Annotated in this window: 103 protein-coding genes, 6 tRNA genes and 1 pseudogene; 76 read left to right on the forward strand and 34 right to left on the reverse strand. The window is 64.0% G+C overall.

Features of this window, described 5'->3' with window-relative positions; all coding sequences use genetic code 11:
* A pseudogene (locus tag F3J19_RS32395) lies at positions 1–226 on the forward strand (hypothetical protein); the annotation flags it as partial.
* 25 nt (positions 227–251) lie between these two features.
* The gene (locus tag F3J19_RS15670; RefSeq protein ID WP_167042894.1) at positions 252–2417 is read left to right on the forward strand and encodes an ATP-dependent helicase; all 2166 of its coding nucleotides are present in this window, start codon (positions 252–254) and stop codon (positions 2415–2417) included.
* 172 nt (positions 2418–2589) lie between these two features.
* On the opposite strand, the gene F3J19_RS15675 is transcribed toward F3J19_RS15670, so the two are convergent.
* The 8 genes from F3J19_RS15675 to fdxA all read right to left on the reverse strand — a co-directional run bounded on the left by F3J19_RS15675 (position 2590) and on the right by fdxA (position 7472).
* Positions 2590–3360, reverse strand: coding sequence for a DUF4088 family protein (locus F3J19_RS15675; RefSeq protein WP_167042896.1), 771 nt, complete (start codon positions 3358–3360; stop codon positions 2590–2592).
* Between the two features lie 277 nt (positions 3361–3637).
* Positions 3638–3961 (reverse strand): AzlD domain-containing protein, encoded by a 324-nt coding sequence (locus F3J19_RS15680; RefSeq protein ID WP_167042898.1) that lies wholly within the window; start codon positions 3959–3961, stop codon positions 3638–3640.
* Positions 3958–4719 (reverse strand): AzlC family ABC transporter permease, encoded by a 762-nt coding sequence (locus tag F3J19_RS15685; protein ID WP_167042900.1) that lies wholly within the window; start codon positions 4717–4719, stop codon positions 3958–3960. The genes F3J19_RS15680 and F3J19_RS15685 overlap by 4 nt, the downstream gene beginning before the upstream one ends.
* Positions 4720–5032: 313 nt before the next feature.
* Positions 5033–5875 carry an AraC family transcriptional regulator gene (locus F3J19_RS15690; protein WP_167042902.1) on the reverse strand — a complete coding sequence of 281 codons (843 nt, stop codon included), beginning with the start codon at positions 5873–5875 and terminating at the stop codon, positions 5033–5035.
* Positions 5876–6077: 202 nt separating this feature from the next.
* Positions 6078–6554 (reverse strand): CreA family protein, encoded by a 477-nt coding sequence (locus F3J19_RS15695; protein ID WP_167042904.1) that lies wholly within the window; start codon positions 6552–6554, stop codon positions 6078–6080.
* Positions 6555–6819: 265 nt separating this feature from the next.
* Positions 6820–6895: transfer RNA gene (locus F3J19_RS15700), tRNA-Asn, on the reverse strand.
* A gap of 62 nt (positions 6896–6957) precedes the next feature.
* A tRNA-Asn gene (locus F3J19_RS15705) sits at positions 6958–7033 on the reverse strand.
* Positions 7034–7148: 115 nt separating this feature from the next.
* Positions 7149–7472 carry a ferredoxin FdxA gene (fdxA, locus tag F3J19_RS15710; RefSeq protein ID WP_062127873.1) on the reverse strand — a complete coding sequence of 108 codons (324 nt, stop codon included), beginning with the start codon at positions 7470–7472 and terminating at the stop codon, positions 7149–7151.
* 272 nt (positions 7473–7744) lie between these two features.
* On the opposite strand from fdxA, the gene pncB reads away from it, so the two are divergent.
* From pncB to rmuC, 5 genes are all read left to right on the forward strand, one after another.
* The gene (gene pncB, locus F3J19_RS15715; protein WP_167042906.1) at positions 7745–8941 is read left to right on the forward strand and encodes a nicotinate phosphoribosyltransferase; all 1197 of its coding nucleotides are present in this window, start codon (positions 7745–7747) and stop codon (positions 8939–8941) included.
* A 254-nt stretch (positions 8942–9195) separates the two neighbouring features.
* Positions 9196–9858 (forward strand): lactate utilization protein C, encoded by a 663-nt coding sequence (locus F3J19_RS15720; RefSeq protein ID WP_167042908.1) that lies wholly within the window; start codon positions 9196–9198, stop codon positions 9856–9858.
* Positions 9859–10006: 148 nt separating this feature from the next.
* Entirely contained in the window at positions 10007–11395 is a 1389-nt protein-coding gene (locus tag F3J19_RS15725; protein ID WP_167043237.1) for a sodium:proton antiporter, read from the forward strand.
* A gap of 47 nt (positions 11396–11442) precedes the next feature.
* Positions 11443–12432, forward strand: a complete 990-nt coding sequence (locus F3J19_RS15730; protein ID WP_167042910.1) for a D-glycerate dehydrogenase — start codon at positions 11443–11445, stop codon at positions 12430–12432.
* On the forward strand, positions 12429–13877 hold the full coding sequence (gene rmuC, locus F3J19_RS15735) for a DNA recombination protein RmuC (protein WP_167042912.1): 1449 nt from the start codon (positions 12429–12431) through the stop codon (positions 13875–13877). The genes F3J19_RS15730 and rmuC overlap by 4 nt, the downstream gene beginning before the upstream one ends.
* A gap of 48 nt (positions 13878–13925) precedes the next feature.
* On the opposite strand, the gene F3J19_RS15740 is transcribed toward rmuC, so the two are convergent.
* The 5 genes from F3J19_RS15740 to F3J19_RS15760 all read right to left on the reverse strand — a co-directional run bounded on the left by F3J19_RS15740 (position 13926) and on the right by F3J19_RS15760 (position 20865).
* Entirely contained in the window at positions 13926–14201 is a 276-nt protein-coding gene (locus F3J19_RS15740; RefSeq protein ID WP_167042915.1) for a hypothetical protein, read from the reverse strand.
* Between the two features lie 72 nt (positions 14202–14273).
* Positions 14274–15578, reverse strand: coding sequence for a gephyrin-like molybdotransferase Glp (gene glp / locus F3J19_RS15745; protein ID WP_167042917.1), 1305 nt, complete (start codon positions 15576–15578; stop codon positions 14274–14276).
* A gap of 61 nt (positions 15579–15639) precedes the next feature.
* A complete protein-coding gene (gene mobA / locus F3J19_RS15750) occupies positions 15640–16266 on the reverse strand; it encodes a molybdenum cofactor guanylyltransferase MobA (RefSeq protein ID WP_167042919.1) in 627 nt (208 codons plus the stop codon).
* An 11-nt stretch (positions 16267–16277) separates the two neighbouring features.
* A complete protein-coding gene (gene moaA, locus F3J19_RS15755; RefSeq protein ID WP_167042921.1) occupies positions 16278–17387 on the reverse strand; it encodes a GTP 3',8-cyclase MoaA in 1110 nt (369 codons plus the stop codon).
* A 211-nt stretch (positions 17388–17598) separates the two neighbouring features.
* Positions 17599–20865: an Rne/Rng family ribonuclease gene (locus F3J19_RS15760; protein ID WP_167042923.1), complete on the reverse strand. Its 3267-nt coding sequence runs from the start codon at positions 20863–20865 to the stop codon at positions 17599–17601.
* Between the two features lie 738 nt (positions 20866–21603).
* Between F3J19_RS15760 and F3J19_RS15765 the strand changes: the two genes are divergently transcribed.
* The 4 genes from F3J19_RS15765 to F3J19_RS15780 are packed head-to-tail and all read left to right on the forward strand — an operon-like array spanning position 21604 to position 24756.
* Positions 21604–22641 (forward strand): RluA family pseudouridine synthase, encoded by a 1038-nt coding sequence (locus tag F3J19_RS15765; RefSeq protein WP_167042925.1) that lies wholly within the window; start codon positions 21604–21606, stop codon positions 22639–22641.
* Positions 22634–23293, forward strand: coding sequence for an HAD-IA family hydrolase (locus tag F3J19_RS15770; RefSeq protein ID WP_167042927.1), 660 nt, complete (start codon positions 22634–22636; stop codon positions 23291–23293). Before F3J19_RS15765 ends, F3J19_RS15770 begins: the two co-directional genes overlap by 8 nt.
* Complete coding sequence (locus F3J19_RS15775) at positions 23290–23706, forward strand: Rieske 2Fe-2S domain-containing protein (RefSeq protein ID WP_167042929.1); 417 nt, start codon at positions 23290–23292, stop codon at positions 23704–23706. The genes F3J19_RS15770 and F3J19_RS15775 overlap by 4 nt, the downstream gene beginning before the upstream one ends.
* Before the next feature lie 33 nt (positions 23707–23739).
* Positions 23740–24756, forward strand: a complete 1017-nt coding sequence (locus F3J19_RS15780) for a S49 family peptidase (protein ID WP_167042931.1) — start codon at positions 23740–23742, stop codon at positions 24754–24756.
* Between the two features lie 145 nt (positions 24757–24901).
* Here the strand turns inward: F3J19_RS15780 and F3J19_RS15785 are convergent, their stop codons facing one another.
* Positions 24902–25621 carry an SAM-dependent methyltransferase gene (locus tag F3J19_RS15785; protein WP_167042933.1) on the reverse strand — a complete coding sequence of 240 codons (720 nt, stop codon included), beginning with the start codon at positions 25619–25621 and terminating at the stop codon, positions 24902–24904.
* Entirely contained in the window at positions 25618–26235 is a 618-nt protein-coding gene (locus F3J19_RS15790) for a Maf-like protein (RefSeq protein ID WP_167042935.1), read from the reverse strand. Before F3J19_RS15790 ends, F3J19_RS15785 begins: the two co-directional genes overlap by 4 nt.
* Positions 26236–26600: 365 nt before the next feature.
* On the opposite strand from F3J19_RS15790, the gene F3J19_RS15795 reads away from it, so the two are divergent.
* The 22 genes from F3J19_RS15795 to nagZ all read left to right on the forward strand — a co-directional run bounded on the left by F3J19_RS15795 (position 26601) and on the right by nagZ (position 46979).
* Positions 26601–27257, forward strand: a complete 657-nt coding sequence (locus tag F3J19_RS15795; RefSeq protein ID WP_167042937.1) for a DUF177 domain-containing protein — start codon at positions 26601–26603, stop codon at positions 27255–27257.
* Between the two features lie 101 nt (positions 27258–27358).
* On the forward strand, positions 27359–27538 hold the full coding sequence (rpmF, locus tag F3J19_RS15800; RefSeq protein ID WP_167042939.1) for a 50S ribosomal protein L32: 180 nt from the start codon (positions 27359–27361) through the stop codon (positions 27536–27538).
* Positions 27539–27709: 171 nt separating this feature from the next.
* On the forward strand, positions 27710–28816 hold the full coding sequence (plsX, locus tag F3J19_RS15805; RefSeq protein WP_167042941.1) for a phosphate acyltransferase PlsX: 1107 nt from the start codon (positions 27710–27712) through the stop codon (positions 28814–28816).
* Positions 28816–29805, forward strand: coding sequence for a beta-ketoacyl-ACP synthase III (locus tag F3J19_RS15810; protein ID WP_167042943.1), 990 nt, complete (start codon positions 28816–28818; stop codon positions 29803–29805). The genes plsX and F3J19_RS15810 overlap by 1 nt, the downstream gene beginning before the upstream one ends.
* A gap of 113 nt (positions 29806–29918) precedes the next feature.
* Positions 29919–30854 carry an ACP S-malonyltransferase gene (gene fabD / locus F3J19_RS15815; protein ID WP_167042945.1) on the forward strand — a complete coding sequence of 312 codons (936 nt, stop codon included), beginning with the start codon at positions 29919–29921 and terminating at the stop codon, positions 30852–30854.
* 103 nt (positions 30855–30957) lie between these two features.
* A complete protein-coding gene (gene fabG, locus F3J19_RS15820) occupies positions 30958–31707 on the forward strand; it encodes a 3-oxoacyl-ACP reductase FabG (RefSeq protein WP_167042947.1) in 750 nt (249 codons plus the stop codon).
* Positions 31708–31857: 150 nt separating this feature from the next.
* Positions 31858–32097: an acyl carrier protein gene (acpP, locus tag F3J19_RS15825; RefSeq protein ID WP_004197638.1), complete on the forward strand. Its 240-nt coding sequence runs from the start codon at positions 31858–31860 to the stop codon at positions 32095–32097.
* A gap of 244 nt (positions 32098–32341) precedes the next feature.
* On the forward strand, positions 32342–33580 hold the full coding sequence (fabF, locus tag F3J19_RS15830) for a beta-ketoacyl-ACP synthase II (RefSeq protein WP_167042949.1): 1239 nt from the start codon (positions 32342–32344) through the stop codon (positions 33578–33580).
* 116 nt (positions 33581–33696) lie between these two features.
* Positions 33697–34116 (forward strand): hypothetical protein, encoded by a 420-nt coding sequence (locus F3J19_RS15835; protein WP_167043239.1) that lies wholly within the window; start codon positions 33697–33699, stop codon positions 34114–34116.
* Positions 34117–34217: 101 nt separating this feature from the next.
* Entirely contained in the window at positions 34218–34817 is a 600-nt protein-coding gene (rpoE, locus tag F3J19_RS15840) for an RNA polymerase sigma factor RpoE (RefSeq protein WP_006051939.1), read from the forward strand.
* 90 nt (positions 34818–34907) lie between these two features.
* Positions 34908–35519, forward strand: a complete 612-nt coding sequence (locus tag F3J19_RS15845) for an RseA family anti-sigma factor (RefSeq protein WP_167042951.1) — start codon at positions 34908–34910, stop codon at positions 35517–35519.
* Between the two features lie 4 nt (positions 35520–35523).
* A complete protein-coding gene (locus tag F3J19_RS15850) occupies positions 35524–36564 on the forward strand; it encodes a MucB/RseB C-terminal domain-containing protein (protein WP_167042953.1) in 1041 nt (346 codons plus the stop codon).
* A gap of 37 nt (positions 36565–36601) precedes the next feature.
* Positions 36602–38134, forward strand: coding sequence for a DegQ family serine endoprotease (locus tag F3J19_RS15855; RefSeq protein WP_167042955.1), 1533 nt, complete (start codon positions 36602–36604; stop codon positions 38132–38134).
* A complete protein-coding gene (locus tag F3J19_RS15860; RefSeq protein ID WP_167042957.1) occupies positions 38131–38394 on the forward strand; it encodes a glutaredoxin family protein in 264 nt (87 codons plus the stop codon). The genes F3J19_RS15855 and F3J19_RS15860 overlap by 4 nt, the downstream gene beginning before the upstream one ends.
* Before the next feature lie 205 nt (positions 38395–38599).
* On the forward strand, positions 38600–40393 hold the full coding sequence (gene lepA / locus F3J19_RS15865; RefSeq protein WP_167042959.1) for a translation elongation factor 4: 1794 nt from the start codon (positions 38600–38602) through the stop codon (positions 40391–40393).
* An 18-nt stretch (positions 40394–40411) separates the two neighbouring features.
* Complete coding sequence (gene lepB / locus F3J19_RS15870) at positions 40412–41305, forward strand: signal peptidase I (protein ID WP_167042961.1); 894 nt, start codon at positions 40412–40414, stop codon at positions 41303–41305.
* A 173-nt stretch (positions 41306–41478) separates the two neighbouring features.
* Positions 41479–42756 carry a ribonuclease III gene (rnc, locus tag F3J19_RS15875; protein ID WP_167042963.1) on the forward strand — a complete coding sequence of 426 codons (1278 nt, stop codon included), beginning with the start codon at positions 41479–41481 and terminating at the stop codon, positions 42754–42756.
* Positions 42757–42810: 54 nt separating this feature from the next.
* Entirely contained in the window at positions 42811–43710 is a 900-nt protein-coding gene (gene era / locus F3J19_RS15880) for a GTPase Era (protein ID WP_167042964.1), read from the forward strand.
* Complete coding sequence (gene recO / locus F3J19_RS15885; RefSeq protein ID WP_167042966.1) at positions 43697–44605, forward strand: DNA repair protein RecO; 909 nt, start codon at positions 43697–43699, stop codon at positions 44603–44605. The genes era and recO overlap by 14 nt, the downstream gene beginning before the upstream one ends.
* Positions 44602–45366, forward strand: a complete 765-nt coding sequence (pdxJ, locus tag F3J19_RS15890; protein WP_167042968.1) for a pyridoxine 5'-phosphate synthase — start codon at positions 44602–44604, stop codon at positions 45364–45366. Before recO ends, pdxJ begins: the two co-directional genes overlap by 4 nt.
* Positions 45367–45383: 17 nt before the next feature.
* A complete protein-coding gene (gene acpS, locus F3J19_RS15895) occupies positions 45384–45869 on the forward strand; it encodes a holo-ACP synthase (RefSeq protein WP_167042970.1) in 486 nt (161 codons plus the stop codon).
* A gap of 81 nt (positions 45870–45950) precedes the next feature.
* Positions 45951–46979, forward strand: coding sequence for a beta-N-acetylhexosaminidase (gene nagZ, locus F3J19_RS15900; protein ID WP_167042972.1), 1029 nt, complete (start codon positions 45951–45953; stop codon positions 46977–46979).
* Positions 46980–47189: 210 nt separating this feature from the next.
* Here the strand turns inward: nagZ and F3J19_RS15905 are convergent, their stop codons facing one another.
* From F3J19_RS15905 to earP, 4 genes are all read right to left on the reverse strand, one after another.
* Positions 47190–48572, reverse strand: a complete 1383-nt coding sequence (locus F3J19_RS15905) for a sigma-54 dependent transcriptional regulator (protein WP_167042974.1) — start codon at positions 48570–48572, stop codon at positions 47190–47192.
* 185 nt (positions 48573–48757) lie between these two features.
* Entirely contained in the window at positions 48758–48973 is a 216-nt protein-coding gene (locus tag F3J19_RS15910) for a hypothetical protein (RefSeq protein ID WP_167042976.1), read from the reverse strand.
* Positions 48974–49233: 260 nt separating this feature from the next.
* The gene (efp, locus tag F3J19_RS15915; RefSeq protein ID WP_167042977.1) at positions 49234–49791 is read right to left on the reverse strand and encodes an elongation factor P; all 558 of its coding nucleotides are present in this window, start codon (positions 49789–49791) and stop codon (positions 49234–49236) included.
* Positions 49792–50203: 412 nt separating this feature from the next.
* Positions 50204–51418, reverse strand: coding sequence for an elongation factor P maturation arginine rhamnosyltransferase EarP (gene earP / locus F3J19_RS15920; RefSeq protein ID WP_167042979.1), 1215 nt, complete (start codon positions 51416–51418; stop codon positions 50204–50206).
* Positions 51419–51627: 209 nt separating this feature from the next.
* Here earP and uvrC point away from each other — a divergent pair, with 209 nt between their 5' ends.
* The 5 genes from uvrC to F3J19_RS15945 all read left to right on the forward strand — a co-directional run bounded on the left by uvrC (position 51628) and on the right by F3J19_RS15945 (position 55332).
* On the forward strand, positions 51628–53859 hold the full coding sequence (gene uvrC / locus F3J19_RS15925; protein ID WP_167042981.1) for an excinuclease ABC subunit UvrC: 2232 nt from the start codon (positions 51628–51630) through the stop codon (positions 53857–53859).
* A 259-nt stretch (positions 53860–54118) separates the two neighbouring features.
* The gene (gene pgsA, locus F3J19_RS15930) at positions 54119–54712 is read left to right on the forward strand and encodes a CDP-diacylglycerol--glycerol-3-phosphate 3-phosphatidyltransferase (RefSeq protein ID WP_167042983.1); all 594 of its coding nucleotides are present in this window, start codon (positions 54119–54121) and stop codon (positions 54710–54712) included.
* A 208-nt stretch (positions 54713–54920) separates the two neighbouring features.
* Positions 54921–54996: transfer RNA gene (locus F3J19_RS15935), tRNA-Gly, on the forward strand.
* 64 nt (positions 54997–55060) lie between these two features.
* Positions 55061–55136: transfer RNA gene (locus F3J19_RS15940), tRNA-Gly, on the forward strand.
* A gap of 122 nt (positions 55137–55258) precedes the next feature.
* Positions 55259–55332, forward strand: a tRNA-Cys gene (locus F3J19_RS15945).
* 153 nt (positions 55333–55485) lie between these two features.
* Here F3J19_RS15945 and F3J19_RS15950 read toward each other — a convergent pair.
* Positions 55486–56523, reverse strand: coding sequence for a hypothetical protein (locus F3J19_RS15950; RefSeq protein WP_240158987.1), 1038 nt, complete (start codon positions 56521–56523; stop codon positions 55486–55488).
* Positions 56524–56735: 212 nt separating this feature from the next.
* Here F3J19_RS15950 and F3J19_RS15955 point away from each other — a divergent pair, with 212 nt between their 5' ends.
* The 4 genes from F3J19_RS15955 (at position 56736) to F3J19_RS15970 (ending at position 60245) form a co-directional block, all read left to right on the forward strand.
* Positions 56736–57470 carry a hypothetical protein gene (locus F3J19_RS15955; protein ID WP_167042987.1) on the forward strand — a complete coding sequence of 245 codons (735 nt, stop codon included), beginning with the start codon at positions 56736–56738 and terminating at the stop codon, positions 57468–57470.
* A gap of 229 nt (positions 57471–57699) precedes the next feature.
* Positions 57700–58482, forward strand: coding sequence for a TraB/GumN family protein (locus tag F3J19_RS15960; protein ID WP_167042990.1), 783 nt, complete (start codon positions 57700–57702; stop codon positions 58480–58482).
* Positions 58483–58626: 144 nt separating this feature from the next.
* Entirely contained in the window at positions 58627–59619 is a 993-nt protein-coding gene (locus F3J19_RS15965) for a sensor domain-containing diguanylate cyclase (RefSeq protein ID WP_167042992.1), read from the forward strand.
* Between the two features lie 116 nt (positions 59620–59735).
* On the forward strand, positions 59736–60245 hold the full coding sequence (locus tag F3J19_RS15970) for a GNAT family N-acetyltransferase (protein WP_167042994.1): 510 nt from the start codon (positions 59736–59738) through the stop codon (positions 60243–60245).
* A gap of 107 nt (positions 60246–60352) precedes the next feature.
* On the opposite strand, the gene F3J19_RS15975 is transcribed toward F3J19_RS15970, so the two are convergent.
* Genes F3J19_RS15975 through F3J19_RS15985 form a run of 3 tightly spaced genes read right to left on the reverse strand, consistent with a single transcriptional unit; the run spans position 60353 to position 62352 of the window.
* Positions 60353–61240 (reverse strand): cytochrome c oxidase assembly protein, encoded by an 888-nt coding sequence (locus F3J19_RS15975; RefSeq protein WP_167042996.1) that lies wholly within the window; start codon positions 61238–61240, stop codon positions 60353–60355.
* Between the two features lie 35 nt (positions 61241–61275).
* Positions 61276–61737: a copper chaperone PCu(A)C gene (locus F3J19_RS15980; protein WP_167042998.1), complete on the reverse strand. Its 462-nt coding sequence runs from the start codon at positions 61735–61737 to the stop codon at positions 61276–61278.
* 15 nt (positions 61738–61752) lie between these two features.
* Positions 61753–62352 (reverse strand): SCO family protein, encoded by a 600-nt coding sequence (locus F3J19_RS15985; RefSeq protein WP_167043000.1) that lies wholly within the window; start codon positions 62350–62352, stop codon positions 61753–61755.
* Positions 62353–62913: 561 nt separating this feature from the next.
* Here F3J19_RS15985 and otsB point away from each other — a divergent pair.
* Positions 62914–63663 (forward strand): trehalose-phosphatase, encoded by a 750-nt coding sequence (gene otsB, locus F3J19_RS15990; RefSeq protein WP_167043241.1) that lies wholly within the window; start codon positions 62914–62916, stop codon positions 63661–63663.
* Positions 63664–63718: 55 nt separating this feature from the next.
* Positions 63719–65173, forward strand: coding sequence for an alpha,alpha-trehalose-phosphate synthase (UDP-forming) (gene otsA / locus F3J19_RS15995; RefSeq protein WP_167043002.1), 1455 nt, complete (start codon positions 63719–63721; stop codon positions 65171–65173).
* Positions 65174–65285: 112 nt separating this feature from the next.
* On the opposite strand, the gene F3J19_RS16000 is transcribed toward otsA, so the two are convergent.
* Entirely contained in the window at positions 65286–67121 is a 1836-nt protein-coding gene (locus F3J19_RS16000; protein WP_167043004.1) for an ABC transporter ATP-binding protein, read from the reverse strand.
* A 710-nt stretch (positions 67122–67831) separates the two neighbouring features.
* Between F3J19_RS16000 and F3J19_RS16005 the strand changes: the two genes are divergently transcribed.
* From F3J19_RS16005 to F3J19_RS16015, 3 genes are all read left to right on the forward strand, one after another.
* Positions 67832–68896 carry a glycosyltransferase family 4 protein gene (locus tag F3J19_RS16005; protein ID WP_167043006.1) on the forward strand — a complete coding sequence of 355 codons (1065 nt, stop codon included), beginning with the start codon at positions 67832–67834 and terminating at the stop codon, positions 68894–68896.
* Positions 68897–69157: 261 nt separating this feature from the next.
* A complete protein-coding gene (locus F3J19_RS16010; RefSeq protein ID WP_167043008.1) occupies positions 69158–70012 on the forward strand; it encodes a hypothetical protein in 855 nt (284 codons plus the stop codon).
* A gap of 148 nt (positions 70013–70160) precedes the next feature.
* On the forward strand, positions 70161–70625 hold the full coding sequence (locus tag F3J19_RS16015) for a DUF2214 family protein (protein ID WP_167043010.1): 465 nt from the start codon (positions 70161–70163) through the stop codon (positions 70623–70625).
* Between the two features lie 94 nt (positions 70626–70719).
* Here F3J19_RS16015 and F3J19_RS16020 read toward each other — a convergent pair whose 3' ends face one another.
* Together F3J19_RS16020 and F3J19_RS16025 are read right to left on the reverse strand one after the other, a co-directional pair.
* Positions 70720–72582, reverse strand: coding sequence for an ABC transporter ATP-binding protein (locus F3J19_RS16020; RefSeq protein WP_167043012.1), 1863 nt, complete (start codon positions 72580–72582; stop codon positions 70720–70722).
* Between the two features lie 510 nt (positions 72583–73092).
* On the reverse strand, positions 73093–73524 hold the full coding sequence (locus F3J19_RS16025; RefSeq protein WP_167043014.1) for a helix-turn-helix transcriptional regulator: 432 nt from the start codon (positions 73522–73524) through the stop codon (positions 73093–73095).
* Positions 73525–73926: 402 nt separating this feature from the next.
* On the opposite strand from F3J19_RS16025, the gene F3J19_RS16030 reads away from it, so the two are divergent.
* The 10 genes from F3J19_RS16030 to F3J19_RS16075 all read left to right on the forward strand — a co-directional run bounded on the left by F3J19_RS16030 (position 73927) and on the right by F3J19_RS16075 (position 82129).
* Complete coding sequence (locus tag F3J19_RS16030; RefSeq protein ID WP_167043016.1) at positions 73927–74124, forward strand: hypothetical protein; 198 nt, start codon at positions 73927–73929, stop codon at positions 74122–74124.
* Positions 74125–74396: 272 nt separating this feature from the next.
* Positions 74397–74735, forward strand: coding sequence for a hypothetical protein (locus tag F3J19_RS16035; protein WP_167043018.1), 339 nt, complete (start codon positions 74397–74399; stop codon positions 74733–74735).
* Between the two features lie 353 nt (positions 74736–75088).
* Positions 75089–75319 (forward strand): major capsid protein, encoded by a 231-nt coding sequence (locus F3J19_RS16040; protein WP_240158989.1) that lies wholly within the window; start codon positions 75089–75091, stop codon positions 75317–75319.
* Positions 75320–75393: 74 nt separating this feature from the next.
* Positions 75394–75666: a major capsid protein gene (locus tag F3J19_RS16045; protein ID WP_167043020.1), complete on the forward strand. Its 273-nt coding sequence runs from the start codon at positions 75394–75396 to the stop codon at positions 75664–75666.
* Between the two features lie 88 nt (positions 75667–75754).
* Entirely contained in the window at positions 75755–77209 is a 1455-nt protein-coding gene (locus F3J19_RS33095; RefSeq protein WP_167043022.1) for a virulence factor TspB C-terminal domain-related protein, read from the forward strand.
* Positions 77206–77487: a DUF2523 family protein gene (locus tag F3J19_RS16055; protein ID WP_167043024.1), complete on the forward strand. Its 282-nt coding sequence runs from the start codon at positions 77206–77208 to the stop codon at positions 77485–77487. Before F3J19_RS33095 ends, F3J19_RS16055 begins: the two co-directional genes overlap by 4 nt.
* Entirely contained in the window at positions 77484–78389 is a 906-nt protein-coding gene (locus tag F3J19_RS16060; protein ID WP_167043026.1) for a zonular occludens toxin domain-containing protein, read from the forward strand. The genes F3J19_RS16055 and F3J19_RS16060 overlap by 4 nt, the downstream gene beginning before the upstream one ends.
* An 11-nt stretch (positions 78390–78400) precedes the next feature.
* Complete coding sequence (locus tag F3J19_RS16065; RefSeq protein ID WP_345891038.1) at positions 78401–79750, forward strand: type II secretory pathway protein; 1350 nt, start codon at positions 78401–78403, stop codon at positions 79748–79750.
* A 471-nt stretch (positions 79751–80221) separates the two neighbouring features.
* The gene (locus tag F3J19_RS16070) at positions 80222–81184 is read left to right on the forward strand and encodes a hypothetical protein (RefSeq protein ID WP_345891039.1); all 963 of its coding nucleotides are present in this window, start codon (positions 80222–80224) and stop codon (positions 81182–81184) included.
* Positions 81185–81379: 195 nt separating this feature from the next.
* Positions 81380–82129 (forward strand): site-specific integrase, encoded by a 750-nt coding sequence (locus F3J19_RS16075; RefSeq protein ID WP_240158992.1) that lies wholly within the window; start codon positions 81380–81382, stop codon positions 82127–82129.
* Positions 82130–82138: 9 nt separating this feature from the next.
* Here F3J19_RS16075 and F3J19_RS16080 read toward each other — a convergent pair whose 3' ends face one another.
* From F3J19_RS16080 to F3J19_RS16100, 5 genes are all read right to left on the reverse strand, one after another.
* Positions 82139–82558: a nuclear transport factor 2 family protein gene (locus F3J19_RS16080; RefSeq protein ID WP_167043032.1), complete on the reverse strand. Its 420-nt coding sequence runs from the start codon at positions 82556–82558 to the stop codon at positions 82139–82141.
* A 259-nt stretch (positions 82559–82817) separates the two neighbouring features.
* Positions 82818–82892, reverse strand: a tRNA-Val gene (locus tag F3J19_RS16085).
* A gap of 48 nt (positions 82893–82940) precedes the next feature.
* Positions 82941–83687, reverse strand: coding sequence for a DNA polymerase III subunit epsilon (gene dnaQ / locus F3J19_RS16090; RefSeq protein WP_167043034.1), 747 nt, complete (start codon positions 83685–83687; stop codon positions 82941–82943).
* Positions 83688–83790: 103 nt separating this feature from the next.
* On the reverse strand, positions 83791–84237 hold the full coding sequence (gene rnhA, locus F3J19_RS16095; protein ID WP_167043035.1) for a ribonuclease HI: 447 nt from the start codon (positions 84235–84237) through the stop codon (positions 83791–83793).
* A complete protein-coding gene (locus F3J19_RS16100; RefSeq protein ID WP_167043037.1) occupies positions 84234–85097 on the reverse strand; it encodes a class I SAM-dependent methyltransferase in 864 nt (287 codons plus the stop codon). Before F3J19_RS16100 ends, rnhA begins: the two co-directional genes overlap by 4 nt.
* A gap of 19 nt (positions 85098–85116) precedes the next feature.
* Here F3J19_RS16100 and gloB point away from each other — a divergent pair, with 19 nt between their 5' ends.
* The 7 genes from gloB (at position 85117) to F3J19_RS16135 (ending at position 95561) form a co-directional block, all read left to right on the forward strand.
* Positions 85117–85908, forward strand: a complete 792-nt coding sequence (gloB, locus tag F3J19_RS16105; RefSeq protein WP_167043039.1) for a hydroxyacylglutathione hydrolase — start codon at positions 85117–85119, stop codon at positions 85906–85908.
* Positions 85909–86065: 157 nt separating this feature from the next.
* Entirely contained in the window at positions 86066–87754 is a 1689-nt protein-coding gene (locus F3J19_RS16110) for a transglycosylase SLT domain-containing protein (protein ID WP_167043041.1), read from the forward strand.
* A gap of 225 nt (positions 87755–87979) precedes the next feature.
* Positions 87980–89221: an MFS transporter gene (locus F3J19_RS16115; protein ID WP_167043043.1), complete on the forward strand. Its 1242-nt coding sequence runs from the start codon at positions 87980–87982 to the stop codon at positions 89219–89221.
* A gap of 448 nt (positions 89222–89669) precedes the next feature.
* The gene (gene carA / locus F3J19_RS16120; RefSeq protein ID WP_167043045.1) at positions 89670–90824 is read left to right on the forward strand and encodes a glutamine-hydrolyzing carbamoyl-phosphate synthase small subunit; all 1155 of its coding nucleotides are present in this window, start codon (positions 89670–89672) and stop codon (positions 90822–90824) included.
* 321 nt (positions 90825–91145) lie between these two features.
* A complete protein-coding gene (gene carB, locus F3J19_RS16125) occupies positions 91146–94400 on the forward strand; it encodes a carbamoyl-phosphate synthase large subunit (RefSeq protein WP_167043047.1) in 3255 nt (1084 codons plus the stop codon).
* A 154-nt stretch (positions 94401–94554) separates the two neighbouring features.
* A complete protein-coding gene (gene greA / locus F3J19_RS16130; RefSeq protein WP_085480876.1) occupies positions 94555–95031 on the forward strand; it encodes a transcription elongation factor GreA in 477 nt (158 codons plus the stop codon).
* 20 nt (positions 95032–95051) lie between these two features.
* A complete protein-coding gene (locus F3J19_RS16135) occupies positions 95052–95561 on the forward strand; it encodes a DUF4149 domain-containing protein (RefSeq protein ID WP_167043049.1) in 510 nt (169 codons plus the stop codon).
* A 228-nt stretch (positions 95562–95789) separates the two neighbouring features.
* Here the strand turns inward: F3J19_RS16135 and F3J19_RS16140 are convergent, their stop codons facing one another.
* Complete coding sequence (locus F3J19_RS16140; RefSeq protein ID WP_167043051.1) at positions 95790–96317, reverse strand: YhbY family RNA-binding protein; 528 nt, start codon at positions 96315–96317, stop codon at positions 95790–95792.
* 196 nt (positions 96318–96513) lie between these two features.
* Between F3J19_RS16140 and F3J19_RS16145 the strand changes: the two genes are divergently transcribed.
* The 11 genes from F3J19_RS16145 to phoR all read left to right on the forward strand — a co-directional run bounded on the left by F3J19_RS16145 (position 96514) and on the right by phoR (position 108898).
* Complete coding sequence (locus F3J19_RS16145) at positions 96514–97176, forward strand: RlmE family RNA methyltransferase (protein ID WP_167043053.1); 663 nt, start codon at positions 96514–96516, stop codon at positions 97174–97176.
* 188 nt (positions 97177–97364) lie between these two features.
* Entirely contained in the window at positions 97365–99254 is a 1890-nt protein-coding gene (gene ftsH, locus F3J19_RS16150) for an ATP-dependent zinc metalloprotease FtsH (RefSeq protein WP_167043055.1), read from the forward strand.
* Between the two features lie 170 nt (positions 99255–99424).
* On the forward strand, positions 99425–100237 hold the full coding sequence (gene folP, locus F3J19_RS16155; protein ID WP_205192957.1) for a dihydropteroate synthase: 813 nt from the start codon (positions 99425–99427) through the stop codon (positions 100235–100237).
* A 29-nt stretch (positions 100238–100266) separates the two neighbouring features.
* Positions 100267–101625, forward strand: coding sequence for a phosphoglucosamine mutase (gene glmM, locus F3J19_RS16160; protein ID WP_167043059.1), 1359 nt, complete (start codon positions 100267–100269; stop codon positions 101623–101625).
* 464 nt (positions 101626–102089) lie between these two features.
* Positions 102090–103121 (forward strand): phosphate ABC transporter substrate-binding protein PstS, encoded by a 1032-nt coding sequence (gene pstS, locus F3J19_RS16165; RefSeq protein ID WP_167043061.1) that lies wholly within the window; start codon positions 102090–102092, stop codon positions 103119–103121.
* A gap of 175 nt (positions 103122–103296) precedes the next feature.
* Positions 103297–104298: a phosphate ABC transporter permease PstC gene (pstC, locus tag F3J19_RS16170; RefSeq protein ID WP_167043063.1), complete on the forward strand. Its 1002-nt coding sequence runs from the start codon at positions 103297–103299 to the stop codon at positions 104296–104298.
* Positions 104295–105191 (forward strand): phosphate ABC transporter permease PstA, encoded by an 897-nt coding sequence (pstA, locus tag F3J19_RS16175; protein WP_167043065.1) that lies wholly within the window; start codon positions 104295–104297, stop codon positions 105189–105191. The genes pstC and pstA overlap by 4 nt, the downstream gene beginning before the upstream one ends.
* Before the next feature lie 17 nt (positions 105192–105208).
* The gene (gene pstB / locus F3J19_RS16180) at positions 105209–106057 is read left to right on the forward strand and encodes a phosphate ABC transporter ATP-binding protein PstB (RefSeq protein ID WP_167043067.1); all 849 of its coding nucleotides are present in this window, start codon (positions 105209–105211) and stop codon (positions 106055–106057) included.
* A gap of 28 nt (positions 106058–106085) precedes the next feature.
* Positions 106086–106790 (forward strand): phosphate signaling complex protein PhoU, encoded by a 705-nt coding sequence (phoU, locus tag F3J19_RS16185; protein WP_167043069.1) that lies wholly within the window; start codon positions 106086–106088, stop codon positions 106788–106790.
* 26 nt (positions 106791–106816) lie between these two features.
* A complete protein-coding gene (gene phoB / locus F3J19_RS16190) occupies positions 106817–107518 on the forward strand; it encodes a phosphate regulon transcriptional regulator PhoB (protein ID WP_008922879.1) in 702 nt (233 codons plus the stop codon).
* 66 nt (positions 107519–107584) lie between these two features.
* Positions 107585–108898 (forward strand): phosphate regulon sensor histidine kinase PhoR, encoded by a 1314-nt coding sequence (gene phoR / locus F3J19_RS16195; RefSeq protein ID WP_167043071.1) that lies wholly within the window; start codon positions 107585–107587, stop codon positions 108896–108898.
* 117 nt (positions 108899–109015) lie between these two features.
* Here the strand turns inward: phoR and ppk1 are convergent, their stop codons facing one another.
* Positions 109016–111079, reverse strand: coding sequence for a polyphosphate kinase 1 (gene ppk1 / locus F3J19_RS16200; RefSeq protein ID WP_167043073.1), 2064 nt, complete (start codon positions 111077–111079; stop codon positions 109016–109018).
* Positions 111080–111282: 203 nt separating this feature from the next.
* Between ppk1 and ppx the strand changes: the two genes are divergently transcribed.
* A complete protein-coding gene (gene ppx / locus F3J19_RS16205; RefSeq protein WP_167043075.1) occupies positions 111283–112929 on the forward strand; it encodes an exopolyphosphatase in 1647 nt (548 codons plus the stop codon).
* A gap of 134 nt (positions 112930–113063) precedes the next feature.
* On the opposite strand, the gene F3J19_RS16210 is transcribed toward ppx, so the two are convergent.
* Complete coding sequence (locus F3J19_RS16210) at positions 113064–113876, reverse strand: GNAT family N-acyltransferase (RefSeq protein WP_167043077.1); 813 nt, start codon at positions 113874–113876, stop codon at positions 113064–113066.
* Between the last annotated feature and the right edge of the window lie 144 nt (positions 113877–114020).

Raw genomic sequence — 114020 nt, forward strand, 5'->3', positions numbered from 1 at the left:
ACCGGCAACCGGCAACCGGCAACCGGCAACCGGCAACCGGCAACCGGCAACCGGCAACCGGCAACCGGCAACCGGCAACCGGCAACCGGCAACCGGCAACCGGCAACCGGCAACCGGCAACCGGCAACCGGCAAGCCGCGCGCCGGTTGCGGCACACCCAGACCCGGCAAAAAAGGCGCTTGTCGCGAGCAGTTGTATGGATATACAGTATGCGTCGCCATCCTGAATCCATCCAACGCACGAACCGCTCAGTGTCCACCGTCGCCGAATCCGCTCCGCCGTTCGATACCGCCGCTTGGCTTGCGAAGCTCAACGACGCGCAGCGCGAAGCCGTCGAATACGGGGCCGACACGCCGAACGCGCCACCCGGCGCATTGCTCGTGATCGCGGGCGCCGGCTCGGGCAAGACCAACACGCTTGCGCATCGCGTCGCCAATCTGGTGCTGAAGGGCGCCGATCCGCACCGCATCCTGCTGCTGACCTTTTCGCGCCGCGCGGCGCTCGAGATGACGCGCCGCGTCACGCGCATCACGGCTGCGGCGGCCAGCACGAGCGGCGTGGGCGCCGCGCTCGCGCAAGGGCTCACGTGGTCGGGCACGTTTCACAGCGTCGGCGCGCGGTTCCTGCGCGAATACGCCGATCTGATCGGCCTCTCGCCCGCCTTCACGATCAACGATCGCGAAGATTCCGCCGACCTGATGAACCTCGTGCGCCATGAACTGGGGCTGTCCGCGAAAGAGCGGCGCTTCCCGGCCAAGGGCACGTGTTTCGCGATCTATTCGCGCGTCGTGAATACCGGCGCCTCGCTCGGCCAGGTGCTCGAGAGCGCGTTTCCGTGGTGCCGCGAATGGGAGGACGATCTGCGCCGGCTGTTTGCCGCCTACGTCGACGCGAAGCAGAAGCAGAGCGTGCTCGATTACGACGATCTGCTGCTCTACTGGTCGCACATCGCCGCCGAGCCGGCCATCGCCGCCGATCTGTCGGCGCGTTTCGATCACGTGTTTGTCGACGAATATCAGGACACCAACCGCCTGCAGGCGTCGATCCTGCTCGCGCTGAAACCCGACGGCCGCGGCCTTACGGTGGTCGGCGACGACGCGCAATCGATCTACTCGTTTCGCGGCGCGACCGTGCGCAACATCCTCGATTTTCCGCAGCAGTTCGACCCGCCCGCGCGCCAGGTCACGCTGGAGCGCAACTACCGCTCGACCGCGCCGATTCTCGCCGCCTCGAACGCGGTGATCGAACTCGCGAGCGAGCGCTACACGAAAAATCTCTGGACCGACAAGGCATCGGCGCAGCGTCCGCGCCTCGTCACGGTTGCCGACGAAGCCGCGCAGGCACGCTACGTCGTCGAACAGGTGCTGGAGGCGCGCGAGCAGGGCGTCAAGCTCAAGTCGCAGGCGGTGCTGTTTCGCGCCGCGCATCACAGCGCCGCGCTCGAGATCGAGCTGACCCGCCGCAATATTCCGTTCGTCAAATTCGGCGGGCTCAAATTTCTCGACTCGGTGCATATGAAGGACGTGCTCGCGGTGCTGCGCTGGGCCGAGAATCCGCGTGACCGCGTGGCCGGTTTTCGGGTCGTGCAACTGCTGCCGGGCGTGGGGCCAGCGACCGCGGCGAAGCTGCTCGACGACATCGCGGCGCGCGTTGGCACCGGCATGAGCATAGGCGAGGGCGATCCGGCCGCGCCGGCCGGCGGCGCGCTCGCTGCGCTGGCCGGGTTCAGCGCGCCGGCGCGGGCGCAGGAGGACTGGCATCCGTTCGTCAAGCTGATGTCGAGCGTGTACGGTCGGCAGACGCCGTGGCCCGCCGAATTCGAAATGGTGCGGCGCTGGTACGAACCGCATCTCGAACGCAATCACGAAGATGCCGCGATCCGTCACGCGGATGTCTTGCAGATGGAGAGCATCGCCGGCACGTATCCGTCGCGCGAGCGCTTTCTGACCGAGCTGACGCTCGATCCGCCCGACGCGACCAGTGACGAATCCGGCGTGCCGCTGCTGGACGAGGACTACCTGATCCTCTCGACGATCCATTCGGCGAAGGGGCAGGAGTGGCGCAACGTGTTCGTGCTGAACGGCGTCGACGGCTGCATTCCGTCCGATCTCGGTACCGGCAGCGACGAGGATATCGACGAGGAGCGGCGTCTGCTCTACGTGGCGATGACGCGCGCGAAGGAGGACCTGCACATCGTCGTGCCGCAGCGCTTTTACGTGCATAACCAGACCCATCTCGGCGACCGCCACGTGTGGGCATCGCGCACGCGCTTCATCGCCACGCCGATGCTGCCGCTGTTCGACGCCTATGCGTGGCCGCGCGTGCCGGTCGCGCGCGCGCCGAGTGCGGCGGGGCTCGCCGCCGCTGCGCAGGCGAAGATCGAGATTGCGGCGAAACTCAGGAAGATGTGGGATTGAGTGCGGCGCGCCGGGAGCAAGGCACGGCGCCTCGGAGCGGGATGAACGAATTCGGCGATGACGCCATTGTGCGTGTGTCTCGCAGTGCTGCTGCTGCGCCGCGACGGCGGATGGCCGCTGTTGCCCGGTCTTGCCGCCGCGCGGCGCGAACCCCGCGAACCCCGCGCGCCGCCTAGCGCGACTGCCGCTGCTGTTGCTGCTGCGCCACCGGGCGCGGCGGCACGAAGAAATTGCGCAGCCACGCGGCGAGCCGCGAGAACACGTCGTCCGGTTCCTCGACGAAAATCTCGGGCTTGAGCAGGCGCAGGTATTCCATGATCTGCTGCGCTTCCTGCTTCTGGAACGTGCCGTGCGCAAGGCCGAGGCGCAGGAGTCCGCGCAGCTCGCCGAGTTTTTCGCGCGCGGTGCTGCCCGTGCTCGTCTCGCACGCGACCTTCGCCTCGTAGACGCGCTGACGCAGCGATTCGACGAGCCGCCAGGCCGGCGTTTGCATTACCTCTTCGAGCGCCTGGATGTCCTGTGCCGCGCTTCTGATCTGCGCGGCGAGCGGATCGACGAGCGTCGCGTCGCCTTCCGCTTCCTTGACGATCGCGGCCGCCCAGTCGCGGCATTGCTTCGCCAGTTCCTCGGGCGTCCATTCCGAGCGCGCGGCGAAGCCGAAGCCGAACTCGCCCGCCTGGCGCATCAGAATCGCGACGACGTCGGGAAACTCCTTGTCGAGCGTGCGCTTGGCCCACGCGTATTGGCCGCCCTGGAGCATCCGCTGCACCGCGTGTTCGGTCAGCGGCACCATGTTGTCGAGCAACTTCGCGCGCAAAAAATCCTCGAACGAGGGCGTTGCGAATTGCGGATCGAGTTTCAGCGAGACCCGCAGAAACGCCTCGAAGTCCTTGCGCAGCGACGTGACGGTCTCGTCCTTGAGCTTGAGGGTGATTTGACCCATGTGTTATCCCGTTTTCGTGCCGCGCGGTGCGCGTCGCGCCGCCGGCCGCACGCGGACCGAGGGCGATGCGACGCCGGCTGCCGGCGCGGCTGTTCCAGCCTGTTGCCGCGTCATCAGCGGGACGAATCCCGATGAGCGGACCTCGACTGCTTATCGGCGGAGTTGAGGGAAACTTGAGGGCGTGAGGGCGTGAGGGCGTGAGAGACGGCCCGGTGCGAACGCGGTACAGAGCCATCGCGCGGCCAGGATCAGCCGCGCGGTCGGGCCCGGAACGCGCTTACTTCAGCACGACGCACTGCCAGAGGAAGAACACGGCCAGCCCGACCGCGATGGTCAGCAGCGGCCGGCGCGTCGTCGCGCTGGCGACGACGGCCGCCAGCGCCCCGACCAGCTGCGGATTGCGCCAGCTCAGCTCGGCATGGTTGCCGTGCGGCGAAACGGCCATCGGCACGATGATCGCGGTCAGCACGGTAACGGGCACGAAGCTGAGCGCGGTGCGCAGCAGCGGCGGGAATACGAGCCGGTCGCCGAGCACGAACACGGCGGCGCGGATCACCCACGTGATGGCGGCCATGCCGGCGATCAGAAGGACGTAGTTCATCGCGTGGCCTCCGCAGCGGTGCGCGAGCCGCGCAGGCTCAGGCGCGAACTCGACAGCAGCACGCCGACTGCAACGCCGGCGAAGACCGCGCCGAGCAGGCCGAGCTTGTACGGCCATGCCTGCCAGAAAAACGCCAGCGTGCCCGCCGTCGCGGCTGCCGCGATAAAGCGCAGTGCGACCAGTTGCGGCACGACGATCGCGATGAACGTCGCGACCATCGCGAAATCGAGTCCGAGCGCTTGCAGGCCCGGGAAGGCCGCGCCGAACAGCAGGCCGACGACGGTCCACAACTGCCAGTTCAGATACATCGCCGCGCCGGCACCGAAGAAATAATACGGACCGACCGTGCCCGGTTCGCGATGCCGGTAGTGCTCCCACGCGACCGCGAAGACTTCGTCGGTGAGCAGCGCGCCGAGCGCCCAGCGCCAGCGTTTGGGCAGATGCGCGACATGCGGTGCAAGCGTCGCGCTATACAGCACGTGACGCAGATTGACGACGAGCGTGGTTGCCCAGATCACGGCGAAACTCGCGTGTCCGGCGATCAGGCCGAGCGCGATGAACTGCGCGGAGCCGGCGAATACGATCAGCGACATCAACTGGCCGTGCCACAGATGCAGCGGGCCGGATGCGACGAGCGTGCCGAAAATGACGCCGAACGGCGCCGCGCCGACCAGCATCGGAATGATGTCGCGCGCGCCGGCGCTGAATTCTTTGAGATGGCCTGGGCGAACGGGCTGGCCTTGGGGGGAATCGGTCAATCTGGCCTCCTTGATTGCGGAAGCATAGCGGGGAGCGGTGCGGTGGGCTTGTACGTTCTTGCTGCGGGGTCGTCGTTCGGGTTGTCCGTTCGGGGTGCTGTTCCCGTTGCGAGCGGGTGAGGGGATGGGCCAAGCAGGCCGATGGAGGCGCGGCAGGCCACCGCTTCGCGCCTGATTTTCCCTGCTCGAAGATTCGGCTATTAGCCATCTAGCCGGAAACGACGGGATCGACTTCGGCGCTGTTCGCCGGGCCGGTGCGGCTGTTTGCGCTACGGTCAGCGCGTGGGCTGCCCGGACGCCCCGCCCCGCGTGCTCAGGCCCCGCGCGCGGTTCCCTGCCACTGGCCGGGCGGCACGCCGAACATGCGGCGGAAGTGGCGCGTGAAATGACTCTGGTCGGTGAAGCCGCTCGCGGCGGCGACGTCCGTTACCGGGATGCCCGCGCGCAGCGGCGCGAGCGAGCGCTGCAGGCGCACCTGATTGCGCCACGCGTGCGGCGGCAAGCCGGTCGTTCGCGTGAAGAGGCGCGCCGCGTGAAACGGCGACAGCCCCGTCGCCTTCGCCACTTCCGCGAGCGGCACGGACTCGAGCAGGTCGCCGGCGAGGCGCTCCTGCATGAGCGCGACGCGCACGTCGTCGGTGGCGAGGCGCGCCGGCTCCGGCCGTGTCTGCGCATAGCGGACCAGCAGCGTGGACAGCGCGTCGAGCATCGCGGCCTCGGCGGCGAGTTCGTCGTCGCCCGCTTCGAGCAGGCGATGCGCGCACGCGAGCCGCATCGCGAGATCGGGATCGCGGATCACGCCGGGCGCGAACCACGGCAAGGCCTGCGGTTTGCCGCCGACTTCCGCGGCGAGATCGTGCATGAACTCGACCGGCGCATAGATCACGCGATACCGCCAGCCGGCCTCGACTGCCTTCGATCCCGTATGCAGTTCGCCCGGGTTGATGATGGGCACGCTGCCGGCCTCGGCAACATAATGCTCGCCGCGATACCGGTAGCATTCCGCGCCCGCGACGATCACCGGGATCGTGTACGCATCGTGCCAATGCGGCGCGAATTCGTGATCGCGATATTCGGCCGTGAGCAGGTCCGCGCCGGGCAGAAGCGGCGTGCGCCAGTAGCGGGCGGAATCGCGGAAGCGGTGGGTGGTGGTCATGACGAAAGTCCGGCTGGGCCGATCAGTGTAGCGCGTCGTGGGCATGTGCGGCGGCGGGCGCCGCTCGGGAGGGACATCACGCGGAGCGTGTCGGACGGCGAGGCAATATCGGGCGGCGGCACGCGCGATACGTCGCGGCAAGCCTTGCCGGGACGCACGCGCGCTGAGGTGTTGACCGTGGCCCTGCCACGCCTGTCGCCTGTCATTTGACGGGAATCGTGGTGCCGTTCGGCATCGGTACGGCACTGACGCTGTTTTTCGCGCTGCCGCTGACCACGCGATCGCTATAGGTCAGATAGACGAGCGCGTTGCGCTTCGTGTCGACCACGCGCACGACGTGCAGCGACTTGAAGATCAACGACATGCTCACCGAAAACACATCGTCCTTCTGCTTCACGGGACCGGTGAAATGCAGCGGCCCGACCTGGCGGCAGGCGATCGACGCCTCGGTCGGATCTTCGGCGAGACCGAGCGTGCCCTTGACGCCGCCCGTGCGCGCCCGCGACACATAGCAGGTGACGCCTTGCACGACGGGATCGTCGTAAGCCTCGACGACCACGCGGTCCGAACCGGTGATACGGAAATTCGTATTGACGCTGGCGACTTCTTCGCTGTGCGCCGAAGGCAGCAGCAGTACGCCGACGGCGGCGAGCGCGATGCGCAACGAGGTGGAGTTCATGGACATGCCCGGTTGAGTGCCTGGAGTGGAGCAGCGCGAGAATCGCGAGAGGAAATGCGAGAAATGCGCCGCGAAGCCGCCATCGTATAACGGCGCGCGGGCGGTGCCATGCAAACCTGCGTGCCGATGATTTGCGTCGGTGCGTTCGCGTTGCGTGCATGCGATCCTCAATACACGACGTGTGAAATCGTATCGTTGCGAGAAGGACGCGTAGCGTCGCTGCCAAAACAAAAAGGCCCGCACGGATGCGGGCCTTTCAAAATTTTGGCTCCTCGACCTGGGCTCGAACCAGGGACCTACGGATTAACAGTCCGGCGCTCTACCGACTGAGCTATCGAGGAACAGCAGTACAACTTGATCTACATAAAAAAACCCGTCTTGGTTAACGGGCTTTTGCAATTCTTGGCTCCTCGACCTGGGCTCGAACCAGGGACCTACGGATTAACAGTCCGGCGCTCTACCGACTGAGCTATCGAGGAACAGAACAACAACAGCAGAGAAGCGAAATTGTAGAAGTAGCTTAAGTGCCTGTCAATACCCTGCGGTCATCTTGATAACAAATCCGAATTGGCAGGGTGGGTGACAGGTTGCCGCTTAGCGCGCGAGCAGCGCGAGCTTTTCCTTCACGTCCTTGAATTCGTCGGCTTCCGGCAGCGGTGCCTTGGTCTTCGTGATGCTCGGCCACGCCTTCGCCAGATCGGCGTTCAGCGCGATGAAGTCCTGCTGGTCGCCCGGCACGTCTTCTTCGGCATAGATGGCGTTCACCGGGCACTCGGCTACGCACACGGCGCAGTCGATGCATTCATCGGGGTCGATCGCGAGGAAGTTGGGACCTTCGCGAAAGCAGTCCACCGGGCACACATCGACACAGTCGGTATAGCGGCACTTGATGCAGCTTTCGGTCACAACGTGAGTCATTCAGGCAGCTCCTGCATACGGAATCAGGGAAGGCGCGGACGCCAAAAGCGGTATTGTAACGTAACGTCAAGAGGCGCATGAAGCATCGGGCCGTGCCTCTTATATGTTTTTGTGATTAGTTTATGGGGTGCCGCGGCGTGCCGTGCGAGAGCTTGCGACGCGCTGAATGCGGGCGCATCGGGTAACATGCGTCAGGCGCGCGACGTATGCGCGTTCGTTGCAAGGGTCGTGTGAGCCCTTTTCGTTTTTCCAGCGGTCCAGTTCGTACCATCATGATGATTACTTCGCTGCTCGATACCGATCTGTACAAGTTCACGATGATGCAGGTGGTCTTGCATCACTTTCCCGCCGCGAACGTGGAATACCGCTTCCGCTGCCGTACGCCGAATGTCGATCTCGTGCCGTATATCGACGAAATTCGCGGCGAGGTGCGCAAGCTCTGCGAACTGCGTTTCACCGACGACGAACTCGACTACCTGCGGCGCATGCGCTTCATCAAGGGCGACTTCATCGAGTTCCTCGCGCTGTTCCATCTGAACGAGAAGTACATTTCGATCACGCCGTCGCCGAAGGGCAATGGCGAAATCGACATCGACATCAAGGGGCCGTGGCTGCATACGATCCTCTTCGAGATTCCGGTGCTCGCGATCGTCAACGAAGTCTATTTCCGCAACACGCAGCAGGAGCCGGACTACCGCGAAGGCCGCGGCCGTCTGCTCGACAAGATTCAACTGCTCGGCGCGCGCCCCGAATTCGCCGACTGCAAGATCGCCGACTACGGCACGCGCCGCCGCTTCTCGAGGCAATGGCACGAGGAAGTGATCCTCACGCTCAAGGACGGTCTCGGCGAGCAGTTCGCGGGCACGAGCAACGTGTTCTACGCGATGAAGCACAGCCTCACGCCGCTCGGCACGATGGCGCACGAATATCTCCAGGCTTGCCAGGCGCTCGGTCCGCGGCTGCGCGATTCGCAGATTTTCGGCTTCGAGATGTGGGCGAAGGAATATCGCGGCGACCTCGGTATCGCGCTGTCCGACGTGTACGGCATGCAGGCGTTCCTGCGCGACTTCGACATGTACTTCTGCAAGCTGTTCGACGGTGCGCGTCACGATTCCGGCGATCCGTTCGACTGGGGCGAGCGTCTGCTCAAGCACTACGAGGCCAATCGCTGCGACCCGCGCACGAAGATTCTCGTGTTCTCCGACGCGCTCGACATCCCGAAGGTGCTGCAACTCTACGAACGCTTCCGCGGCCGCTGCAAGCTCGCGTTCGGCGTCGGCACCAATCTGACCAACGACCTCGGCTATAACCCGCTGCAGATCGTCATCAAGATGGTCCGCTGCAACGGTCAGCCGGTTGCGAAACTGTCGGACTCGCCGGGCAAGAACATGTGCGAGGACAAGGCTTATCTCGCGTATCTGTGCCAGGTGTTCGGCATCACGCAGCCGGAGGAAGAGGCGGCGAAGTAACGCGTGATGCCGGGCAATGCCGTCCGGTTTGCGCTTCAGCCTGCTTTCCGACTTGTTTTGTTTCGGCTGACCTCCCGGCTCACGGGTCGTGCAGGTTCATGGGCGGCTTACGTTCATGTCCATACAGGTTCGGTGACCAGTGTCGCCGCACTTGCGACGCACGGCAATATGCCGTTCGGCCAGGGTGTTCGCGCGAGGGGTGGTCGGTATAATCCTCGCCATACCGCACGGCTGTCGACACGAGGACCTCGCTTATGGACACATCGATTGCCCGCCGCAACATCCTGGCGCGCATCCGCGCAGCGCAGGGACGCGAACCCGAGCCGAGCGCTGCCGAACGCGAGGCCGTGACGGATTACCTCGCACGCCATCCGGCCGGCCCGCGTCCGGAGATGTCCGGCGATCTGTGTGCGCGCTTCGTCGACGAAGCACAAAAAATGGCGACCACGGTCGACACCGTGCAGGCCCTCTCCGATGTCCCCGCCGCCGCGCATCGCTATCTGACGCAACACGGTTTGCCGTTGCGGGCCGTCGCCTGGCAAACGCTAGGCGATCTGCCATGGAGCGAAGCCGGCCTCGCCGTCGAATTCCGCAAACCTCAAGACAACGACGCCGTCGGTCTCACCGGCTGCTTCTGCGCGACCGCCGAAACCGGCACGCTCGTGCTGCTCTCGGGTCCGCAGACCTACGCATCGGCGGCGCTGCTGCCGGAAACGCACATCGCGATCGTGCCGGCTTCGCGCATCGTCGCGGGTCATGAAGAGGCGTTCGGCCTGATCCGCAAGGAGCGCGGCGAGCTGCCGCGCGCCGTCAATTTCGTTTCGGGTCCTTCGCGCACGGGCGACATCGAACAGACTATCGTGCTCGGCGCGCACGGCCCTTATCGCGTGCATGCGATCGTCGTGCAGGGTGCCTGAGCGAAGCACGCGGCGGCGTTTCAGCGCGCGGGCGGCAGGTGTGGCACATGCGCTACGCGTGGTAGAGGGCGCTGTCCGTCGTCACCGGCGCCACGGCGGCATGCAAGTGCCGCCGGTAAGGGCAGGCCAGTGGCTCGCTGTTGCATTGATGCTGGCGAGCTGGTCCAGTCCCACCTTGGCCGCGACCTTCGACGGGGCCGCGCTCTCCGCGTTTTGGGGCGTGCCGTTTGCTGGCGTGCTGCTCTCCATCGCGCTATTTCCGCTTGTCGCTCCGGCGTTCTGGCATCGCCATTTCGGCAAGGTCGCGGCGGCGTGGGCGCTGGCGTTTCTCGTGCCGTTTGCGCTGAGCTTCGGCGCGCACGAGGCGCTCGGCGCACTCGCTCATGCGCTGTTCGACGAGTACATCCCGTTCATCATCCTGTTGACCGCGCTTTATACGGTCGCGGGCGGCATCCGCGTGCGCGGCAATCTGCGCGGCACGCCGCGTCTGAACACCGCGATTCTGGCGCTTGGCACCGTGCTCGCGAGCGTGATGGGCACGACCGGCGCCGCGATGCTGCTGATCCGTCCGTTGCTGCGCGCGAACGACAATCGTCGTCACGTGGTTCATGTGGTCGTGTTCTTCATTTTCCTCGTGGCGAACGTGGGCGGCTCGCTGTCGCCGCTCGGCGACCCGCCGCTCTTTCTCGGCTTTCTCGAAGGCGTGAGTTTTTTCTGGACCACCACGCATCTCGCGCGGCCGATGCTGTTCGTGAGCGGCGTGCTGCTCGCGATCTTTTACGCGCTCGACTCGTACTACTTCCATCGGCGTGAGGATGCGCGGTCGCGCTGCTCCGAACCGTCGCCGCAAAGAGAGCGGAACGGCATCGACGGCAAGATAAATTTCGTGCTGCTCGCCGCGGCGATCGCGCTCGTGCTGATGAGCGGACTATGGCGTCCGCAAATCACGTTCGAGGTATTCGGCACGCACGTCGCGCTGCAGAACATCGTGCGCGACGTCGCGCTCGTCGGCGTCACGCTGCTGTCGCTCGCGCTGACGCCACGTGCGGCTCGCACGGGCAACGATTTCAACTGGGCGCCGATCGAGGAAGTGGCCAGGCTGTTCGCTGGCATCTTCGTGACGATCGTGCCGGTCATCGCGATGCTGCGCGCGGGGCAAGCCGGTGCGTTCGCGGGCCTCGTGCATCTCGTCAACGAGCCGTCCGGCGAGCCGCGCGACATCATGTATTTCTGGGCGACCGGTCTGCTATCTTCGTTCCTCGACAACGCGCCGACCTACCTCGTGTTCTTCAACCTCGCGGGCGGCGACGCGCAGACGCTGATGACGAGCGGCGCGACCACGCTAGCGGCGATTTCGGCCGGCGCGGTGTTCATGGGTGCGAACACGTATATCGGCAACGCGCCGAACTTCATGGTGAAGGCCATCGCGCAATCCCGCGGCGTGCGCATGCCGGGCTTCTTTGCGTATCTGGGCTGGTCGGGTGCGGTGCTGCTGCCGCTGTTCGCGCTGACCAGCTGGCTCTTTTTCAGACACTGATTTCGACGCCGAGGCGATTCCGCCCGACGCCCCTACGGAGACTTGCAATGCAGAAAATCCTCGTGGCCCGTTCGATCTTTCCCGACGTGATCGACAGGCTCAAACAATACTTCGACGTCGACGCGAACCAGGGTGACGTGCTGCCCGCCGACGAACTGAAGCGCCGTCTCGCGGACAAGGACGGCGCGCTGACCGCCGGCGAAATGATCGGCGCGGACGTGCTCGCGGCGGCGCCGCGTCTGCGCGTGGTGTCGAACATGGCGGTGGGCTACAACAATTTCGACATGGCCGCGTTCAACGCCGCGAACGTGCTCGGCACCAACACGCCGGACGTGCTCAACGAGTCGACCGCCGATTTCGGCTGGGCGCTGATGATGGCCGCGGCGCGCCGCATCGCCGAATCGGAGCACTGGCTGCGCGCGGGTCAATGGCAGAAGTGGAGCTACGACGGTTTCCTCGGCAGCGACCTGTACGGCTCGACGCTCGGCGTGGTCGGCATGGGCCGCATCGGCCAGGCGCTCGCGCGGCGTGCGAAGGGCTTCAACATGCGCGTGATCTATCACAACCGCTCGCGCGTCGCGCCTCAGATCGAGGCCGAGCTGAACGCGGAGTACGTGTCGAAGCAGGACCTGCTGCGGCGCGCCGATCACGTCGTGCTCGTGTTGCCGTACACGAAGGAAAACCATCATACGATCGGCGCCGCCGAACTCGCGCTCATGAAGCCGAGCGCGACGCTCACCAACATCGCGCGCGGCGGCATCGTCGACGATGCGGCGTTGGCGCAGGCGCTGCGTGAGAAGCGCATCGCGGCGGCCGGTCTCGACGTGTTCGAAGGCGAGCCGAACCTGAACCCGGCGCTGCTCGACGTGCCGAACGTCGTGCTGACCCCGCACATCGCCAGCGCCACCGAAGCGACGCGCCGCGCGATGGCGAATCTCGCCGCCGACAACCTCATCGCCGCGCTCGGCGAAGGGCCGCGCGCCGGTCAGCCGCCGAATCCGATCAATCCCGATGTGCTCGGCAAGGCGCGTTCATGACGATGATTCTGGTGGCGGCCGTCGCGGTGCTGGCGGTCGCTCTCGTGATCGCGCTCGCGTTGCTGCTGCGTGGGCGTGACCGCACGGAGCAGCACGAGCAGTTCGACATGCTGAACGAACGCGTCGATGCCGTCGTCGACGCGCAGGCGCATACCGCCGAGCGGCTCGAGCGGCAACTGCGCAACGACATCGCCGAGACGGCGCGCGTGTCGCGTAGCGAGCAAAGCGGCGGTTTTGCGCAGTTTCAGCAGACACTCGCCGCGCAGTTCGGCAGCATGGCGACGGTGCAGGGCGGCAAGATCGACGGCTTCGCGCAGCAGCTCGACGCCGTGCGGCACAGCCTGCAGGTGCAGGCGCAGCAGGCGCGCGACGAGCAGGGCCGCTCGCTCAAGCAGTTCGGCGACACGCTGAGCCTGCAACTCGGGCAGCTCACCGAGGCGAACGAGCGGCGCTTTGCCGAAGTGCGCGCGACCATCGAGCAGCGCCTGAAGGATATCGAGGCGAACAATGCGGCGCGGCTCGAGGAAATGCGCCGCACCGTCGACGAAAAGCTGCATGCGACGCTCGAGCAGCGCCTCGGCGAATCGTTCAAGCTCGTCTCCGACCGGCTCGAACAGGTGCATCGCGGCCTCGGCGAAATGCAAACGCTGGCGGCCGGCGTCGGCGATCTGAAGCGCGTGCTGACCAATGTGAAGACGCGCGGCACATGGGGCGAGGTGCAGCTCGAAGCGCTGCTCGAACAGCTGCTCACCGCCGACCAATACGCGAAGAACGTCGCGACGGTGCCGAAGAGCGCGGATCGCGTCGAGTTCGCGATTCGCCTGCCGGGGCGTCCCGAGCCCGGCGGCGCGAATGCGCCGGTATGGCTGCCGATCGACGCGAAATTTCCGCGTGAAGACTACGAGCGGCTGATCGAAGCGCAGGAGCGCGCCGACCCGGTGGCGGTGGAAGAAGCGTCGCGTGCGCTCGAAGCGCGGATTCGCGTCGAGGCGCGCACGATCGCCGAAAAGTACGTGGCGCCGCCGCATACGACCGACTTCGCGCTGCTGTTTCTGCCCACTGAGGGTCTCTACGCGGAAGTGCTGCGCCGGCCGGGGCTCTCGGACCTGCTGCAGCGCGATTACCGCGTGACCATCGCGGGGCCGACCACGCTGACCGCGCTGCTCAACAGCCTGCAGATGGGCTTCCGCACGCTCGCCATCGAACAGCGTTCGAGCGAGGTGTGGCAGGTGCTCGGTGCGGTGAAAACGGAATTCGGTAAATTCGGCGACGTGCTCGCGAAGACGAAAGCGCAGCTCGAAACCGTCACGCGTTCGATCGAGGCCGCGGAAACGCGCACGCGCGTGATGAATCGCAAGCTGCGCGACGTCGAGGCGTTGCCCGGCGACGAGGCGAGCGGGTTGCTGGGAGAGGCGCTGTCGGGCGTGGAGCCCGACGAGCCATAACGGAGTTTTCGGATGCCGGCGCGAAGGTTGCGCTGGCATCCGCCGGCATTACGCCTCTTCGGGCACGTCGGTCAGATGGATTTCGATGCCGCCGAAGCGCGACGCCACCCAGTTGTACGCGTGGCAGGCGATCCACAGCAGCACGAAGCCGAGAATCGCGTTCAGCAGCAGGGCGCTGAAGACCGTGCTCAGCTCGACCGAGCCGTAGCGCACGAACGCGACCACGACGCCGAGCAGCACGATCGGCACCGAGAACGTCAGGTACACGAGGATCAGCGCTTTGGCCGTCTGTCCAGGTGCGATGAACGAGATCTGTTTTTTCATGTAAGTCAAACCCGTGTGTCGTGATAGTCGTGTGGGTGAAGCCGCTGATGGTGTGCGCCGCGCCGGCCGGCGTCAGATAAGGCCGTCGAAGAGCATGATCGAAACGTGTTCTCCGGCGGCGATGTCGCCTTCGTCATGGCCGAGCACGATAAAGCAGTTCGCTTCGCTCATCGAGCTCAGCACGCCCGAGCTTTGCGAGCCGGTCGGGCTGACGTGCCAGTGGCCGTGAGCGTCCGGTGCGGCCACGCCGCGCTGGAATTCCGTGCGGCCCGGGCGCTTGCGCAGCACCTCGCGGCTCGTCGCGTGAATGACCGGCAGCGGCTGCGGCGTCGCGCCGGACATCAGCAGTAGCGCCTCGCGCACGATCTGATAGAACGTCACCATCACGGCGACCGGATTGCCCGGCAGGCCGAAGAATAGCGCGGGTTTGCCGAGCCCCGGTTGCGCGCCGGACCAGAGGCGGCCGAATGCGAGTGGCCGGCCGGGGCGCATCGCGAGGCTCCAGAACGCGACGTCGCCGAACGTCTGCAGCAGTTGCTTCGTGAAATCGGCTTCGCCGACCGATACGCCGCCCGAGGTCAGCACGACGTCGGCATTGGCCGCGGCGCTGTGCAGCGCCGCTTCGAGCGCGGCCGGTTCGTCGCGCACGACGCCGAGATCGAGCGCGTCCACGTTCAGGCGACGCAGCATCGCAAACAGGGTGTAGCGGTTGCTGTCGTACACCGAGCCCGCATCGAGCGGCTCGCCGAGCGAGCGCAGTTCGTCGCCGGTCGAGAAGAACGCGACACGCAGACGCCGCCGCACGCTGACTTCGCCGATGCCGAGCGACGCCAGCAGGCCGAGGTCGGATGCGCGCACGATGCGCCCGGCGCGCAGCGCGACGTGGCCGCGCGCGAGGTCTTCGCCGGCAAGACGACGGTTCGCGCCGGCCGCGACCGCGCCGGCGGCGAAGCGGATCGAAGCGGCATCCGTGCTGTCGCGCTCCACCAGTTCCTGCGGCACGACGGTGTCGCAGTCGGCGGGAAGGCACGCGCCCGTCATGACGCGCACGCACTGGTTCGTTGCGACGCGGCCTGTGAACGGATGGCCGGCGAGCGCCTTGCCGGCCACCGTCAGCTCGACGTTCCCGGCGCCGCCGGCGAGCGCCGCGCGGTTGAATGCGTAGCCGTCCATGGCCGAATTGTCGTGCGCGGGGACGTCGATCGGCGAGACGATGTCGGTCGCGAGCACACGGTCGAGCGCATCGCGCAACGCCACGCGTTCGGCCGCCGCGACCGGCGTCGCCCACTGCCGGACAATCGCCTGAGCGGCCGAAACGGGTAGCGCGTGAGGATCGTACTGCGCGACGCAGCGGGAAAAGTCGTTGGGCGTGGTCATGAAGGGCTGGGCGGCGCGCCCGGAGAGGGGCGCGGCAATCGCCGTGCGGCCGGAGCGGAGGTCAGCCGGGGCCTCGATCACGTTCGAGGTCGGCGAGTTCTTGTAACGAGTTGGCATTGTAAAACGGGCGCTCGTCGGCAAAGGCGACTTCGACCGTCGTGTGGCGCGCGTACCACGCGCGCACCTTGCGTTCGCCGGCGGCCAGAAAGGCCGCGAGGTCGTCCGCGAGGGTGGTGCGCATGAGCGCGAACACGGGGTGCAGCGACGCCGCGCCGTGAGCGTCGAGGGTGGTGACGGTGACGATATCGGCCTGCTTTTCGTCCAACGCGTGCGCGAGGCGGGCGGCGAGGTCGGCGGGCAGCCACGGCGAATCGCAGGGCGCGCTGAGCAGATACGCGGTGCCGGCGGTGCGCAGTCCGACAAGCATGCCGGCGAGCGGGCCGGGAAAGCCGGCGAGCGTGTCGGCGACGACCGTCGCGCGATAGGTGGCGCCGAGCGCGGCATAGGTGTCGGGATGGCGGTTCGCGCTGATCAGCAGGGCAGCCGTTTGCGGTGCGAGGCGCCGCAGCACGTGCGCGGCGAGCGGTTTGCCATGCAGCATCTGCAGCCCCTTGTCGACCCCGCCCATGCGCGTGCCGCGGCCGCCCGCGAGCACGAGGCCGGTGATCTGTTCACGAGTGATTGACATGCGCCGGCCGCTCAGCCGCCGATGTAGGACATTTCGACGCGCCGTGCGGCCGGTTCGTCGAGCGAGGCCGGGTGGCTGCCGCGCAGTTGCGAATAGCGGTCGCCGCGGCCTTGCCAGATTTCGGCGATGGCGGTGGCGATCTCGGCGTCGCTCGCGCCGCCGCGCAGCAAGGCGCGCAAATCGTGGCCGGCCGACGCGAACAGGCACAGGTACAGCTTGCCTTCGGTCGACAGCCGCGCGCGCGTGCAATTGCCGCAAAACGCCCGCGTGACGCTCGAAATCACGCCGATCTCGCCGCCGCCGTCGACGTAGCCCCAGCGCTGCGCGGTTTCGGCGGCGCTATGCGCTTCGAGCGGCGCGAGCGGGAAGTGTTCGGCGATGCGCGTGACGACGTCGGCGGACGGCAGCACCTCGGTCATATTCCAGCCGTTCGAGGTGCCGACGTCCATGTATTCGATAAAGCGCAGCACTGTGCCCGTGTCTTTGAAATGGCGCGCCATCGGCACGATTTCGCCGTCGTTGGTGCCGCGTTTGACGACCATGTTGACCTTCACGGGCGCGAGCCCGACCGCCTGCGCCGCGGCAATGCCATCGAGCACGTCGGCGACTGCGAAATCGGCGTCGTTCATGCGGCGAAACAGCGTGTCGTCGAGCGCGTCGAGGCTGACGGTCACGCGGCCGAGTCCGGCGTCCTTGAGGCCGCGCGCCTTGCGCGCGAGCAGCGAGCCGTTGGTGGTCAGCGTGAGGTCGAGCGGACGGCCTGCCGGCGTGGTCAGGCGGGCGAGCCGTTCGATCAGGAATTCGAGGTTCTTGCGCAGGAGCGGCTCGCCGCCCGTCAGACGGATTTTCTCGACGCCATGCGCGACGAAGAGTTGCGCGAGCCGTTCGATCTCCTCGAAGCTCAGGAGCGCGCTGTGCGGCAGGAACGCGTAGTCCTTGTCGAACACCGCGCGCGGCATGCAGTAGACGCAGCGGAAATTGCAGCGATCCGTGACCGAGATGCGCAGATCGCGCAGCGGACGCGCGAGCGTATCGTGCAGCGCGCCGCTAGGCGTCTGCGCCGGGCCGGCGATAACCGGCGCCGAGCTGAGATCGGCAACGGGAATGATGCGTCGGGACATGAGGTGCTTCGTCGAATGCTTGAACGGACAGCGAATTATTCATTCTATCGGAAATGCTCGCGGCGACAGGCGTGCCACGGGGCTTGTCGGGGTATACGGGGAGCGGCATGCAGCCGTGCTTTTCGCTAGCGACGTTGCGGTCGTCCCCAAACGAAAAAAGCCCGCCGGTGAGGGCGGGCTTTTGCTGACAAGAGTAGCTTACTGCGGTGGCTTACTGCGGCTGCTTGACCGTTTCGACCTGCTGCATCGGCGTGCTGTCGACCGGCGGCAGCGGCTTGCGCTCGCGTGCCACGCGCGGCGGCTTGGCCGCCTGCGCTGCCATTTCCTGCGCGGCGCGCAGCTTGTCGGCGTCGGTGTTGACCCAGATCAGGCCAGCCTGTTCGAGGATCGGCTTCAGCGCGTCGGCCGATGCCGCACCACCGTGCGCCGGTGCCTGCTGCGGCGCGGGCTTGGCTGCCGGTTCGACGGCAGCCGGTTCCGCTGCGACGACCGGCTGCGGCTCGGCGACCTCGGCTTGCGGCGCCGGCTCGACGGCCGGTGCTGCTGCGACGGTAGCGGTAGCCGGCGCTGCCGTTTCGGCCTGAGCCGGGGCCGCTTGCGGTTCCACCTGCGGTTCCGTTCGCACTTCGGGCTGTGCCGCCGGTTGTGCTTCGGCAGCCGCTGCAACTACCGGTGCTTCAGCCTGAGCCGGCGCTTCGGTATGCGCGACCGGTTCAACCGGCGAAGCTGTTTCGCTCACGGCCGGTGCAGTCTGGGCTTCCGCCACGGGTGCTTCAGCGGGTGCTTCCGCGATTGCCTGCGGTGCAACCGGAGCCTGTTCGAGCGGCACGACCGTTTCGGTCTTCGCTGCGTTTTCCGCAGCCAGCGGCGTTTCGGCTGCCGCATGCAACTCGGTCACGACGACGCTTTCCGTCGCGACAGCGGCGACCACCACGTCGACCGGCGTCACGTTCTGCGTTTCGCTGACCGGCTGGGCGGCACGAATCGGCGCTTCGTCGCTCGTGGCGGCGGTTTCACCGACGGTTTCGCCTTCGCCTTCGGCTTCTGCGACATCCGCCGCGAGGTTGCCGTTCACGTCTTCTTCACGCTCACGACGACCACCGCGACGGCCGCGACGGCGACGACGACGCTCTTCGCCTTCACGCGCCACCGCTTCCTGATCGACCGGCGCACCGTTTTCGTCCGCGACGGCGCGGCTGATTGCCTGTTCGTCGGCAGCTTGCGCTTCGGTTTGCGTCAGCGTCGCGACGGCTTCCGCCTGCGGCTTGCGACGCTCGCCGCGTTCGGTGCGCTCACCCCGTTCGCGGCGCTCCTGGCGCTCACCGCGCGCCGCGCCTTCGGCGGCTTCCGCGCGCTCGGCGCCACGGTTGTCGCGCTCACGGCCCTCGCGTGGCTCACGTGCTTCACGCGGCTCGCGGTTCTCGCGCGGTTCACGGCTTTCACGTGCTTCGCGCGGCTCACGCTGTTCGCGGGGAGCGCGCGGCTCGCGGCCCTCGCGTGCTTCACGACCCTCACGCGCTTCGCGTTCTTCGCGACGCTGCGACGGTTGCTGACCTTGTGCCTGACGGCCGCCGCTCACGCCTTCGCCGCGTCCTGCCGTATCACGGCCGCCTGCGCCGCCACGGCGGTTGCGGTTGCGATCACCGCCACGTTCGCCGGTGCGCTCACCGCGCTCCGTACGCTCGCCGCGTTGCGGACGGGCCTGCTGCTTGTCGGTCGTGGCCGGCGCGGCCGGTGCCGGAGCAGCCGGCTGCATGCCGAACAGATTCTTCAGCCAGCCGATGAAGCCGCCGCTCGCCGGCGTCACCGCGACCGGAGCCGGGGCGGCCGCCGGGCGGACCGGCGCGCTCGGCGCCGGCTTCTCGGGCGTGATGCCCTTGACCGCCGCTTCCTGCTTCGGCTTCACTTCCTCGGCGCGTTTGCTGTAGCCGGTTTCCGATTCGAGTTCGCGGGCCGCTTCTTCGGCCATCTTCCACGATGCGCGCGGATCGTCGAGGCGCGCGTCGTCGTGACGCAGACGTTCGAGCTTGTAGTGCGGCGTGTCGAGGTGCTTGTTCGGGATCAGCACGACATTGACCTTGAAACGCGACTCGATCTTGTTGATTTCGGCGCGCTTCTCGTTCAACAGGAAGGCGGTCACTTCGACCGGCACCTGGCAGTGGATCGCCGCGGTGTTTTCCTTCATCGCTTCTTCCTGAATGATCCGCAGCACTTGCAGCGCGGACGATTCGGTATCGCGGATATGGCCCGTGCCGTTACAGCGCGGGCACGTGACGTGGCTGCCTTCCGACAGGGCCGGGCGCAGACGCTGGCGCGACAGTTCCATCAGGCCGAAGCGCGAGATCTTGCCCATCTGCACGCGGGCGCGGTCGTGCTTGAGCGCGTCTTTCAGACGCTGCTCGACTTCGCGCTGGCTCTTGGCCGATTCCATGTCGATGAAGTCGATCACGATCAGGCCGCCCAGGTCGCGCAGACGCAGCTGGCGGGCGACTTCGTCGGCGGCTTCGAGGTTCGTGCGCGCGGCCGTTTCCTCGATGTCCGCGCCCTTGGTCGCGCGCGCCGAGTTCACGTCGATCGCGACGAGCGCTTCGGTGTGGTCGATCACGATCGCGCCGCCCGACGGCAGCGGCACCGTGCGCGAGTACGCGGTTTCGATCTGGTGCTCGATCTGGAAGCGCGAGAACAGCGGCACGTCGTCGTGGTAGCGCTTCACCTTGCCGACGTTGTCCGGCATCACGATGTCCATGAAGGCGCGCGCCTGGTCATGGATTTCGGTCGTATCGATCAGGATTTCGCCGATATCGGGCTGGAAGTAATCGCGAATCGCGCGGATCACGAGGCTCGATTCGAGATAGATCAGCATCGGCTGGCCGGCCGTGCCGCTTTGCGACGCGGCTTCGATCGCGCGCCACAACTGCATCAGGTAGTTCAGGTCCCACTGCAGCTCTTCGGCGCTGCGGCCGATGCCGGCCGTACGCGCGATGATGCTCATGCCTTCCGGCAGTTGCAGCTGCGCCATGGTTTCGCGCAGTTCCTGACGGTCGTCGCCCTCGATCCGGCGCGACACGCCGCCGCCGCGCGGGTTGTTCGGCATCAGCACCAGATAGCGGCCGGCGAGCGAGATGAACGTGGTCAGGGCCGCGCCCTTGTTGCCGCGCTCTTCCTTTTCGACCTGGACGATCAGTTCCTGACCTTCCTTCAGCGCGTCCTGGATGCGTGCGGAACGCATGTCGACGCCGTCGCGGAAGTACTGGCGGGCGACTTCCTTGAACGGCAGGAAGCCGTGGCGGTCTTCGCCGTAGTTGACGAAGCAGGCTTCGAGCGACGGCTCGATGCGCGTGATGATGCCTTTGTAAATATTGCCTTTGCGCTGTTCGCGGCCGGCGGTTTCGATGTCGATATCGATGAGTTTTTGCCCATCGACGATGGCGACGCGCAGTTCTTCCTGCTGCGTCGCGTTGAACAACATTCGTTTCATTGAACGACTCCAGAGCAGCCTCGCCGGCCTAGCTGCGCGGTTGTCAGTCGCGAGAGCAAAGAGGGCAGGCGTGCCGCGTCTTATTGTGTTTTCACAAGCACGCTGGAGCGGGAAAAATGGCGGGAGAATTGCCTGAGAAGGGCCCGGCCCGTCAAAAATGGGCGCGGTGCCGCAGGGCACATGCGAACACGGCTTCAAATAATGACCCGACACGCCGCGGGTTCTGCCGGCCGACCTTCATCAGCCTTCGTTCTGCCTTGCCGGTGCGCCAACCAGGCGCGCGGGCAGAGGCCGAAAGCTGCGGTCAAGCCGCAGCGGGAAGTTCGCGCAGGCGGCGCGTCTTTTCCTGCTGGGGGTGTCTCGCCTCATTTTGACGTCGCCATGTCTTGTACTTTCTACAAGACGCCTTGGGCGCACGCCGTATTTTCGCGACTTGCAGCTTCGTACAGCAGGGCGTCATGCCACCCGAAACGCGAAGCTGGAAGTTAAATTCTTTTTTACCAAATTTCCGTTACCGTCGAAGCCGACCTTGACCGAACGCGCCTGTGGGCGCCGTCCCTGCCGGGTGCGGACTTCGTGCGTGCAACTTGTTGCATCTCATTTTCAGGGTGAGCAACCAGACCCCGGCGCAAGTAAAATAACGGTTTATCGCTTGCGCTCGCGCAATCCACCTGCAATCCGGACGCTGTGCGGACACTGCGCCGGCCGCCGCGGACTGCTGGGCAAATTATATTCAGAATGAAAGAGTTAGGCAAAACATCCCAGAGACCGGTTGCAAGCGCGGTGGCGAGCGACCAGGTTTCGCTGATCGAAATCGACGACGGCTCGGCCGGCCAGCGCATCGACAACTTCCTGCTGCGCGTCTGCAAGGGCGTGCCGAAGAGCCATATTTACCGCATCCTGCGCAGCGGCGAAGTGCGTGTGAACAAGGGGCGGATCGACGCGCAATACCGGCTCGAACTCGGCGACCTCGTGCGTGTGCCGCCGATCCGCGTCGCGCAGCAGGGCGAGGCGCCCGCCCATGTGCCGGTGCCGAGCGGCGGTTTCAACATCATTTTCGAAGACGAGCATCTGCTCGTGATCGACAAGCCGGCCGGCGTGGCGGTCCATGGCGGCAGTGGCGTCGCGTTCGGTGTGATCGAGCAGATGCGCGGGGCACGGCCGCAGGCGAAATTCCTCGAACTCGTGCATCGGCTCGATCGCGAGACCTCGGGCATCCTGATGCTTGCGAAAAAACGCGCCGCGCTCGTCAACCTGCACGAGCAGATTCGCGAGAACCAGATGGACAAGCGCTACTACGCGTGCGTCCACGGCGAGTGGGCGGCCGACTGGGGCCGCCGTCGCGCGGTCAAGGCGCCGTTGCACAAGTACATGACGCCGGACGGCGAGCGCCGTGTGCGCGTGCAGCCGGACGGGCTCGCGTCGCATACGGTCTTCAACCTCGTCGATCGCTGGCCGGAATACGCGCTGCTCGAAGCCGAACTGAAGACAGGGCGTACGCATCAGATTCGCGTCCATTTGCAGCATCTGGAACTACCGATCGTCGGCGACGCCAAATACGGCGATTTCGCGCTGAACAAGGCGCTTGCGCGCGCCAACGCGAAGCCGGGCCTCAAGCGCATGTTTTTGCACGCGTACCGGCTGAAGCTCGCGCACCCGGCCACCGGCGCGCCTTTGCAGCTGGAAGCGCCGTTGCCGGCCGACTGCCGCGGCTTTATCGCCCAACTCAACGAATTACGCACGGGGTTCGACCCGGAGACGACATCGCATGGCTAGAGAGCAATTTGATCTGATCGTGTTTGACTGGGACGGCACGTTGATGGACTCGACCGTGCATATCACGCGCAGTATCCAGGCGGCGTGCCGCGATATGGGTTTGCCGGTTCCCGCCGACGAAGCCGCGAGTTACGTGATCGGCCTCGGTTTGCGCGACGCGCTGCAACTGGCCGCGCCAACGCTCGATCCGGCCGACTATCCGCGTCTTGCCGAGCGCTATCGCTTTCACTATCTGGTGAAGGATCAGACCACGGAGCTGTTCCCGGGCGTGCGGGAGATGCTGCAGGACTTGCGCGAACAGGGCTATCTGCTCGGCGTGGCGACCGGCAAGAGCCGCGTGGGGCTGAACCGTGCGCTCGACCAGTCGCGCCTGACGAGCCTGTTCGACGGCACCCGTTGCGCCGACGAAACGTTCTCCAAGCCGCATCCGGCGATGCTGCACGAACTGACACGCGAATTGGGGCAGGATACGGTGCGCACGGTCATGGTTGGCGACACGACGCATGACCTGCAAATGGCGATCAATGCCGGCGTGGCCGGGATCGGCGTGACTTACGGCGCGCATCCGGCCGACTCGCTGAGCGCCATGGCACCGAAATTCGTCGCTTCGAGCGTGAGCGATCTGTCTGGCTGGCTGCGGGAGAATGCATGAGTGGCGATGGGGCGGGCGCAGCTGCTACTGGTGCGGTCCAGGCCGTGCGTATTTGCGCGGCGGACGAGCTGGTCGACGGCGGGGTAGGTATCCGGCACGAGGCGCGGCTTGGCGGTCACGATGTCGTGGTGTTCTTCATCCGCTACGATGGCCGCGCTTATGGCTATCTGAACCGCTGTGCCCATGTGCCGATGGAGCTCGACTGGTCGGAAGGGCAGTTCTTCGAATCGTCCGGTTTATATTTGATGTGCGCGACACATGGCGCGATTTACGCGCCAGATACCGGCAAATGCGTGGGTGGACCGTGCCGCGGCGGCAGATTGCGCCCGGTGCAGGTCGAAGAGCGCCATACGCCCGAAGGAAGCGCGGTATTCTGGCTGCCTGACGGCGAATTGCTGCCCGCTACGCCTTGATTGTCCCTTTCTCCCAACCTTTCCCTTGCCCGCATGTCCGATAATTTGACTCCCGAGACGAAAGATCCCACCCCGGATCCCACCCCGAGTGGCCGTTCCCGCACGCCTGCCGGCGAACCGGGCTGGGAGCGTGCCGCACTCGAGCGTATTGCGCTCGCGGCGATCAACGAGCAACGCGCGGCACGCCGCTGGCGCATTTTCTTCCGGTTCGTGCTGCTGGCCGTGTTCGCATTCGTCGTATGGGGCGCGGTCAACTTCTCTGGCGAGAGGGTTGCGACCACCGGCCGTCATACGGCGATGGTGACACTTGATGGCGAAATCGCTGCCGATACGAATGCAAACGCCGAAGATATCAATACCGCGCTCGATACCGCGTTCGAGGATTCCGACACGGCAGGTGTGATTCTCTATTGCAACAGCCCGGGCGGCAGTCCGGTGCAGGCGGGCATCATCAATAGCGAAATCCGCCGCTTGCGCGGCAAATATCCGTCGATTCCGCTCTACGTCGTGGTCGGCGACATGTGCGCGTCGGGCGGCTACTATGCGGCCGCGGCGGCCGAGAAGATCTATGTCGACAAGGCGAGCATCGTCGGTTCGATCGGCGTACTGATGGAGGGCTTCGGCTTTACTGGCTTGATGGACAAGCTCGGGGTTCAGCGCCGGCTGCATACGTCGGGTGAGAACAAGGGCTTTTTCGATCCGTTTTCGCCTGAAACGCCGAAGATGAACGAACATGCGCAAGATATGCTCGATCAGATTCATGCGCAGTTCATCGACGCGGTGCGCGAGGGGCGCGGGAAGCGTCTGCATGAGACGCCGGACATGTTTTCGGGCCTGTTCTGGACGGGGCAGAAGAGCGTCGAGCTGGGTCTTGCCGATGGTTTCGGCGATCCCGATTACGTCGCGCGCGAAATCTTCAAAGCGCCGGATATCGTCGATTACACGGTAAAAGAGAGCATTACGGATCGTGTTGCGCGCAAGTTCGGCGCGGCGGTAGGCGCGGGTGCGGTTCGGGCGATGGCGCTCGGTGCGAAGGTGAATCTGCACTGAGCGCGGACTGTTCTGCCGCGGGTCTGCCAATGATCGGAAGTCTGCGAAAAGCCCGCGCAATCGGCGACGATTGCGCGGGCTTCTGCTTATATCGCGGCAAATTTCCTGCCTGCCGACCGGGACAACTGCCCCCGGATCGTTGCGCTCAGGCCGCCAGAATCAGGAAAATGGCCGGCCGCTTGTGCAGATCGATCTCCGGCTTTTTCTTCCAGTCGGCAACGGTGCGGCTCGCGACGGTTTCGCTCGGCAGCGTCAGATCGACCGCCACGCAGACGAGCGTGGACGGCGCGCAGGTCGCGAGCAAGGTGTCCAGCAGCGCGCGGTTGCGGTACGGCGTCTCGATGAAAATCTGCGTCTGCCTGCCTTTACGCGACTGCTGCTCCAGATCGCGCAGGCGCTTCGCACGCTCCGCTGCGTCGACCGGCAGATAGCCGTGGAAGGCGAAGCTTTGGCCGTTGAGTCCCGAGGCCATCAGTGCGAGCAGGATCGAGCTCGGTCCGACCAGCGGCACGACCTTCACGCCGCGCTCGTGTGCGCGCCGCACCAGCAGCGCGCCCGGGTCTGCAACCGCCGGACAGCCGGCTTCGGAGACGAGGCCCGCGTCGGTGCCCGCGAGCAGCGGGGCAAGCAGGCGGTCGATCTCGCCCGCGGGCGTATTGACGTTCAGCTCGCGAATCTCGATTTCCTGAATCGGCCGTTCGGTGCCGACCTTCTTCAGAAATGCGCGCGTGGTTTTCGCGTTTTCGCCAATGTAATAGTGCAACGACGCCGCGCGGGCACGCACCGGCGCGGGTAGAACGGCGTCGAGTGCGTTCGTGTCGCCTTCGCCGAGCGTATTGGGAATCAGGTAGAGCGTGCCGTTCATCGTGCCCCCAGAAGCGGATAGCCGGCCGCGAGCAGCATGCTCGATAGCGCGATCAGCGGCAAGCCGACGAGCGCGGTCGGGTCGTCGGAATGGATCGCCTCGAGCAGCGCGATGCCGAGCCCTTCGGATTTGGCGCTGCCGGCAACGTCGTACGGCGTTTCGGCGCGCAGATAGGCGTCGAGCGCGGCGTCCGGCAGATCGCGAAAGCGCACGCGGGTGATCACGTCGACGCTTTGCGCGTTGTCCGTGGCGTTGTCGAACAGGCATAGCGCACTATGGAACAGCACTTCGCGGCCGCGCATCGCCTGCAATTGCGCGAGTGCCTTGTCGTGCGTGCCCGGTTTGCCGATCTGCAGGCCGTCGTAAGTGGCGACCTGGTCGGAGCCGATCACGAGCGCGTGCTCGTCGGCGCCAAGTCCGCTGGCGACCGCGCGGGCCTTGGCTTCGGACAGGCGCAACGCGGTTGCTTCGGGCGTTTCGCCCGCGAGCGGCGTTTCGTCGATGGCGGGCACGACGACGTCGAACGGCACACGCAGGCGTTCGAGCAGTTCGCGGCGATATGGCGAACTCGACGCCAGAATCAGGCGTGGCGGGCGTTTGGGGGAATCTGACATGATTGACGGGCGGCTAGGGAGGCGGGTCGTACCGGGCCGCGCGGAGTTCGCGCGCGTACGGGCTTAAGTGTTTGACTCGAAAAGACAAAACAGATATGATTTTGGGCTTTTCACGGTATGCTTGCGCCGACGGGCTTGGGCGCGTTCAGTGGCTTTCGATGGCTTTCAGCGCTCCAGAAGTTGTGCGAAGGGTCGAAGAAAGGTGATTGAAGAAAGCCGGCCGGCGGGTTGAACAGCCGGTTGAAACGCAGAGGCCAACGCAACGGCCGCAAGCCTCGCGGGCTGTCTCGCACACCGGTTTATTTTCGCGGTGGATTTCCTTCGCGGATCACCCCGGCAACACGCTTGCCGACGCAGGAGCGCACATGACTCAACATCCTGGCAAACCTGCAGGTCTGTCCGACCCGCATGAACTCGATCTGTTCGAATTTACGCGGAGCGGGCGCCAGGCCGCGGGTGTCGTGCGCGTCTCGCAACTGCCGCGCATGTTAAACGAAGTCCCGGCGGATGCGCCAGATCGCGATACCGCGTTCACATGGCAGGCCGAAGGGACGACGCAGCCGGAATTGCAGGACGACGGCGCCGAAGGTCCGCAGCCTTATCTGCGGATGGCGGTTCACGGTGCCGCATGGCTCGAATGTCAGCGATGTTTGACGCCGTATTCGCAGACGTTCAACGTCGATGCAACTTACCGGATCGTCAATACGGAGGCGGAAGCCGAAGAGTTTCCGCTCGACGAGGATGAAGTCGAGGTGATCGTGGGCTCGCGCCAGTTCGATCTCATCGACTTGATCGAAGAAGAGTTGCTGCTTTCCTTGCCGCTTGTGCCCAAGCACGAGGTCTGCCCTGAAGTGCACGAGAGTCTTGTCTCGGGTGTGGACGGCAGCGAAGGCGAGGGCGACGAAGCCGCGCAGGACGAGGCGGGCGAAGGCGGTGAGCCGGAGCAGTCGGGTGAGCGGCGCAATCCGTTCGCGGCGCTCGAAAGTCTCAAGCGCGACGAGCCGGGTGGCAGGAAGCACTGAACAGTTGCAGGGGAGCGCGATGCGGGCGCCCTGGCCAGTCGGCTAGTGGCGGAGACCGTATCGGGCTGTGTTAGAATTCGGAAAATTTTTAGGAGTTAGTCATGGCAGTTCAACAAAATAAGAAGTCGCCGTCGAAGCGCGGCATGCACCGTTCGCACGATTTCCTCACGGCAGCGCCGCTGGCCGTCGAGCCGAGCACGGGCGAAGTGCATCTGCGTCACCACATCAGCCCGAACGGCTACTATCGCGGCAAGAAAATCGTCAAGACGAAGAACGACTAATCGTTCACTGCGTTGCGCCCTGTGGCGTTTCGCGTGGCGATCGGCTCGCTTGACATTTTCCCGGTTCGACAGGAAGGCGGCATTCAACTGCCGCTTTTTTGTATCGATCGCAGTTGGCGCGTTAGCGCTTGCTGTGCTCCCAGGCAGAGCGTCTGAAATTCGTCGCACTCCATGACAGTAAAGCTCACGATAGATTGCATGGGAGGCGACCACGGCCCGTCCGTGACCGTTCCCGCTGCCGTCAACTTCGTTCGTTCGCATCCCGATGCGCAGTTGCTGCTCGTCGGCATTGAAAGCGCGATTCGTGCGCAGCTGAAGAAGTTGAAGGCTCAGGATCTGCCGGCGCTGACCGTCGTATCTGCTACCGAGGTCGTCGCAATGGACGATCCGGTCGAGGTCGCGCTGCGCAAGAAAAAAGATTCGTCCATGCGCGTGGCGTTGAACCGCGTCAAGGAAAGCGAGGCGCAAGCCTGCATTTCCGCCGGCAATACCGGCGCGCTGATGGCGGTCTCGCGTTATGTGCTGAAAACGCTGCCGGGCATCGAACGCCCGGCCATCGCGTTCGCATTGCCCAATCCCCATGGCTACACGATGATGCTCGACCTGGGCGCCAACGTCGACTGCGAGCCGCAGCATCTGCTGCAGTTCGCGGAGATGGGGCACGCGCTCGTGTCTGCGCTCGAGGGCAAGGAGCGGCCTACCATCGGCCTGCTCAACATCGGCGAAGAAGTCATCAAGGGCAACGACATCATCAAGCGCGCCGGCGAACTGCTGCGCGCGAGTACCCTGAACTTTCACGGTAACGTCGAGGGCGACGACATCTACAAGGGCACCGTCGACGTGATCGTCTGCGATGGCTTTGTCGGCAACGTCGCGCTGAAGACGTCGGAAGGTCTCGCGCAGATGCTCTCCAATATCATCAAGGAAGAGTTCGGCCGTTCGTGGCTGACCAAGGTGATGGCGGTGCTCGCGCTGCCGGTATTGATGCGTTTCAAGAAACGCGTCGATCATCGGCAATACAATGGCGCCGCGCTGCTCGGCTTGCGCGGCCTCGTGATCAAAAGCCACGGTTCCGCCGATGCCTATGCGTTTGAGTGGGCCATCAAACGCGGGTATGATGCCGTCAAAAACGGCGTGCTGGAGCGCCTTGCGCGAGCGATGGAAGAGAACGCGGGTTCTCTCGAACAGGCGGCGCGCGACGCAAGCGGTGCGGGCCACGCAAGCCCGATCGCAGGCCAGCCGGCCGAGCCCTACGCTGCGCAATCCTCGAAGGCATAATGGCTCAATCCACAATCTATTCCCGCGTGCTGGGCACCGGCAGCTACCTGCCGCCCAACCGTGTCACCAATCAGGATCTGGCCGAGCGTCTCGCCCGCCAGGGCGTCGAAACGAGCGATGAATGGATCGTCGCGCGCACGGGCATCCACGCGCGCCACTTCGCCGATCCCGATGTCACGACGAGCGACCTCGCGCTGATCGCCGCGCAGCGCGCGATCGAGGCGGCCGATATCGATCCGCAGTCGATCGACCTCATCATTGTCGCGACCTCCACGCCCGACTTCGTGTTTCCGAGCACGGCCTGCCTGCTGCAGAACAAGCTCGGCATCAAGAACCACGGCGCCGCGTTCGACGTGCAGGCCGTCTGCTCCGGCTTTGCCTACGCGGTCGCGACGGCGGACAGCTTCATCCGCAGCGGCCAGCATCGCACTGCGCTCGTGATCGGCGCGGAAACCTTCTCGCGCATTCTCGATTTCAAGGACCGCACCACCTGCGTGCTGTTCGGCGACGGCGCGGGCGCAGTGATCCTGCAGGCGTCCGACGAGCCAGGCGTGCTCGCGAGCGCATTGCACGCGGACGGTAGCCACTCGAACATCCTCTGCACGCCGGGCAACGTGAACGGCGGCGTGGTGACAGGCAGCGCGTTCCTGCATATGGACGGCCAGGCGGTCTTCAAGCTCGCCGTCAACGTGCTCGAAAAGGTCGCGGTCGAAGCACTCGAAAAAGCCAATCTGAAGGCCGAGCAGGTCGACTGGCTGATTCCGCATCAGGCCAACATCCGCATCATGCAAAGCACCTGCCGCAAGCTCGGCTTGCCGCAGGAACGCATGGTCGTCACGGTGGGCGAGCACGGCAATACGTCGGCGGCGTCCATTCCGCTCGCATTCGACGCCGCGGTGCGCGACGGCCGCATCAAGCGCGGCCAGAACGTGCTGATCGAAGGCGTGGGCGGCGGCTTCACGTGGGGCGCCTCGGTTATCCGCTACTGATCGCCGCATGCGGGGCGCGCCGCTGGCAGCGCCCGTGCGGCCAGCGTGCTGCTCGCGCCATGCGGCAACCGCTCGCCGCGGCCACATCCGATTAAACCGATTTTGGGGACGATATGAAATTTGCGTTCGTTTTTCCTGGGCAAGGCTCGCAAGCGGTTGGCATGCTCAACGCATTCGCCGATCACGCGCTCGTGCGTGAGACGGTTCAGGAAGCGTCCGACGTACTCAATCAGGACCTCGGCAAACTGATCGCCGAAGGCCCGGCCGAAGATCTCAATCTCACCACCAACACCCAGCCGGTCATGCTGACCGCTGCTTACGCGATTTATCGCGCCTGGCAGCAGGCCGGCGGTCCGGTGCCGGCGATCGTCGCGGGCCATAGCCTTGGCGAATACACGGCGCTCGTCGCCGCCGGTGCGCTCGCATTCCGCGACGCGGTGCCGCTCGTGCGCTTTCGCGCGCAGGCGATGCAAACGGCGGTGCCGGTGGGCGTCGGCGGCATGGCCGCGATTCTCGGCCTCGACGACGACGCGGTGCGCGCGGTGTGCGCGGAAGCGTCGGCGGCGGGCGTCGTCGAAGCGGTCAATTTCAACGCGCCGGCGCAAGTCGTGATCGCGGGCCACAAGGCTGCGGTCGAGAAGGCCTGCGAAGTCGCGAAGGCAAAGGGCGCGAAGCGCGCGCTGCCGCTGCCGGTGTCGGCGCCGTTCCACTCGTCGCTGCTCAAGCCCGCGTCGGACCAGTTGCGCGAGTACCTCGCGAGCGTCGACGTTCAGGTGCCGTCGATTCCCGTCATCAACAACATCGACGTCGCCGTGGTCAACGAGCCGGCCGGCATCAAGGACGCGCTCGTGCGTCAGGCAGCCGGTCCGGTGCGCTGGGTCGAGTGCGTGCAGGCAATGGCCGCGCAGGGCGTCACGCACGTGATCGAATGTGGTCCGGGCAAGGTCCTTGCCGGCCTGACCAAGCGTATCGACGGCAATCTCACTGGCGCGTCGGTGTTCGATCCGGCATCGCTCGAAGAAACGCTGAAGCTCGTCGCGGCGGGCTGAGCGTTTTCACCGTCGGCGGGGGAGCCGCAAGACTGCGGCGTGCCCGCGCCTGACCCACCTCAGGAATCAATCAGCCTTTTGCGAAGGGCCTCCGGACTGACAGATGGAAAAGACTCTCGACAAGCAGATCGCAATCGTGACGGGCGCATCGCGCGGCATCGGCCGTGCGATCGCGATGGAATTGGCGCGCCAGGGCGCGACGGTCATCGGCACGGCGACCAGCGAAAGCGGCGCGGCCGCGATTACCGAAGCGTTTAACGCAGCCGGCATGAACGGCCGCGGCGCCGTGCTCAACGTGAACGACGCGGCGGCGGCGGAAGCGCTGATCGACGGCACGGTCAAGGAATTCGGCGCGCTGCACGTGCTCGTGAACAACGCCGGCATCACCCAGGACCAGCTCGCGATGCGCATGAAGGACGACGACTGGGACGCGGTGATCGACACCAACCTGAAAGCGGTGTTCCGCCTCGCGCGCGCGGTGCTGCGCCCGATGATGAAGGCGAAGGGCGGCCGCATCATCAACATCACCTCGGTGGTCGGCTCGGCCGGCAACCCGGGGCAGATCAACTATGCGGCCGCGAAGGCCGGCGTCGCGGGCATGACGCGCGCGCTCGCGCGCGAGATCGGCAGCCGCGGCATCACCGTGAACTGCGTGGCGCCGGGCTTTATCGACACCGACATGACGAAGGGGCTGCCCGAAGAGCAGCAGACCGCGCTGAAGACGCAGATTCCGCTCGGCCGTCTCGGCAGCCCGGAAGACATCGCGCATGCGGTCGCGTTCCTCGCGTCGCCGCAGGCCGGCTACATCACGGGCACGACGCTGCACGTGAACGGCGGCATGTATATGCAGTAACCAAATTCGGTTACTATCCGCGCCTTGTGCGTTTGTAGAAGCACGAGGCGCATGCCTTGACAGGAACCCGATGCGCAGCTTTTTTGCCGGGTCAAACCTGATAAAATGCGCGCACCTGTATTTTTGAACTTCTTTTCCCTTGGAGGGGTAATGGACAATATCGAACAGCGCGTCAAGAAGATCGTCGCGGAACAACTGGGTGTTGCGGAAGCGGAAATCAAGAACGAAGCGTCGTTCGTGAACGACCTCGGCGCCGACTCGCTCGACACCGTCGAGCTCGTGATGGCCCTCGAAGACGAATTCGGTATGGAAATTCCGGATGAAGAAGCCGAGAAGATCACTACCGTTCAGCAAGCGATCGACTACGCTCGCGCGAACGTCAAGGCCTAAGGTCATTCGCGCCCGCGTTTCTGCATTGGCGGCGTATGACGCCCTGCCGCGCCGCTTGCAGGTGCCAGCGGGGCTGGCGCGTTCCGGCGTGTCCTCGGGTATGCCGTTTGCCATGCAGGGAGCCGCGATGTTGACAGCGCATTTTTCCGCGCGATTGCCGACTTAAACAGCCACAGGGCTCACAGGGCGAATTCCTGTGGCCGCTGTGGCTTTTGCTTTTGTCATCTATGAAAAAGGGGTTACCGTGAGCCGCCGTCGTGTTGTCGTTACAGGCCTGGGGCTGATTTCGCCTGTTGGCAATAATGTTGCCGATGGCTGGGCCAATCTGGTCGCCGGCAAGTCGGGCATTGCCAATATCACGAAGTTCGATGCGTCGAACTTTTCGACTCGTTTCGCCGGCGAGGTGAAGGGCTTCAATATCGAGGACTACATCCCCGGTAAGGAAGCGCGTCACATGGATACGTTCATCCATTACGGTGTGGCCGCCGGCATCCAGGCGATGCGCGACAGCGGCCTCGAAGTCACTGAAGAGAATTCGGAGCGCATCGGCGTCGTGGTCGGTTCGGGCATCGGCGGTCTGCCGATGATCGAGATCACGCAAACCGAACTGCTCAATCGCGGTCCGCGCCGCATTTCGCCGTTCTTCGTGCCGGCCTCGATCATCAACATGATCTCCGGCCATCTGTCGATCAAGTTCGGCATCAAGGGGCCTAATCTCTCGATCGTTACCGCGTGTACGACGGGTCTGCACTGCATCGGCGAGGCTTCGCGCCTGATCGAATACGGCGACGCCGATGTGATGATCGCGGGCGGCGCGGAATCGACCGTGTCGCCGCTCGGTATCGGCGGCTTTGCGGCGGCGCGCGCGCTGTCGCAACGCAATGACGATCCGTCGACCGCGAGCCGTCCGTGGGACAAGGACCGCGACGGCTTCGTGCTCGGCGAAGGCGCGGGCGTGATGGTGCTCGAAGAGTACGAGCACGCGAAGGCGCGCGGCGCGAAGATCTACGCCGAAATCAGTGGCTACGGCATGAGCGGCGACGCCTATCACATGACCGCGCCGCTCGAAGACGGCGACGGTGCGCGCCGCTGCATGCTGGCCGCGCTGAAGAACGCGGGCATCAACACCGATCAGGTGAGCTACCTGAATGCGCACGGCACGTCCACGCCGCTTGGCGACCTCGCAGAAACGACCGGCATCAAGCGCGCATTCGGCGATCACGCCAAAAACATCGTCGTGAACTCGACCAAGTCGATGACGGGTCACCTGCTGGGCGGCGCCGGCGGTCTGGAATCGGTGTTCACGGTGCTGGCCGTGCATCACCAGGTGTCGCCTCCGACTATCAACATCTTCAATCAGGACCCGGCCTGCGATCTCGATTACTGCGCGAACACGGCGCGGGAAATGAAGATCGACGTCGCGCTGAAGAACTCGTTCGGGTTCGGCGGCACGAACGGCACGCTGGTTTTCAAGCGCGCCTGATCGCCTGATCGCGGGTGACGCACCAGTCCACGACGCCGGCCTTGCCGGCGCTTTCTCCGGAAGCAGCAAGGTTGGGCAGAGCCACGCAGCGCATCGCGCTGCGTGGCTCGTTTGCCATGCGCGCCGCGCTGGGGGCTTTCGTGCTGATTGCGACGTTGGCCGTCCATACCTGTCTCGCATCGCAATGGGGTACATGGCGAGCCGTTCCGTTGACGTTTGCCGTGGGGGCGCTGCTGGCGCTTTGCGCGGCAAGGCATGAGCGGGCGCAGCCGGCTGTGCTGCAGATCGGACGGGATGATCTATCCGCCTGGGACGCAGCGGGCACGCTGCTCGCCCAAGGGAGGGTGGCCGGCTGCGCGCAGTGGAGCAGCCGGCTGCTGGTTCTCGTGCTCGAACCTGAAGAAGTTCATTCGCGTGACCGCGCGCATCGTCGCCCAAGGGGGCGCACACGTACCTTGCTGCTCGTGGCCGACGCGCTTCCGGCCGCCGTCTTCCGGGAACTTTCCGTGCTCGGCCGACGTGCGGCCGGCGCCTGACTGTAACGACTGTAACCGCTGTTACCGGAGTAACGTGCCCCAATGAGGGGGACGCTACAATGGTGCCCCGCCATGCGCCCTATAGTTAACGGATTTATCAGGTGAGCGAAAAAGAAATTGATCAGGTGCTGGTCGAGCGCGTCCAGAAGGGCGACAAGGCCGCGTTCGAGCTTCTGGTCTCCAAATACCACCGCAAGATTCTCCGGCTGATCTCGCGCCTCGTGCGGGACCCCGCCGAAGTCGAGGACGTCGCGCAGGACGCCTTTATCAAGGCGTATCGCGCGCTGCCGCAGTTTCGCGGCGAATCGGCGTTTTATACGTGGTTGTACCGGATTGCGGTCAACACCGCGAAGAACTACCTTGCCACCCAGGGCCGGCGGGCGCCGACCTCGACCGAAGCGGATGCTGAAGAAGCTGAAACTTTCTCGGACGCCGACCAACTAAGGGATATCAACACGCCCGAGTCGATGTTGATGAGCAAGCAGATTGCCGAGACGGTCAATGCTGCGATGGCGGTTTTGCCGGAAGAACTGCGCACTGCCATTACTCTTCGGGAAATTGAGGGTTTGAGTTACGAGGAAATCGCGGAGATGATGGGTTGCCCGATCGGCACTGTCAGATCACGAATTTTCCGCGCTCGCGAAGCCATTGCGGCAAAATTGCGCCCGTTGCTTGACACACCCGAAGGCAAGCGCTGGTAAACGCCTAGGCGTCCAGTGGTCGAGCGGGGCACGGGTGCAATATCTGGATTAGTGGTGTCACTACGGGGTATTTGTAAGATGGGGAGCATCATGGGGTCGGTCTCGATGCAATCGCAAGCAGATTCGCGCGGCGAGCGTCTGTCCGCTTTTGTCGACGGTGAACTGTTCGACGAAGGGCATCTGAATCTGGACAAGTTTCTTTCCGCGCTGGACGGCGACGATCATGCCGCCTGGTCGAGCTATCACCTGATCGGCGACGCGCTGCGTTCCGACGATCTGGCGATCAGTCCCGCAAGGAGCAGCGCATTTCTGAGCGGTTTCGCCGCGCGTCTCGACAGCGAGCCGCATGTGCTCGCGCCGGCCGCGGTGCCTGTCGCGCGCCGTCTGCTCGGGTTGCGCCGCCGCGTCGTGCCGGCCTTCGCGGTTGCCGCGGCAGCCGCCACGCTGACGTGGATCGTCGTGCCGCAATTGCAGGGCGTGCCGGGCGGTCCGGGGGCACAGGTCGCTTCGCTTCAGCCGCATGGCGACGCGGTGCAACGTGTCGCCATGGTCTCGGTGCCGTCGTCGCAAGACGCCAACATCATTCGCGACGCCAGCCTCGATCAATACCTCGAAGCCCACCAGCAGTTTGCGCAACAACCGGTCATGGCGGGTTCGATGCCGGTCATTCGCGCTGCTTCAGTCTCCACGCAGGGCCAATAGTTTGATGCAGACTTCGCGGTTCAATAAAACGACTATCTGGGGGCGGTTGCCGGCATTCCTGTTCTGTGCAGCCGTGTTGTTGTCCGCTACACCGCGGGTCTTCGCACAAGACGATCCGGCCGCCGCCCGCCGCTCGGCCGCGGAACTGCTCGATCGCATCCATCAGGCCGCCCAGCAGCAGAACTACGAGGGCGCGTTCGTCTACCAGCGCGGCAATTTCGTGCAGACGTCGCGCATCGCGCATTATTCGACGCATGCGGACGGCGAATTCGAGCAGCTCGAAAGCCTCGATGGCAAGCCCCGCAAGATGCTCCGCCACAACGACGATATGTTCACGTTCGTGCCGGAGCGACATCTCGTCGTCGTCGAAAAGCGCCAGAACCGGGACTCGTTTCCGGCGCTGCTGGCGGTGGACGGCGAGCAGGTGCTGTCCGTCTACGAGCCGAAGATGCTCGCCGACGACCGTGTCGCGGGTGTCGACAGCCTCGTGATGGAACTCGATCCGAAGGACGCGTACCGCTTTGCGTACAAGCTCTGGGCCGACAGGAAGACCGGCCTGCTGCTGCGTGCGCAGACGCTCGACCCGAGCGGCCAGGTGCTTGAACAGCTATCGTTTTCCCAGGTCCGTATCGGCGTGCCGGTCGACAAGGCGGGCATCGTCAACGGCATTCGCAATCTGGCCGGGTGGACCGTGGTGCGGCCGCCGGTCGAGCCGGTCGACATGGCCGCGCAAGGCTGGCAGATCACGCCGTCGGTGCCGGGTTTCCACATGATCCGCCAGTTGCGCCGTCCGATGGCGTCGCGCGAGGCGGGGCAGCCGCCCATTCCGGTGGATCAGGCGGTGTTTTCCGATGGCCTCGCGGCCATTTCGGTATTCGTCGAGCCGGTCGAGAACAATTCGCGCAAGGAAGGCACGGGCAATAGCGGCGCCACGCACGTACTGGTCAAGCGCCAGGGCAACTTCTGGATTACCCTGCTGGGTGAAGTGCCCCAAACCACATTGCAGCAATTTGCGTCTGCCATAGAATACAAAGCTCCGAAGTAATCCTTCCGAATCCTGAAATCCCTCGGCTTGCTACGATATGACGATTTTCTCGGTGCGCAAATTCCTCGCGGCCGTCGTGGTGGCGGCTTGTTTGCCGCTCGCACCGCATATGGCGTCGGCGGCTCCCGCTGCCAACCTGCCTGACTTCACCGATCTCGTCGACAAGGTCGGCCCGGCGGTCGTCAACATTCGCACGACGACGCGCGTGTCGAACGGCGTGTCCCGCGGTGGCCTGCCGCCGGGTATGGACGATGGCGACATGTCCGAATTCTTCCGTCGCTTCTTCGGCATTCCGTTGCCCCAGTCGCCGCAATCGCCGGGTTCTCCGCACGGCGGCGATAACGGCGGCAGCGGCGGTGGCAGCAGCGGCGGAAATGGTGGCAGCCAAGATGCACCGGACAGCAACGATTCCGAGCAGAACAGCGGGGTAGGCTCGGGCTTCATCCTGTCGGCGGATGGCTACGTGATGACCAATGCGCACGTCGTCGACGACGCCGACACGATCTACGTCACGCTGACCGACAAGCGCGAATTCAAGGCCAAGCTGATCGGCGTGGACGACCGCACGGACGTCGCGGTCGTGAAGATCAACGCGTCGAACCTGCCGACCATCACCATCGGCGATTCGAACAAGGTGCGCGTCGGCGAATGGGTCGTGGCGATCGGCTCGCCGTTCGGGCTCGAGAACACGGTGACGGCCGGCATCGTCAGCGCGAAGGGGCGCGACACCGGCGACTATCTGCCGTTTATCCAGACCGACGTGGCCGTCAATCCGGGCAACTCGGGCGGTCCGCTGATCAATATGCAGGGCGAAGTGATCGGCATCAACTCGCAGATCTACAGTCGTACCGGCGGTTTCATGGGCATTTCGTTCGCGATTCCGATCGACGAAGCGATGCGCGTGGCCGATCAGCTGAAGAGTTCGGGCAAGGTCGTGCGCGGCCGCATCGCGGTGGCAATCGGCGAAGTCACGAAAGACGTGTCCGATTCGCTCGGTCTGCCGAAAGCGCAGGGTGCCCTCGTCAGCAGCGTCGAGCCGGGCGGCCCCGCAGACAAGGCCGGCGTGCAGCCGGGCGACATCATCCTGAAGTTCAACGGCCATTCGGTCGATACCGCAACGGATTTGCCGCGCATGGTCGGCGATACGAAGCCGGGCACGAAGGCGACGATCACGATCTGGCGCAAGGGCCAAACGCGTGAACTGCCGGTCACGATTGCCGAAATGCAGCCGGACAAGGTCGCGAAGGCGGACCAGAAGCAGCCGAAGGCGCCGAAGCAGCGCGCGACGAATGCGCTCGGTATCGCCGTCAGCGACATTCCCGCCGATCAGCAGAAGGAGCTGAAGATTCACAACGGCGTGCAGATCGACGCAGTGGACGGCCCGGCCGTGCGCGTCGGGCTGCAAAAGGGCGATATCGTTCTGCGGGTGGGCGATACGGACATCACGAGCGCGAAGCAGTTCGACGACGTGACCGCGCATCTCGATCCGCAGAAGATGGTGGCGCTGCTGGTCCGTCGCGGTGAGAACACGCAGTTCGTGCCGATCCGTCCGCGCAGCGCGCAGAAATGACGAAGGCGGCATCGCTCACGCTCTACGGGCGCGCGTGGTGCCATCTTTGCGAGGACATGCGCGCCGCGCTCGAACCTTTGCTGGCCGAGTTCGGCGCGCAAGTAACAGTGATCGACGTCGACACCGATCCGCTGCTCGAAGCGCGTTACAACGAACGGGTGCCGGTTCTGGTTTGCGACGGTGTCGAGCTATGTCACTACCATTTCGACGAAGTCCGGGTGCGAGCGGCGTTGGCAGCGCATGCAACGCTGGCGTCATGAGCCGGCATTCGCGGCGCGCTGCCCGTATGCGCCATTGATGCCGTCTACATCGAATTTCTCGCATCTTCTGCGCCGTCTTTAGGCCAGGCCTTTGCAAGATGCGCCGGCCGACGGCCTTTTCGGCTAAAATAGATAGGTTTTTCACCTACTTACAAGGCGTGCTCCGCTATTGTCCGGGCGCGCCTTTTCGCTTGATCGGCACTGAATGGATCATATTCGTAACTTTTCGATCATTGCGCACATCGACCATGGCAAGTCGACGCTCGCCGATCGCATCATCCAGATTTGCGGCGGCCTGTCCGACCGCGAGATGGAAGCCCAGGTGCTCGACTCGATGGACCTCGAGCGCGAACGCGGCATCACCATCAAGGCGCAAACCGCCGCATTGACGTATCGCGCCCGCGACGGGCAGGTCTACAACCTGAACATGATCGACACGCCGGGGCACGTCGACTTCTCGTACGAAGTCAGCCGCTCGCTGTCCGCATGCGAAGGTGCGCTGCTCGTCGTCGACGCAAGCCAGGGCGTGGAAGCGCAAACCGTCGCCAACTGCTACACGGCCATCGAACTCGGCGTCGAAGTGGTTCCGGTGCTGAACAAGATCGATCTGCCGGCGGCGAACCCCGAAAACGCGATTGCCGAAATCGAGGACGTGATCGGCATCGACGCAACCGACGCGACGCATTGCAGCGCGAAGACCGGCCTTGGCGTCGAAGACGTGCTCGAAGCGCTGATTGCGAAAGTGCCGTCGCCGAAGGGCGATCCGGACGCGCCGCTGCAGGCGCTCATCATCGACTCGTGGTTCGACAACTACGTCGGCGTCGTGATGCTCGTGCGCATCGTCAACGGCACGCTGCGTCCGAAGGACAAGATCCGTTTGATGGCGACCGGTGCGCAGTATCCGGTCGAACATATCGGCGTGTTCACGCCGAAGTCGAAGAATCTCGAATCACTGTCGGCGGGGCAGGTGGGCTTCATCATCGCCGGCATCAAGGAACTCGCGGCGGCGAAGGTTGGCGACACGGTAACGCTCGTGGGCCAGCCGGCTCCCGAGCCGCTGCCGGGCTTCAAGGAAGTGAAGCCGCAGGTGTTTGCCGGTCTCTATCCGGTCGAAGCGAACCAGTACGACGCGCTGCGCGATTCGCTCGAAAAGCTGAAGCTCAACGACGCGTCGCTGCAGTATGAGCCGGAAGTCTCGCAGGCGCTCGGTTTCGGCTTCCGCTGCGGCTTCCTCGGTCTGCTGCATATGGAGATCGTGCAGGAACGTCTCGAACGCGAGTTCGACATGGACCTGATCACGACGGCGCCGACCGTGGTCTACGAAGTCCTGCAGCGCGACGGCACGACCCTCATGGTCGAGAATCCGGCCAAGATGCCGGAGCCGTCGAAGATCGAGGAGGTGCGCGAGCCGATCGTCACCGTGAACCTGTATATGCCGCAGGACTATGTCGGCGCGGTGATCACGCTGTGTACGCAAAAGCGCGGCAACCAGATCAACATGCAGTACCACGGCCGTCAGGTTCAGCTCACGTATGAAATCCCGATGGGTGAAGTCGTGCTCGATTTCTTCGATCGCCTGAAGTCGATTTCGCGCGGCTATGCGTCGATGGACTACGAGTTCAAGGAATACCGCGCGTCCGACGTCGTGAAGGTCGACATGCTGATCAACGGCGACAAGGTCGACGCGCTGTCGGTCATCGTGCACCGCTCGCAAAGCCAGTACCGCGGCCGCGAAGTGGCGGCGAAAATGCGCGAGCTGATTCCGCGTCAGATGTACGACGTGGCGGTGCAGGCCACCATCGGTTCGAACATCATCGCGCGCGAAAATATTAAAGCGTTGCGTAAGAACGTGCTGGCAAAATGCTACGGCGGCGACATCACACGTAAGAAGAAGCTGCTCGAAAAGCAGAAGGCGGGTAAGAAGCGAATGAAGCAGGTGGGCTCGGTCGAGATTCCACAAGAGGCTTTTCTCGCGATTCTGCGTGTCGAAGACAAATAAGCTAAGTAACGGAACCCTATGAATTTTGCGCTGATTCTTTTTGTGCTCGTTGTTTTGACGGGTATCGCATGGGTCGCTGACAAACTGGTTTTCCTGCCGAAACGGCGCCGCGACGCGGAAGCGGCGGTTGCCGAATTCGATCGTCAACAGGCACGCATCGGTGAGCGTTTCGCCGATGAAAACGCCGCGCAAACGCGCGCGCGTCTGCGCGACGACAAGCTGCGTCAGCCGTGGTGGCTCGAATACACGGCGAGCTTCTTTCCGGTGATTCTGGTCGTGTTCGTGGTGCGCTCGTTCGTCGTCGAACCGTTCAAGATTCCGTCGGGTTCGATGGTGCCGACGCTGCTCGTGGGCGACTTTATCCTCGTCAATAAATTCGAATACGGCCTGCGTCTGCCGATTACCAATACGCAGATCACGCAGGGCAGTCCGGTTTCGCGTGGCGACGTGGTGGTGTTCCGCTATCCGAAGGACGAATCGGTCGACTACATCAAGCGCGTGATCGGCCTGCCCGGTGACGTGATCGCCTATCAGGACAAGCAGCTCACGATCAACGGCAAGCCGGTTCCGGAAACGCCGCTGCCCGATTATCTCGACGAAGAGCGCCTCGGTTACGCGAAGCAGTTCGAAGAAAATATCGACGGCCGCAAGAATGCGATTCTGAATAACCCGGCCGTGCCGCCGTTCATCGTCGGCGCCGAAGATTATCCGTATCGCGACAACTGCACGTATAACGAACGCGGCGTGATCTGCAAGGTGCCGCCGGGCAATTACTTCATGATGGGCGACAACCGGGACAACAGCGCGGACAGCCGCTACTGGGGTTTTGCGCCTGAAAAGAATATCGTCGGCCGCGCATTTTTCATCTGGATGAACTTCAGCGATCTGCGGCGCATCGGCTCATTCCATTGAGTTCGCAGCGTCGCTCGCATCACACGCCGCGCCGATAACCGGTAACTCGGTTATATCGGTCGCGGCGTGTTCTCACGCTACTTTAAGAATTCGCGGTAACGTCGCTTCACCACGCTTTTTCCGCAGGCGCTCCGCGTTTCCGCCGGGTCCGGCGCCCGCGTTATACTCTGCTCATGCCCCTATCTCCGTTGGAAAGCCGTTTGCGCTACGAATTTCGCAATGCGGAATTACTGCGCCAGGCTTTAACACACCGCAGTCACAGTGCCACGCATAACGAACGGCTCGAATTTCTCGGCGACTCCGTTCTGAATTGCGCGGTGGCTGCGCTTTTGTTCCAACGTTTCGGCCGACTCGACGAAGGCGATCTGTCGCGCGTGCGCGCGAATCTCGTGAAGCAGCAATCGCTTTACGAGATTGCCCAGGCACTCAATATTTCCGAAGGCCTGCGGCTCGGCGAGGGCGAACTGCGCAGCGGCGGCTTCCGCCGGCCGTCGATTCTCGCGGATACGCTCGAAGCCGTACTTGGCGCGATATTTCTCGACGGCGGCTTCGAGGCCGCGCAGACGGTCATCAAGCGCCTTTACGTGCCGATTCTCGACCATATCGACCCTCGCACGCTCGGCAAGGATGCGAAGACGCTGCTGCAGGAGTATCTGCAAGGCCACAAGATCGCGTTGCCGACCTACACGGTCGTCGCTACTCATGGTGCGGCGCACAATCAGCAGTTCGAAGTCGAATGCACGGTACCGAAGCTGGACGTGAAGGTGTCCGGATCGGGCGCGAGCCGGCGCGCGGCGGAGCAGGCGGCCGCCAAGAAGGCGCTCGACGAAGTGATGGCGGCGGCGCCCGCTGTCGTTGCGAAGCCGAAGCGCTCGAAGGGCGCTCGCGCGGCGAAAAACGCCGAACTGGAGATCGTGCCCGGCGTGACCGGCGTTCAGGCTGCCCTCGATTTGCGCACGCCGGATCGCAAGGTAGAGCGCAGCACACTGCGGGTGACTGCTACGGCGGAAACCCCGGTGGAAAAATCCGTCGTGGAAAAGCCGGTTGCCGAGCGCGGCGCGCCGGCAGCCGTGGGCGCGCCGCTTGCGATGATCCGTGCCGCTCACGTCGAGTACAGCGCACAGGAGAAGGCCGAGCGCACGGAAAGGGCGGAGAAAGCCGACAAGCCGGCTGCTCACATGAGCGATCGCACTGGCGAGAAAGCCGCCGACAAGCCGGCCGACAAAGCCGAACCGCCCGCGGACAAAACCGTGGCGAACCACACGTCCGACACCCGGTCCGAAGCCGCGCCAGCTCGCGGTCCTGACCGTCAACGCAACCGCGAAGCCGCGCCGGGTGCCACCACGGCGCAAGCGCAAGTGCCGGCCGCCGCGGTTGCGCCGGCGCCTGCCGAACACGAACCTGGCGTTGCCGGCGCGGTGCAAACGCGCGTCGCCGATGCGGGCCATTGATTGCCATCGGCGCGTGCTTGCCGTGCGCCGAACCGAACCTGCCGTAGTCCGAATATGAACACTCCCGCTCCCACTGGTTTTCGCTGCGGCATGGTCGCGATCGTCGGCCGCCCGAACGTCGGCAAGTCCACGCTGATGAACGCGCTGGTCGGCCAGAAAGTCAGCATCACGTCGCGCAAGGCGCAGACCACACGCCATCGTATTACCGGCATCAACACGATCGAAGACGCGCAGTACATCTTCGTCGATACGCCCGGTTTCCAGACCAAACACAGCGGCGCGCTGAATCGCTCGCTCAATCGCGCGGTCACCTCGACGCTGACCTCGGTCGACGCGATCCTGTTCGTGATCGAAGCCGGCCGTTTCGGCCCCGACGATCAGAAGGTGCTCGACCTGATTCCGGCGAAGGTGCCGACGCTGCTGATCGCGAACAAGCTCGACCGCGTGTCGGACAAGAACACGCTGTTCCCGTTCATGCAGCAGATGAGCGCGCTGCGCGAATTCAGCGAGATCGTGCCGCTGTCGGCGAAAAATACCGACGACATCAAGCGTTTGATGGCGACGGTCAAGCCGTTTCTGCCCGAAGGCGAGCCGATCTACGGCGAGGACGATCTGACCGATCGCAGCGAGCGTTTTCTCGCCGCCGAAATCCTGCGCGAAAAGGTGTTCCGCTGGACCGGCGACGAGTTGCCGTACACGAGCACGGTGCTGATCGACAAGTTCGAAACCGAGGGGCGCCTGCGCCGCATCTTCGCGACCATTCTCGTGGAGCGCGACATGCACAAGGCGATGATCATCGGCCAGAAGGGCGCGAAGCTCAAACAGATCAGCACCGAAGCGCGGCTCGACATGGAGAAGCTGTTCGACGGGCCGATCTACCTCGAAACCTTCGTCAAGGTGAAGAGCGGCTGGGCCGACAACGAAGCCGGGCTTCGTGCGTATGGGTACGAATGACGCGTCGGCGACGCTGAATTCCGACGCGGCGGCGGACGATCCGGAGCACGAGCCGTCGCGGTCCGCGCGTAGCACGAGAAAATCCCCGGCCAGGGCCAGAAGCGCGTCTGCCGGGGACGGCGAGCCGCGCGCCGAAGCGCGCAAAGCGCCGGCCCGCCGCGCGCCGCGCACCTCCGCGTCCGAATACCGGATCGCGGAGCAACCGGCTTTCGTGCTGCATAGCTATCCGTATCGCGAAACGAGTCTGATCGTCGACGTGCTGTCGCGCGATCACGGCCGTCTCGCGCTCGTCGCGAAGGGCGCGAAGCGCCCGCACTCCGCACTGCGCGGCGTGCTGCAAACGTTCCAGCCGCTTTCGCTCGCGTGGTCGGGCAAATCCGAAGTGCGCACGCTGACCGGCGCCGAATGGGTCGGCGGCATGCTACCGCTGGCCGGCGACGCGCTGCTGTGCGGCTTCTACGTCAACGAGCTGCTGGTGCGCTTCTGTGCGCGCGAAGACCCGCATCCGCAACTGTTTCACCACTACGTCGTCACGCTGACACGCCTCGCGCACGACGAGCCGCCCGTGCAGGTGCTGCGTTCGTTCGAGCGGGTGCTACTGCGCGAAACCGGCTACGCGATGGCGCTCGATCGCACCGTCACGCGCAAGGCGGTGCTTGCCGAGGGCCGCTACGTGTTCGATCCCGAGCGCGGCGTGCGCGAAGCGTCGGACGAATGGCCCGCGCAGTGGCCGGTGATCGCGGGGCAAACCTTGCTCGATATGGAACAGGACGATTACCATCGAGCGCAGACCGTGGCGCAAAGCAAAACGCTGATGCGCTTCCTGCTCAACACCTATCTGGGCGGTACGCCGCTGGCGACGCGCCAGATCCTGATCGACCTGCAGAACCTATGAGCTTCTTTCTCACTTCGCCGACCGTCATCGATCTCGGCGTGAACATCGATCACGTCGCCACGCTGCGCAATGCGCGCGGCACGTCCTATCCCGATCCGATCCGCGCCGCGCTGATGGCCGAAGAGGCCGGCGCCGACGCGATTACGCTGCATCTGCGCGAGGATCGCCGCCATATCGTCGACGCCGACGTGCGCAAGCTGCGCCCGCTCCTGAAGACGCGTATGAACCTCGAATGCGCGGTCACGCAGGAGATGCTCGACATCGCGTGCGAAGTGCAGCCGCACGACGTCTGCCTCGTGCCGGAAAAGCGCGAAGAACTGACGACCGAAGGCGGCCTCGATGTCGCGGGCCAGTTCGAGGCGGTGCGTGCCGCCTGCAAGCAACTGGCAGACGCGAACTCGCGCGTGTCGCTCTTTATCGATCCGGATGAGACGCAGATTCGCGCCGCGCATGAAGCCGGCGCGCCGGTGATCGAACTGCACACGGGCCGTTACGCCGAAGCGCACGACCCCGCCGAACAGCAACGCGAATACGAGCGCCTCGTGCGCACGGTCGAATTCGGTGCGACGCTCGGCCTCAAGGTCAATGCGGGCCACGGTCTGCACTACACGAACGTGCAGCAGATCGCGGCGATCGACGGCATCGTCGAACTCAATATCGGCCATGCGATCGTCGCGCACGCGATCTTCGCGGGCTGGGACAATGCGGTGCGCGAGATGAAGGCGATCATGGTCGCCGCGCGTCTCGGCGCACGCGGATAACCCGGACGGACGCGCACATGGCGATCTATGGCATCGGCACCGACATCGTGCAGATGAGCCGCGTGGCCGCGGTGATGACGCGCACCAACGGCCGTTTCGCGGAGAAGGTGCTCGGCCCCGACGAACTGCGCGTCTATCGTGCGCGTGAGGCCCGCTCGGCGGCGCGCGGCCTCGCGTTTCTCGCGACGCGCTTCTCGGCGAAAGAGGCGTTCTCGAAGGCGATCGGCCTCGGCATGCACTGGCCGATGAGCTGGCGCGCGCTGCAAACGCTGAACAAACCGAGCGGCGAACCGATGGTGGTCGCCTCCGGCGAACTGGCCGACTGGCTCGACGCGCGCGGCATTACCGCACGCGTGACGATCAGCGACGAGCGCGACTACGCGGTGTCGTTCGTGATCGCCGAGACGGAGCAGGCGGGCGGGGCGCGCGCTTCGGCCGGGCAGTCCGTGCAATCGGCGGCGCAAGCCGCGGTTCAGGCGGTGGCCCAATCGGCCACCGAATAACGCACGACCTCGAACGCGGCCCGGACGAACCGCGTTTGTCTTCGCCTTAGATTCCCACAGCCCTTTTTCCAGCGGAACTCGATGAAAACCATTCCCGGACCGGTGATGCTCGACGTGGTCGGCAAAACGCTGAACCACGATGACCGACGCCGCCTCGCTCACCCGATGACGGGCGGCGTGATCCTGTTCGCGCGCCACTACGAGAGCCGCGCACAACTGGTCGCGCTGACCGAGGCGATCCGCGCGGTCCGCGAGGATCTGCTGATCGCCGTCGATCACGAAGGCGGCCGCGTGCAGCGTTTTCGCACCGACGGCTTCACGGTGCTGCCGTCGATGGGCACGCTCGGCGCGCTGTGGGACCGCGATGTGCTGCAGGCGACCAAGGTGGCGACCGCGGTCGGCTATATCCTCGCCGCGGAGTTGCGCGCGTGCGGCATCGATATGAGCTTCACGCCGGTGCTCGACCTCGATTACGGACACTCGCAGGTGATCGGCGATCGCGCGTTCCATCGCGATCCGCGTGTCGTGGCGATGCTCGCGAAGAGCCTCAATCACGGTCTCGCGCTTGCCGGCATGAGCAATTGCGGCAAGCACTTTCCGGGGCACGGCTTCGCGCAGGCGGACTCGCACGTTGCCATGCCGGTCGACGAGCGCTCGCTGGAAGAGATCCTGCGCGACGACGTGGCGCCGTACGACTGGCTCGGCCTGTCGCTCGGGGCGGTGTTGCCCGCGCACGTCGTTTATCCGAAGGTCGATGCGAAGCCGGCCGGCTTTTCGCGCGTCTGGCTGCAGGACATCCTGCGCAAGAAGCTGCGTTTCGACGGCGCGATATTCAGCGACGATCTGTCGATGGAAGCGGCGCGCCAGGGCGGCACGCTGACCGAGGGCGCGCGCGCCGCGCTCGAGGCCGGCTGCGACATGGTGCTGATCTGCAATCAGCCGCACGAAGCGGAGAAGGTGCTCGACGCGCTGCGCTTCAAGCCGTCGAAGGAATCGCAGCGGCGTCTGAAGCGCATGCAGCCGCGCGGCAAGGCGCTCAAGTGGAGCAAGCTGATGGACGAGCCGCGGTATGTCGAAGCGCAGGCGTTGCTGCGCGGCGCGTTTGAGTGATTTTTTGCCTGGGCTTTTGGGCGCGGCGGTTTTTTTGCGAGCGTTCGAGCGGAGCCGCCAACCTCGCGAATCAAGCCTGCGCATAACGCCACGAAAAACCCGGGTCGCAAAAAATCCGCCGAAAAAATGGCGCCTTGGAACGAATCAAGGCGCCATTTTTTTATGCGCGCTTCGATGCTTCGGCGATCGAGGCATCGAAGTGCCGTCGACTCAGTTCAAGCGCATCCGCTGCAGCTTGTTGTACAGCGTCTTCGGGCTGATCCCGAGCAGCGACGCCGCGCGATGCCGCGTGCCGCCCACCGCGTCGAGCGTCGCGCGAATCAGCATTTCCTCGACGTCCGCGAGCGGGGTGCCGACGGTCACCTGCACGCGGCTACCGTTCAGATCGCGGCCGTCCGCGGTGACGGCTTCGTCGGCGCGCAACGATTCGAGCACGTCGCCCGACGCCTGATACGCGCGCCGCACGCGATCCTGCAACTCGCGCACGTTGCCGGGCCAGTCGTGGGCGAGACATTCGCGCAGGAAGCCCGGCGCCGCCTGCTTCGCGACTTCGGCGGTGCCGCGTGCCGCAGCTTCCAGATTCATCTCGTCGATGATCGCTTGCGCGATCAGCACCGGATCGTCGCCGCGTTCGCGCAGCGGCGGCAGCAGCACCGAGGCGGCTTCGAGACGCAACGCGAGGTCCGGGTGCAGGCTGCCGTCCGCGACGGCCGCGCGTGGCGGCTTGCGCGTCGACGCGACCAGGCGGAAATCGGTCGCGACCTGATTGGTGCCGCCCACCCGCATGAACATTTGCGAATCGAGCGCGCGCAGCAGCGCCTCCTGCTGGGCGCGCGGCAACTCGGAGATTTCATTGATCAACAGCGTGCCGCCGCTCGCCTGCTCGAAGAGGCCTACCTCGCGCTGCTCGGCGCCGCCGAACGCGCCGCGTTCGTGGCCGAACAGCAGGCTGTCGAGCGAACGGGTCGCGGTGCCGGCCGCCGCGCCGCGGCAGTCGAAGGTGACGAACGGCCCCTTGCGGCGCCGGCTCATGTCGTGCAGCGTGCGCGCGGCGATCTGCTTGCCGGTGCCTGCTTCGCCGGAGATCAGCGCGGCGGCTTCGGTCGGCGCGAGATGTTCGATCGTGTCGTAGACGTGCTGGATCGTGCCGCTGCGCCCGAGCATCGAGCCGAACCGGCCGAGCTGGCGCAGCGACGCGCGCAGCGTCTGTACTTCCTCGGTCAGCTCGTAGGGACGCGGGACGCGCGCGAGCAGGCTGCGCAGGCGCGGGATGTTGACCGGCTTCAGCAGATAGTCCCAGATACCGTGCCGCAAGCCCTCGATCGCGCTCTCGACCGTCGCGTTGCCGGTCATCACGATCACCGGCAACGCGCCGCCCGGCGGGTGCGCGGGCAGATGCTGCAGCAGATCGAGGCCGCTGCCGTCCGGCAGGTTCAGGTCGACCAGCACGACGTCGGGGATGAAGCGCGTCAATGCCGCCCGGGCTTCGGCGAGCGTGGTCGCGGTGTCGACGGAGAAACCGTCGGCCGCAAGAATCGCGGACAGACCGGACAGGCTATTGGGATCGTCTTCAACAATCAGTGCGTGTGGCATGGCGAGCGCAATTTTTTGAATGGATGAAATGCCTGGCGCGCCGCTAAGGCTGCGATGGCGCGCATCGCGGGCTCCGAAGGCTCTGGCGGGCTCGATGACAGGTCATGCTGGTCCTTGGGCTTCGGGAACGGGGCCCGGGCTGCGCCGCTTGCGCACCGCGCGGGCCGGGTTTGTAGTTCCTTCACTCATCCTGTCAGAAATCCCGGTTGTTGGCGAAAAAACCGGCGCACTGCGAGTTCCGCTTCCGCGCGGGGGCAGCCATGACGTTTCCGGATCAGGCCGGCGAGCCTGCCGGCGCAGTCTTCGGCCCCGGCCGGTTCGTCGTCCGTCAACCTGCACGATGCGGCCTTTTCCTTGCCGACTATCTGCTTCCACCTGCCTGCGGCGATGTCGCGGTTCACGGCGCGTCTCCCGGTTGGAAAAACAAGCTAGCCTGTCTTGCCATCAAGCAGGGACCGTGCCAAAGAAATTTTCCGAGATGTATCAACGGTTTGTTCGCAATCGGCGATGAAATCGGGACGTCGCAATGGTAATTTTGAATAACGCTCCCGGTAAAGTTTTCCTCACTCTGCATGGCGAACCAGAAAAGAAAAAGCGCCCCTTGGGGCGCTTTTTGGCGGCGGACCGGCAGGGTGCCGACGCTGGAGAGCCGCTCGGACGCTTAGGCGCGGCTGCGGTACTCGTGGGTACGCGTGTCGATTTCGATCTTGTCGCCGATGTTGCAGAAGAGCGGCACTTGCAGTTCGAAACCGGTGTTCAGCTTGGCGTTCTTCAGCACCTTGCCCGACGACGTGTCGCCCTTGACAGCCGGTTCCGTGTAGATGATTTCGCGAACCAGCGTGGTCGGCAGTTCGACCGAGATTGCCTTCTCGTTGTAGAACACGACTTCGCAAGCCATGCCGTCTTCGAGGTAGTGCAGCGCGTCGCCCATCATTTCGGCTTCGACTTCGTACTGGTTGTAGTCGGCGTCCATGAACACGTACATCGGGTCGGCGAAGTACGAGTACGTCACTTCCTTGCGCTCGAGCACGACGACGTCGAATTTGTCGTCGGCCTTGTACACGGTTTCCATGCCCGAGCCGGTCAGCAGGTTCTTGAACTTCATCTTGACGACGGCGGCGTTACGGCCCGATTTGTTGTACTCGGCCTTTTGCACGACCATGGCGTCTGCGCCGATCATCACGACGTTGCCGGTGCGGAGTTCCTGTGCGGTCTTCATAAAACTGTCCTGTGCGAGATAAATAGCTTAACTGTTGCTCAACGGCATAGGCGCCAAGCGGCTTCGGCGTTTCGCCCATCGCCGGCCGCGCCGCGGGAAGCGGTGGCTGGCAAGCGCATGCACGAAACGGGGCCGGCCTGTGGCGGGGGCGAGCGGCGGGCCGCTTCGCGCAGCCGCCGGTGTCCGCCATCCTGCCAGTCCGTTACCTGATTTTTACCCTGTGCGGGCGTGTACACGAGTGGCGCCGACCCGCAGCATACGTTCCCTTTGCGCCCTTTTCTTGACAGCTGCGTGTCCGACCCGAAGGTTGGGGCGCATGACGCGTGTTCTGCAGGGACGGGTCAGGTGGGCTGACCCGGAGCGTGTTGCTGGAATCGGGCCGCGCTTGCGTCGTCGGCCGTTGGATAACCGCTTATTTTAACTGAGTTTTTGCGAACGATGTCAGGTTTCCGGCGAGATCGCCCACCTGCGCGAGCTCGCCCGCCCATGCGGTGGCGCGCTGTCTCAGTGTCGGGTAGTGGCGCTGGAACTGCGCCCAGTCCGGCTGGCCCGCGCCGTTCCAGGCGTGCCAGAAGCGTTCGAGCGCGGCGCGCGCGTCGGCCGGCAGCGTGCGCGTGTAGTGGGCGAGCGCGGCGTCGAGCTTCGGCAGATGCGCGTCGTCCGCTTGCGGGTAGATGTGCCAGATGAACGGTTTCGCGGCCCATTGGGCGCGCACGAACGAATCCTCGCCGCGCACGAAGTTGACGTCGCTCGCCCACAGCAGCGCGTCGTAGCCGGTTTGCTCGGTGAAGGCGAGCGCATGGGCGCTGAGGTTGCCACGCGTCGCGTGCGTGCCCGCGGCAAACGACGGCAGTCCGAAAAAGCGCGCGAGTGCGCCGGAAATACGGCCTTCGGGTACCAGCAGCACGACGGGCGTGACGCTGTCGCGCCATTGTTCGAGCAGGCTGTCGACGGCCGGGTTTTCGTACGCGAACAGCGAGACGACGGTGGCCGAAGCCGGCGGCGGCGCTTCGCCGGTGGCCGCGAGCCACCACGCGGCGCGGGCGGCCGGCGAGCCCTCGAACTCGGCGCGCGCCGCGTCGAGATCGCGCTCCTTGAGCACGCCGCCGGTGCCGGGGCCGAGTCCGGGGAAAAAGAACGTCTTGCTGAGCGCGTAACGCGGATGCGGCGACGGACGCAGATGGAAATCCGCGACCCAGTCCTCGGCACTCAGATATTCGAGGTTGAGCCAGAGCGGCGCGCGCACGCGTTCGGCCATGGCGGCGATATAGATGGGCGGCAGTTCGCAGGCGAACGCTTCGATCACGACATCGGCGACGTCGAGCGTCTCGCCCGCGTGAGCCGGCTCGTGCCAGTGCTCGATGACGATCCCGTCGAGTGTCTGCCGCGCGCGCTCGGGTGCGAGCCGTGGGCACAGCTTCTGGAACGCGTGCAGATCGTCGACGAACAGGCGCACCTGCCAGCCATGCTCGTTCGCAAGCTGACGCGCAAGACGCCAGCACACGCCGATGTCGCCGAAATTGTCGATCACCGCGCAGAAGATGTCGCAGGCGAGCGGGGCCGCCGCGGCGGACGGGGCAGTGGACGAGGCGGTGGTCGATGCGGAAGCGGGCGGGACACTGGACATGGCGGTCTGGGTCGCGGGTTCGGGTCGTGGATGCGGTCGGAACGGCTGCGGCGGGCGCTGCCGCGTCATCGCGCGGCGGGGCTCGGACGCGCGAGGAATGTTCTAAACTGGCGATTCTAAAGCCTCGTTGACGATTCGCGCGCCCGGCTCCCCGAAGGCGCGGCACGCGGCGCAAGGCTCCGCGAGACCGTCCCCATCCAAGACCCTGCATGACCGCACCCGAAGCAACCGACGCAAACGAGGCGCCCGACGCCTTCGAGCCGAAAAAAGTGCTCGCCCAGCTGCCGCATCTGCCCGGCGTCTACCGTTATTACGACACGAGCGGCGCGGTGCTCTACGTCGGCAAGGCGCGCGATCTGAAGAAGCGCGTTTCGAGCTATTTCACGAAGACGCAGCTCTCGCCGCGCATCGCGATGATGGTCACGCGCATCGCGCGCATCGAGACGACCGTGACGCGCTCCGAAGCCGAGGCGCTGCTGCTCGAAAACAATCTGATCAAGGCGCTCGCGCCGCGTTACAACATCCTGTTTCGCGACGACAAGTCGTATCCGTATCTGAAGCTGACCGGCCACAAGTTTCCGCGCATGGCGTATTACCGCGGCTCGGTCGATCGCAAGAACCAGTACTTCGGGCCGTTTCCGAGCGCGTGGGCAGTGCGCGAGAGCATTCAGATCCTGCAGCGCGTGTTCCAGTTGCGCACCTGTGAAGACTCGGTGTTCAACAACCGCACGCGGCCGTGTCTGCTGCATCAGATCGGCCGCTGCACCGCGCCGTGCGTCGCGAACATCAGCGAAGAGGATTACGCGCGAGACGTCGCCAACGCATCGCGCTTTCTGCTCGGCCGCCAGGGCGAGGTGATGAAGGAGCTCGAGCAGAAGATGCATGCGTTTGCGAGCGAGCTCAAGTTCGAGCAGGCCGCGGCGGTGCGCAACCAGATGAGTTCGCTCTCGACGGTGCTGCATCAGCAGGCGATCGAGGTCGGCAGCGACAGCGACGTCGACATTCTCGCGGTGGTTGCGCTGGGCGGGCGCGTCTGCGTGAATCTCGCGATGGTGCGCGGCGGCCGGCACCTCGGCGACAAGGCGTATTTCCCCACGCACGTGGAAAGCGCGTTGACCGCCGCCGAAGGCGGGCTCGGCGAGGACGGCGGCGAGGTGCGGGACGCTGCTTCGGACCTGCTCGCGCGCGATGGCGGCGCGGGTGAGGACGGCGAGGAGCGTGTCGGCAGCGCGGCGGCCGTCGGCGATGCCGACGCGCTTGCGCTCGCGATCGCGCGGGACATGCCCGCGGAAGACGAAGAACCCGACATCGCCGCAGAGGAAGCCGAGGACGCCGGGCAAGCCGGCGCGGCCGCCGCCTCGAAGCGCCGCAAAGGCCGCGCATCCGGCGGCATCGAAGCCGAAGTGCTCGAAGCGTTCATCGCGCAGCATTACCTCGGCAATCGCGTGCCGCCTGTGCTGGTGGTCAGCCACGCGCCGGGCCGCGAACTCGTCGACGTGCTCACGGAGCAGGCGGGGCACAAGGTGAACGTGCTGCGTCAGCCGCAAGGACAGCGCCGCGCATGGCTCGCGATGGCCGAGCAGAATGCGCGGCTCGCGCTGGCCCGGCTGCTTTCCGAGCAGGGCTCGCAACAGGCTCGCACGCGCGCGCTGACCGACACGCTCGGCATGGAGTGCGACGACCTCGCGCATCTGCGCATCGAATGCTTCGACATCAGCCACACGATGGGCGAGGCGACGCAGGCGTCGTGCGTCGTCTATCACCATCACAAGATGCAGTCGTCCGAGTACCGCCGCTACAACATCACCGGCATCACGCCCGGCGACGACTACGCGGCGATGCGCCAGGTGCTCACGCGCCGTTACGAGAAGATGGTCGCGCAGGCTGCCGCGAATTCCGCTGATGAAGCCGCGCAGGCGCAAGGCGCTGCGGCCGCCGATCCGTCGCTCGCGGCCGAGGCCGCTGAGGCCACCGAGCCGGGCGCGGCGGGCGGCGTTCTGCCGACCATCGTGCTGATCGACGGCGGCAAAGGCCAGGTGGAGATCGCGCGCCAGGTGTTCACCGAGCTGGGGCTCGACACCGGCATGCTGGTCGGCGTCGCGAAGGGGGAGGGGCGCAAGGTCGGCCTCGAAACCCTGATTTTCGCCGACGGCCGCACGCCGCTCGAACTCGGCAAGGAAAGCGCCGCGCTGATGCTGGTCGCGCAGATTCGCGACGAGGCGCACCGCTTTGCGATTACCGGCATGCGCGCGAAGCGCGGCAAAACGCGGCAGACTTCGCGGCTCGAAGAGCTCGAAGGCGTCGGGGCGAAGCGGCGTCAGCGGCTGCTCGCGCGCTTCGGCGGGCTGCGCGGTGTGGTGGCCGCGAGTGTCGAGGATCTGGCGAGCGTCGAAGGCATTTCGCAGGCGCTGGCCGAGCAGATTTACCGGCAACTGCACTGAGTGCGTTGCGTCTGGTGTCTGGTGCGCGGGTCGTTTTTGTCGGGCGCGCTGTATCGCGGGCGGCGCGCGAGTGGGGGCGGGCGAAGCGAGGTGGGGACAAGGAGGGGGCGACGGGACCGGAGCGGTTCCGTTCGACTCGCGCTGGCCGGCGCAGCGCACCCCCGGCGTGGGCCGCGGCCGTCCCGGCGCCGGCTTGCTTGTGGCAGGCCCTGTGACACGGCACAATTGCAACTCACTCGTCAGACGCTACGCCTGCCCCATGCCGTTTAATTTCCCGATATTTTTGACCTGGCTGCGGATCGTGCTGATTCCGCTCGTCGTCGGCGTGTTCTATTTGCCCGACATGATGATGAGCCCCGCGCACCGCAATCTCGCGGCCGCCACGATCTTCATTCTCGCGGCGCTCACCGACTGGTTCGACGGCTTTCTGGCCCGCAAGTGGAATCAGACCTCGGCGTTCGGCGCGTTCCTCGACCCGGTCGCCGACAAGCTCATGGTGACGGCCGCGTTGCTCGTGCTCGTGCAGCTCACGCGCATCGACTCGGCGATCGCGCTCGTGATCGTCGGCCGCGAAATCGCGATCTCGGCGCTGCGCGAATGGATGGCGCAGATCGGCGCATCGAAGAGCGTCGCGGTGAATTCGCTCGGCAAGTTCAAGACCGCGTGCCAGATGGTGGCGATTCCGATGCTGCTGTTCTATGGTCCGCTGCCGTTCGGCGGCGGCATCGCGATCGACACGCGCGTGTGGGGTTTGTGGCTGATCTATCTCGCCGCGTTCCTGACGATCTGGTCGATGCTCTACTACATGAAGCTCGCGTGGCCGCAGATTCGCGAGCGTGGCGGCGTCGCGTGACAGCGTGAGCGAAGCGGAGCGCGGCCGCAAAAGTATCTTCGAACCCCGTGGAAACATGAGAGAAATCTTTTCTGTAGAAGAGATGGGCAAAAGGGGTTGACACGTTTCTGCCGGTTCTCCATAATCTCGTTTCTCCGATGCACGCAGCGCGAAACGCAGCGAAACATCGGGAAACGTAGTCAGGCAGTAGCAGTGAATGCAGTGCAACGCGGGAATAGCTCAGTTGGTAGAGCGCAACCTTGCCAAGGTTGAGGTCGCGAGTTCGAGCCTCGTTTCCCGCTCCAGTTTTTTGAAGCAATGCGTTGTTTGGCGAAGTACAAAATGTAGCGCGTTGTGAAGCAGTTCAATGCGGGAGTAGCTCAGTTGGTAGAGCGCAACCTTGCCAAGGTTGAGGTCGCGAGTTCGAGCCTCGTCTCCCGCTCCATACATCAGGGGAAGCAACGCTTCCCTTTTTGTTTGGAAGGCCGGTCGCTTGTCAGCGCTTCGGTCCTTCTGGTTCCCACCAGACAAATCTGCGAGCCTGCTTCTAGGTTCCAGTCCGCTTGTGGCGCGATAGCAAAGCGGTTATGCAGCGGCCTGCAAAGCCGTTTAGGCCGGTTCGACTCCGGCTCGCGCCTCCAGTCGTTGATGTAAAGAAAAGCCCCGACATGTCGGGGCTTTTCTTTTTTTCCGCCGCTTTTCTACCTCTCTTTTTCACCGCGCTCGCCAGCGTGTCTCCGCGCTTGCGATTGCCTACTCGATCGCACCACGCCGGCTCGAATCGCTCAGAACACTCAGAAGTTGAGCGCGGATTTGATCGACTGCATCGCGGCGTTGTTCAGGAAATAGTAGTTCTCCTGCGGTGTGCCTCCGCCAAGCGGTACGAGCTGCAAGGTCGTGCCGTCCTTGAGAACGTAGCCGGTGTAGATGCCGCCGTTGTACTGATAGTAGACGCGGTAATCGCTGCCGGTGCTGCCGATCGTCGCGTTGGACACCCAGGCGCGCACGCCTGCCAGCGTAACGATCTGACCATCGGCAAGCTGATAGCTCTTGCCGTCTGTCGCACTCGCATAGGGGAAGAAATTTTCGAGCGTCGATATCGTGGCCGAGCAGGGCGTCGGGTTGTTGCCCGTCGTGGCCGGGGCAACGCAGTCGTTGGTGAACAGCTCGTCGCCGACGGCATGTCGAACCACCTTGATGTAGGCAGAGCCTGTCTGCCAACTGGTCTGCTGGTTGTAGAGCGTTTGCCCGTTGATCGTATTCGTGAGCAAGCCCAGGGCGCTATTCGTGAACAGCTCGGAAGGGGAGGCGGAGATCAGGCCACTTAGCGAAACGGCGGTGTAGCTGGTGCCGAGGAGCGTGCGGACCACGGTGCTGCCGTCGGCGGCCAGGTAGTCTTCCTGGACATTGGAGCCTGCGTAGCTGACGCGGGCCTGGGCCGGAACCGCGGCGACATAAATGGCGCCGTTGACGACGAAGCGTCCGTTGCTGATCGTGGGCACCTTGAGCGTCGACGCAAGGGACGTGGTGCCGGCGGTCAGCGGCTGCGGGCCGCTCGACGGGCTTTGAGGAATGCTGGAGTCAGCGGTGAAAAAAAAGCTGCTGCTCGGGTTGACCGATACGGCGCCCGTCGAACTCGTGCTGAACGAGAGGCTCCCGTCCACGTAATGCAGTCCGCCGTTCGACGCCAGCGCAAAACTTTCGTAACTCTTTTGCGCATCGCTCAGGTTCGACGTGCTTGCGGCCGAGCCCGAATTGCCGGACGAACCGCCGCCGCATGCGGACAATAGCAATACGGGTCCCGCAATCAGAATGGCATATTTATTTACCATTCGCTTTTCATGTTCTTTCATTTATATTTTATTCTCTTTCGAATTTATGATCGGGTTGTCGGGTGCCGTTAAAGTAGCGTGGGGCGCTATTATTCTAGCGACGCTTATATAAAGTGCTCGTTGTTTTCGCGTTTTTCGTGGAAAATAATCGCGTATTCGTTCCGGATAACACCGCGCATTTATGCGCCGCGCACAACTATTAAATTCGACCTATGAAGAAAATCAGAACCGTTGCCATTCTGCTGGGTTTCGTCGTGCCGTTGCAGGCATTCGCGCAATCGGCGTCCGCGCCGGACGTCAAACCCGGCGATTCGTGGACGTACGTGATAACAGTCGAAAAAGGCGCCGCGAACTGGAACCAGACGCACGACCAGGTGACGGTGCTGCGCACGACGTCGTCGCACATCTACTATGAGGCGCACCAGGCGGGCTCGACGCAGGCGCCCAAGGAACTGATCGCCGGCATGGACTGGAGCCGCGAGCGCAGCGTGAACGGCACGGAAATGGTCGTTAACCGGCCGCTGGCGTTCCCGCTGTCGCCGGGAAAAACCTGGAACATCGACTACACGGAGCAGCATCCGAACCGGGTTTTCGCTTCGCAGAAGTGGAGTTCGCAATATCGCGTGATCGGGACGGAAACCGTCGAAGTGCCGGCCGGAAAATTCCAGGCGATCAAGATCGAATCCGAGGGCGACTGGCTCGCGCAACTCGAACCGCGGCAGACCATTACACAGGCCACCCAGGTCGAGCAGGGCGATACGACCATGATGACGCACGCGCAGAAAATCGCCCCCGCGCAAGCGACGGGCCGCACCTATAAAGCGTTCTGGTATGCGCCGGAAGTCGGCCGCTGGGTGAAATCGGTGGAAGAATATTACGGCAGTAATGGTGTGCGGAGCGAGCGCTATACCAGCGAGCTTGAATCGTTTAAAAAAGGCACGCAATAATCGACGTAAAAATGTTTAAAACAGTAGCGGATTTGAATTTTATTTCGATTCAATAAAAGAGCGCAGGTTTTGATGCGCCCGCGGTTCGCGCATGGGGTGCCGTGTGAACCGCAAATCCCGATTGCGGTGGTGCGTCCGCCGTTCGCACACGCGCCTGCAAGTTGATACGCCGCTTCCGGCCTGAGCGATAAAATCGCAGCATCGTCATTGCCGCTTTCACCACGCTCGCATGTATCTACAACTCACCGGCACCAACGTGCGACTGCTCGGCTCCATGCATCTCTTTCCCGCGACGAGCCGGCGCACGCCGCCTTGGGTCGCCGAGGCCTATGACTGGGCCGAGGGGCTGATCTTCGAATCCGACGCACCGACCATCCTGCCCTTTCTGAGGGCCGGCGCGCAGCCTGGCGCCGCGCAGTTGCAACCCTCGATGAGCGCGGACGCGTGGACGCAACTGCAAGCGCTCTGGCCCGCCGAAGGGCTGCTCGCGCCGCTCGCGGAGTTGTGTCCGTGGGCTGTGTTGATCGTCGCGCCGACGCTGTTGCAGCAGGTCGTCGACGGTGTCGAGCCGCGCATGCTGCGCTCGGCGATGGCGCAGGCCAAGCCTTGCCGGTATCTCGAGACCGCGGACGAGATAGCCGCCGCGCTCGAATCGATCCCGCTGCCGGTGCTCGGTCAGGCCCTCGAGATGCTGATGGCCGATCGCGCGGAGCCGCAGCGCACGCTCGAGCGGATGTACGCCGCCTGGATCGCGGGCGACCTCGGGGCGGTGGAGCGGATCGCCGTCGAATCGCCGATGTTCAATCTGCCCGGCATCCGTCACGCGATACTCGACGTGCGCAATCGCGCATGGGCCGCGCGTCTGCACGAGCACGCCAATGTGCGCGAGCGCACGCTCGTGGTCGTCGGCGCGCTGCATCTCTGCGGTCCGGGCAATCTGCTCGAATGTCTCGCGCGGCCGGTCGAAGCGGTACGCGAGGCGGATGCACAGGAACGCGGGGACGCCGTCTGACGCGCGACTTGCAACCGGCTTCCGCTGCGCGATCGGCTACATCGGCCGGAACTTCGGGACTTCGTTCAATTCCATGCCGAACAGCACCGCTATACACTAGTCGCTACCGACTTCGATCATCACGCCGCCAGCCGGGAACATTCCATGTCCGTTGCACCGACGCCCAGCAATGAAAGCGCCCGCCTCGATGCATTGCGCGCGCTGCATATTCTCGACACGTCGCCGGAAGAGCGCTTCGATCGCCTGACCCGTCTTGCGCGCCGGCTGTTCGGCGTGCCCATTGCAGTCGTGAGTCTCGTCGATGCGAACCGGCAATGGTTCAAATCGTGCGTCGGCCTCGCGGCGAGCGAAACCTCGCGCGATGTCTCGTTTTGCGCGCACGCCATTCTCGGCGACGAAATCCTGCTGGTGCCCGACACGCTGAGCGACGAGCGTTTTCGCGACAATCCGTTCGTGATCGACGAGCCGAACATCCGTTTCTACGCGGGCTGTCCGTTGAGGGTGGCGAACGGCAGCAAGGTGGGCACGCTGTGCCTGATCGACGTGAAGCCGCGCGAGCTCGATGCCGAGGAGCGCGCATTGCTGCGCGATCTGGCGCACATGGCCGAACAGGAACTGATGGCGGTACAGCTCGCCACGCTCGACGATCTGACGCTGCTCTCCAACCGGCGCGGTTTCGAGGTGCTCGCTCAACATGCGCTGAACGTCTGCAAGCGGATGAATAAATCGGCCTCGCTGCTGTTCTTCGACCTGAACGATTTCAAGCAGATCAACGACACGCAGGGGCATGCCGAAGGCGATCGAGCGTTGCGGATTTTCGCGGACGTGCTGCGCGCCGCGCTACGCGAGAGCGACGTGATCGGGCGGCTCGGCGGCGACGAGTTCGTCGCGCTGCTGACGGGTGCCGACAGCGCGGAAACGCATGAGGTGACACGACGGCTCGCGCAGTTGCTCGACGCGCGCAATGCGCAGGCACGGAGCGCCGAGGCGCGTGCTTATCAGATCCGCTTCAGCGTCGGCCAGGCGTCGTACGATCCCGCGCGACATGGCGAGATCGCCGAATTGCTCGCCGCCGCCGATGCCGCGATGTACAGCCATAAACAGGCTTCGAAGGCACGTACGGCACAGCGCGGCTAGAGCGCGGCGCAGTGAGCGGGAACGAGCGGCACATGCACGCGATAGCTTGCGTTGGGCCCGCACGGCATAATTGCAGATCGTTGCCCGCGCTGTCGCGCATTTTTCGAAAGCCTCCGATGACTGATTCGCAACTCACCGCCGCCGCGCGGCTCGCCCAACTCGAATGGCGCTGGAAGCCGTTCGCGGACCTCACGAGCACCGAAGTCTACGATCTGCTGGCCGCGCGCAGCGCGGTGTTCGTGGTCGAGCAGAACTGCGTGTACGGCGATATCGACGGACTCGACATGCAAGCGTGGCATCTGCTTGCCTATGGGGCCGTCACCGGCACGGCGCTGCCGCCGCTCGCCGCTTATCTGCGCGTGTTGTTGCCCGACGCGTCGGACGCCGACGTGCGCATTGGCCGCGTGTTGACCACCGCGCCGTTTCGCGGCATCGGTCTCGGCAATGCGATGCTCGAACGCTCGCTCGGGCGGATTCGCGCGCAATGGCCAGATACGCCGATCCGTCTGCATGCGCAGGCGCATCTACAGGGTTTTTATGGCGCGTTCGGCTTCGCGCCGGTTTCGGAGATTCACGACGAAGACGGCATCCCGCACGTATGGATGCGTTCTGCCTCCGCTGCCTGATCTGCCTGAGAATAAGCCCGTCGCACGGCGTGCGTAGACAGATGCGCGCGGCCGTCGATCCACGAACTCCCCGAGCCGGCATTCACCGCATCGCACCGCCGCGCGGATCAGCGTTGGCCGCTTGCCGTCGTCGCCGATGACGCATGCGCCAGCCCGCGCGAGCCCTTCGCTCGTGGGCTGGCACGCAGCCGTCCTCGCGCCGACAGGCGCATCCAGTGACGCAGCGCGATCAGCGCGCCGATCACGCTCATCATCGAGCCCGGAATCCACAGCAGCAGCCCGCCGATCTGCTGATCGCGCATCGGGCTCAGCCACGTGAACGCGCGGCCGCAGATCGAATAGATCGGATACAGCTCGTGCGACGTGAAAAAGATAAAGGCGCCGAGGATGATCTGCGGCGGAATCGCGGCGATCACGACGAGCACGCGCTTGCCCGGCGACAGACGCGCGGGCGGCGCGGGCCGCGGATCAAGTACGAGCCACCAGAACAGCAGCCCGTCGATCGCCATGCTCCAGTTCATTACGCGATAGAGCCGCCAGTCGAGCATCGCGACGAAATGAACCGGCGACATCAGCCAGAAGTAGATCAGCCCGACGAACAGCGTGACCGCGACGACCGGATGCATGACGACGTCGAGCACCTTGCGCACGATCGGCGTGTGCAGCGCCGGCCGTACGAAGCGCAGCCGCCAGCGCAAGGGGATGCCCGCGCGCAGCGCCGCGCCCGGATACGACAGCGCGATGAAGAACGGCCCGAGATGATGCAGCACCAGATGCTGCAGGCGGTGCATGAAGAACTCGTGCTCGAAGAAATAGTCGAGCCGTGTATGCAGCACGACATACAGCGCCACCAGCCCGAACCAGAACGACAGCTTGCGCGCGAACGACAGCCGCGCCTTGCGCGCGCCGCGCGCGAACAGGATCGCGGGGATCAGCAACGCGATCACGACGGTCGGAGAAAACTCCCAGGGATCGAGCCAGTAGAGCAGGTTCATGGCGGGGGCGATGGCGCGGTGGTCCGTAACGCCGCTTACTTCGTCTGGGCCGGCGACTTGACGACGAACGGCGTGGCGAGCGTTTCGCCGTCGGAGAACTTCAGCGTCAGATGGACGGTGTCGCCCGGCGCGATCTTGTGCTTCGCGTCTTCGAGCATGATGTGATAGCCGCCCGGCGCGATCGCGGCCTGGCCGTGCGCGGGCACCGTGAGCTTGTCGACCATGACCATTTTCTGTGTCGAGCCGTTCGAGACCGTTTGATGCAGCATCGCGTCGCCGTAGTCGTCGCTCGAAATATCGACGAGATCGATCGGCTTGTCGCTCGCGTTGACGAGCGTCACGTAGCCGGCCGCGGGCAGGTTGTTCGGCAGCCAGCGCACCCATGCGTTCTTGACGCTGAGCGCATGGGCGTCCGCCGCGTGCGCGGCCGATGCGAGGCCGAACGAGAGCGCGAAGGCGCCGGCCAGTGAAGCGAACGTTTTGAGCTTGATCGTCATGATGGGATTGAAGAATCAGGAGTGGTCGTCGATGATGCGGCGCAGGTCCTGCGCGATCGCATCGGGCGTGTCGTGATCGGTGGCGAGCAGGCGCGCGCGGCCCTCGCTGTCGAACACATACACGGCGGAACTGTGCGTGACTTCGTAGTTGCCGTTGGGGTCGCGTTTTTCCATCTGATAGGCGACGCGATAGCGCTTGGCGAGCGACTCGATCTGCCAGGCGGTGCCGGTCAGCCCTTCGGCGTGCTGCGAGTCGAAGGCGCCGACGTAGTCGTGCAGCGCTTGCGGCGTATCGCGCGCGGGATCGACGGTGATGAACAGGATGCGGACCTTCTGGGCATCGGGGCCGAGCTTGCCGAGCACCTGCATCAGACGGCCCATCGTTTCGGGACACACATCCGGGCAATGCGTGTAGCCGAAATAGACGAGCGACGTGCGGCCCTTGAACGAAGCGGCGTCGATGGGGCGGCCGTCGTCGGCGGTCAGCGTGAAGTCGAGATCGGGCAGATGGCCGGTCACGTTGGTCAGGTGCCACGGTTCGGCGCGCTGCGTGCAACCCGCGAGCGCGCCGAGCACGATCAGCGCACCCAGCGTCGTGCCCAGACTTCGCGACAACCGGCGCGCGAACGACCAGGGTTGTGGTCGGGGTCGCGAGTTGGGAAGGTCAGGCTGTGGGCGCCGGGTCGAGAGGATCGGGAACAAAGCAGGGTTCAATGACTCGATTGAAGAGCGGGCAATGCATGGGGACGACGCCAACGGTGCAGGAACGTTGCGAGCGCCATGCAGGAACATAGTCGGCACGCAGCAGCAGGCACACAGCAGGCACGTTCAGCCGCGGAAAAAACCGCATCGCGACTGCAACCCGCCACGCGTCATCGAGCGACATCGCTCAACGATGCAGCGGGCGAGCGTGGCTCATGTGGCTGCGACTGTAGCGCAAAATCGGCGAGGGCGTGGCTCGGCACAGCGGGCGTGCGGCTTGCGAGGCAATTTGACGCAGGCACCCGAAAGCCGCCTGAAGCCGGATCGTTTCACTTTTGAATGCAAGCGGCGCGACGGGGCCGGCTCATCGCCCGGCACGCCGGGGTTCCGGCTTACTTTCTCGAAAAATTGACTGATGCGCGGTAAGATGCGCAGACTTTTCCGGCTGCAGAAGGCTGAAAGGCGAACACAGTGATACAGGCACTTCCGGCAGTTCTGTCTCCTGGCGAGACAGCATTTTTCTTCGATTTCGACGGCACGCTCGTCGAACTCGCACCCACGCCGGACGGCGTGTTCGTGCAACCGCGCGTGATCGAACTGCTGCGCGAGCTGCGCAGCCTGACGAACGGCGCGGTCGCGGTGGTGTCGGGGCGCGGCATCGACAGCATCGACGCTTTTCTCGGCATGCCCGACTTGCCGGTGGCCGGCCTGCACGGCGCCGAGCGGCGCGATGCGAACGGCGACACCCAGCGCATCGGCTTTCACGACGAACGGCTACTGCGCATGGAGCAGGTGCTTGCGCAGGTCGTCAACGACCATCCGGGCATGCTGCTCGAAATCAAAGGCGCGGCGCTCGCGCTGCACTATCGCAACGCACCGGACCGCGAGCCGGTCGCGCGCGAGGCGACCGAGCGGCTCGTCGCCGATTACCCAGGCTCGTACGTGCTGCAGCCCGGCAAGATGGTCTACGAGATCAAACCGAAGGATGTCGACAAGGGCCGCGCGACCCGCGCGTTTCTCGACGAGCTGCCGTTCACGGGCCGCACGCCGGTATTCGCCGGCGACGATCTGACGGACGAGAAGGGCTTCGCGGTCGTCAACGAACGCGGTGGATTGTCGATCAAGGTCGGCGCCGGAGAAACGACCGCGCATGCGCGCGTCGATTCGGTGACGGCACTGCTCGACTGGCTCGAAACGATTGTCGCCGCGGCGCGCGCAACGTGATGCCCGCGCCGCATCGCTCCACGAAAACAACACATTGCCTCGGGAATCGCGCTTCATGAGCCGACTGATCATTGTTTCGAACCGGGTTGCGCCCATTTCCGAGGGCGGCCCGGCGGCGGGCGGTCTCGCGGTCGGCGTGTACGACGCGCTCAAGGAGACCGGCGGCATGTGGTTCGGCTGGAGCGGCGACGTGCTCAGCTCGGGCCAGCCGCAGATCAAGCTCGAGGAGCGCGGTCCGGTGACCTTCGCGACTGTCCCGCTGATGCGTCGCGACTACGACCAGTATTACCGCGGTTTCTCGAACGCGACGCTATGGCCCGCGTTTCACTACCGCGCCGATCTGCTGCAATACGACCGGCACGATTTCGGGGGCTATTGCCGCGTCAACGGGTGGCTCGCGCAACAGCTCGTGCCGCTATTGCGCGAAGACGACGTGATCTGGGTCCACGACTATCACCTGATCCCGTTCGCGCAGGCGTTGCGCGCGGCTGGTGTGAAGAACCGCATCGGCTTTTTCCTGCACATTCCGTTTCCGGCCTCGCAGGTGCTGCTGGCGGTGCCGCCGCATCGCGAACTGGTCGAGGCGCTCTGTTCGTTCGATCTACTCGGCTTCCAGACCGCGCCCGATCTGCGCGCGTTCTGCGACTACATCGTCAACGAAGCGGGCGGCACGGTCGACGCCTCGGCGCAGGGGCCGCTGACCGTGCATGGATTCGGCCGCACGCTGCGCGCGTCGGCGTATCCGATCGGCGTCTATCCCGACGAGATCGCGGAACTCGCGAAAGCGGGCGAGCGCGGCAAGCCGGTACGCACGATGAAGGCGACGCTGCATGCGCGCAAGCTGATCATGAGCGTGGACCGGCTCGATTATTCGAAGGGGCTCGTCGAGCGATTCCGCGCATTCGAGCGCCTGCTCGAACAGTCGGCCGCGCAGCGCAACAAGGTGTCGTTCCTGCAGATCGCCCCGCCGACGCGCGCCGACCTGCACGCTTACCAGGACATCCGGCTGCAGCTCGAAGGCGAGTCGGGGCGTATCAATGGGCGCTTCGCCGAGCTGGACTGGACGCCGATTCGCTACATTCACCGGCAGTACGAACGCCCGGTGCTGGCAGCGCTTTTTCGCGCCGCGCACGTCGGCTACGTCACACCGTTGCGCGACGGCATGAACCTGGTTGCGAAGGAATACGTATCGGCGCAGGACCCGGAGAATCCGGGCGTGCTCGTGCTGTCGCGCTTTGCCGGCGCGGCGCAGGAGCTCGACGGCGCACTGATCGTCAATCCGGTCGATATCGACGGGATGGCCGAAGCGCTCGCAAAGGCGCTCGGCATGCCGCTCGCGGAGCGCCAGGCGCGTTACCGCGACATGATTGCACAACTGCGCGAGAACAATGTCTCGGTGTGGCGCGACAACTTCATGCGCGATCTGCAGAACGTGAATGGCGCGACGCGCGCTAAGAGCGGGAAGGTGGTTGCGAAGAAGAGGGCGGCGCGCGAAGGCGTGGCCGGTTAGATTCGATAACGCAATCCGATGCGCTCAGACCAACAAAAAAGCCGCTCTATCGAGCGGCTTTTTTGTTGGCGAGGCGCCGTGGCGTAACGTGACGCGGGCGGCTGCGGATGCGTCAGACCACGTGTTGCTCGTCGATCTTCTTGCCGCCGATATGCAGCGTTTGGCCCTTGCCGTACTGCTTCGCGAGCAGGTCGCGATAGAGGCCCGGGCGCTGGCGCAGTTCTTCCGGGCTGCCGTCGTCGATGACCTTGCCGGTGCTCATCACGATGATCCGGTCGAAGTTGTTCAGCGTCGACAGCCGGTGCGCGATCGCGATCACGGTGCGGCCGACCATCAGCCGGTCGAGCGCTTTCTGGATCGCTTCCTCGGATGCGCTGTCGAGCGCCGAGGTCGCTTCGTCGAGCAGCAGGATCGGCGCGTTCTTGAGGATCGCGCGCGCGATCGCGATGCGCTGGCGCTGGCCGCCCGAGAGCTTCACGCCGCGGTCGCCGACGATCGTGTCGTAGCCTTCCGGCATCGCCTCGATAAAGTCCGCGCAACGCGCCTCGCGCGCGGCGGCGAGCACTTCCTCGCGGCTCGCTTCGGGGCGCCCGTACGCGATGTTCTCGTACACCGAGCGATGGAACAGCGAAATATCCTGCGGCACCAGCGCAATGGCGTGGCGCAGGCTGTCCTGGGTGATCGAGGCGATGTCCTGGCCGTCGATCCTGATCGCGCCGCCTTGGGTCTCGTAGAAACGCTGCAGCAGCGCGAGCACGGTCGACTTGCCCGCCCCCGATTTGCCGATCAGGCCGACGCGCTGGCCCGGTTCGATATTGAGGTCGAAGTGATCGAGAATCGGCCGGCGGCGCGGGTAGGCGAACGTGACGCTGTCGAATGTGACGCGCCCGCCTTGCGGCACGAGTTCGGTGGCGTCGTCGCGATCGGGCATGCCGTGCGGCTCGAGCAGCGTGCGCACGGCTTCTGCGAGCCGCGCGATGTGCTGCGTGACGTCGACGAGCGCGACTGCCAGGTCGCGCGTGCCGTGCAGAATCGTGAAGCCGAGCGAGCTGACGAGCACGATGTCGCCGGACGTCGCCTTGCCCTGGTCCCACAGCCACAGCGCCCAGCCGAGCAGACCCGCCGACAGCAGCGCCGTGATCACCGCGTGCAGCAGGCGCAGCTTTTCGAGGTAGAGCAGGCTTTGCTCGCGCGCTTCCAGTTCCGACTTGATCGTCGCGGCGAAGCGCCGCTGCTCGCGAAACGTCATGCCGAACGCGCGCACGAGCCCCATGTTGCTGATTACGTCGACGAGCTCGCCGTCTACCGACGCTGCCTTCGTCGCGAAATGGTGATGACGCGCGGAGCCGCGCCCCGCGAGCTTGTACAGCACGACCGAGAGGATTGCGGAGCACAGCATCAGGCCGGCCGCCATCAGCGGATTGACCGCGATGATCATCACGATGGCGCCGAGCACCGCGATGCACGGCGGCAGCACGTTCCAGGCGGTGGTGTTTTCGGCGGTGTAGACCGCGTTCGAGGTGGCGGTGATGCGGCTCGCGAGCATGCCGGGCTGCTTTTCGGCGTAGTAGGTCGGCGAGTGTCCGCTCAGATACTGGAACAGGTCGCGCCGCAAATCGCCGGTCACGGCGACGAACGTATGCGCGGCGACCCAGCCGCCGACCCGCCACAGCAGGTTGTCGGCCGCGATCAGCCCGACGAGGATCGCGAATGCCCCCCACAGCGGGCCGGGATGGTGGCGGCCTTCGCCGAGCACGTCGATCAGATGCTTGATCGCGTATTGCGAGGCGAGCGCACAGCCCACGGCCGCAAACACGCTGCACAGCACGATCGCATGCGCGAGCGGGTGGCGGCGGATAAAGCGGAAGAGAAACGCAAGCGGCCGGTGCGCATAGCTCGCGAGCTTTGCGTTCTGGGCGTTACGCTGGGCGATGGTCAAGTGTTCCAATTGAGAATTGAGCTGAGGTCGATGTGTTGCGGGTTGTGCCTGCAAAGCGCGGGCCACACGGAAAAACATGGCTCTGCGCGAAGCCGATGCTTCGCATTGTAAACATGCAAAAGCGATTGCGCCCTGTGAATCCGGGCATTGGCGCGATTGATTTCGCGATGGACCTCCGCGATCTGCCATGTCTCGGACCGGCAGCGAGCCGGCGTTGCACGCAGGTTGCGGACAATTTCGGGATATAATTACAGATTGCATTCAGTCGCGCCGCGGCATTTCTTCGGTGGCCGCCGGCAAGATTGACGCAGAGAGCTTACAGACATCGCAAACGCGAGTGACCGAAAACCTGCTGTCACTCTAGAACTGTCTTATAAAACATGGGTTTGCAAAGTGTTTCGCGTTTGTAACAACGTAAAGACTTTGAAATGTTGTGCTGCGGCAAGAATGGCAGCGCCGATAATGCGTGCTCGTCGGCCCGGCAACGCTTAGGACGGTTTTTTAACAGTTTGTCAACGTAGGTGTCGCATGCGCGTTTACTCGCACATGCGCGGACGGTGATGCACTGGTCTGGGCTCATTACCAAGCGATTCATCCCAGGATTCCTCGAAAGAATCAGGCCCGCGCCGGCAGATCCGGCCAGATGGCCCTGGCGAGCAAGCGAGTCGCTTTTTCCAAACGCAGTACTTTGCCTGATTTCTTACTAGGAGTTCGTCATTATGCGAATCGCTCAAATCGCTCCGTTGCACGAGGCGGTTCCTCCCAAGCTGTATGGTGGTACGGAACGCGTGGTGTCCTATCTGACTGAAGCGCTGGTCGAGCAGGGCCACGATGTCACGCTTTTTGCAAGCGGCGATTCGCAAACCTCGGCGAAGCTCGAAGCCTTCTGGCCGCAGGCGCTGCGCCTCGACCCGACGATCCGCGACGTGATGGCGCCGCACATGCTGCTGCTCGAAGAAGTGCGCCGCCGCGCGGACGAATTCGACGTGCTGCACTTCCACATCGACTATTACCCGTTCTCGCTATTCGCGCGTCAGCCGGTGCCGTTCGTGACCACGATGCACGGCCGTCTCGATCTGCCGGAACTGCAGCCCATCTTCAACACGTTCAGCGACGTGCCGGTCGTGTCGATCTCCGATAACCAGCGCCTCCCGCTGCAACAGGCGAACTGGCTGCAAACCGTCTACCACGGCCTGCCGGAAGACGTGCTCACGCCGATCCCCGACGTCGAACCGGGCTACCTCGCATTCCTCGGCCGCGTCTCGCCGGAGAAGGGTCTCGACCGCGCGATCCGTATCGCTGGCCAGGCTGGCATGAAGCTCAAGGTCGCCGCCAAGATCGACAAGGCCGACCGTGCCTATTACGAAGAAGTGATCAAGCCGCTGATGGCGCTCCCGCACGTCGAGTACATCGGCGAAATCGGCGAAGCCGAAAAGCGTGAGTTCCTCGGCAACGCGCATGCGCTGGTGTTCCCGATCGACTGGCCGGAGCCGTTCGGTCTCGTGATGATCGAGGCGATGGCCTGCGGCACGCCGGTGATCGCGTTCAATCGCGGTTCGGTGCCGGAAGTGATCGAAAACGGCGTGTCGGGTTTCGTCGTCGAAGACGAAATCAGCGCGGTCGCGGCCCTCAAGCGTCTGCACATGCTGCCGCGCGCTGGCGTGCGCAAGGCGTTCGAAGCCCGCTTCTCGTCGAAGGTCATGGCGCGGAACTACGTCGCTACGTACGAAGAGCTGCTGCGCCGCAAGCATCGCACGGTGCTGCGCGAAGCCAACGCCGGCTGATCGTTCGAGCCGCGACGCTTGACTCGCTGTAGATAAAACCCGGCGGCAGGACACGCTTCGCGCTGCCTGTCGCCCTCCGCAACGCCCCGTCAGCACCGCGCCGACGGGGCGTTGTTGCATACGCGCCGCGTTTTTTGCCATTGAATGACCCAAAATGCGGTTTTCCGCGCGGCGCGAACGAGCCACTCTCGGTAATATCCCTATAATTGCCGTGCCGCAAATTGGGCTGCGGCGCCGCCGACGACAGGACAGGAGGATGCCTTGGCGAGAACGAAAGAGACGCGCGCGAATGCTGCGCCCGGCGCCGGAACGATTTTCACGTTGCGCGCCATCGGTCTCGTGCTCGCCGCCCGCTGGCTTTTCTCGATGTCGCAGATGGACCTCACAGCCGCTGTGACGTCGATGGCGTCCTCGCCGTGGGCGTGCATCAACCTCGTTTTCCTGTTCCTGCTGATCTTCCTGCCGGGCGCGCGCGCCGTCGCCGAGCGTCCGTTCCATCCGCTGCCGCAATGGCTGCGTCAGGCCTTGCGCCTGTTCGCCTTGCTCGGTTTCCTGTTCGCCGCGTGGTCGGTCGGCGCGTTCGTCGCGAGTGCCGGCTGGCGGCGCGCGTTGCAGGCGGTCGCGGCGACCAATGGCTGGCTGCTGGCCGCGCCGGTGCTTTATGCGGCCGTGATCTGGATCTGCCGGCCCTTGCCGCTGTGGCGCACCAATGTCGCCGCGCGGCGCTTCGCGATTGGCCGCTATGCGGTGTCGCTCGATCCGGCGACGCGCACCGTCGTCGTCTGGGCGGAGCGGCGCAAGGTCGGGCAGTACGACGCGCGCGAGCTGTCCGTGCGCTGGGCGAGCGGGGCGCCTATCCGCGCGACGCCGGCGCCTACGCACGCGGTGGCGTTCGGTGCGGCCGGCGAGCCGGGGATGCCGGCCGCACCGGCCGGTTCGGCTGCGGCGCCGGCGCTGACCCGCGGCGTGTTGGGCGTGCGCCCGAAAGTCGAGTTGCTGTGGGATTCGCCCGCGGCCGCCGGTCACAACCGGCAGACCGTCTTTCGCGCCGCGCTCGCGACCGAAGGCGATCGCGTCGCGGCGCGTGCGCTCGACACGACGCTGCGGCAAGTCTGAGGTTGCACGTTTGTGCTATCGACCACATCGCGTGGCCGATGCGCGCATCCCGGAGCAGAGCTTCGCGGATAATGCAGTCATGACGCCCGCCGGCACGCGGGCGAGTGGGACATACATCGATCGTATCGCGTCTTTCGCAGGAGTCGCCATGCTGGTTCGCTGGTTGCTTGCCGCTCTTCATCTGCTTGCTTATGGTTTTGCGCTCGCGTCGATTCTGAGACGCACCTGGGCGTTGCGCCGGGCGTCGGTGCCCGCTGCGTTGCGCTCCGTATTTCGCGCGGACACTCGCTGGGGCATTTCCGCGCTGGTGCTGATCGTCACGGGCCTGATGCGCGCGTTCGGCGGTTATGAGAAGGGCGCCGACTACTATCTCCACGAGCCGCTTTTTCACGTCAAGATGACGCTGCTCGTGCTGATCCTGATTCTCGAAGTGCCGTCGATGCTCGGCCTGATGCGCTGGCGCGCGTCGGTCCGCAGCGGCCAGCCGCCCAATCTGAAGAAAGCACGCTCCTATGCGCACTTCAGCGTGATCCAGACCGTGCTGCTCGTGCTGATGGTGTTTGCCGCGACGGGGATGGCGCGCGGCATTGGCTTGCCGGAAGGCGTGATATAGCGGCTATCACCCGTGGTTGCGGCGCGGGTTGTCAGGTTGTGGCTGAGTTGCCCGTCGGACCGGCGGGCCTCTTCATTCGATTCCGCGTGATCCGCTAACCGACCAGCAAGTCCGAATCGTCGACCCGATCGGCCTTCGCGTCCGCGCTTGCGCGCGCGAGTTCGGGCTCGCCGAGACCCTTGATCAATTCGAGCGCCTGACGCTCGAAGAGCCGCCGGTACAGGCCGTTCTCGCGCCGGATCAGCGTGTCGTGACTGCCTTCCTCGATCACCTTGCCCTTGTCGAGCACCAGCAAGCGGTCGAGCGCGCGTACCGTCGACAGCCGGTGCGCGACCACGAGCGTCGTGCGGCCTTGCATGAGCCGCTCCATCGCGTGCTGGATCAGCACTTCGCTTTCGCTGTCGAGACTCGAGGTGGCTTCGTCGAGAATCAGGATCGGCGCGTCGGCGAGAAAAGCCCGCGCGATCGCCACACGCTGACGCTCGCCGCCCGAGAGCTTGATCCCGCGTTCGCCGACCAGCGTGTCGTAGCCGTTGGGCAGCGCGTCGATGAAGTTGTGCGCGCTCGCGAGCCGCGCGGCCCGCTCGATCTCGGCGCGGCTCGCGCCGGGCCGTCCATACGCGATATTCTCGGCGAGCGAGCGGTGAAACAGCACCGGCTCCTGCTGGACGATCGCGATCTGGCTGCGCAGCGACGTCTGCTGGACCTGGGCGATGTCCTGAGCGTCGATCGTGATGCGGCCGCCCGAGATATCGTGAAGCCGCTGGATCAGCTTGATGAAGGTCGTCTTGCCCGAACCGGAATGGCCGACGAGGCCGACGCGCTCGCCGGGCGCGATGCGCATGGAGAAGTCGTCGTAGAGCGGGCGGCTGTGTGCGCCATAGTGAAACGACACGTGCTCGAAACGGATCTCGCCGTGGCGGATCGCGATCGGACCCGCGCCGGGACGGTCCTCGATGCCGAGCGGCTGGCTTTCGAGCGACACGAGTTCTTCCATGTCGTTGACCGAGCGCTGCAGGTTGCGGATATGCATGCCGATGTCGCGTAGATAGCCTTGCAGCATGAAGAACATCGTCAGCGCGAACGTGATGTCGCCGACACCGGCTTCGCCGCGCACCCACAGCAGCAGCGCCACGCCGAGAATCGCCGCCTGGATCGCGGCCAGCATGCCGCCCTGAAGCCCGCCGTTGAGCGTGCCGCGCACCCATGTGCGGCGGGTGCGCTGCCGCCATTTGCCGATCACCTGCGCGAGGCGCGCTTCCTCGCGGGCTTCCGCGCCGAACGCCTTGACGACGCCGTTGCAGCTGACCGCATCGGCGAGCGCGCCGTCCCATGCATTGGCGAGCCGTGCGGACGGCGCGACGAAGCCGAGCGAGACCGACACGGTCACTGCGATATACAGCGCCGAGCCGATGCCGACCACGATGCCCATCATCGGCCAACGCCAGCCGAGCAGCGCGGTCGCGCCGGCCAGCATGACGAGCGACGGCAGCAGCGCGATCAGCAGCGTGTCGTTGAGCAGATCGAGCGCCCACATGCCGCGCGTGATCTTGCGCACCGTGGAGCCGGCGAAGCTGTTCGCGTGCCAGTCGGTCGAAAAGCGCTGCACGCGATGAAACGCGCTCGCGGCAATCTCGCTCATCATCTTCAGCGTGAAGCGGATGATGTTGAAGTACACGCCCTGGCGCAGCAGCGTCGCGGTGAGGCCGAGCGCGGCGAGCGCGCCGAACGCTTCGAGCGCGTGATGCCATATGGGTTCGGAAGAGGCCGGGCCGGACGCGATCGCATCGACGAGCCGGCCGGCGAACACCGGCGTGAGGATGTCCGCGGCCGCCGTGCAGAGCGCGAGCGCGGCGATCGCGACGATGCGCCACGGTTGCCGTGCCCAGTGACGGAAGGTGAAGCCGAGGACATCCTTGAAGGCTTGTCCGCGAAAGTCGAGTTTTTTTCTGGTCATTTGCTATAACCCGGCGACGCAGGCGCGTGGCGAGGTTCCAGTCAGAAGCGAAGAGATGAGACAGCGACGTAGGCCGGAATGCGAGGCGCTAACCGCGCGGTAACGAACCACGGTAACCACACGACAGGCTGTCTGGAATGAATGCGGCGCGCCTTTCGGGGCGGGCCCGCGGCGGCGACGACGTTGCGGCTTTTAAGGCCGCAACTGTCGCGTCGGACGGGCCGACGGTCGCGAGACCATACGAGGAAGCGCGATATGCACTGCGAACATGCGACGCCCCCTGTGATGTTTGAGATGGAGAAACCGGAAGATCCGTCGATGTGCGTAGCGACTGCGCGCGGCGGATCGCCAGGAGCCGAATATATCAGGACAGCCAGATGCTCGCAAACATGCGGAATCGCGGTGTTCGCGGACATTGACAGCGACAGCCCGCGCCTCGACAGCTTTTTGGTGAATGACAGGGCAAGCAAACAAAGAGGCCAATAGAAAAAGGGCTGATGCATTGCTGCGTCAGCCCTTTAGTCTTCGGTGATCGACACACCAAGAATCTGGTGGGTAGTACTGGGATCGAACCAGTGACCCCTGCCGTGTGAAGGCAGCTTGCCAGTGGTCGGCGGCTTGTGCGGTTTTAGGCGTCAGCATCGAAAAGATCGCGAGTCCAAGGATCACGGTCGCGGCTACCCCGGCCGCGCGTAGGTTTCCCAAGGCGCGTGCCCAGACTGACGCGTTCTTTTCGTCGATCGCCTGCTCGATCTCAGCGAGTGTTTCGAACGGTGGTAATCCTGCCATCTCAGCAAGGCGCATGATCTGCGCTGGGTCGGGCCTGCGACCGCCCTTGCGCCAGTTGGACAGGCGCGATTGTTCAATGCCCAGTTGGTTAGCAACGGCGCCCAGTGAGCCTTGTTTGCGCTTTGCGGCGTCGAGCAATTCGCTAATCGTCATAACTTTGCCTCTTGACAGATTTGCCAGTCTGTATAAATAATCGCACCGGACTTTGACAAAACGGCAAATTTTTGCCGTATGCGTTAAGTCGGCAGTCTATCAGTACCGCATAAAAGGTAAACCCCGAATTTCGTCGGGGTTTTGAAAGATTTGCAAGGAAGTGTTAGGGCGACGGGGCGTAGTTGTGGCGACTAGGCCCCGTGTGTGACGGTGGTGCGGTTAGCGGTTCTGGCGATTTCGCTTGTTTCGTCCGCGTCGGGCGGCAGTTTTCAGGTCGAAATAGGTCTTGGCGATTACCAGGGCGACAACGAACAGGGCAAAGAGCCAGTGTTGTTCGATTATGCCTAGTACGTTCGTGAGGATCAGGTTGGGAAAGTTAGCTAGTGGGTTTTGAGGGTTCATATGTCGATCTTGATTCGTGACCTTGGTTCGGTTTCGGTGCATGACGCGATGGTGGTGCTGGTGCCTTGCGTCGTGGGGCTTCAGTTGTTTACGGCATTTCTCGGCGGTTTCTTTGCGTTGCTGGTGCGGGATTGCTGGGTGCGGTTGCTGGGTTGGGTGGAATCTCGTGCGGCTCGTGAGCGGGGAAGTAATGGCTAAATGCAGCGCTGACTATGTGACGCCTGACATTTGGACCGGTCAGGTAACTGAGCCGGTTGTCTCGAGAGCGACAGAGGTTCGCCGTCGTGAGTGGCTGTGTGTGTCAGTAGAAGTGGTGGATGAGTTGTGTGAGTGGTGTGGCGTGGATCGCAAGGGCGGCTGTGGTGCCTGTAGTGATCTGAAGTAGCTGGTGCGGCATCTGCCGGTGTGTCCGGCGTTCAATCAAAGTGAATCGACTACGTGTAGTAGTCCTAATCTGGAGTAGATGAAAAATGGCAAACGAAAAAATCCGTGTTCTGAAGATCGATAACGAAAAGATCACGAGCAAGAAAACCGGTCAGGTGCGTGACATGCGCGTGTTGCATTGCTTCGTGGAGTCCAGCTATCAGGACCCGGAATCGGGCGAGCTGGTGGACGGCTCGTTCGTGGCGAAAACGTCGCTGTTTGACGAAAAAATTCAGGTTGAGGCCGGTGGCGAGTATCTCGTCGAGTATCGCCTCGGTGAGGGTTACGGTCAGGACGCTGGGCGCATGGTGCCTCGCATTGTGTCCTGGGCTCCTGCTAACAAGCCCAAGCCTGTGGCGAAGCCGGGCGCTGGCGTCGGTGCGTAAGGCGATGGTGGCTCGATGCGGTTGTCAGGGCTGCGTGTGGTCTCGCGTGTGGCACGACCGGCTTATTGCTGGTGTGGCTCGCGGTGACTGTGTGTTGATCGCGTCGAGTCTTGTAAGGCTGGGCGGACTGTGTGGGGTGTGGTGATGCAGAGTCTTCCACTGGATTCAGTCGAGCAGATTGCAGGACAGCTAACGTTTCTGAACGTGATGCTGTTCGTGTATCTGGTCTGTAAGGGTGTCGGATATGCGTCTGCGGTGCTGGCGCGGCGCGATCCGCCAAAGAAGTTGATCCGTTCGAATCTGGCCCGGTCGGACGAATCCTAATCGGTGGGCTAAATCAGGGAGTAAAAAAAATGTTTGCAATGTTGAAGAGTGCGAAGCGTGCTGCGGTTGGTGCGGCGGTTGCGGTTGCGTCGGCTGGTGCTTTCGCGCAAACCTCGGGTTCCCCGGCGTTCGATCCGTCGCCGATTACCTCGTCGATTGACAGCGTGGTGCCGGCGCTGGTGTCGGTCGGTGGTGCCGTTCTCGGCGCGGTGGCGGTGGCGTGGGGCATCAAGATGGTTCGTACGTTCCTCGGTCGTTGATGTTCGGGGGATGACCTGACGGTTCGCGACGCTTTCCTTGTGGGGAGCGTCGCTTTTTCGTTTACGGGGCGGGTATGAGTGCAGGGCTCGATGTGGTGGTGTGCGCTCCGGCGTCGGGCGCTGCGGCGGGGTCGGTGCTGGCCGGGGGTGCGGCGGTGTCGTGTGTGATGGGTGACGGGACGGCGGGCCAGTTGTCGGTAATGCGGCTGGATTTGATGGATACGGGCTCAGGTGGCGATGGTTCGGGCGCGGGGCTGGCGATTGGTGGTGCGGTGTTAGGTGTGCTGGCGGTGGCGTGGGGGCTGCGTCATCTGCGCGATTTTATTGCGGGTTCAGCGGGGGAATAGCGTGGGCTACTGGATCGAACTGGTGATAGTGGTGGCGACGTGCTACGGCGCGGGAATGATTCTTTTCGGTTGACTTACGGGGTGACACGTGGGATTCGGCGTGCGGTTTGGTTCGTTCATTCTGTCCTGTGGCGTGCTGCTGTTCGGCATCCTGTTCACTGCGCCTCATGACGTTGTTTATGCGCGGGCATTGGCTGCTGGCGGCGGTCCTTCGGTTGGGGAAGTGATTGCTGAGATTGCGGCGAAAAAGATTGCTGATCTTGGCTTTACCTCTGCTGAGCAGTCGGTTATTGCGGCGACGTATGCCGCCATGTCGAATGTCGCTGAGGCGGCGGGTGCGTCTGCGTGGCTAGGCGTGCTCGGAAAAGTGGCTGGTCCGCTCGGGTTTCTGCTTGAGCCTACGCCGCTTGGTAAGGATACGTTGACGGCGTGGCAATTGAACCATGACGGGACGGTTTCGGTGTCGCATGTGACGCCAGGTACGTCGGGTGGCGGGAGTGCCAGTCCGTTTTCTCCCTTGCAGTCAGGGGCGCCGTATTTTTGTGTAATTGGTGGTCAGGGTAGTTGTGCCGCGTTTTACGGCTCATCGGCTGAGGCGCTTTTGCAGGAATCCATGCAGCAGCAATCGGATAATCCGGTTGTTGATGGGGTTTCGTCAAATGGCTGTGACGTTGATAGTAACGGCAGTGGATCGTGTTCCTATACGGTGGTGAGCCGGTTCACGCCTGCTGCTGGCACGGTTCAGACTCTGAAGGTGGGGAGGATTTCGGACGGTAATGGGTTTCCGTTTGGGAGTTGTGATTCGGGTATGTATGTGGATGGTGGTGGCGGGTGTGTCGCATATGAGGTGACGAAGTCTCTTCCTCCGGTCGATGAGTCTGTGTCGTCGGCTATCTCTGCGATTCCTTCGTCCGATCTGGATGCGTCGTTGAGTCCGGATATCGTTGCGGCTTTGGCTGACGCGTTGTGGCAGCAGGCTTCTGCGCAACCGGGTTATAGCGGTATTCCGTACCCTGCTTCGAACCCGATAACGTCTGCGGATGCGGGGGCTGTTCAGAGTGCGAGTCCTTCTGGCTGGCCGGGTGTCGGTAGTGTGGCCTCTCCGGCGACTGCGCCTTCGGGTGCCAGTAGTCCGTTTCAGATTCCTTCGCCTTCTGCGAGCACCGACCCGGGTACCGGTACTGGTACCGATCCGGGTACAGGCAGTGGTACCGATCCGGGAACCGGTGGTGATTCGGGATCGCCTCCGTCGGATACGCCCGATCTTTGTCAGCTTGATCCGTCGATCATTGCGTGTCAGCAGCCTGGCTCTGCAACGGCGCCAACGTTGCCTTCGAGCGGCGCAACGGTTTCGGTTACGCCCGTCACGGTTGGCGCTTCGAATGGCGTATGTCCTTCGCCAGTGAATGTCTCTGTGCTCGGTATCGATCTGTCGTTCTCCTATCAGCCTGAGTGCGATTTCATGTCGCGCGTTCGTCCGTTCATTCTGGCGACGTGCGGGATTATTGCGGCGTTGGTTTTCGGTGCGGGGCTTAAATCATGACCGGTCTGGCTGCGTGGTTGATGTCTCTTGCGGGGCCGTTGCTTCTGCAGGCGCTTGTGGCGCTCGGCGTGGGTGTCATGACGGTGGTGGGTTTCGATGCGGCGTTCAGTCAGCTCGTGAGCTGGATCACGACAGGCGTGTCGGGGCTGCCGTCCGATATGGCTAACGTGCTGGCAATCGGCGGTGTGTTCCAGGGTGTGTCCTACATCCTCGGCGCGGTGTCGGCGCGGGTTGCGCTAACGGGTATCTCTGCGGCCAAAAGGTTCTTTCTCAAATGATCACGTTGATAACGGGTGTGCCAGGCAGTGGCAAGTCGCTCTATGCAATCTGGTCGCTATTGCCTGAGTTGAAGCGGGGGCGACGGCTGCTGGTCGATGGCGTGAAGGATCTGGCTATCGATCACGTCATGGTCGATGAGCCGTGGATCCGCGAGTGGCATAAGCATGTGGAGCCGAACGATATCGTGTTCATTGATGAGGTTCAGCGCATCTGGCCTCCGGTGTCGGTCAGCACGAAGCCGACTGAGGATATCGAGAAGCTGCACGTGCATCGTCATCTGGGCGTCGATTTCGTGCTGGTGACGCAGAATCCGCAGCGGATGAACAAGACGGTGCGCGATCTGGTCGGGCGGCACGTGCATGTGCGGCGCCTGTTCGGTATGAACCGGGCGATGCTTTACGAATGGGATTCGTGTCATAACGTCAGCAATCTGCGTGACGCGGTGAAAACTTCGTGGCGGTATCCGCGCGATGTGTTCAAGCTGTATACGAGTGCTGAGCTGCACACGAAGCCTAAAGCCGTGATTCCGAAGTCACTGTTTCTCGTGCCGGTTCTGACTGTGGCTACGGTTGTGCTTGGCTATTCGGGCTTCAGGATCATTCACGGTGGTTTTGGTCACGTTAATGCGTCGAAGTCGGGGGCGTCAGGGGCGTCCAGTTCGATGGGGGCGGCGGCTGCGCCGCTTGCGGGGTCTGCGGTGGCGTCGGATGACTGGCGGGTTGCGGGGCGCTATGCGGATGGCGTTCGTGGATACGTCGTGCTGGTGAATGGTCGTGGCGCTTTGCGACTGGAAGACTCGGCGGGCTTCAAGGGCGATGGGGTGCTGACTTCGGGTGTGGTCGATGGTCGGCGGGTTGCGTCGTGGTCGGGTGCGTCGTCGGCCGTGGCGGTGTCGAAATGAGGCGGGCGGTTGTGGTGCTGCTGTGCTGCGTTTCGCTCGGCGCGCGGGCTGCTGGCGCGGATATTCCGACGTTGCCGCCGTTGCCTGCATCGGGCGTGGCTGCGCCGGTTGCGGTGCCGTCTGTCAAGCCGCTGCCGCACGTTCGTAACGGCGCGTTCGATCTGCGATTCGTGAACGTGGGGCAGGTGGTCGATCTGGTATACGGCGATGCGCTGCATATTCCGCATGTGATCGCGTCGGACGTGTTGCAGGATGATCGGGTGGTGTCGTTCCAGTTCGATAGCGGCAAGGGCGATCTGAAACAGTTCGTGCGGAATTTTCTGGATTCCGAAGGTTTTCAGGTCGTGACGCGGGACGGCGTGGATTACATCTCACGCAAGCCTGCCGATGTGGTGCCGATGGATCGTGAGACATGGGTGTACAGGCCATTGCATCGGAGTGCGGCGTATCTGGAAAGTATGGTGAACCCGCTGTTCTCCGGTCGCGTGTCGATGCAGGCGCTGTCTGCCGCGGCTAATCCGTCGTCGGCGTCGGCGTCAGCCTCGATGCCGGTGGCTGCATCGGGCACGGCTGCCGCGCGGCCCCCCATGAGTTCAGTTACGCCTGTTGTACAGCCTGGCGTTTCGGCGGGTGATCAGCTGGTGATCGTTGGTTCCGCTCGTGATGTGCGCGACGTTCGCCAGCTCGTGCCGCAGCTCGATACGGCGGTAGGTGAAGTCGTGGTGCGCGGCTGGGCCTATGAGGTTGACGATACGGACGGCAGTAATACCGGGTTCAGCATTGCCTCGAAGCTGCTGGGCGTTGGGCTCAATGTGAGTTCGGGCGCAACGGCTGCGGACGTGAATGCGCTGCAGTTTGACGCGGGGCGGCTGTCGTTCGCGATTTCGGCGCTCAAGTCGGATTCACGGTTTCGCGAGCTGTCGTCGCCTAACGTGCGGTGCGTGTCGGGGCAGCAGGTCAGGCTCAATGTCGGTCAGCAGGTGCCAACCGTGTCGAGCGTGAGCTTTCAGGGGGCGAGCGGCACGCCTGTGCAGTCGATCGAGTATCAGGATGCGGGCGTGATCTTCAACGTGACGCCAACCGTTCTGAGCGACGTGATCCAGCTGAACATCGATGAGGAGATTTCGAGCTTCGTGAACACGACAACGGGTGTCAGCGGCTCGCCCACGAAGAACACGCGCTCATTGCAGACGGTGGCCGACATGAAAGACGGCGAGGTGATCGTGCTTGGCGGGCTGCTGCAGGATCAGGCTTCGCAAACCAAGAGCCACGAATGGTTCCTGCCGTCGCTTCTCGATGGTCGTACGACATCCAAAGGGCATACAGAGGTCGTGCTTGTCCTGCAGGTGCAAAAGATTTAGCGCTACGGATAACGGGCGTCTAGCGTCGGGAGTGTCCGGGCGTTAATCGTAGCGATGGTAGGGCGTGGGCGTGTCTGCGGAGTCGTGGCGGTTGTCGCGCGGCTCAGCGCGGCCTCCCGGACCGAGTAGCGGGTATCGGCGTTGTGGCTGAACGTGAGGCGCGGGCGGTGAGCGCGGCCACCTCTCACTGCAAGCCGCCTTTGTGGGCGCCTGAGTACCGCTGCGGTGTGCATATGCGCCGTATGCGGGCCTGCCGGTGGCGTGCACGGGCGCCGGCCTCCAGCGAGCCGTAGGCCGCAGAGGCAGGCGCGCGCAGCGCGCCTAAACTTGTACCTCTAACACTTAACGGAAACGACGGCGGGACGGGGCTTGCAGCAAGGTAGGGGAAAGGGGAAGTGCAAAAAGAAAACCCGGCAATCGTTGGTCGCGATTCCGGGCGGTGGTCCAACATCGGATATAGGCGTATCCAACGTGAACGAATCTATTGTAGGTCAGAATTCCCAGTCTTTTCAAAGCCTTTTGAATGAAGCGGGCTCATTCCAGGCACTTAACCGGGCGCGCAATGCGGGTTGTGATCTGCCTGATACGGCTGGGTACTCTCCGTTTAGCGATGAATACATCGTGCGCACACAGCGCTTTCCGGACGGTCAGCAGGAAGTCGTGGCATTCAGCGTCGCGGTGCAGCGGCATTTTCAGGGGCTGCGGTTGCGTCCGCGCGGTGTGAGGGGCAAGCGTGAGGCTTTGCCGGATGAGACAGAGTGCGACGTATCGGCTAAAGCGGACAAGTCATTGCGTACGTCGATCGAGCGTTCCAAGCGCATGATCCGTCAGCGTTGCAAGGCTATTCGTGCGGACCGGATGCTGACGCTTTCAACGCGTGTGAACGAAACACGGATCGAGGTTTGGGCGAAGTGGTGGGATACGTTCCGGCGGCGTCTGTCGAAGATTCAGGATTTTCACTACGTGGCTGTTTTGGAGCGTCAGCAGCGGGGCGCATGGCATATCCATATCGCGGTGAATGGTCGTCAAAACTGGAAACTGTTGCGCTCGATCTGGCTGTCGGTGATTGGTAAGGACGGTACGGATGGTGCAGTGAACGACAGCATCAGGGGCTTCAAGCAACTGTGTATGTTTCGCAAGCTCGGCGGTAAGGGGCGTGCCATGCGTCACCTGATTGCGACGTATATCGCGAAATACGTTGGCAAGGGCGCTGGGGATGTGGGATTTAACAAGAAACGGTACTGGACAAGTCGAGGCATCGTCTTGCCTGAGCTGGTGACGTACGCGCATCTTGGGGCTGATTCGAGTCGGGGTGATGCGGTGGCGGCCGCGTATGCGTGTGTGGATGAGAACGGGGCTGACTTCGGGAACGCCCAGTTGTTCTGGAATCGGGGTATTGGGGTGTTCTGGATGGCGACAGGTAATACGTGTTGATGGTTCTTTCTTCGGGTGTCCGTTTAAGTGCCGGGTCGCAGTGGACGTTATTTTGCTTAGCGAAACTGCCAGCGGGGTGCGTCACATATGCTTTTTGAGGACGTGATTGGGATTTACATGGCGAGTGCTAGCCATCGTAGTAAGCAGAGGGATGTGTACTCGTTAAAGCGGCTACAGCCATATTTTGGTGGTCGCATGGTGTCCGATCTGAAGCGGGCGGATGTGCGTGGATATATCGCGGTCAGGCGGGTAGATGGTGTTGCCGAGTCGACGGTACAGCGCGAGCTTCGTTTCTTCTCTGCGGCTATAAATTTTGTTCGCCTGGAGCACGATCGATTGGAGTTGCCTAATCCGGTTCAGCGGTTGGCGCTCGGCGGTGGTGAGTCGAGAGTGCGGTGGATCAGTCGGGATGAGGCTCGCGAGTTGGTGGCTTCTGCGAAGAAATACGCTCGTCGTCCGCATTTGGCGAATTTCATCAAGCTTTCGCTGCATACCGGTTGCCGGAAAAACGAATTGTTGAAATTGGAGTGGTCCAAGGTGGACTTCGAGCGGGCGTTCTTTACTTTGGAGCCTCAGGACACGAAGAACGGCAAGCGTCGGGTTATCCCCTTGAATGATGCTGCTTTGGCCGTGTTGCGCGATCAACGTGACTGGGTGAGCCGGCATGTGAGCCGGCCGCGGTGGGTGTTTTCGACGGTGTCGGGCGCTCGGCTCACTTCGGTGCAGAAGGGCTTTAGGGCGTCGTGCCGTCGCGCGCTGATAGACGACTTTCGTGTGCATGACTTGCGACACACCTTCGCCTCTTGGTTGGTGATGGCGGGTGTGTCGCTATACGTTGTTAAGGACTTGTTGGGGCATTCGTCCATCACGGTGACGGAGCGTTATGCACATCTGGCGCCGCATGTGGGTAGATCAGCGGTTCAGCTTTTATTGCCGGTCGAGTAGGGGGGGGGCTTATTTGGTCGCTGAGGGGCTTGTCCAATGTTCTTGCGGCGTATCCGCCCATGTCGAGCCGAGCGGTTGCATTGAAAGCCAGGTCTCTACAAGTTTGCCTTCCTCGGTGCGATAGGACTGCATACCCGCGCGGGTACGCGATTCGCCGGTAGCAGGATCGGTCCACTTGAACGCGAAGCGGAACCATGCACGATTGCCTTCAAACGAATGATCGTAGACGACGACACGGATGCCGGGCCGGTCCGCTTGCACTTTTGCAATCTCTGCTGCATATGCTTCCCGCGTCACGGTTCGATCACCGGCTTCGTCGTGTCGAATGTAATGCGGACCAACGCATTCCGGCACCAGTTCAAAGCGACCCTCATGCCAAACGCTTTCCCATCGGTCGAACAGATCGCGCAGCACGGTATTCTCGGACATCAAATTGCTCCCTTTCGTTTGTGTTCAGCGTGATCGTACCGGAAGGCTCGCGCCCTGAGCGATCGAGGTAGCGCTGAGGCGTTCGTCTCATTGTTGTATCGCGCAATGAAAAATCAGCTACGAAATTCGGATGCCCGAAAAAAAAAAGCCCCGCGATTGCAGGGCTTTTTCGTGTTGCGTTTTAGCAGAAGCTTGGTGTCGGCCTGAACAGGCTTCCAATCCAGCGCTGGATGCGTTTCCAGAGGCTTCGGCTGAATACTGGTGGGTGGTACAGGGATTGAACCTGTGACCCCTGCCGTGTGAAGGCAGTGCTCTACCGCTGAGCTAACCACCCGAAGAGATTCAAATTATGTCAGTGATTGACGGGTTCGTCCAGTACTTTTTAAGTAATCTGCTCATCCGCAGCGGCTGCGATTGCCGGCGCCGGTTCAAAGCGCCACACACTGGCACCTTTGACGGCCTTGTCGAGATCGTCGAGCACGGCTTCGTGCGCGGCGGCTTCGTCATCGCTCGCGGCGACCACGATGAGTTCCAGCGATTCGAGCGCGACGCGCGGCGCATCCGTGTCGACACCGGTTTGCGCTTCGCCGAGCATGTCGATGACGAGGCTTTCCTGGCCACGCGTCATCGACAGATAAACTTCGGCGAGCAGTTCCGAGTCGAGTAGCGCGCCGTGCAGCGTACGGTGCGCGTTGCTGATGCCGAAGCGGTCGCACAGTGCGTCGAGCGAATTGCGCTTGCCCGGGAACATCTGCTTCGCGCGCGCGAGCGTGTCGATGATCTCGCCGCAGTACGTCTTCACCTGCGGCAGGCCCAGCAGCGCGAATTCGGCGTCGAGAAAGCCGATGTCGAACGGCGCGTTGTGAATGATCAGGTCCGCGCCTTCGATGAAGTCGCGAAACTGATCGACAATCTCGGCGAACTTCGGCTTGTCGCTCAGGAACTCCGTGGTCAGGCCGTGCACCGCGAGCGCGCCCGGATCGCTGTCGCGTTCCGGATTGATATAGAAGTGCAGATTGTTGCCGGTGAGCCGGCGGTTCACCAGTTCGACGCAACCGAGTTCGAGAATCCGGTCGCCGCCGCGGGCGTTCAGGCCGGTGGTTTCGGTATCGAGGATGAGTTGACGCATGTCGGATTAGCCTGCTTCGAAAAAATGTGCAGCAAAAAAAGCGGAGAGGGTGCAAGCGAAGCGGATTGCCTTGCGGCAACGCGCTTCGGCGAGGCGCTGGCCCTTACCTTTCCGCGAGCGACGCAACCCCGCGATTGGCGAGCTGATCGGCGCGCTCGTTTTCCGGGTGGCCGTTGTGTCCGCGCACCCAGCGCCATTCGACTTCATGTTGCGCGACCAGTGCGTCGAGCCGTTTCCACAGATCGGCGTTCTTCACCGGCTGCTTCGCCGCGGTGATCCAGCCTTTCTTTTTCCAGCCGTGAATCCATTCGCTGATGCCTTTCTGCACGTACTGCGAGTCGGTGTGCACGATCACCTCGCATGGGCGCTTGAGTGCTTCGAGCGCGGCAATCACGCCCATCAGCTCCATGCGGTTATTGGTCGTGTTGGCTTCGCCGCCGAACAGTTCTTTTTCCTGGCCGCCGAAGCGCAGCAGCGCGCCCCAGCCGCCAGGGCCGGGATTGCCCTTGCAGGCGCCGTCGGTATAGATGTCGATGTGATTCGTAGTCATTCGGTATGGTTGCGTGTATTCGGGGAGGCGGCGGACGCGAGCCCGGCGGCGAGCACGGGCTTCTTGACCTTGAGTGGCCCGACGAGGCGCATGCCGCGCACGCGCTTGATCGCCTTGATCATGTAGGTGGCGCCGAAAATCGGCCACCAGCGGTCGCCGGCGGCTTCCATGAAAGCATAGCGGGAGAGCCACTGCTCGCTGCCAAGCGGCGGACGATAGCAGCCGAAGCGTCCGCGTTCAAGGTCGAAGCCGAGCAGCTTGATCCAGTCTTTCAGACGCGTGAAGGCGATCAGATCGACGGCGGCGGGCACGAACGGCTGGCCGGTCATCTTGCCGACCGACTGCCGCACGCCCCATAGCGAGAGCGAATTGAAGCCGAGGATGATGAGCTGCCCCTCGGGCATCAGCACGCGCTCGGCTTCGCGCAGCAGCCGGTGCGGGTCGCTCGTGAATTCGAGCGTGTGCGGCATCACGATCAGATCGACGCTTTGCGCTTCGAACGGCAGGTCGAGCAGATCGCACCAGACCGTGCTGCGTCCGGCTGGCGCGGACAAGCCGGACAGTTCCGCCGGGTCGGCCGCGTCGCCTTGCGCGGCGCCGAGGCCGCCGCCGTCTTGCCGCGTGCCGCGCGGAAACGTATACGGCGCACTCGCGCCGCTGGCGGCGTCGAGCACGAGGCCGCGGCACGGCATGCGGTTCTCGCGCAGCGCGTCGAGCCGGGGCAGACCGAGCTGCAGCGCATGATAGCCGAACACGTCCGACACCACACGGTCGAGCTGGGTCTGTTCCCATTCGAGCACGTAGCGGCCGGGCGGCGAATCGGTCCAGGCGGGCCAGTCTATAATCGCTCGATCAGTCATATCAAAGAATGCGTCGCCTATGAATGCGCTCGAGTACGTACCGGTCCCGGCGTTTGAAGACAATTACATCTGGGTCGTTGCCGACGGACACCACGCGGTCGTCGTCGATCCGGGCGAAGCCGCGCCTGTGCGCGCCTTTCTGGCCCAACGCGGATGGCGGCTGAGCGCTATTTTACTCACGCACCATCATCAAGACCACGTCGGCGGGGTGGCCGATCTGCTGAACGGCCAGGACGTGCCGGTGTACGGCCCCGCCGGCGAAGCAATCGAGCATCTCACGCATCGTCTCGAAAACGGCGATCGCGTGACGATTGCGGCACCCGCGCTCGAATTCAGCGTGCTCGACGTGCCCGGTCACACGAGCGGGCACATTGCCTATTTCCAGGCAGCCGATTCGCGCGGCACGCCGCACGTGTTTTGCGGCGACACGCTGTTCGCCTGCGGCTGCGGCCGGCTCTTCGAAGGCACGCCGCAGCAGATGCTCGCCTCGCTCGATGCGCTCGCCGCGCTGCCCGGTGCGACCGAAGTGCATTGCGCGCACGAGTACACGCTCTCGAATATCCGCTTCGCGCTCGCGTGCGAGCCGCACAACGCCGAACTGCAGGCATGGCGCGACCGGGCGAGCGAGTTGCGCGCGCGTCATGTGCCGACGCTGCCGACCACCATCGCGCACGAGCGCGCGGTGAATCCGTTTCTGCGCGCCGGCGAACCGGCGCTGCAGGCGAGTCTCGAAGCGCAGTTGCACGAAACGGTGTCCGATCGCCTGACGGCCTTCACGCTGATGCGCGAATGGAAGAATCGCTTCCGCTGAACCAGCGCGCATTCGGGCGTTCCTCATGCGATGAATCGGAAAAATTCGCCAAGCCCAAGATTTGGTTGATTTTTTTCTCGATTTTCCGATTGACGGAAACGTTGACGTTTCGTACTATCGGCTGCAATTTCCAGTCCTTGTGGAAGCTGAGACGTTCATGCGATTTATCTTAAGTGCGTTATTGGTCCTGACACTCGCCGCCTGCGCGAGCCAAGGGCCGACGACGAGTACCGCCAATAACCCCGCCAGCCAGCAAGCCGTAGCCGACGCCCTTCGCAAGAACGCCACCGCTAAAGAAACCATCAATGTCGACCAGAGCTCCGTCAATCAGTTGACGAGCCAGGACGCCGATCTGTGGGGCCGCATTCGCCGCGGCTTCCAGATGCCGGACCTGCAGAGCGATCTCGTCGACATGCAGCTCAACTGGTATCTGCAGCGTCCGGATTACGTTCAGCGCATGACCGAGCGCTCGCAGAAATACCTCTACCACATCGTCGAGGAACTCGAGGCGCGCCATATGCCGACCGAGCTCGCGCTGCTGCCGTTCATCGAGTCCGCGTATAGTCCGCAGGCGCTGTCGGTCGCGAAGGCGGCGGGCATGTGGCAGTTCATGCCGGGCACCGGCCGCACCTACAACCTCAAGCAGAACATGTGGCAGGATGAGCGTCGCGACGTGCTCGCCTCGACCAGTGCCGCGCTCGACTATCTGTCGAATCTGCACGACATGTTCGGCGACTGGCAGCTCGCGCTCGCTGCGTACAACTGGGGCGAGGGCAACGTGCAGCGCGCGATCGCGCGCAACGAGGCGGCCGGCTTGCCGACCGACTACATGAGCCTGCGCATGCCGAACGAGACGCGCAACTACGTGCCGAAGCTGCAGGCGGTCAAGAACCTCGTGATGAACCCGCAGATGTACGGGCTCACGCTGCCGTCGATTCCGAACCACCCGTACTTCGTGACGGTGACCACCTCGCACGACATCGACGTCGACGTCGCCGCGCGGCTCGCCAATATGTCGACGGACGAATTCCGCTCGCTGAACCCGTCGTTCAGGAAACCGGTGATTCTCGGCGCGACGCAGCCGCAGATCCTGCTGCCGTTCGACAACGCGTCCGCCTTCGAGCGCAATCTGAAAACGTACTCGGGTTCGCTGTCGTCGTGGACCACGTACACGGTCGATCAGCGCGCGACGCCGGCTGCGATTGCGGAGAAAATCGGCGTCGATGCCGGCACGCTGATGGAAGTGAACAAGATTCCGGTCGGCATGCGCCTGAAGCCGGGCTCGACGATCGTCGTGCCGCGCGGTTCGGACGACGACGAGGATATCAGCGCCGACGTCGCCGAAAGCGCGGTGCTGGCGATGGAGCCCGACGTTCCCGATACGCGCAAGATGCTGATTCGCGTGCGCCGCAATCAGTCGATGGCGGCGATCGCGTTGCGCTACGGCGTGTCGGTCGGCCAGCTGAAGGCGTGGAACAAGACGCATCGCGATCAGGTGTCGCGCGGTCAGGTGATCGTGCTGCACGTGCCGGTCGGCAAGCCGATGCCGAGCGAGCCGGGGCCGGAGAAGATCGCCACCGACGTGCAGGGTGGCGGCGTGCAGAAGATCGGCACGCATGTCGCGCAGACGCATGGCGAAGCGCGCAACGGCAGGAAGAATGGGCATTCGCGTTCGGCCATCGTCAAGGTGGCCGAGCCGGTCGGCAAGGCCGCCAGGCCGGCGGCGCCCGCGGCCGGCAAGGGCAAGGTCGAGAAGGTGTCGGCTTCCACGTCGGGCAAGGCACCGAAGGCTGCGGCGCCGAGCCACCCGAAGACCGCCGCCAGCACGAAGAAGAAGGGCAAGTAGGCCCACAGCGGCTCTTGCGGCCGTGGCCCGCGTTGCGGGCGCGGTGCATGAATGGCCACCCGATATGCGCTTTGCCCACGCACCGTGTTCTTCCGGCGCCGTCACCCTCGGGTGACGGCGTTTTGCATTGTGCAGACCATTCGGCGCGTTTGCCGTATTTCCTTTATTGTTCGTGCTTTGGCCGCGTCGGCCGTTCCGTCCTTTCCGTTTTCTGATTCAAGGCTTATGTCGTCGACTCAACTGCGCGTCTTTCTGCTCTTTTCCGCTGGCTATTTCGTCTCCTATGTGTTCCGGGGCGTCAATCTCGGTTTTGCACCGTTCATTACGCACGACCTCGGGCTGTCCGCCGCCGATCTCGGCGTGCTGACCAGTCTGTACTTTCTCGGTTTCGCGGGCGCGCAGATTCCGGCCGGCGTGCTGCTCGATCACTTCGGCGCACGCCGCGTGACGGCCGTCACGCTGCTGTTCGCCGCGCTCGGCATCTCGGTATTCGGCGCCGCGCAGAGCCTCGGCGTGATGATGGTGGGGCGGCTGCTGATCGGCGTCGGCGTGTCCGTGTGCCTCGGCGCCTCGTTCAAGGCGCTCGCGCAGCATTTCCCGGTGGCGCGTCTGCCGCTGATGAACGGGCTCGTGATGGCGATCGGCGGCTTCGGTGGCGTGATGGTCGGTTCGCCGCTCACGTGGGTGCTCGGCTTTGCGAGCTGGCGCTCGGTCTGCGTCGGACTCGGCGTGCTGACGGTGGTGGTCGCGCTCGCGCTGTGGACGCTCACGCCGGACGTCAAGGCAACGCATCGTCAGGCGAGCATCGGCGCGCAGTTCAAGGGCACCTTGCATATTCTGCGCAGCGCGGCGTTCTGGAAGATCGCGTCGTTCTCGGTCGTCACGCAGGGCGTTTTCTACGCGATGCAGTCGCTGTGGGTCGGCGCCTGGCTGCGCGACGTGCAGGGCTTCGAGCCGCACGAGGCGGCGGCGCTCGTGTCGATTCTCGGCTTCGCGATGATGGCCGGCTGCGTCGGCTTCGGCGCGGCGGCGCGCAGTCTCGAACGGCGCGGCATCTCGCTGTATGCGTTCTGCGGCATCGGCATGGCGCTTTACGTGCTCACGCAGTTGCTGATCATGTTCAAGGCGCCGCTGCCCGCGAGTCTGCTGTGGGCGGCTTACGGGATTTTCGGCGGGACCGGCATTCTGAGCTACGCCGTGATGGCGCGGCACTTCCCGGCGCAGATGATCGGCCGCGTGAACACCACGCTGACGCTGATCATCTTCCTGCTGATCTTCGGCTTCCAGATCGGCGTCGGTGCGGTGCTGTCGCACTGGCCGGCGAGCGGTGGGCATTACCCGGCCATCGCGCATCTGACCGCCTGGGAGATTCTGGTGGCGCTGCAGGTGCTGAGCGCGATCTGGTACGTGCTGCCGGGGCGCAAGCTGACGCGGCCGGCCGAGGTGCATGCCGGGCAGGAAGCCTGAGCCGGCTGGCGGGGCTGTTTGGGGAATGAATCTCGAGGTTTGGCCCCGCCGATGCGCCTGCGATTCGGGGCGCGCGAAGGCGCGCTCCTGAGGGCGCTAGGCGTTGCCGGATAAGGCTCCGGGCATCTTTCAACGGAGCCTCGCCGGATCGGCGTCTTATCTCGGATTTGGAGAGAAGGGCCGATTCAGGCTATAATTCCAAGGTTTGAGCTTATCAACCCGCACCCTAGCGCCTACCTCTCCCCTACCGTTCATCCGCCGCGCGCCATTGGTGTCGCAAGAAGGGCCCCGCACCCCGCCGAGCCGTCCACACAATGGACCCATCGCGCCCTTTGCAGCGTCACCGGCAGCACGCGAGCGAGTCTGCGCGCGCATCCACGATGTGTTTCGCTGCGGCTCGCAATCGGATAGACAGGTGGCAACAGGGTGTTCCCCCAAGGAGTCTCCCGTGTTGCCGTCATTTTCTCCCGCTCTACTCGCGCTCGCCGACGGCACGGTCTTTCGTGGTTATTCGATCGGCGCCCCCGGGCACACCATCGGTGAAGTCGTGTTCAACACCGCTATCACCGGCTATCAGGAAATCCTGACGGACCCGAGCTACGCGCGCCAGATCGTCACCCTCACGTATCCGCATATCGGCAACGTCGGCGTGAATGCCGAAGACGTCGAAGCGACGAAAGTCCATGCCGCCGGCCTGATCATTCGCGATCTGCCGGTTCTCGCGTCGAACTTCCGCATGGAGCGCACGCTCCAGCAATACCTGCAGGACGAAGGCGTGGTCGCCATCGCCGGCATCGATACCCGCAAGCTGACCCGCGTGCTGCGCGACAAGGGCGCGCAAAACGGCGCGATCCTTGCCGGCTCGGACGACGAAGCGAAGGCCATCGAGCTTGCGCGTTCATTCCCGGGCCTCGCCGGCATGGATCTCGCGAAGGTCGTGTCGACTGAGGCAAGCTACGAGTGGACCCGGACCGAATGGCGTCTGGGCACGGGCTACGGCGAGCAGATGGCGCCGAAGTACCGCGTCGTCGCATTCGATTACGGCGTCAAGCAGAACATCCTGCGCATGCTGGCCGAGCGCGGCTGCCACGTCACCGTGCTGCCGGCGCAAGCAAGCGCCGCCGACGCGCTGGCGCTCAACCCGGACGGCGTGTTCCTGTCGAACGGCCCCGGCGATCCGGAGCCGTGCGATTACGCGATCGCGGCGGCGCGCGAGCTGATCGAGCGCGGCATCCCGACTTTCGGCATCTGCCTCGGCCATCAGATCATGGGCCTCGCGGTCGGTGCCAAGACGATGAAGATGAAGACGGGCCACCACGGCGCGAATCACCCGGTCAAGGATCTCGACGACGGCCGCGTGGTCATCACGTCGCAGAACCACGGCTTCGCGGTCGACGCCGACACGCTGCCCGCCAACGCCCGCGCCACGCACGTTTCGCTGTTCGACGGCACGCTGCAGGGCTTCGCGCTGACCGACAAGCCGGCGTTCTGCTTCCAGGGCCACCCGGAAGCATCGCCGGGGCCGCACGACATCGCGTATCTGTTCGACCGCTTCACCGCGTTGATGGACGCGAAGCAGGGCGGCAGCAGCGCGGCGGCTTAACGGCACGCAAGGGCGGCGGGGCGTGCGTGACACTCCCGGCCGTCCGGCGCCACAGGGCTTCGCCAGGCGGTTCGGCAGCCCCCGAAGGCACGGCGGCAAGGCCGAACGACAGCCGGGCCGAACCCGGCAAGCCGCCCCAAGGTCCGCCGCATCGGGCAACGGGGGCGGCCGGGGCGCACGTGGAGCCAGCCGCACGAAACAGCGCGCAACGTGAAAACGGCGCGCGCCGACGGAAAGAATAGCAACCGGGTTGCATGGGACTGAAGTAAGGCGCTGAAGCGCCAACTCCAGTCGACACAGGAATACATTAGCGGGAGCGTTATGCCCAAGCGGACAGACATCAAGAGCATCCTCATCATCGGCGCGGGTCCGATCATCATCGGCCAGGCGTGCGAGTTCGATTACTCGGGCGCGCAGGCATGCAAGGCGCTGCGTGAGGAGGGCTACAAGGTCATTCTCGTCAACAGCAATCCGGCGACGATCATGACCGACCCGAACACGGCCGACGTGACCTACATCGAGCCGATCACGTGGGAAGTGGTCGAGCGCATCATCGCGAAGGAGCGCCCGGACGCGATCCTGCCGACGATGGGCGGACAGACCGCGCTGAACTGCGCGCTCGATCTGCACGCGCACGGCGTGCTGGAAAAGTACAAGGTCGAGCTGATCGGCGCGTCGCCGGAAGCGATCGACAAGGCGGAAGACCGCCAGAAGTTCAAGGACGCGATGACCAAGATCGGCCTCGGTTCGGCCAAGTCGGGCACCGCGCATTCGATGGACGAAGCGCTGCAGGTGCAGGCGAAGATCGCCGCGGAAACCGGCTCGGGCGGCTATCCGGTCGTGATCCGTCCGTCGTTCACGCTGGGCGGCTCGGGCGGCGGCATCGCCTACAACCGCGACGAGTTCGAAGAGATCTGCAAGCGCGGTCTCGACCTCTCGCCGACGCGCGAACTGCTGATCGAAGAGTCGCTGCTCGGCTGGAAAGAGTACGAGATGGAAGTGGTTCGCGACAAGGCGGACAACTGCATCATCGTCTGCTCGATCGAAAACCTCGACCCGATGGGCATCCACACCGGCGACTCGATCACGGTCGCGCCGGCGCAAACGCTCACCGACAAGGAATACCAGATCCTGCGTAACGCATCGCTTGCGGTGCTGCGCGAGATCGGCGTCGACACGGGCGGCTCGAACGTGCAGTTCTCGATCAATCCGAAAGACGGCCGGATGATCGTGATCGAAATGAATCCGCGTGTGTCGCGTTCGTCGGCGCTGGCCTCGAAGGCAACCGGCTTCCCGATCGCGAAGGTCGCGGCGAAGCTCGCGGTCGGCTATACGCTCGATGAGCTCAAGAACGAAATCACCGGCGGGCAGACCCCGGCCTCGTTCGAGCCGACGATCGACTACGTCGTCACGAAGATCCCGCGCTTCGCGTTCGAGAAATTCCGCGAAGCCGATTCGCGCCTGACCACGCAGATGAAGTCGGTCGGCGAAGTGATGGCGATCGGCCGCACGTTCCAGGAGTCGTTCCAGAAAGCGCTGCGCGGCCTCGAAGTCGGCGTCGACGGTCTCGACGAAAAGACCAGCCATCGCGACGAGATCATCCGCGAGATCGGCGAAGCCGGTCCGGACCGCATCTGGTATGTCGGCGACGCGTTCCGCATCGGCATGAGCGCGCAGGAAATTTTCGAAGAGACCGCGATCGACCCGTGGTTCCTCGCGCAGATCGAACAGATCATCCTGAAGGAAAAGGCGCTTGCAGGCCGCACGCTCGCGAGCCTTTCGAAGGACGAGCTGAAGTATCTGAAGCAGAGCGGTTTCTCGGACCGGCGTCTTGCCAAGCTGCTCGGCGCGAAGCCGGCGGACGTGCGCGCGTGCCGTATCGAGCTGAACGTGCGCCCGGTCTACAAGCGCGTCGACACCTGCGCGGCCGAATTCGCAACCAAAACTGCCTACATGTACTCGACCTACGAGGAAGAGTGCGAAGCGAATCCGACCAGCAACAAGAAGATCATGGTGCTCGGCGGCGGGCCTAACCGGATCGGCCAGGGTATCGAGTTCGACTACTGCTGCGTGCATGCCGCGCTCGCGATGCGCGAGGACGGCTATGAAACGATCATGGTCAACTGCAACCCGGAAACCGTCTCGACCGACTACGACACGTCCGACCGTCTGTACTTCGAATCGCTGACGCTTGAAGACGTGCTCGAAATCGTCGACAAGGAAAAGCCGGTCGGCGTGATCGTGCAGTACGGCGGTCAGACGCCGCTGAAGCTCGCGCTCGATCTCGAGGCGAACGGCGTGCCGATCATCGGCACCTCGCCGGACATGATCGATGCGGCCGAAGACCGCGAGCGTTTCCAGAAGCTGCTGCAGGACCTCGGTCTGCGCCAGCCGCCGAACCGCACCGCGCGCGCCGAAGACGAAGCGCTCAAGCTCGCCGACGAAATCGGCTATCCGCTCGTCGTGCGTCCGTCGTACGTGCTGGGCGGCCGTGCGATGGAAATCGTCCACGAGCCGCGCGACCTCGAACGCTATATGCGCGAGGCCGTCAAGGTGTCGAACGACTCGCCGGTGCTGCTCGACCGCTTCCTGAACGATGCGATCGAATGCGACGTCGATTGCATTTCGGACGGCGAGGCCGTGTTTATCGGCGGCGTGATGGAGCACATCGAACAGGCCGGCGTGCACTCGGGCGACTCGGCCTGCTCGCTGCCGCCGTATTCGCTGTCGAAGGCGACCGTCGCCGAACTGAAGCGTCAGACCGCCGCGATGGCGAAGGCGCTCAACGTGGTCGGTCTGATGAACGTGCAGTTTGCGATCCAGCAGGTGCCCCAGGCAGACGGTTCGAAGGAAGACATCATCTACGTGCTCGAAGTCAATCCGCGCGCGTCGCGCACGGTGCCGTACGTGTCGAAGGCAACGAGCCTGCCGCTCGCAAAGATCGCGGCGCGCGCGATGGTCGGCCAGAAGCTCGCCGCGCAAGGCGTGACGAAGGAAGTCGAGCCGCCGTACTTCAGCGTGAAGGAAGCGGTGTTCCCGTTCGTCAAGTTCCCGGCGGTCGACCCGGTGCTCGGACCTGAAATGCGTTCGACCGGCGAAGTGATGGGCGTCGGCCAGACCTTCGGCGAGGCGCTCTTCAAGTCGCAGCTCGCGGCGGGTTCGCGTCTGCCGGAATCGGGCACGGTGCTCCTGACCGTGATGGACGCCGACAAGCCGAAGGCCGTCGAAGTCGCGCGCATGCTGCACGAGCTTGGCTATCCGATCGTCGCGACCAAGGGCACGGCTGCCGCGATCGAAGCGGCCGGCGTGCCGGTCAAGGTCGTCAACAAGGTGAAGGACGGCCGTCCGCACATCGTCGACATGATCAAGAACGGCGAGATCGCACTCGTCTTCACGACCGTCGACGAAACGCGCGCGGCGATCGCCGATTCTCGTTCGATCCGCATGAGCGCGCAGGCGAACAAGGTCACGTACTACACGACGATGTCGGGCGCGCGCGCGGCGGTGGAGGGCCTTCGTTATCTGAAGAACCTGGAAGTCTATGATTTACAAGGACTCCATGCTCGCCTAAACTAAGGCTTCGACTACCTGTTCAAGATGTAAGTGCCGCGGTTAAGCGGCGTTCCGCAGGTGCTGCGGCCCGGGGTCTGTCCACGGGCGGCGGCTTTCGCGGAATGCACTTAACCGCGGTGATTTTTTTTACGGCCGTTTTTTGCCTCCAGAGTTGTTTATGAGCACTATTCCATTGACGAAGCGCGGCGCAGACATGCTGCGCGATGAATTGCAGCGCCTGAAATCGGTTGAACGTCCGGCCGTGATCAACTCGATCGCGGAAGCGCGCGCCCAGGGCGATCTGTCGGAAAACGCGGAATACGACGCTGCGAAGGAAAAGCAGGGCTTCATCGAAGGCCGCATCGCCGAAATCGAGTCGAAGCTCGCGGGCGCGCAGGTCATCGATCCGTCGCAAGTGGAAGCGGACGGGCGCGTGGTGTTCGGCGCGACGCTCGAACTCGAAGATCTCGATTCGGGCGCATCGGTCAAGTACCAGATCGTCGGCGACGACGAAGCGGACATCGACCACGGCCTGATCTCGATCAGCTCGCCGATCGCGCGCGCGCTGATCGGCAAGTCGGAAGGCGACGTCGCTTCGGTGCAGGCGCCGGGCGGCGTGCGCGAATACGAAATCATCGCGGTCAGCTACGTGTGAGGGTGGCGCCGGTGTCCGTGATGCCGCATCGATTTTTCCGTCTTCTGACCGTGGTGTGGGTCGGCAGTCTGCTGACTATCGGCTATGCCGTGGCGCCCGTGCTGTTCACGACGCTCGACCGGATGACGGCGGGCGCTGTCGCGGCGCAGCTGTTTCGCATTCAGGGCGTGCTTGGCGTGGTATGCGGCATTTTGCTGCTCGGTCTCGCCAATCTGCTGGTTCGGCGCGGCAGCGCGGCGTATCGCCGCGCGCGCTGGCTGATCGCCGGCATGCTCGTGTGCGTGCTGGTGGGATATTTCGCGCTGCATCCGTTCATGAATGCGTTGCGTATTGCCGCGCAGCAAGCGGGCAGCGACGTCGGCCATTCGGTTTATGCGACGCGCTTTGGCATCCTGCACGGCGTCTCGAGCCTGTTTTATCTGGTCGAGAGCCTGCTTGGTGTTGCGCTCGTGTGGTTGTTGCCGGCGAACGCCGGTTCGACGGCGGCGGAAGAGGGCGCTTGCGGTGCCGGGCGGAAGGTGGCGGGCTGAGGTTCGTGTGCGACTGATCGTCGCTTTGCCGGGTTTTATTTGCCGCTGCTTCGTTTTGCTCGCGGTTGTCCGCGTCGTTACCGTATGTTAATCGCCTGCTAACGGATGGCTGAGCCGGCAGTGTTTTCTGCCCGGTTGGCCGGGGCGCCAGCCATCGTGCCTTCAGTCATTCAATTCCGATAGCTCGCTGCATAAGGTGCGGACCAAATCCGCACCTTCCACCATCGCTTATTTCGACGACTGATGCGAGCGCTTCGCGCTGGTTTGGCGCTTCTTCGCGCGCTTGATGTTGCCGCCTTGCGTGACGCGCTCGTTGCCGCGCACGAGCACGGCCTTCGCTCTCGGTTTGCGCATCGGCACTTCGGTCGGTTTGACGACCTTGACGACGCGCGGCGCTCGTCCTTTGGCCGGCTTCGCTTCAACGGCGGCTTCGCGGGCGCTGGGCAATGCGCCGCGTTTTGCTTTCGCCGCCGGTTGCGCCGCCTCCGGCTTCCAGATCACGAGCAGTTTGCCGATATGCTGGATCGGCGCGGCGTTCAGCTCGTCGCAGATCTGTTCGTAGACGGCAATGCGTTCCTCGCGTTCGTCGCCGAACACGCGGATCTTGATGAGCTCATGAGCGGCCAGGTGGACCTTGATCTCGGCGAGCACAGCATCGGTCAAGCCTTCGGCGCCGACGAGCACGACCGGTTTGAGCGCGTGAGCCTGGGAGCGCAATTCGGCGCGTTGGTCGGAAGAGACTTTAAGAGCTGGCATGGAAAGTGGGAGACTCGACTAAAATGGCGGCTCCTGCGTTTTCGCCCGGTCGGCGAACGACTCGGACAGTTTGATTCGGCAGGACGCGCGTCAGAACAACAGAATCGCGGATGGCCGCCAGTTTGGCGGGGCCGCGCGAATTAACCGCGTATTATCCCCTAAAGCGCGACACGACGCAGCAAGAGTTCAATCTTTAATGGCAAAAAACAAGTTCAATACCGCGTGGCTGCATGACCACATCAACGACCCGTACGTCAAAATGGCGCAGCGGGAAGGTTATCGCGCCCGCGCGGCCTACAAGCTCAAGGAAATCGACGAGCAGGACAAGCTGATCCGTCCGGGGCAGGTGATCGTCGATCTCGGTTCCTCGCCGGGCAGCTGGAGCCAGTACGCGCGCAACAAGCTCGCGGGCGGCACCCAGCGCAACGCGGAACGCGAGGGCGGCATCGACGGCACGATTATCGCTCTTGACATCCTGCCGATGGAGCCCGTCGCCGACGTCCACTTCATTCAAGGCGACTTCCGCGAGGAGTCGGTGCTGGTTCAGCTCGAAGAATTGGTCGGTGCGCGCCAGGTAGACCTTGTAATTTCGGATATGGCGCCCAACCTGTCCGGAGTGGCGGTGGCGGATGCCGCGCGGATCGAGCATTTGTGCGATCTCGCGCTGGAATTCTCGCAGAATCACCTGAAACCGGATGGTGCCCTTTTAGTCAAGTGCTTTCATGGCAGCGGTTACAGCCAGATTGTCGAAAAGTTCAAGCGCCAGTTCAAGGTGGTGGCGGCCCGCAAGCCGAAAGCGTCGCGGGATAAGTCGTCAGAAACGTTTATTTTGGGTAAGCATCTGAAGCGTCCCGCATAGGGCGCTGCCGGATCGTTCCGCCCCTGCCGTTAAAGAGCCTGAAGTGCCGGAAAACGGCGTCGTCACGGCCCGCTACGCTATTTCCGTGGTAGCGAAACCTTATGGCAGGGGGCTGCGGACTGGATTAGAATGCTTTCGTGGTGCCGCAAGGCAAATGTAGGCGCCCGTCTAAGTGAAGGAGTGGTGCTTTGAACAACAATATGTTTTCGAAGGCAGCAGTGTGGCTGGTGATCGCACTGGTGCTGTTTACGGTGTTCAAGCAGTTCGACAAGCCCCGTGTCCAGGAAGGCGTTTCCTATTCGCAGTTCATGGACGACGCGAAGAACGGCAAAGTCAAGAACGTCATTGTCCAGGGGCGGAACCTCACGGTCACTCCAGCAGACGGCCAGAAATACCAGATCGTGTCGCCCGGCGACATCTGGATGGTCGGCGATCTGATGAAGTACGGCGTACAGGTGAGCGGCAAGGCTGACGACGAACCCAATGCACTGATGTCCGTGCTGTATTACCTGGGGCCGACGATCCTGATCATCGGTTTCTGGTTCTACATGATGCGACAGATGCAGGGGGGCGGCAAAGGCGGGGCCTTCTCGTTCGGCAAGTCGCGCGCGCGGCTGATCGACGAGAACAACAACGCAATCAATTTCACCGACGTCGCCGGCTGCGACGAAGCCAAGGAAGAAGTGTCGGAACTGGTCGACTTCCTGCGCGATCCGCAGAAATTCCAGAAGCTCGGTGGCCGCATTCCGCGTGGTGTGCTGCTGGTTGGCCCGCCGGGAACCGGTAAGACGTTGCTTGCGCGTGCCATTGCTGGCGAAGCGAAAGTGCCGTTCTTCAGCATCTCGGGTTCGGACTTCGTTGAAATGTTCGTCGGCGTCGGTGCGGCTCGGGTGCGCGATATGTTCGAACAGGCGAAGAAGCACGCGCCGTGTATCGTGTTCATCGACGAAATCGACGCGGTCGGTCGCCATCGCGGCGCCGGCATGGGCGGCGGCAACGACGAACGTGAGCAGACGCTGAACCAGATGCTCGTCGAGATGGACGGCTTCGAGGCGAACTCGGGTGTCATCGTGATCGCGGCCACGAACCGCTCGGATGTGCTCGACAAGGCGCTGCTGCGTCCGGGCCGTTTCGACCGCCAGGTGTATGTGGGTCTGCCCGATATCCGCGGTCGCGAGCACATCATGAAGGTGCATCTGCGCAAGGTACCGATCTCGAACGACGTCGACGCCGCAGTGATCGCGCGTGGCACGCCGGGCTTTTCGGGCGCCGATCTGGCGAACCTCGTGAACGAAGCGGCTTTGTTCGCGGCACGCCGTGGCAAGCGTATCGTCGAAATGACCGACTTCGAAGACGCGAAGGACAAAATCTTCATGGGTCCGGAGCGCAAGTCGGCCGTGATCCGCGAGGAGTCCAAGCGTGCAACGGCTTATCACGAATCGGGCCACGCAGTGATCGCGAAGCTGTTGCCGAAGGCCGATCCGGTGCACAAGGTCACGATCATTCCGCGCGGTCGTGCGCTTGGCGTGACGTGGCAGTTGCCGGAGCATGACAACGAAACGTATTCGAAGGACTATCTGCTCGATCGTCTCGCGATCCTGTTCGGTGGCCGCGTTGCCGAAGAGCTGTTCCTGAACCTGATCAGCACGGGCGCATCGGACGACTTCAACAAGGCGACGCAGACGGCTCGCGCGATGGTGGCGCGCTTCGGCATGACCGACGCGCTCGGACCGATGGTCTACGTCGACGACGAAAACGACGCCTCGCCGTTTGGCCGCGGTTTCACGCGAACCATTTCGGAAGCGACGCAGCAGAAGGTCGACGCGGAAATCCGCCGTGTGCTCGACGAGCAGTACACCCTCGCACGGCGTCTGCTGGAAGAGAACCGCGATAAGGTCGAGGCGATGACCGCCGCGCTGATGGAGTGGGAAACGATCGACGCAGATCAGATCAACGACATCATGGCAGGTCGTCCGCCGCGTTCGCCGAAGAGTTCTCCGCCGTCGGCGGGCGATACCTCGTCGGGCGGCAGTCCGGGCACCGAGGTCAAGCCGGGTAGCGCGACCGCGCCGGCCTGATCGGCAGCCAGTAGAAAGTGCGGGCCGGTGTGTAGCACACCGGCCCGTTTTGCATTTATCCGTTCTATGTGAAGCACCGCTGCGTGTCGAAAGTCGATTCCTCTTCCGTTCTTCTTCCGGAGCCGCTGCAATGCGGCCGCTTCACGCTGACCTTTGAACGCCCGTTGGTCATGGGCATTCTGAACGTCACGCCCGATTCGTTTTCCGACGGCGGCAAGTACACGATTCGCGACGACGCGCTGCGCCAGGCCGAGCGCATGATGCTCGATGGCGCGGACATCATCGATATTGGCGGTGAATCGACGCGGCCGGGCGCGCCGCCGGTGTCGCTCGACGAGGAGCTGGAACGCGTGCTGCCGCTCGTCGAACAATTGCGCGGCGCGAACGTGCCCTTGTCGGTCGATACCTACAAGCCGGAAGTGATGCGCCACGCATTGAGCGCGGGCGCCGACCTGATCAACGACATCTGGGGCTTCCGGATGCCCGGCGCGATCGACGCCGTGCGCGACGGCAACTGCGGTCTTTGTGTGATGCATATGCTCGGTGAGCCGCAAACCATGCAGCTCGGCGAGCCCGAATATGATGATGTCGTCAGCGAGGTGCGCGCCTTCCTCGAAGAACGCGTAACAGCGCTGGAGCAGGCGGGGGTTGCGCGTGCGCGCATCAGCGTCGACCCCGGTTTCGGTTTTGGTAAGGCGGTCGTCGAGCACAACTACGCGCTGCTCGCGCATTTGCGCGACACGGCCCCACGGGCCGCGTCGCCGTATCCGATTCTCGCGGGTGTCTCGCGCAAATCGATGATCGGCGCCGTGGTCGGGCGCCCGGCATCGGAGCGCGTGGCCGGCAGCATCGCCGCGGCCGTGTGCGCGGCCGAGCGGGGCGCCGCGATTCTGCGCGTGCATGACGTCGCGCAAACAGTCGATGCATTGAAAGTCTGGGCCACCCTGCGCGACGCGGCGAACGCGAGCCGCGTCCGCAGTTGAACTCACAGTAATAGGGAGAGTGATAAAGCATGGCACGTCGTTACTTCGGAACGGACGGAATTCGAGGCAAGGTCGGCGAAGGGCCCATTACGCCGGAATTCGTGTTGCGGCTTGGCTACGCGGCCGGCAAGGTACTCGCGGGTGCGGACCACTGGGCCAAAACCGGCACGCGGCCAACGGTGTTGATCGGCAAGGACACGCGCGTGTCCGGCTATATGCTCGAAGCGGCGCTCGAATCGGGCTTTTCGGCGGCCGGCGTCGACGTGATGCTGGCCGGCCCGATGCCGACGCCCGGCATCGCCTACCTCACGCGCGCGCTGCGGCTTGCGGCGGGCGTGGTCATCAGCGCATCGCACAACCCGTACTACGACAACGGCATCAAGTTTTTCTCGGCCGACGGCAACAAGCTGCCGGACGACGTCGAGGCGCAGATCGAGGAGCAGCTCGAATTGCCGCTTGCCTGCGCGCCTTCCGAACGGATCGGCAAGGCGCGGCGTCTCGACGACGCCGCAGGGCGCTATATCGAGTTCTGCAAGAGCACGTTCCCGGCCGCGTACGATTTGCGCGGCATGAAGCTCGTCGTCGATTGCGCGCATGGCGCCGCGTACGATATCGCGCCGCACGTCTTTCACGAACTCGGCGCCGAAGTGATCCCGATCGGCGTCGCGCCGAACGGCTTCAACATCAACGACGGCGTCGGCGCGACCGCGCCCGACGCGCTGGTGCGCGCGGTGCGCGCCAATCATGCCGATCTCGGCATCGCGCTCGACGGCGACGCCGACCGTCTGCAGGTCGTGGACGCGGCCGGCCGCCTCTACAACGGCGACGAACTGCTCTACGTGCTGGTCAAGGACCGCATCGCGACCGCCGGCAACGTGGAAGGCGCGGTCGGCACGCTGATGACCAATATGGCCGTCGAGGTCGCGCTGCGCAACGCCGGCGTGAAGTTCGTGCGCGCGGCGGTCGGCGACCGCTACGTGCTCGAGCAGTTGCGCGAGCATGGCTGGCAGCTCGGCGCGGAAGGCTCGGGCCATATCCTGTCGCTCGATCGCCATTCGACCGGCGACGGGATCGTCTCGGCGCTGCTCGTGCTCGCGGCGATGCAGCGCAGCGGCAAATCGCTCGCCGAGCTGCTCGATGGCGTCAAGCTGTTCCCGCAGAAACTCATCAATGTGCGCATGAAGCCGGACGCGGACTGGAAGGGCAGCGCGGCGATCCGCGGCGCGATCAAGTCGGCTGAAGGCGCGCTCGATGGCCATGGCCGCGTGCTGATCCGCGCGTCGGGCACGGAGCCGGTGCTGCGTGTGATGGTCGAGGCGCAAAACGCCGACGACGCCGTCCAGCATGCGGAAGCGATTGCCGAGACGGTGAGGATGGCGACGGCTTGAAGCGGCGCGTGAGCGACAACTAAGCGGCGGGGGGCGGTAACGACGCTCCGCCGCCTGTCCTGTCTCTCTACTGCTGTGGGCGGCCAAAGCAGGAGCGCGGACGGCGTCCCCCTTCACGGGAGCGCACAGAACGCGCCGAACGCACCGCAACGCGCCCGCCCGGCAAAATCCCCCTCACCTCGCCATCCCGCCAAAAAAACAGCACAACCCGCCCGATCAAAAAGCGATCATAAATTCCCCCATCTCACCTCGCGCAAACGTTCGCGCCCCATCTTTTTTCGCCTAATCTACAAGGCGATGCAGCCCGCATCGTCAGAGCGCCGGTTTATCCGTTTCAGCACCTTTCGCACAGTAATATGACTGTCACATCCGTTTCACGGTCAGTCATTGTTTTGTCATAAAGAGACCCTAAGCTTCGCGGTGTTCGTGTTCCACGCTCATACCGCTCACACCTTGGAGGTCTCATGAAATTGATGCAAACCGTGTTCGCTGGCGTCGCTGGCGCGCTCTTCGCTATGGCAGCGCAAGCCGCAGACATCACCGGCGCGGGCAGCACCTTCGCAGCACCGATCTACACGAAGTGGGCCGACGCTTACCAGAAGTCGGGCGGCGGCAAGGTTAACTACCAGGGCATCGGCTCGGCCGGCGGCGTGAAGCAGATCGTCGCGAAGACCGTCGACTTCGCCGGTTCGGACGCTCCGCTGAAGGACGACGAACTCGCGAAAGAAGGCCTGTTCCAGTTCCCGACGGTGGTCGGCGGCGTGGTGCCGGCGGTCAACGTGCCGGGCGTGAAGCCGGGCGAACTGACGCTGTCGGGCGCAGTGCTCGGCGACATCTACCTCGGCAAGGTCAAGAAGTGGAACGACCCGGCGATCGCCGCGCTGAACCCGAAGGTCAAGCTGCCGGATCTGGACATCGCCGTGGTTCGCCGCGCCGACGGTTCGGGCACCAGCTTCATCTGGACGAACTACCTGTCGAAGGTCAACCCGGAATGGAAGTCGAAGGTCGGTGAAGGCACCACGGTCAACTGGCCGACCGGCACGGGCGGCAAGGGCAACGACGGCGTCGCGGCATTCGTGCAGCGTCTGCCGGGCTCGATCGGCTATGTCGAGTGGGCGTACGCGAAGCAGAACCACATGAACTACGTCGCGATGAAGAACGAATCGGGCGCAGTGGTTCAGCCGGAAACCGAAACGTTCAAGGCAGCGGCTGCTGGCGCTGACTGGTCGAAGTCGTTCTACCAGATCCTGACGAACGAGCCGGGCAAGAACGCATGGCCGATCGTCGGCGCGACGTTCGTGCTGCTGCACACGGCGCAGGACAAGCCGGCGCAAGGCACGGAAACGCTGAAGTTCTTCGACTGGGCGTTCAAGAACGGCGGCCAGGCTGCTGACGACCTCGACTATATCTCGCTGCCGCCGTCGGTCGTGTCGGAAATCCGCACGCAGTGGAAGCAGAAGGTGAAGGACGCAGCAGGCAAGCCGATCGCCGACTAAGCGACCGTCCAGCCTTGCCCCGGCGCGGCGGTTTAGCCGCGCCAGAGCCTTACATTGGCCGTCCTCGCGAGAGGACGGCCAATGGCATTAACCCGGCATTCGCCACCGCGTCACCGGCTGCGCCCAGCGTGCGGTCCGGCAACTGGAACAGCTTCAACAGGTCACTCAGGCTCCCATGTCCGATATTCATCTAGCGTCCGGCACGAGCCGGGCCACCCCGCCTGGCAGCGCGTCTCAGCAGAAGGCGCCTGGCCGCTCCGGCGACGTGATCTTCGGCGGCCTGGCTCGGCTGGCTGCCGTCGTTACGCTGCTGTTGCTCGGTGGCATCATCGTTTCGCTGATCATTTCCTCGTTGCCGTCGATCCGGGAATTCGGTCTTTCCTTCCTGTGGACAGCGGTCTGGGATCCACCTAGCAAGCAGTTCGGCGCACTCGTGCCGATCTACGGCACCATCGCCACCTCGCTCATCGCTCTCATCATCGCGGTGCCGGTCAGCTTCGGCATCGCGCTTTTCCTTACCGAACTTTCGCCCGCCTGGCTGCGCCGCCCGCTCGGCATCGCGATCGAGCTGCTCGCCGCGATTCCGTCGATCGTGTACGGCATGTGGGGCCTGCTCGTGTTCGCGCCGATCTTCGCGACGTGGTTCCAGAAACCGCTCGGCGCAGTGCTCGGCGGCATCCCGTTCGTCGGCGCGCTGTTCGCGGGCCCGCCGATCGGCATCGGTATTCTGTGCGCGGGCGTGATTCTCGCGATCATGATCATTCCGTACATCGCCTCGGTCATGCGCGACGTGTTCGAAGTCACGCCGGTGCTGCTCAAGGAGTCGGCGTACGGTATCGGCTGCACGACGTGGGAAGTGATGTGGAAGATCGTGCTGCCGTTCACGAAGACCGGCGTGATCGGCGGCGTGATGCTCGGCCTCGGCCGCGCGCTCGGCGAGACCATGGCGGTCACGTTCGTGATCGGCAACACCAACCTGCTCGACAATATTTCGCTGTTTTCGCCGGGCAACAGCATCACGTCGGCGCTCGCCAACGAGTTCGCGGAAGCGGACCCAGGCCTGCATACGTCGGCGCTGATGGAACTCGGCCTGATCCTGTTCGTGATTACATTCATCGTGCTGTCGATTTCGAAGATCATGTTGCTTCGTCTTGAGAAAGGGGAGGGTGCGAAATGAGCGAGTCCTCTCTGAACATGCCGGGTCTGCGCGACGCGGCAACCCTGGAAGCGATGCGCACGCGTCTGCAAGGACGCCGCCGCGTGAAGAACGCGATTGCGCTGACCTGCTCGCTCGCCGCGATGGCGTTCGGTCTGCTGTGGCTCGTGTGGATTCTGTACACGACGCTGCGCCTCGGTATCGGCGGGCTGTCGATCGAGCTGTTCACGCAGTCGACGCCGCCGCCGAACACCGACGGCGGCGGTCTCGCCAACGCGATCGTCGGCAGCCTGATGCTGGTCGCGCTCGCGACCTTCGTCGGCACGCCGATCGGCATCATGGCCGGCGTCTATCTCGCCGAATACGGCCAGAGGGGCTGGCTCGCGAACGTGACGCGCTTCATCAACGACATCCTGCTGTCGGCGCCGTCGATCGTGATCGGTCTGTTCGTCTACGCGCTCGTCGTCGCGAAGATGGGCCACTTCAGCGGTTGGGCCGGCGTGCTCTCGCTCGCGCTGCTGCAGATTCCGATCGTGATCCGCACGACCGAGAACATGCTGAAGCTCGTGCCGAACGCGATGCGCGAAGCGGCCTTCGCACTCGGCACGCCGAAGTGGAAGATGGTGCTGTCGATCACGCTGAAGGCGTCGATCGCGGGTATCGTGACCGGTGTGCTGCTCGGGGTCGCGCGGATTGCCGGCGAAACCGCGCCGCTGCTCTTCACCGCGCTGTCGAACCAGTTCTTCTCGGTCGATATGAGCCAGCCGGTCGCGAACCTGCCGGTCACGATCTACAAGTTTGCGATGAGCCCGTTCGCGCAGTGGCAATCGCTCGCGTGGGCCGGCGTCTTCCTGATCACGCTCGCGGTGCTCGGACTGAACATCCTCGCGCGCACGATCTTTTCGAACAAGTAATGGGCGGAGTGAATCCGATGAACATGGCAGAAACCCAACTCAATCCGATCGGGCACGTGAGCGCGCCCGCCGGCTCCGACCCCGAACAAAGCGGCCAGGCGCATGCGCCGGCGCGTCCGAAGATCGAGGTCAACGACCTGAACTTCTTCTACGGCAAGTATCACGCGCTGAAGAACATCAATCTGCAGATTCCCGAAGGTAAGGTGACCGCGTTCATCGGTCCGTCGGGCTGCGGCAAGTCCACGCTGCTGCGCACCTTCAACAAGATGTACGCGCTCTATCCGGAGCAGCGCGCCGAAGGCGAAATCCTGATGGACGGCGAAAACCTGCTGACCACGCGCCGCGATATCTCGCTGCTGCGCGCGCGCATCGGCATGGTGTTCCAGAAGCCGACGCCGTTCCCGATGTCGATCTACGACAACATCGCGTTCGGCGTGAAGATGTTCGAAACGCTGTCGCGCTCGGAAATGGACGACCGCGTCGAATGGGCGCTCACGAAGGCGGCGCTGTGGAACGAAGTGAAGGACAAGCTCGGCCAGAGCGGCTACGGTCTGTCGGGCGGCCAGCAGCAGCGTCTGTGCATCGCGCGCGGCATTGCGATCCGCCCCGAGGTGCTGCTGCTCGACGAGCCGTGCTCGGCGCTCGACCCGATCTCGACGGGCCGCATCGAAGAGCTGATCGCGGAGTTGAAGAGCGACTACACGGTCGTGATCGTCACGCACAACATGCAGCAGGCGGCCCGCTGTTCGGACTACACTGCCTACATGTACCTTGGTGAACTGATCGAATTCGGCGACACCGAAAAGATCTTCATCAAGCCGGTCCGCAAGGAAACCGAGGACTACATCACGGGCCGCTTCGGCTAATCAGCCGGGCAATACAACGGAGTACGACATGTCCGATAAACATCTGTCCAGCCAGTTCGATGCCGATCTGAACCTCGTTTCGTCGAAGGTGCTCGAAATGGGCGGTCTCGTCGAATCGCAGATCGTCAACGCGATGCAGGCGCTCAACGAATTCGACCTCGACATCGCCGAGCAGGTGATCGCCGCCGAAGACCGTCTGAACAGGATGGAAGTCGAGATCGACGAGGAGTGCAGCAACATCATCGCGCGCCGCCAGCCGGCCGCGCGCGACCTGCGCCTCCTGATCGCGATCTCGAAGACCATCACGAACCTCGAGCGCGCCGGCGACGAGGCCGAGAAGATCGCGAAGCGCACCAAGCGCCTGATGGAAGACGGCGCGTCGCGCACGATCAACATCGCCGAGATCAAGCTTTCGGGCGAGATGGCCGTGTCGATCCTGCGCCGCGCGCTCGACGCGTTCGCGCGTCTCGATACGGTTGCCGCCGCGCAGATCGTGCGCGACGACAAGGCGATCGACGAGGAATTCCGCGCCTTCGTGCGCAAGCTGATTTCCTACATGACCGAAGATCCGCGTTCGATCTCGGTGGGCCTCGACTTCCTGTTCATCGCCAAGGCGATCGAGCGGATCGGCGACCACGCGAAGAACATCGCCGAATTCATCATTTACATCGTGAAGGGCACCGACGTGCGGCATCAGTCGCGCGATACGCTCGAACGCGAAGCACTCAGCTAATCCAGAGATAAGGAACAGAGGTGCCGATGCCCAGCAGCATTCTCGTCATTGAAGATGAGCCAGCCATTTCCGAACTGATTTCGGTCAATCTTCAACACGCCGGACATTGCCCGATTCGCGCGTACAACGCGGAGCAGGCGCACAACCTGATCAGCGACGTACTGCCCGACCTCGTGCTGCTCGACTGGATGTTGCCGGGTAAATCGGGAATTTCGTTCGCACGCGACCTGCGCAACAACGAGCGCACGAAGCATATCCCGATCATCATGCTGACCGCGCGCGGCGACGAGCAGGACAAGGTGCTCGGCCTCGAGATCGGCGCGGACGACTACGTGACGAAGCCGTTTTCGCCGAAGGAACTGATGGCGCGCATCAAGGCGGTGCTGCGCCGCCGCGCGCCGCAGCTGACCGAAGACGTGGTTGCGATCAACGGCCTCAAGCTCGATCCGGCTACGCATCGCGTCGCCGCCCACGCGGAAGGCAGCGAGATCAAGCTCGATCTCGGCCCGACCGAATTCCGCCTGCTGCACTTCTTCATGACCCACCCGGAGCGCGTGCACAGCCGCACGCAACTGCTCGATCAGGTCTGGGGCGACCACGTGTTCGTCGAGGAACGCACCGTCGACGTGCATATCAAGCGCCTGCGCGCGGCTCTCAAGCCCGCCGGTTGCGATGCTATGATTGAAACCGTACGCGGCAGCGGCTACCGGCTGGCGAAGAGCGCCTGATAGCCGCGGCGGTGCGCGGCGCCGCCACTCCCTCCTGCGCCGTATTTTCTCTTCGATCGCTAGACCATGAACATCATCTGGGCGCGCTCCATCGTGTCGGTCGTGCTGCTGGCTGTTCTGTGCGCGGTGGTCGGCGCACTGGTGAACGTCAAGGCGGGCCTCGCTCTCGCGATCATCCTGCTGCTCGCGCAGAGCATCTTCAGTACTTTCCACAAGCAGCGCCTGTGGCGTCTGCTCGACGCGCCGGTGTACGGCGAAGTGCCGAGCGCTCCCGGCATCTGGGGCGAAATCTACTATCGTCTGCACAAGCTCGCGAAGCGTTGGCACGCCCAGGTGCGCCAGGTCGAGCAGCAGCATTCGCGTTTCATCCAGGCGATCCAGGCCTCGCCGAACGGCGTCGCGATGCTCGACGATCACGATCAGATCGAATGGTGCAACGCGATTTCCGAAAGCCACTTCGGGCTCGACGCGAAGCGCGATCTGCGCCAGCACATCACGCATCTGGTGCGTCATCCGGATTTCGTGCACTACCTCAATTCGCATCGTTACGAGGAAATGCTGATCATGCGCGGCATGGGCGAAAAGCGCCAGAACGTGCTGTCGGTGCAGGTGTTTCCGTACGGCGACAACCGCAAGCTCGTGCTCTCGCAGGACATCACCGAGCTCGAACGCACCGACGCGATGCGGCGCGACTTCGTCGCCAACGTCTCGCATGAACTGAAGACGCCGCTCACGGTGCTGTCCGGTTTTCTCGAAACGATGCGCGAGCTGCCGCTCGGCGAGGCCGAACGCGCGCGCTATCTCGAGCTGATGGAGCAGCAGGCGTCACGTATGCGCCATATCGTCAACGATCTGCTCGTGCTCGCGAAGCTCGAGGGCGACAACAAGTCGCCGAGCGATCACATGATCGACATGCGCGCGGTGTTGCGGCATCTGCGGGACGATGCGGACAGTCTGTCGAGCGACCATCACCGCATCGTCTTCGAGGTCGACGAAGAGCTGACCGTCACCGGCGTCGAAACCGAGCTGTTCAGCGCGCTCGGCAATCTCGTGACGAATGCGATCCGCTATACGCCGGACGGCGGCACGATCAAGGTGAACTGGCGCTCGGTGGGCGGCCATGCGGTGTTCTCGGTCACGGACAGCGGTCTCGGCATTCCGGCCGCCGATATTCCGCGGATCACCGAGCGCTTCTATCGCGTCGATCGCAGCCGCTCGCGCGACACCGGCGGCACGGGCCTCGGTCTCGCGATCGTCAAGCACGTGTTGCAGCGCCACGATGCGCAGCTCGACGTGAAGAGCGAGGAAGGGCGCGGCAGCACGTTCACGGTGCGCTTTCCGGTGTATCGCACGGCACGCTGCCAGGCGGCGCCGGTTTGAGTGCGGCAGCGGCCATGAAATAAAAAAACCGCCTTCTTCAGGCGGTTTTTTTATTTGCGCTTCGTCGGCTTCATCGAGGCGCGCGCCATTGTCGCGCACACCTCGAAAACACAACGGCTATGCGCAGAACTTCGCGAGCAGACTCATCTGCGCATTGCGCGACGACTTGCCCGGCCGGCGCCGGCGATAGTGTCCGTCGCTTTGCATGAGCCACGCGGACTGGTTGTCGCCGAGAAACGCCGACAGCCCTTCCGCGATCACGCGCCGCTTCAGGCGCCGGTTATTGACCGGGAACGCGACTTCGACGCGGCGGAACAGGTTGCGATCCATCCAGTCGGCGCTCGACAGATAGACCTGCTCCTTGCCGTCGTCGTAGAAGTAGTAGGTGCGATGGTGTTCGAGGAAGCGCCCGACGATCGAGCGCACCGTGATGTTCTCCGAAAGTCCCGCCACGCCGGGCTGCAGCGAGCATACGCCGCGCACGATCAGATCGATCTTCACGCCGGCCTGCGACGCCTCGTACAGCTCGGCGATCACGGTCGGCTCCAGCAGCGCGTTCATCTTCGCGACGATGCGCGCCTTCTTGCCGGCGCGCGCATGCTCGGCTTCCTTGCGGATCGACTCGACGAGCTTCGGGTGCAGCGTGAACGGCGATTGCCACAGCTCGTGCAGCTTCAGTTCGCCGCCGATGCCGGTCAGTTGCTGGAACACGTGGTGCACGTCCTCGCAGATTTTCTGATCGGCGGTCATCAGACCGAAGTCGGTATAAAGACGCGCGGTGCGCGGATGATAGTTACCGGTACCGAGGTGCACGTAGCGCTTGAGCGTGGTCTTGCCGCCCGACGACACGCGCCGCACGATCAGCATCATCTTCGCGTGGCACTTGTGGCCGACCACGCCGTAGACCACGTGCGCGCCGACCGCTTCGAGCTGCGAGGCCCAGTTGATGTTGGTTTCCTCGTCGAAGCGCGCGAGCAGCTCGACCACCACCGTGACTTCCTTGCCGTTGCGCGCGGCCTGCATCAGCGCGTCCATCAGCGGCGAGTCGGTGCCGGTGCGGTAGATGGTCTGCTTGATCGCGACCACGTTCGGGTCCTTGGCGGCCTGCAGCAGCAGTTCCAGCACGGGCTGGAAGCTCTCGTACGGGTGATGCAGCAGCACGTCGCCCTGATCGATCACGTCGAACATGCTGGCGCTGTTGGCGATCTGCGTCGGCGTCGACGGAATATGCGGTACGAACTTCAGATCGGGCCGGTCGACCATCTCGGGCAACTGCATGAGCCGCACCAGATTGACCGGGCCGTTCGCGTAGTAGCAGTCCTTGTTCGACAGGCCGCTTTCGTCGAGCAGGCGCCGCACGACGTGCGCCGGCGTTTCGGCCGACACTTCGAGGCGCACTGCGTTGCCGAGATGCCGCGCCGGTAGTTCGCCCTGCAGCGCGACGCGCAGGTTGGTGATTTCGTCCTCGTCGACGAACAGTTCGCTGTTGCGCGTGATGCGAAACTGGTTGCAGCTGCGCACGACGAGACTCGGAAACAGCTCGCCGACGAAGCGCTGCAACAGCGAGCTCAGCAGCACGAAGCCATGCGGATAGCCCGACAGTTCCTGCGGCATGCGCACGAGCCGCGGCAGCGCGCGCGGCGCCTGCACGATGCCCATCATCGCCTGGCGGCCGAAGGCGTCCTTGCCTTCGAGTTCGACGACGAAGTTCAGGCTCTTGTTGAGCACGCGCGGAAACGGATGCGCCGGGTCGAGGCCGATCGGCGTGAGCACCGGCAGCAGTTCGTCGAAGAAGTAGTTGCGCGCCCATTCGGTCTGCGCGTCGCTCCAGGCTTCGGTGCCGTGAAAATAGATGCCTTCCTGTTCGAGCGCGGGCAGCACCGTGTCGTGCAGCATCGTGTACTGGCGATGCACGAGCTTCTGCGCCCGCTCGACCACGAGGCCGTACACGTGCTGCAGCGACATGCCGTCGGGCGACAGCGCGCCAGGGTTGTCGCGGATCTGCTCCTGGAGCCCGGCCATGCGGACTTCGAAGAATTCGTCGAGATTGCTGCTGGTGATGCAGATGAAGCGCAGGCGTTCGAGCAGGGGGACGGCGGGGTCGGCGGCTTGCGCCAGTACACGCTCGTTGAAACCCAGAATGCCCAGTTCGCGATTCAATAAGGGATAGCGGATGGACATCGGCAGCGGAAGTGGAATGTCTGGAATGGAGGCGGAAAGACGCTCGGAAATTCGCACAGTTTAATGACGCCCTTATGACATTCTTGCTATTTTGAGATTTTATGCCGTAATCGGCGTCTGTCGTCAATATGACGCACGGCTTGTGCGACCATTCCAGTCTCCCTGCGCTCAGAGGTGACATTGTGAGGCCCGGTACGCTTAGAATGGCGTCTTTGAACAGCGCGGCCGGCCGCGACGCGCAACGTGCGCCGAAAACGCCGGGCCGGCGCGCGGTGCTGCCGGCATCTACGCCCGGCGCCGCAGCCGCCGCGCTAGCGCGCATGGAGTCCGCTTACCCGATGGCCAATACCCCTCAACTCCTCGCTGCGGTCGATCTCGGTTCGAACAGCTTCCGGCTGATCGTGGGCCGGGTCGAGGAAACCGACGCGGGCAGCCAGATCTATCAGGTCGATGCATTGCGCGAGCCGGTGCGCCTTGCGGCCGGCCTGTCGAGCGACAAGATGCTCGACCGTGCCTCGCAGGTGCGCGGCTGGGACGCGCTGAAGCGTTTCGGCGAGCGTCTGCGCGACTTTCATCCCGACCACGTGCGCGCGGTCGCGACCAATACGCTACGCATCGCGAAGAACGCCGGCGAATTTCTCGGCGAGGCGCAGGCCGCGCTCGGTTTTCCGATCGAAGTGATCGCGGGGCGCGAGGAAGCGCGCCTGATTTACGCGGGCGCCGCGCATTCGGTGCCGGCGAGCGCGGGCCAGCGGCTCGTCGTCGACATCGGCGGCGGCTCGACGGAATTCATCATCGGCTCGCACTACACGCCGATCAAGATGGAGAGCCTGTATATCGGCTGCGTGAGCCATAGCCGCGCATTTTTTCCGGCCGGCAACGTCGACGAATACACGATGCGCCAGGCCGAACTCGCGGCGCGCCGCGAAATCCAGATCATTTCCGCCGAGTACAAGAAGACCGGCTGGGAGCAGGCGATCGGCTCGTCGGGCACGGCGCGCGCGCTCGCCGAACTGGTCGAGGCGAACGGCTTCAACGATGCGGGCGTCACGCACGGCATTTCGCGCGGCGGCCTGGAGAAGCTCAAGCGCGCGCTGATCAAGGCCGAGAACGTGAACCGCCTGAAGCTCGTCGCGCTGAAGGGCGACCGCATACCGGTGCTCGCGGGCGGGCTGTCGATCATGATCGCGGTGTTCGACGAACTCGGCGTCGATTACGTCGACACCACCGACGGCGCATTGCGCCTCGGCGTCATGTACGACCTGCTCGGCCGCTCGCAGCACGAAGACATGCGCACGGTCACGGTGGAGGGCTTCATGCGCCGCTACGGCGTCGATCGCGCGCAGGCGGGGCGCATCGGCGATCTGTCGATGAGCTTCTACGACCAGTTCACCGAGCCCGACGAAGAGCGCCGCGCGGAAAACCGCATGTTCATCGGCTGGGCGGCGTCGCTGCACGAGATCGGGCTCTCCATTTCGCATAGCGCCTATCACAAGCATTCGGCCTATATCGCGAGCAATGCCGACATGCCGGGTTTCTCGCGTACCGATCAGGCGCGCCTCGCGGCGCTCGTGCTCGGTCATGCGGGCAAGCTCGGCAAGCTCTCGCAGGCGCGCGACGTCGAATGGCCGCTGCTGTTCTGCCTGCGGCTCGCGGCGCTGCTGTGCCGCCGCCGCGCGGACGTCGGCCTGCCGTGGATCTCGGTGGCGCAGGCCAACGGCGGTTACGAGGTGCGCTTGCCGAACGAATGGGTCGTCAACAATCCGCTGACCGATTACAGCCTGATTCAGGAAGCGGCGGAGTGGGAGAAGGTTGGGATTCCGTATCGTGTGGTTTATACGGAAGATTGATGGGCATGCGAGGCCGCGCGTCATGTCGCGGCTTCATGTCCTTGCCTTCGAGCGTTTCGTTTCAGTTCGCGCATGAATGAAAAAAGCCCGGCATTTGCCGGGCTTTTTGTTTGCGGCGCGCTCACACTGCCTGCTCAGCGCGGCAGCGCGTCGCCGAGGAAGTGGCGGGCATAGCGCGCATTGATGTCGGACAGACGGAACAGCGTCAGGAAGTCCGCGGTGTTGAAGTCGGGGTCCCATGCCGGTGCGCCGCAAATCTTCGCGCCAAGACGCAGATAACCCTTCACGAGCGGCGGCGGGGCCACGACGGCGCCCGTCTGCAGATCGTCGACCGGCAGCGGCGTATGCGGGAACGCGCGATATTCCGGCGCGGTCAGCGCATTGTCGCGCAGCGAGCAGTACAGGTTGGCCGCATAGTGGCCGCCGTCGACCATCGCGACGCTCGCGCAGCCGAGCATCGTCTCGTAGCCGTTGTGCTTCATGTACGCGGCGAGACCGGCCCACAGCGACATGATGACCGAGCCGCTGCGATAGTCGGGGTGCACGCACGAGCGGCCCACTTCGACCATCTTCGCGCGCAGGTGCGTGAGACGCGACACGTCGAATTCGCTTTCCGCATACAGGCGGCCGATGCGCGCGGCCTGGTGCGGCGGCAACGCGCGATACGTGCCGACCACCTTCAGCGTGTCGAGATCGCGCACGAGCAGATGATCGCAGTACGAATCGAATGCATCGACATCGAGGCCCGTGGGGCCGGACAGGCGCGCGCCCATTTCGTCGGCGAACACGCGGTAGCGCAGATGCTGTGCCTCGCGCAATTCTTCGTCGGTACGCGCCCACGACACTTCCAATCGATGCTGGGCGGTGACCGTTTCCTCGGCGCGCGGCAAACGGCGCGATTCGAGGAGCGAAGCGAAGGGCAAGGTGGGCGTCGGCAGTTCTCGCATTGGCGGTCCTGATCGAAAAGAGTGTGAAATTCTTTTTTCGCCAATGTAGTAACGCCGGGTGACGCTTGCATGAAAAACCGGTGACGATTGGATGACTGCCCGTAAGCCGCTCGCGTGCGCTTCCCGATGTTTGGGTGTCCGGAG

Origin of the sequence: Burkholderia sp. Ax-1724, from assembly GCF_011752995.1 — a bacterium.
Taxonomy (GTDB): domain Bacteria; phylum Pseudomonadota; class Gammaproteobacteria; order Burkholderiales; family Burkholderiaceae; genus Paraburkholderia.

Coding starts and splice junctions, on each gene's coding strand:
- greA (WP_085480876.1), top strand. CDS start 94,555: ATGAGCACTATTCCATTGACGAAGCGCGGCGCAGACATGCTGCGCGAT.
- F3J19_RS16075 (WP_240158992.1), top strand. CDS start 81,380: ATGGTGTCCGATCTGAAGCGGGCGGATGTGCGTGGATATATCGCGGTC.
- glp (WP_167042917.1), bottom strand. CDS start 15,578: ATGACCACGCCCAACGACTTTTCCCGCTGCGTCGCGCAGTACGATCCT.
- F3J19_RS16060 (WP_167043026.1), top strand. CDS start 77,484: ATGATCACGTTGATAACGGGTGTGCCAGGCAGTGGCAAGTCGCTCTAT.
- folP (WP_205192957.1), top strand. CDS start 99,425: ATGGGCATTCTGAACGTCACGCCCGATTCGTTTTCCGACGGCGGCAAG.
- F3J19_RS16140 (WP_167043051.1), bottom strand. CDS start 96,317: ATGCCAGCTCTTAAAGTCTCTTCCGACCAACGCGCCGAATTGCGCTCC.
- F3J19_RS15975 (WP_167042996.1), bottom strand. CDS start 61,240: ATGAACCTGCTCTACTGGCTCGATCCCTGGGAGTTTTCTCCGACCGTC.
- F3J19_RS15770 (WP_167042927.1), top strand. CDS start 22,634: ATGGCTAGAGAGCAATTTGATCTGATCGTGTTTGACTGGGACGGCACG.
- F3J19_RS16100 (WP_167043037.1), bottom strand. CDS start 85,097: ATGACTGATCGAGCGATTATAGACTGGCCCGCCTGGACCGATTCGCCG.
- F3J19_RS15790 (WP_167042935.1), bottom strand. CDS start 26,235: ATGTCAGATTCCCCCAAACGCCCGCCACGCCTGATTCTGGCGTCGAGT.
- F3J19_RS15765 (WP_167042925.1), top strand. CDS start 21,604: ATGAAAGAGTTAGGCAAAACATCCCAGAGACCGGTTGCAAGCGCGGTG.
- fabG (WP_167042947.1), top strand. CDS start 30,958: ATGGAAAAGACTCTCGACAAGCAGATCGCAATCGTGACGGGCGCATCG.
- F3J19_RS15845 (WP_167042951.1), top strand. CDS start 34,908: ATGGGGTCGGTCTCGATGCAATCGCAAGCAGATTCGCGCGGCGAGCGT.
- F3J19_RS15785 (WP_167042933.1), bottom strand. CDS start 25,621: ATGAACGGCACGCTCTACCTGATTCCCAATACGCTCGGCGAAGGCGAC.
- pgsA (WP_167042983.1), top strand. CDS start 54,119: ATGCCGTTTAATTTCCCGATATTTTTGACCTGGCTGCGGATCGTGCTG.
- F3J19_RS15855 (WP_167042955.1), top strand. CDS start 36,602: ATGACGATTTTCTCGGTGCGCAAATTCCTCGCGGCCGTCGTGGTGGCG.
- F3J19_RS15720 (WP_167042908.1), top strand. CDS start 9,196: ATGGACACATCGATTGCCCGCCGCAACATCCTGGCGCGCATCCGCGCA.
- F3J19_RS16055 (WP_167043024.1), top strand. CDS start 77,206: ATGACCGGTCTGGCTGCGTGGTTGATGTCTCTTGCGGGGCCGTTGCTT.
- lepA (WP_167042959.1), top strand. CDS start 38,600: ATGGATCATATTCGTAACTTTTCGATCATTGCGCACATCGACCATGGC.
- F3J19_RS16040 (WP_240158989.1), top strand. CDS start 75,089: ATGTTTGCAATGTTGAAGAGTGCGAAGCGTGCTGCGGTTGGTGCGGCG.
- era (WP_167042964.1), top strand. CDS start 42,811: ATGAACACTCCCGCTCCCACTGGTTTTCGCTGCGGCATGGTCGCGATC.
- phoR (WP_167043071.1), top strand. CDS start 107,585: ATGAACATCATCTGGGCGCGCTCCATCGTGTCGGTCGTGCTGCTGGCT.
- F3J19_RS15960 (WP_167042990.1), top strand. CDS start 57,700: ATGTATCTACAACTCACCGGCACCAACGTGCGACTGCTCGGCTCCATG.
- F3J19_RS15905 (WP_167042974.1), bottom strand. CDS start 48,572: ATGCCACACGCACTGATTGTTGAAGACGATCCCAATAGCCTGTCCGGT.
- F3J19_RS16115 (WP_167043043.1), top strand. CDS start 87,980: ATGTCGTCGACTCAACTGCGCGTCTTTCTGCTCTTTTCCGCTGGCTAT.
- F3J19_RS16135 (WP_167043049.1), top strand. CDS start 95,052: ATGCCGCATCGATTTTTCCGTCTTCTGACCGTGGTGTGGGTCGGCAGT.
- pstB (WP_167043067.1), top strand. CDS start 105,209: ATGAACATGGCAGAAACCCAACTCAATCCGATCGGGCACGTGAGCGCG.
- mobA (WP_167042919.1), bottom strand. CDS start 16,266: ATGTCAATCACTCGTGAACAGATCACCGGCCTCGTGCTCGCGGGCGGC.
- F3J19_RS15850 (WP_167042953.1), top strand. CDS start 35,524: ATGCAGACTTCGCGGTTCAATAAAACGACTATCTGGGGGCGGTTGCCG.
- F3J19_RS15690 (WP_167042902.1), bottom strand. CDS start 5,875: ATGACCACCACCCACCGCTTCCGCGATTCCGCCCGCTACTGGCGCACG.
- F3J19_RS16020 (WP_167043012.1), bottom strand. CDS start 72,582: ATGACCAGAAAAAAACTCGACTTTCGCGGACAAGCCTTCAAGGATGTC.
- F3J19_RS15795 (WP_167042937.1), top strand. CDS start 26,601: ATGACTCAACATCCTGGCAAACCTGCAGGTCTGTCCGACCCGCATGAA.
- pstC (WP_167043063.1), top strand. CDS start 103,297: ATGTCCGATATTCATCTAGCGTCCGGCACGAGCCGGGCCACCCCGCCT.
- F3J19_RS15740 (WP_167042915.1), bottom strand. CDS start 14,201: ATGAAAAAACAGATCTCGTTCATCGCACCTGGACAGACGGCCAAAGCG.
- gloB (WP_167043039.1), top strand. CDS start 85,117: ATGAATGCGCTCGAGTACGTACCGGTCCCGGCGTTTGAAGACAATTAC.
- F3J19_RS16025 (WP_167043014.1), bottom strand. CDS start 73,524: ATGACGATTAGCGAATTGCTCGACGCCGCAAAGCGCAAACAAGGCTCA.
- rnhA (WP_167043035.1), bottom strand. CDS start 84,237: ATGACTACGAATCACATCGACATCTATACCGACGGCGCCTGCAAGGGC.
- F3J19_RS15970 (WP_167042994.1), top strand. CDS start 59,736: ATGACTGATTCGCAACTCACCGCCGCCGCGCGGCTCGCCCAACTCGAA.
- F3J19_RS15980 (WP_167042998.1), bottom strand. CDS start 61,737: ATGACGATCAAGCTCAAAACGTTCGCTTCACTGGCCGGCGCCTTCGCG.
- nagZ (WP_167042972.1), top strand. CDS start 45,951: ATGAAAACCATTCCCGGACCGGTGATGCTCGACGTGGTCGGCAAAACG.
- F3J19_RS16110 (WP_167043041.1), top strand. CDS start 86,066: ATGCGATTTATCTTAAGTGCGTTATTGGTCCTGACACTCGCCGCCTGC.
- F3J19_RS15955 (WP_167042987.1), top strand. CDS start 56,736: ATGAAGAAAATCAGAACCGTTGCCATTCTGCTGGGTTTCGTCGTGCCG.
- rnc (WP_167042963.1), top strand. CDS start 41,479: ATGCCCCTATCTCCGTTGGAAAGCCGTTTGCGCTACGAATTTCGCAAT.
- rmuC (WP_167042912.1), top strand. CDS start 12,429: ATGACGATGATTCTGGTGGCGGCCGTCGCGGTGCTGGCGGTCGCTCTC.
- acpP (WP_004197638.1), top strand. CDS start 31,858: ATGGACAATATCGAACAGCGCGTCAAGAAGATCGTCGCGGAACAACTG.
- F3J19_RS15760 (WP_167042923.1), bottom strand. CDS start 20,865: ATGAAACGAATGTTGTTCAACGCGACGCAGCAGGAAGAACTGCGCGTC.
- moaA (WP_167042921.1), bottom strand. CDS start 17,387: ATGTCCCGACGCATCATTCCCGTTGCCGATCTCAGCTCGGCGCCGGTT.
- F3J19_RS15835 (WP_167043239.1), top strand. CDS start 33,697: ATGCGCGCCGCGCTGGGGGCTTTCGTGCTGATTGCGACGTTGGCCGTC.
- pdxJ (WP_167042968.1), top strand. CDS start 44,602: ATGAGCTTCTTTCTCACTTCGCCGACCGTCATCGATCTCGGCGTGAAC.
- recO (WP_167042966.1), top strand. CDS start 43,697: ATGGGTACGAATGACGCGTCGGCGACGCTGAATTCCGACGCGGCGGCG.
- F3J19_RS15860 (WP_167042957.1), top strand. CDS start 38,131: ATGACGAAGGCGGCATCGCTCACGCTCTACGGGCGCGCGTGGTGCCAT.
- pncB (WP_167042906.1), top strand. CDS start 7,745: ATGATGATTACTTCGCTGCTCGATACCGATCTGTACAAGTTCACGATG.
- F3J19_RS15730 (WP_167042910.1), top strand. CDS start 11,443: ATGCAGAAAATCCTCGTGGCCCGTTCGATCTTTCCCGACGTGATCGAC.
- efp (WP_167042977.1), bottom strand. CDS start 49,791: ATGAAGACCGCACAGGAACTCCGCACCGGCAACGTCGTGATGATCGGC.
- F3J19_RS15950 (WP_240158987.1), bottom strand. CDS start 56,523: ATGGTAAATAAATATGCCATTCTGATTGCGGGACCCGTATTGCTATTG.
- uvrC (WP_167042981.1), top strand. CDS start 51,628: ATGACCGCACCCGAAGCAACCGACGCAAACGAGGCGCCCGACGCCTTC.
- F3J19_RS16145 (WP_167043053.1), top strand. CDS start 96,514: ATGGCAAAAAACAAGTTCAATACCGCGTGGCTGCATGACCACATCAAC.
- phoU (WP_167043069.1), top strand. CDS start 106,086: ATGTCCGATAAACATCTGTCCAGCCAGTTCGATGCCGATCTGAACCTC.
- F3J19_RS15680 (WP_167042898.1), bottom strand. CDS start 3,961: ATGAACTACGTCCTTCTGATCGCCGGCATGGCCGCCATCACGTGGGTG.
- F3J19_RS15775 (WP_167042929.1), top strand. CDS start 23,290: ATGAGTGGCGATGGGGCGGGCGCAGCTGCTACTGGTGCGGTCCAGGCC.
- plsX (WP_167042941.1), top strand. CDS start 27,710: ATGACAGTAAAGCTCACGATAGATTGCATGGGAGGCGACCACGGCCCG.
- otsA (WP_167043002.1), top strand. CDS start 63,719: ATGAGCCGACTGATCATTGTTTCGAACCGGGTTGCGCCCATTTCCGAG.
- acpS (WP_167042970.1), top strand. CDS start 45,384: ATGGCGATCTATGGCATCGGCACCGACATCGTGCAGATGAGCCGCGTG.
- F3J19_RS16030 (WP_167043016.1), top strand. CDS start 73,927: ATGTCGATCTTGATTCGTGACCTTGGTTCGGTTTCGGTGCATGACGCG.
- F3J19_RS16015 (WP_167043010.1), top strand. CDS start 70,161: ATGCTGGTTCGCTGGTTGCTTGCCGCTCTTCATCTGCTTGCTTATGGT.
- pstA (WP_167043065.1), top strand. CDS start 104,295: ATGAGCGAGTCCTCTCTGAACATGCCGGGTCTGCGCGACGCGGCAACC.
- fabD (WP_167042945.1), top strand. CDS start 29,919: ATGAAATTTGCGTTCGTTTTTCCTGGGCAAGGCTCGCAAGCGGTTGGC.
- lepB (WP_167042961.1), top strand. CDS start 40,412: ATGAATTTTGCGCTGATTCTTTTTGTGCTCGTTGTTTTGACGGGTATC.
- F3J19_RS15675 (WP_167042896.1), bottom strand. CDS start 3,360: ATGGGTCAAATCACCCTCAAGCTCAAGGACGAGACCGTCACGTCGCTG.
- ppx (WP_167043075.1), top strand. CDS start 111,283: ATGGCGTCTTTGAACAGCGCGGCCGGCCGCGACGCGCAACGTGCGCCG.
- F3J19_RS15780 (WP_167042931.1), top strand. CDS start 23,740: ATGTCCGATAATTTGACTCCCGAGACGAAAGATCCCACCCCGGATCCC.
- F3J19_RS16210 (WP_167043077.1), bottom strand. CDS start 113,876: ATGCGAGAACTGCCGACGCCCACCTTGCCCTTCGCTTCGCTCCTCGAA.
- glmM (WP_167043059.1), top strand. CDS start 100,267: ATGGCACGTCGTTACTTCGGAACGGACGGAATTCGAGGCAAGGTCGGC.
- phoB (WP_008922879.1), top strand. CDS start 106,817: ATGCCCAGCAGCATTCTCGTCATTGAAGATGAGCCAGCCATTTCCGAA.
- F3J19_RS15810 (WP_167042943.1), top strand. CDS start 28,816: ATGGCTCAATCCACAATCTATTCCCGCGTGCTGGGCACCGGCAGCTAC.
- rpmF (WP_167042939.1), top strand. CDS start 27,359: ATGGCAGTTCAACAAAATAAGAAGTCGCCGTCGAAGCGCGGCATGCAC.
- earP (WP_167042979.1), bottom strand. CDS start 51,418: ATGTCCAGTGTCCCGCCCGCTTCCGCATCGACCACCGCCTCGTCCACT.
- ppk1 (WP_167043073.1), bottom strand. CDS start 111,079: ATGTCCATCCGCTATCCCTTATTGAATCGCGAACTGGGCATTCTGGGT.
- F3J19_RS15695 (WP_167042904.1), bottom strand. CDS start 6,554: ATGAACTCCACCTCGTTGCGCATCGCGCTCGCCGCCGTCGGCGTACTG.
- F3J19_RS16035 (WP_167043018.1), top strand. CDS start 74,397: ATGGCAAACGAAAAAATCCGTGTTCTGAAGATCGATAACGAAAAGATC.
- F3J19_RS15725 (WP_167043237.1), top strand. CDS start 10,007: ATGCTGGCGAGCTGGTCCAGTCCCACCTTGGCCGCGACCTTCGACGGG.
- F3J19_RS16045 (WP_167043020.1), top strand. CDS start 75,394: ATGAGTGCAGGGCTCGATGTGGTGGTGTGCGCTCCGGCGTCGGGCGCT.
- F3J19_RS16005 (WP_167043006.1), top strand. CDS start 67,832: ATGCGAATCGCTCAAATCGCTCCGTTGCACGAGGCGGTTCCTCCCAAG.
- F3J19_RS16080 (WP_167043032.1), bottom strand. CDS start 82,558: ATGTCCGAGAATACCGTGCTGCGCGATCTGTTCGACCGATGGGAAAGC.
- carB (WP_167043047.1), top strand. CDS start 91,146: ATGCCCAAGCGGACAGACATCAAGAGCATCCTCATCATCGGCGCGGGT.
- pstS (WP_167043061.1), top strand. CDS start 102,090: ATGAAATTGATGCAAACCGTGTTCGCTGGCGTCGCTGGCGCGCTCTTC.
- fdxA (WP_062127873.1), bottom strand. CDS start 7,472: ATGACTCACGTTGTGACCGAAAGCTGCATCAAGTGCCGCTATACCGAC.
- F3J19_RS15965 (WP_167042992.1), top strand. CDS start 58,627: ATGTCCGTTGCACCGACGCCCAGCAATGAAAGCGCCCGCCTCGATGCA.
- dnaQ (WP_167043034.1), bottom strand. CDS start 83,687: ATGCGTCAACTCATCCTCGATACCGAAACCACCGGCCTGAACGCCCGC.